The sequence below is a fragment of the Acinetobacter sp. YH12098 genome, assembly GCF_013419235.1.
Taxonomy (GTDB): Bacteria; Pseudomonadota; Gammaproteobacteria; order Pseudomonadales; family Moraxellaceae; genus Acinetobacter; species Acinetobacter amyesii.
The window spans coordinates 1-96027 of sequence record NZ_VPAO01000005.1 but is presented as its reverse complement, the minus strand read 5'-3'; the positions used below and the strand labels follow the sequence as shown (position 1 = coordinate 96027).

Genomic DNA, 96027 nt, shown 5'->3' with positions numbered 1-96027 from the left:
TTTAGGCCTTTGGATTGGAATTTCTGTGGCATCCACGATCACAACATTCCAATCGATGCCTTCGCCCTCGGGTAAATCTTTGGGTAAATTAAAGAGATTGGACCGAATCAGGCAGTCTTCAACATGATGGACAATTCTTGAGGCTGTGGGCTCTGAACCCCCGTAGCTCGTCGCAACGTGAAATAAGGTTCGGTATTCCCGCCAATAGCTTAGACAGAGCAGAACCTGGTCTTCCAGGCTTAACTTGGGCGGTCTGCCTTTGGCAGGGACATGTTTCTTCAATTGCTCAACCATCAAATAGAAAGTTGACCATGAGATGCCTGTGTATCGCTTGAACTGAGGATCAGAAAGCTTGTTTGAATCGATGTATTTCATCCGCAGATTATGCACGAATGCTAAGAAATCCGGAGTGCAAATATTAACCAAAAAGAAGATCGTTTTTTGATTTATGAAAGAGATCTATTATTTAAATAATAAGTTCATTTATTTAAGTTTAAATAAAATTGATCAATGGATAAAAGATTTTCCAGCAATGATGAAGATCATTTCTGAATGAAAGCTTACACAGACGTCATCTTGGTTTTGCGAAAATAGCAGTGCTCCGAAGCAAAAAAAGAGTCCTTTCAGACTTTATTTTGAAATTACGCACTTCGCTTGTCTTACGTAATTTTTAGAGCAATAAAAAAGAATCCCCAAGATTGGAGATTCTTTTCAATTCAAGCCTACGAGCAGCATAGCTGCTTGTCTTGCGGCGTGGCAGTACTCCTAAGCACAAAAAAGGGGCCCCTTTGGACTCCTTCATGACATTTGAAGCTACGCGCTTCGCTTGTGTTGCGTAATTTTTAGAGCAATAAAAAAGAATCCCCAAGATTGGAGATTCTTTTCAATTAAAGCCTACGCACAGCATAGCTGCTTGTTTTGCGGCGTGGCGGAGCAGTGCTCAGCTTTATCACGCCTCAGGCTTTAGGCCTTCGGCTTTTTCTAAAGATTCATCATTGCTGAAGAATTTTTCACGTTGCTCTTCAAGGAACTTTTTCGCGTCAGCTTCAAACACGTTTAAACGTTTTTCATTGATCAACGTAGTTTGGTGTTTTAGCCATTCTTGCCAAGCTTGTTTAGATACCGTATCAAACAATTCTTGTCCCTTTGCACCCGGGAATGGTGCAAAGTCTAAACCTTCCATTTCAGCCTGATATTTACGGCAAAAAACTTGTCGAGACATATCAATACTCCATTTAACTTGAAAAAGTTATGCGTAAAGTTTTTCTAAACGTGCGTGTGCGCGTTCAATTGCTGCTTCAACTTGAGCAGGTGCAGTACCACCAATGTGGTTACGTGCATTGACAGATGCTTCAAGTGTTAATGCTTTTTCGAAGACATCGGCCTGAATCAAGTCAGAGAACTGTTGAAGTTGCTCAAGGGTTAATTCTGAAAGATCTTTGCCTTCTTGAACACCGAGAGCAACTGCTTTACCCACAATCTCATGTGCATCACGGAATGCCACGCCATTTTTAACGAGGTAGTCGGCAAGGTCAGTTGCAGTTGAGAAGCCACGCAGCGCTGCTTCACGCATGATGTCAATGTTTGGCACTAGTGCAGGGATCATGTCGGCAAATGCCATGAGTGAGCCACGAACAGTATCGATTGCATCGAATAGTGGTTCTTTATCTTCTTGGTTGTCTTTGTTGTATGCCAATGGTTGACCTTTCATCAGGGTCAATAGGCTCATCAAATCACCATATACACGGCCAGTTTTACCACGGATCAACTCAGGAACGTCTGGGTTTTTCTTTTGCGGCATAATTGACGAGCCAGTGCAGAAACGGTCAGGAATATTTACAAATTTGAACTGAGCCGATGTCCAAAGAATCATTTCTTCTGACATACGTGATAAATGCATCATGATGAGTGATGCCGCAGCATTGAATTCAATACCGAAGTCACGGTCAGACACAGCATCTAAAGAGTTTTCTGCAACGGCTTCAAAACCTAGTAATTCTGCAGTGAATGCGCGGTCGATCGGGTAGGTTGTTCCAGCAAGTGCAGCAGAACCTAAAGGCATGCGGTTGGTACGTTTACGGCAGTCAATTAAACGCTCTGAGTCACGAACCAACATTTCAAACCACGCCATTAAGTGGTGGCCAAAAGTCACTGGCTGTGCAGTTTGTAAATGCGTGAAGCCCGGCATGATGGTATTGGTGTTTTTCGCCGCTAAGCCCAAGATACCTTTTTGTAATTTTTGCAATAATTCTAAAATCGCATCGATTTCGTCGCGAACATACAGACGGATATCGGTTGCAACTTGGTCATTACGGCTACGACCGGTGTGTAGTTTTTTACCTGTAATACCGATACGTTGAGTCAAGCGTGACTCAATATTCATGTGCACATCTTCTAGGTCAATGCGCCATTCGAAGTTACCCGCTTCAATTTCTGCTTTAATGGTGTTTAAGCCATTAATAATATCGTCACGCTCTTGTTCAGTTAGAACGCCAACTTTTGCAAGCATGGTTGCATGTGCAATTGAACCTGCAATATCTTGTTTATAAAAGCGTTGGTCAAACTGTACAGATGCTGTAAATTCAGCAACAAAAGCGTCAGTAGCTTCGGAAAAACGACCGCCCCACATGCCTGAAGTTTGGGCTTGTGACGGATTTGAGGAATTAGAAGATGTGGTCATGTCGGCTCAATAAGATAAAAAGCATAGAACTGAGCAAGAGTATAGCAAATTCGAACCCAGTTGCCGAAGGGCAAGTTGATCAAACTTTTAGACAGGGTTTAGGTCTATGACAATTTCTGTATTTTCAGGAAAAATGGGCCGTTGGCACTATCTGTGGGAGCTTTTTCTTGCGGGTAATATTGTGGCGTTGGTCTTGGCTTTGGCCCAAGCTCATTCGTGGCAAGCCTTAAGTGTTTCCAGTGTCATGCAGCATGTGTTGTTTATTAACTGGATTTTATTGGCATTTGCTGCATTTTCAGAGCTATTGCAGAGTAAGACGCGTGGTTTGAGCATGAAAATGCTCATGTTTAGCGGGTTTGTTTTATTGCAAGCTTTGGTGTTGTTCACCACCTTAATTTTAAATGTTTTGATCTATTTGGGTGAAAATTTCAGTTTAACTGGCTTGAGTGCAGACGTTTTAGCTGCTGGTGTAGTTTTAAATCTGAGCTATGGGGTTTTACTTGGCGCATTTTGTTTTCGATATTTATATTTAAGAGAGCAGTGGGGGCGACAACATCATAGTGAATTAAACGCACGTATTCAGGCGATGCAAGCTCGGATTCATCCGCATTTTTTATTTAATAGCTTAAACAATGTGATTAGCTTGATTGCGATTGACCCAGATAAAGCGGAGCAAATGCTGCTGAATTTATCGCGTTTGTTCCGTGCGAGTTTTCAAGAATTGAAGCTAGTGAGTCTCAAAGATGAGATCGATCTGTGTCAGCGTTATTTGGCCATCGAACAAATGCGATTGGGGGATCGGCTCAATGTGGAGTGGAAACTGGCCGACATTGAACAGTACGCTCAAGTACAAATTCCACTATTAACTTTACAACCTTTGTTAGAAAATAGTATTTTTCATGGAGTCGAAAAGATTTTGACAAAGAGTACGATAAATATATTGATTGAAATATTACAAAATCAAATTAATATCGTTATTACAAATCCTTATACACAGGATACAATTAAATTACGTCAGGGGAATGGTATTGCCATCGAAAACGTGAAACAGCGACTTGAGGCATATTATGGTCAGCATGTCACTTTTCAAACCTACGCAGGCGAGGGAATGTATACGACTGTGGTGCAATATCAATATAAATAGAAATCTCAGTTGACCAATAAAAATAAATGACGTTAACGAGATAAGGAGGAGAAATGGACATCCTGATCTGTGATGATGAGCCTCTAGCAGTAGAGCGATTGTCACGTTTAGTCACTCAACTTGGACATCAGGTGGTTGCGAAAGCTTCGCATGGTCAACAAGCGATTGACTTGGCTCAAAGCCTCGAGCCTGATGTCATCTTACTAGATATACAAATGCCTGAAATGGATGGATTGACTTGCGCGAAATTGTTGCGTGAATTAGACCCCATGCCCGCTATTATTTTTTGTACTGCATATGATCATCATGCACTTGATGCATTTAAGTCGAATGCAGAGGGATATTTACTAAAACCGATTATGCAACAGGAATTGCAGCAGGTTTTAGATCATTTAACTAAATTAACCCAAGCTCAATTGAGCACGATAAAACAAAAAGAAAATATGGACGAAATTAAAATCAGCCGCCATCAAATCGCGGCAAAGACCTATCGTGGTGTAGAGCTGGTACCTGTGGAAAATATTTACTATTTTCTTGCGGATCAGAAATATGTCACTGTTCGGCACAAAAACGGCAGCGTACTCATTGATGAAACGCTGAAAGATTTAGAGCATGAATTTGGTGATTGCTTTATACGCATCCATCGCAATGCCTTGGTGTCAGTGAGCTTTTTAGATGGTTTAGAAGTCGTAAGCTCAGGGCAATATCAGGTGCGTTGTCGAGATTTAGAAGAACGTTTGGCGGTCAGCCGTCGACATTTACCAAATTTACGCGAGCGAATACAGAAATTATAGGGCAAGTGTCAAAGCACATTGCGAATTAAGCTTGCATTTTCAACTGAGCAAGTTAAGTTTAGAATAATAGCCCTATAGACTGTATTTTAAAATTTATGAATATCCTTAAGATCGCAACTCGACAAAGCCCGCTTGCACTGTGGCAGGCGGAACATATTCGTGCACGTTTAGAAGCACTTCATGCAAATTTAAAAGTTGAGTTGGTGACCTTTGTGACCCAAGGTGACAAGATTCTAGATACCCCTTTAGCCAAAATTGGGGGAAAAGGATTATTTGTAAAAGAATTAGAAGCGGCATTGTTGGATGGTCGTGCAGACTTGGCGGTACATTCGATGAAAGATGTGCCGATGGCATTGCCTGAAGGTTTAAGCTTAGCCGTGATGTGTGAGCGTGAAGACCCATTAGATGCTTTCGTTTCAAATACCTATAATAGTTTTGATGATTTACCACAGGGTGCGAAGGTGGGGACGTCGAGCTTGCGCCGCAAATGCCAAATTTTAAAACAACGTCCTGATCTTGAGATTATTGATCTGCGTGGCAATGTGGGTACGCGTTTATCTAAACTTGATGCAGGCAACTATGATGCGATTATTTTGGCGAGTGCAGGGCTGAAGCGTCTGGGCTTAGCAGGGCGTATTCGTCATACTCTTGAGCCTGTTGTGAGTTTACCTGCAGTTGGACAAGGTGCATTGGGCATAGAATGTCGTAGCCAAGATCAAGCTGTATTGGATTTAATTTTGCCCTTAATGCACGCAGAGACCAATGCTTGTGTACGCGCAGAACGTGCTTTTAATGCATATCTAGAAGGTGGCTGCCAAGTGCCGATTGCTGGGTATGCAACCTTAGAAAATGGTCAGATTCATTTGGAAGGTCGTGTCGGTAGTGTTGACGGTCAAACCTTGTTGAAAGCACAGCAAGTAGGTCTTCCCGAACAAGCTGAACAGTTGGGTGTCAAATTGGCCCAAGACTTGTTAGCCCAAGGTGCAGGTGAAATTTTAAAGGCACTGTATTAATACATGCTTTTTATCAATACACGTCCAGCAGATCGTGCAACGCAGCTTAGCTTGACGCTGCGCTCTGCGGGTGTTGCTGTGGCTGAGCTTCCATTACTTGAGCTCAAGCCGCGGGCATGGTCAGAAGCATTGGCAGCGTGCTACGCCCAGTTGAGTGCTGCGGATGTATTGGTTGTGGTGAGCCCCTCTGCGGTCACCTTTGGTATACAAGGTCTGCGTAAGGCAGGCATTTCACTTGAACAGCTCGAACATACTCAATGGATTGCAGTCGGTGACGCAACCGCAGCAAAGCTGGCTGATTATGGCATTCACAGTGTTGTGCCGCAGGTGGAAACCTCAGAGGGAATGCTCACCTTAAGCCATTTAGAACAATTAGAGGCCGGGGCTTGTGTAGCGTTTTGGCGCGGTGAAGGTGGTCGTCAATTTATGATGCAGCAGTTGCTAGCACGTGGCATTCAGATTCTCAATTTTGTGCTATACGAACGGCATCTACCGGAAGAGACCACTCAAAAAGTAAAAACACTCATTTCTGAACATCAGTTGTCATCTCCATATTGTATGTTGATCACCAGTGAGGCCAGTTGGCTCAATTGGCTTGACTTGATTCAGTCGCATTTATCAGTGCTGAGTCATGCACATTTTTTAGTTTTAGGTGTAAGGTTGTTCGAGCTACTTGAGCAAAGTCGTATAACACTGAACAAAGATTTTAAAATTATTCAACTCGAAGATTTAAACGCGACACACATATTGCAGCATGTGCAAGTCGTGCAGGGAAATACATGAAGAAGTTGTTTGTCGTTGTGGTCATTGTCGCCGTACTTTGGTTGGCTAAACTCAGTTTTGACTTGTTTCAGGTCAATGCTCAACAAACCGAACTGATGCAACAACAAACTTTATTGCAACAGCGCAATGCAGGTTTGAATGATCAGGTCGTGGCTTTGAAACGCCAGTTGAATGGCACAACGACCGAGATGTCGGCTGCAACGACATCGAATGCTTCGATTGCTGCTGAGGCGACCCATAGTATTGAGCCAATGATGGTTGTGGGCCAGCAACTTGATTTGGTTGAATTTGCCATGCAGCAACAACAATTTGCTGTCGCTTTGGAAAAATTAAACCAATTAGACCAACAATTAGATCAGTTGAGCTTGGCACCTGCACTGCGTATGAGTTTGCATCAGGTGATTCAAAAAGACCGTGAGACCTTAAAGCAATATGTGACAGAGCGTCAGTTGCAATCTGATAAAGTGAAAAATACCCTGCAATCCATCGATCAATTGTTAGAAAAAGAAATATTAAAGCCATACAGTTCAAAAGAGCAGCAAAAAGGTCTTTCTTTTTGGCAAAAATGGATTCAAGTCGAATCAGTCGAACAACCGAGTCCCGTATTAATGCAGCGTAGCTTGGTATTAAAAGAAATGCAGTTGCGTTTAATTTTGGCTCAGCAGGTTTTAAATCAAGGACAATATCCTCAATTTCAACAAGAAATCACTGAAATTATTCAAATTATGCAGCATTTGCCAGATGCTTCATTAAAACCAATACGCCAACGTTTAGAACAATTAAAGGACATTCCGGTTATTTCTGTACCGTTGTTAAATACTCGGGCACTCATAGGATAATCGACTATGAAACATATTTTATTGGCCTATTTATTTATTAGCTTATTGGTTGTTGCCATTATTAGTTTGCTGAGTTTTGGGCATGGTGCAGGCTATGTGTATTTATACTGGCGTGAATGGCAAGTTCAATCCAATATTTGGTTTTTAGCATTATTGCTGGCACTACTGAGTTTGATCGTGCAAATGTTTTGGTATGCGGTTAAACGTTATTTAAGTCGAGAACAACGTAAATCTGAAACGGTCTTTAGTTTTAATAAACTACATCCCTATGAGCAATTGGCTGTCATTTGGCTTTTAAATGCTGCGCAAGATCAAAAAAACTTTATTCAGCAAGCTTTTACTGAGTCTGGATTATTAAAAGGGGTGATCGATGCGCGTTTATATTGGATTCAGCAACAATATGAAACAGCATTAAATGCATTAACTCAGACCAGTCCAATGGCTTTTGAGCTTGCAGAATTGCAACGGATTGAAATTTATTTATCTCAACAAGAGGGTGAAAAGGCTTTAACGCATCTTGAATTTTTAAATCAACATGAACTATCGCCATGGTTGCAAAAAGTCAGTAGTGCCTATGAGCAGCGCCTAACCACGCTATGGGGCATGTTTGCGTTGCAGTTTCCTTGGTTGTATTTGCGTTCGACACGTTATGGACATTTAGATGAGCTGACAAAACAAGCTTGGTTGGAGCAATTATTATCAGCGTTTGATCAAGCTGATGTCGATGACTTACAGTATTTAAAGCAGCGTTATTTGGACTTACAAGATCAAATCACAGAGCGTAAATATGCGGTCAAAGTGCTGTGGTTAAAAGTCTTGTCTCGTATGCCAGAGATGAGTCAGGAACATGAGCAATTGGCTATTCATTTACTGGAACAGCAATTTAACAAAGAAGTGTTCTTTTTGTGGTTCCAGCAAAAAATGCTGAAGCAAAACCCTGACTATGTGGCTGTAGAACAGCAGATTCAACGTTGGGAAGAAAAGTATCCTGCGCTGCCTGTTTTTAGTTTTGCAAAATGGAATATTTACCAAGCGACAGCACGCCAAGCTGAAGCAGATGCATTGTTAGAATTATATCCAGATGATGTATTAATGAGTTATTTACGCATCAAGTCAGCTTTAAATCAGCAGGATGAATTGATCAAACAATTAAATTTAGTATTTGAAAATAATGCCAATTTTATGGAAATTCGAATATAAGGATATTATATGCAAGAAGATTTAGCTCAATATTCATTGATTCATACTCAACACGTAGCTTGGGGGGATATGGATGCTTTTGGTCATGTAAATAACGTGCATTATTATCGTTATATGGAAAGTGCGCGGATTGGTTATTTAGATCAGTTGGATATATTTAATCAGTCTGTGGTTACGGTTGTTGCTTCAAGCCAGTGTAAATATTTAAGCCCAGTGGTTTATCCTGATATTTTAAAAGTGGCAACGCGCGTTGAAGAATTAAGAAACAGTGCATTTCGTATGCGTTATATATTATGGAGTGAACAGCAACAAAAAATTGTTGCAACAGGCGATGCGGTTATTGTGTGCGTGGATAAAACGACTCTGCAAAAAACCTCTATTCCAGAAAATATTAAAACCAAAATAAAAGCCTTAGAAAATTCAGTGGGAAATAATATTTAAATACAATTTAACTTTATCTATTTTAAGGAGTCATGTTAAAATATTGTAGTAAAATGAAAATTATTTATTGAATAAAAATTTTATTATAATATTATGAGCGAGTTTTCATAAGCATTATTAAAATGAAATTTCGGAGTTAAAGATTATGCCTGATATTAGTAATTTATCAGTTGAAGAGTTAAAGAAGCTTCAAGTAGAAGCTGAAGCACTGATTGCATCTAAAAAAGATCAAGCGATTGAAGATGCGTATAACCGTATTGTTGAAATTGCAGAAAATTTAGATTTAAGCGTTGAACAAATTCTTGAATTTGGTTTAAGCAAACGTAAAAAATCAACGCGTAAAGCTGTTGAGCCACGTTACCGTAGCAAAACCAATGCAGATGACACGTGGACTGGTCGTGGTAAACAACCACGTTGGTTAGTGGCTGAGTTAGAAAAAGGCGCGAAACTAGAAGACTTCTTAATTTAAGAACAATTCATGAAATCGTCATATCCTGAGTTCAGGATAATTAAACCAGGCAAATGCCTGGTTTTTTTATCTCTTTGAATTGGCTATGCAGAAAAAGTATGCATAATGTGTCTATAAAGAAAAATGTTTAAATGATGGAAAAAAATTGATGGATCGGTTGTGGTGGGATGATCAATAAAACTAATAATATTCGGTGGCTCATTTTTGCTGCGATCAGTTTTTTAATTTTCGTTATGCTGCAAGTGCCAGCAGCGTGGCTCATTACAAAGTTTTATAAAAATAACCAAATGCTACATAACGTCAGTGGCAATATTTGGCATGGGCAAGCAGATTGGACACGAGGAAATTTGAAAGGCTCGTTAAACTGGAACACACGCCCGTGGGACTTGATTTTATTACGCTTGGGTGCAAATGTTGAAATTCATAGTGGCAATACCAAACTGCAAGGTGTGATGGGGTATGGTTTTGGCAAAAGTATTAGCATCAAAAACTTAGAGGGTCAAATTGCCCCTGAAACTTTAAAAAGTTTTGCCGATTGGCAATGGCCAACGAATGCCATTCAATTAAAAGATGTGCAGTTTAAATATAAGCCACAACAGGGATTTAGTCAGTCATTAGGCGAGATGCAGTGGGCAGGTGGGGATTTATCCTTTAGCTTTGCACAGCGTCAAGAGTCAATGAATGTGCCTGCCATGTTAGCTCAATTAAAAGATGATAATGGCAAATTGTCGATTGATGTTCGAGATCAACGCGAACAAAAGATGATGAATTTATCACTTGAGCCAGACCTCATGTTGGATGTGCAATTAACCCAGCGCTTTTTGATGAATGTTGCTTCCTATGAAGGTAAGGCAGGATTAGATACGTATGTGATTAGTTCGCGTCAACCTCTATTGAGTGGGGTGAACTGATGGCTGACTATTTCGAAAAAATCCGCGAGATCAATTGGAAGCAAACAGATCGACTTGCACCTGTGGTCTTGGTTTTAATAATTTTGTACCTGTGCTGGAAGTTAGCCGCTTTATTTTGGTTATTGATTGCACCGCCACAAGCCATGCAGTTAGACCGAGTTGAATTGGGTTCACAGCAAACGCAAGTTCCTAATATTAGCTCTTTTGCCTTGTTTCAGGAAAACCGCAGTTCAGCAGCTGACGCGCAGTTAAATATGGTGTTACAAGGTGTGGTGGTTGGACAGCCAAGTCGCTACTCGTCGGCAGTGATTAAGGTCAATGAGAGTTCAGATCGCTACTTGGTTGGAGAAACCATTCAAGGTTCATCATATCAACTGGCTGAAGTGTACTGGGATAAGGTGATTTTAACGCAGGGTAATGGTGCACGGCGTGAATTAGCGTTCCAAGGTATTGAAAACGGATTAGATCAACCGATTGTCCCTACAGCCAATGCAACATCAGGCGGATCTTTGCAAAATAACAGCATGCAAAATGCAGCTAATCCTGCAAATTCAGGGCAAGGCACGACGCAGTCCGCGATTGGTCAGGCCGTACAACGCATGACAGAAAATCGTGAGCAATATCTGCAGGAAATGGGGGTGAATCCATCAGGTAATGGTGGGTTTGAGATTTCAAATCGAACACCTGCTGCCTTGAGAAATAAATTGGGTTTGCAACCGGGTGACCGCATCATGTCTTTAAATGGGCAGGCAGTCGGTGCAGGACAATCTGAGGCGCAATTATTAGAACAAGCCCGCCGTGAAGGGCAGGTGAAACTTGAAGTCAAACGTGGTGATCAAGTGATGACCATACAACAGGATTTTTAGTGATGTTTCATCACTTTATAGGGTTAGGAAACACAGGCGTATATGGCTTTATTTAATAATAACCGTTCAACTTTAGCTGCCTATGCCATGGTGCCCTTGGTTGCTATGGTCAGCACAGCAAGTTATGCACAAACATGGAAAATCAATTTACGTGATGCAGATCTTACGGCATTCATTAATGAAGTCGCAGATATCACGGGGAAAAATTTTGCAGTTGATCCACGGGTACGAGGAAATGTAACGGTTATTTCCAATAAGCCTTTAAATAAAAATGAAGTCTATGACCTGTTTCTCGGTGTATTGAATGTCAATGGCGTGGTAGCGATTCCATCAGGCAACACCATTAAACTGGTTCCAGACAGTAATGTAAAAAGCTCGGGCATTCCTTATGATGCGCGCCACCGTGCATCTGGAGACCAAATTGTCACCCGAGTGATTTGGCTTGATAACACCAATGCCAACGACTTAATTCCAGCCCTACGTCCATTGATGCCGCAATTTGCACATTTGTCAGCAGTGGCAGGGACCAATGCGCTGATTGTGTCAGATCGCGCAAGTAATATTTACCAGCTCGAAACGATTATTCGTAATTTAGATGGAACGGGTCAAAATGATATCGAAGCCGTGACGCTGCAATCGAGTCAGGCCGAAGAAATGATTGGGCTATTAGAGTCGATGAGTTCGACCGGCGCATCAAAAGACCCAAAAGGGTCACGAATTCGTATCATCGCAGACAATCGAACCAATCGTATTATCATTAAAGGTGATACAGCGACACGTAAGCGTATTCGTAAGATTATTGAGACCTTAGATGTGCCTGCGGCAGATCGATTGGGTGGATTGAAAGTTTTTCGTCTAAAGTATGCAAGTGCAAAAAACTTGTCGGAAATCTTACAAGGCTTGGTCACGGGGCAAGCTGTTTCGAGTACGAATTCATCGAATAGCTCAAACAGCAGCACGATGAACAGCTTAATGAATGATAATAACAGTTCAAATTCACAGTCATTCAGTTCACAAAATAACACCAGTTCAGGTATTAACCTCAACAGCAATAACTCTTCCAATAATACGCAAAATGGTATTTCAAGTTTTAATGCCAATGGCGTCAGTATTATTGCCGATACCACACAAAATGCACTGATTGTGAAAGCAGATCCGCAGCTCATGCGTGAAATTGAATCTGCGATTTCTCAGCTGGATATTCGTCGTCAGCAAGTGCTGATTGAAGCGGCGATTATTGAAGTCGAAGGCACGGATACCGATCAACTCGGTGTGCAATGGGCGTTGGGTGATATCAGTAGTGGTATCGGCTTAATTAACTTTGATAACTTTGGTTCTAGTTTAAAGAATATTGCCGCAGGTTATTTAACTGGTGGCGCTGCGGGTGCAGGTAGCGCGGTGAGTGCGGGTACTTCTTTGGTCCTTGGTGACTATCGTGAAGGTAGTGATGGTTCACGCAAACTCTATGGTGCGATGGTTCAGGCCCTAAAAGAAAAAACCAAATCCAATTTATTATCTACACCGTCTATTGTGACGATGGATAACGAAGAAGCCTATATTGTGGTGGGTGAGAACGTTCCATTTGTGACAGGCTCGGTCACCACCAATGGTGGTACAGCCAATCCATATACATCGATTGAGCGTAAAGATGTCGGTGTGACTTTGAAAGTTGTGCCGCATATTGGCGATGGCGGTTCGGTGCGTTTAGAGGTCGAGCAAGAAGTTTCTGATGTAAAAGACAATAAAGGCCAAGCGTCGGATTTGGTTACGACTAAACGCGCGATCAAAACCTCGATCTTGGCAGAGCATGGTCAAACAATTGTGTTGGGTGGTTTGATCTCGGACAATACATTGCATGGACGTCAATCGGTTCCGGGGTTGGGGGCTATTCCTGTACTCGGCAAACTCTTTAGCTCGGAAGGAAAATCCAACAGTAAACGTAATTTGCTGATCTTTATTCATCCGACTATTGTTGGAAATTCTGCCGATGTGAAGAAAATGTCTCAGCAGCGCTACAGTCAGCTCTATAGTCTGCAACTGGCACTGGATAATGACGGTAATTTTGCGAAATTACCTGAAAATGTTGATGATGTGTATCAGCAGCGCATACCTGTTTCAAAGGGTATAGCACCAGCCCCTGTGTATAAGACGGTACCCACAGCACCACAAACGACACAGCCAGCGGCAGTGGTCTCCACGCCAGTCGCTATTGAGCCTGCAGTAAAGCGCCAAACCATTACTGTACCAAATGGCAAAGTAGCGGGCACGCCTTAGGTGAGACAGCAGGGTGGTTTAGCTTTAAAACCACAGCATGCTATGATGAAAAAAACGAGCAATAGAGAATTAACTTCATGACTTGGAAAATTCAAGCAATTTCTGGTGATTTAACAGGACAAGAAATTAGTATTGAGCGAGATATGTTGGTGGGTCGTCATCAACAAGCAGATATTGTTTTGCAAGAATCTGATGTATCGCGTAAACATGCTGCCTTTGTACTGAAAGATCAGGCACTCTGGTTGCAAGATCTTAATTCATCCAATGGGACGTTTATTAATGATGTCCGTTTGACTGGTGAATCACTTTTAAAAGAAGGTGATATTGTACAGTTTGCCAGTGTGAAGTTTAGTTTATTGGCTCCAGCTAAAGCTGTTCAGATCCCAGCGGATATTGAACAAAGCGTTGAAGCGTTGCAAACAGAAGAAATTACACCTGTTCAGCAGCCGTCTGAAGCTGTTGCAGTTTCTGAAACTGTGGCACAAGAGTCTGTAGCAAACACGTCTGAGACTAAGGCACAAGAGCCTGTTGTTAAAACCGCAGCACAACAAATGAATGATCAAGGTATGCCAGAGTTGAAAGAGCGAGATGGCTCGGTTCAATTGACTCGTGATGGTATGCCGACCAATGTAGGTGTGCCTAAACCTGCACCAATTCCTGAGGGAATTGACGTAACTGCTGTTCCGAAAAATGAAGCATGTGATGTAGAAATTCCAGCGACATGTGTAGAGCAAGAACGTGAAGCACAAAAAAATGCCTCTGTGGGCTTAATCTCAGTCATTGTTTTAATCATTCTTGCAATTATTGCATGGGTGTTGTTTAAATAAACCGAGACATTCCTCAAAAGGCATGCATGGGCATGCCTTTTTTATGGGGAAAATTTACAAAAAAATAGAGGGACATTATGTTTGAAGTTCGTTTAGCAGAACGCCAAATGATTTTATTTGATCTGGATGGAACGCTAGTCGATTCAGCATCTGACTTACATCGTGCGATGAATATGAGTCTAAATGCGTTGCAATTACCTTTGGTCACAGAAGAGCAGGTGCGAAACTGGATTGGGAAAGGAACTTCATTGTTTTGTCATAGCGTACTTGAATACTTGACCGGGAAGGTGGATGCCGCACAGCACCATCTTTTACTGGAAACTTTTCTAAAAATTTACAATGCCGATCCTTGTGTCTTGACGCAGCCCTTTGACGGCATTCTATCGTTCTTGGATTGGGCAAAAGCAGAGCAGAAAATTCTGATTTGTGTAACCAATAAACCAGAGCAACCGGCACGCAGTATTGTACAGGCACTGGGTATGCATGATTACTTTGATGATGTGATAGGCGGAGATCGTTTTGAAGAGCGGAAACCACATCCCAAGCAGCTAGAGTATTGTGCGGAACATTATGCCTTGCCAAAACAGCAAATTTTGATGGTGGGTGATTCTGTCAATGATGTAGAGGCAGCACGTCGTGCTGGTATTGATTGTATTGTGGTCAGCTATGGCTATAATCATGGTGAAAATATTCGAGATTGTCAGCCGCAGCACGTGGTTGATAACTTAAAAGAATTATTGGGTTGAAATAATTAGGGTTAAGGAAGTGAAAATGAGCAAGTGTGTAGGTTTTCGATGGCGTCACTCAATCAGCATGAGAAGAAATTAACTGAAATTGACCACGCGAAATATAGAGAAACCCAAATGACTACACAAACTCAATTTGAACAACTGAAAACTGCTGGATATAACTTGATTCCGGTATATCGTCAGCGCTTGGCAGATACAGAAACTCCACTTTCTGTCTTTGCGCGATTAAAACAACATAAACAAGCCTATTTATTTGAATCTGTAGAGGGTGGCGAAAACTGGGCGCGTTACTCCATTATTGGCTTGGGCGAGTCCACCGTATTTTCGTGTAATGAAGGGCAGTTGACCGTTCAACATGCTGATGGCTCGGTTGAAAAACAACAATGTGCTGACCCATTTCAATACATTCGTGACTTCCAAGCACAATATAAAGTGCCTACACAGCAAGATTTGCCAGCGTTGCCGAGCTTTACCGGTGGATTGGTTGGATACTTTGGTTATGATGCTGTACGTTATATCGAACCAAAGCTCAATAACGTTCCAGAAGCTGACCCGGTCGGGATTCCGGATATTTGGATGATGCTATCAAAAACCGTCATCGTCTTTGATAACCTTAAGGATACCTTATTCTTAATTGTGCATGCCGATGTAAATGATGCTGAGGCCTATACCAAGGCGCAGCAACAATTGGATGAGCTAGAAGAACTTTTGGCAACCCCAATTGCACTCAAAGCAAATAAGCATACTGCACCACAGTTTGAATCCATCACTGGACATGACAATTTTATTGATTCTATTGCGAAAGTAAAAGAGTACATTAAGGCCGGTGATGTGATGCAGGTTGTGCCGGGCCATCGTATGGTATCCGATTTTGATGGTGAGCCTTTGCAGGTCTATCGTGCACTACGTCACCTCAATCCATCGCCATATTTGTTCTTGGTGCAAGGGCAGACACTAGAAAATGACATTCCTTTTCATATCGTCGGTTCATCACCTGAAATTTTGTCCCGTTTAGAAAATGGTGTGGCAACAGTTCGTCCTTTGGCGGGAACGCGACCACGGGGTAAAACAAAAGAAGAAGATTTAGCGCTAGAAAAAGATTTGCTATCTGATGAAAAAGAAATTGCAGAGCATTTGATGTTGATCGATTTGGGGCGAAATGATGTTGGACGCGTTTCTAAAATCGGTAAAGTTCACGTGACTGATCAAATGGTGATCGAACGTTATTCGCATGTCATGCACATTGTGTCAAATGTGCAAGGTGAAGTACGTGATGATGTCGATGCTTTGGATGTTTTTAAGGCAACATTCCCTGCGGGCACGCTTTCAGGCGCACCAAAAATCCGTGCTATGGAAATTATTGACGAAGTTGAACCAGTAAAACGTGGAATTTTTGGTGGTGCTGTTGGTTATTTAGGCTGGCATGGTGAAATGGACATGTCGATTGCGATTCGTACCTGTGTAATTCGAGAAAATAAGGTCTATGTTCAAGCTGGAGCAGGGGTAGTTTATGACTCAAATCCTGAATCAGAGTGGAATGAAACCCAAATAAAAGCTCGCGCAGTGATCAAAGCGGTTGAATTATCATCAAATGGATTGATTTTATGAGTTTTTCACGTTTTTTTTAGAAAAAACACTTGCAAGGATTTCAAGATTTGCTAAACTGCACACCGTTCCGATACGAAACGTACGAAACACTAAGAAACGCCGGCATAGCTCAGTTGGTAGAGCAACTGACTTGTAATCAGTAGGTCCACAGTTCGAATCCGTGTGCCGGCACCATCTTAGAGAGTTTGAGAGTGAGTAGAAAGAACGGCACTGAAGTAAGTGTAAAATGGTGAGGTTCCCGAGCGGTCAAAGGGGGCGGACTGTAACTCCGCTACGAAAGTTTCGAAGGTTCGAATCCTTCCCTCACCACCAATTTTAAGACTTCAATAAGTGGTTTGTACCAACATCGTGCGGGAGTAGCTCAGTTGGTAGAGCGGTAGCCTTCCAAGCTACATGTCGCGAGTTCGACCCTCGTCTCCCGCTCCATATCTATTGAAGTGCTTATATTTGCTCTTATAGCTCAGTGGTAGAGCACTCCCTTGGTAAGGGAGAGGTCTCGAGTTCAAATCTCGATAAGAGCTCCAGATTTTACAGTTTAGCAACTTTAAATGTTGCACAAGATTCCAGAAGCAGGCTTTTTAGTCTGCTTTTCAAGTATTGGGTGTTTATTTTTTTAGGCGATATGTCGGAGCTGGGTTTTACTCAGAATTGTGTTCGACGTAAACGAGGAAGAAAAGCATGGCTAAGGCTAAGTTTGAACGTAATAAGCCACACGTTAACGTGGGCACAATCGGTCACGTTGACCATGGTAAAACGACTTTAACAGCTGCGATTGCAACTGTATGTGCAAAAAAATTCGGTGGTGAAGCGAAAGATTACGCTGCAATCGACTCTGCACCAGAAGAAAAAGCACGTGGTATTACAATTAATACTTCACACGTAGAATACGATTCTCCAATCCGTCACTACGCTCACGTAGACTGCCCAGGTCACGCCGATTATGTTAAAAACATGATTACTGGTGCTGCGCAAATGGATGGTGCGATCCTTGTATGTGCTGCGACTGATGGTCCAATGCCACAAACTCGTGAACACATCCTTCTTTCTCGTCAGGTAGGTGTACCTTACATCGTTGTATTCTTAAACAAATGCGACCTTGTTGACGACGAAGAGCTTCTTGAATTAGTAGAAATGGAAGTTCGTGAACTTCTTTCTACTTATGACTTCCCAGGCGACGACACCCCAGTAATCCGTGGTTCTGCTCTTGCAGCGCTTAATGGTGAAGCTGGTCAATATGGCGAAGACGCAGTAGTTGCTCTTGTTGAAGCTCTTGACTCTTACATTCCAGAGCCAGAACGTGCTATCGACCTTGCATTCCTTATGCCAATCGAAGATGTATTCTCAATTTCAGGTCGTGGTACAGTAGTAACTGGCCGTGTTGAAACTGGTATCGTGAAAGTAGGCGAAGAAGTTGAAATCGTTGGTATTAAAGATACAGTTAAAACAACTGTAACTGGCGTAGAAATGTTCCGTAAACTTCTTGACGAAGGTCGTGCGGGCGAGAACTGTGGTGTTCTTCTACGTGGTACTAAACGTGAAGACGTTCAACGTGGTCAAGTATTGGCTAAACCAGGTACAATCAAACCGCATACTAAATTCGACGCAGAAGTATACGTACTTTCTAAAGACGAAGGTGGTCGTCATACTCCATTCCTTAACGGTTACCGTCCACAGTTCTACTTCCGTACAACTGACGTAACTGGTGCGATCGCGCTTAAAGAAGGCGTTGAAATGGTTATGCCTGGTGACAACGTGGAAATGTCAGTAGAATTAATCCACCCAATCGCAATGGACGCTGGCTTACGCTTCGCGATCCGTGAAGGTGGCCGTACAGTTGGTGCGGGTGTTGTTTCTAAAGTAACTGCATAATATAATACAGTTATCTTTGTACAGATCGAGAGTTTCGACTCTCGATTTGCTCTGCAGGTCAGTAGTTCAATTGGTAGAGCGTCGGTCTCCAAAACCGAATGTTGGGGGTTCGAGTCCCTCCTGGCCTGCCAATTTTTTTTAAAAAGAAGCTTGATGCTGGCTCAACTGGTCATATAATAAGTCGCGAATCCTACGACGAGTACAAAAATGTCGAATGATAAATCGCGTGACGCATTAAGCGACGCGCCAATTCCTCAAAGAAATAATCCTGCTGAAGTTGTTAATTCTGGTTCCCCTTTAGACTATGTTCTGTGGGTTATCGCGTTGATTTTACTCGGTAGTTCTATGATGGTGAATCAACATTTGCCAGCATACTGGGCACCAGCGAATGATGTTTGGGTCCGTGTTGGGGTAATTTTGGCTTGTATCATCGTGGCTTTAGGTTTATTATACGCCACCCATCAAGGCAAAGGCTTTGTTCGATTGTTGAAAGATGCTCGAATTGAGTTACGTCGAGTGACTTGGCCAACCAAGCAAGAGACCATGACCACATCTTGGCAGGTACTTGCGGTAGTCTTAGTGGCATCTATTTTATTATGGTGCTTTGACTATGCTTTGAGCTGGTTAATGAAGTTTATTATCGGGTAAGAGAGCTATGAAACGTTGGTACATTATTCATGCCTATTCTGGTTATGAAAAACAAGTGTTACGCTCACTTAATGATCGAATCCAGCGTAGCGCTGTAGCCGATAGCTTTGGTGAAGTCCTTGTCCCTACTGAAGAAGTAGTGGAAATGAAGGATGGTAAGAAACGTAAATCTGAGCGTAAATTCTTTCCCGGCTATGTGTTAGTCGAGATGGAAATGAATGATGAAACTTGGCACATTGTTAAAGAATGTCCAAAAGTATTAGGTTTCATCGGTGGTACTGCAGAAAAGCCTGCACCAATTACGCAAAAAGAAGCTGATGCGATTCTTGCACGTGTACGCAATACTGGCGAAGCACCTCGTCCTAAGACGATGTTTGAACCAGGTGAAGAATTACTCGTAATTGACGGTCCATTCACCGATTTTAAAGGCGTGGTGGAAGAAGTTCTATACGATAAGTCACGTTTAACGTTGACGATTAATGTATTTAATCGACCAACTCAGGTTGAGCTGGAATTTCGCCAAGTCGAAAAATCGGTTTAATTTAACTTGGTTGATAAACGCCCGATTTGTTATGAGTCGGGCATTGTTGTTGTAACGGTATCGTTACTTATATGTATGGGGAGCCTAGCGGCGTTAGTACCCAGAGGTAATTGAAATGGCTAAGAAGATTGACGGCTATATCAAGCTGCAAGTTCCAGCTGGTAAAGCAAATCCATCTCCACCGATTGGTCCTGCACTAGGTCAACGTGGTGTTAACATCATGGCATTCTGTAAAGAATTCAATGCTGCGACACAAAAAGTTGAAGCTGGTCTTCCAATTCCAGTAGTGATCACTGTGTACAACGACAAGTCGTTCACATTCATCATGAAAACTCCTCCTGCTGCGATTCTTCTTAAGAAAGCTGCGGGCATCCAAAAGGGTTCAGCTGTACCTAACAAAACTAAAGTTGGTAAGTTGACTCGCGCTCAATTAGAAGAAATTGCGACTACTAAAGAACCAGATCTTACTGGTGCTGATTTAGACGCACGTGTACGTACCATTGCTGGTTCTGCGCGTTCTATGGGCTTGGAAGTGGAGCTATAAGACATGGCTAAATTAACTAAACGTCAAAAAGCCATTGTTGCTGCTGTTGAAGCTAACAAAGTTTACACTTTGGAAGAAGCAGTTGCAGTTCTTAACGGCCTTCCAGCAGTAAAATTCAAAGAATCTTTGGATGTTGCTGTAAACCTAGGTGTTGATCCTCGTAAATCTGACCAAGTTGTTCGTGGCGCGACTACACTTCCTGCAGGTACTGGTAAAACTGTACGTGTAGCTGTGTTTGCTCAAGGCGCTGCTGCTGAAGCTGCTAAAGCTGAAGGCGCGGACGTTGTTGGTTTTGATGATCTTGCTGAAAGCATCCAAGCGGGTAACCTTGACTTTGACGTAGTAATTGCAGCTCCGGATGCAATGCGCGTTGTTGGTAAGTTAGGTACGATTCTTGGTCCACGTGGCTTAATGCCAAACCCTAAAGTGGGTACTGTAACTCCTGACGTAGCTTCTGCTGTTAAAAATGCGAAAGCTGGTCAAGCACGTTACCGTGTAGACAAAGCTGGTATTATCCACGCTGCGATCGGTCAAGTAGGTTTCACTGCTGAAGCTGTTCGTTCAAACGTTGAAGCTCTTGTAGCAGACCTTAAGAAAGCAAAACCTGCTACTTCTAAAGGTGTTTACATCCAAAAGATCACTCTAAGCTCTACTATGGGTCCTGGTCTTGTTGTTGATGTGGCAAACGTTTCTAAATAAGTTTCGACTTATTACAGAATTTTAAAGCCCTGAGTAATATTTGAAGCGCTGCTTTAAATATTACGCAAGAAACGTTCCGTCGTATATTGCGTGATTCAGGCAAACTTTGAATTGATAAATTTAGATTTATCAGCGTCAAAGACCTCAGGCGAGGGGAGTTTTATGCTTTCTTCTTAATAGCCCAGCCTGAGTAGACGCGGTGGTGTGATTTGTTCCTCCTCCGCGTGTTGGTTCAGTGATGAGCTAACGAATTGGGAGTGCATCTGTATAGGTGCATAAATCACCGTTAGGAGGTTTTACAATGGCTCTTCTTATCGAAGGCAAAAAACAGATCGTAGCTGAAGTAACTGAAGTTGCTTCTACTGCGTATGCTGCTGTTGTTGCTGACTATCAAGGTTTAACTGTTGAGCAATTAACTGCTCTACGTGTTGAAGCTCGTAAACTAGGTGTTGCTACTCGTGTAGTTCGTAACACTTTGGCTAAACGTGCTCTTCAAGATACTCAATTCAATATCTTGAGCGACAACCTTGTTGGCCCAACAATCTTAGCTTTCTCAACTTCTGAAGACGACATGGGCGCAGCTGCTCGTTTGTTCGAAGAATTTGCTAAAACTAATAAAGCATTTGAACTTAAAGCTGCTGCATTTGACGGTAAAGTTTATCAAGGTGCTGAAGTTAGCGTTATCGCGAACCTTCCAAACCAAGAGAAAGCGCTTACTATGCTTGCAAACGTTCTTCAAGCTCCTATTTCGAAATTGGGTCGCCTTATTACTGCGCTCAAAGAGAAAAACGAGTCAGAAGCTGCTTAAGCTTAAATCAATTTACACACCATTCAATACCCATTTGGAGTTACTCTCATGGCTTTAACAAACGAAGAAATCTTAAACGCAGTTGCTGAAAAAACTGTTCTTGAACTTGTTGAACTTATTTCTGCTTTCGAAGAAAAATTCAACGTATCTGCTGCTGCTGTAGCAGTTGCTGCTGCTCCTGGCGCTGCTGGTGCTGCTGCTGAAGAACAATCAGAATTCAACGTTGAGTTGACTTCTTTCGGTGCTAACAAAGTTGCTGTAATTAAAGCAGTTCGTGAAGCTACTGGCCTTGGTCTTAAAGAAGCTAAAGATCTTGTTGAAAGCGCTCCTTCAGTTCTTAAAGAAGGCGTTTCTAAAGAAGAAGGCGAAGAACTTAAGAAAAAACTTGAAGAAGCTGGTGCTACAGTTACACTTAAGTAATCTTAAGGGGAGTCGATTTTTTTATAATCGGCTCCAAAAAATGGCTGGTGGCCCTTGGGTCATCAGCCTTTTTGCGTTACAATTATCGGCTCGATTTTTGTTTGCATGATATAAAAATCATACAAATTAAAAATAATTTATAAAACCAAACGCTTACCAATATTTTTCAGTAAAAAAATATTGTTAAGCGTTTTAATACCACTAAAAATTGCAGCATTTGTGAAAGTGGTGGCCATATCGGCCTGCGTAATTCCTTCTAAGTTCGTTCTGCAGGCGGACTTAGTTTACTTTCCGAGGACTCCAGATGGCATACTCATATACCGAAAAGAAACGGATCCGTAAGAATTTTGGTAAATTGCCCAAGGTAATGGATGTTCCGTACTTGCTCGCGATTCAAGTCGACTCGTACCGAACTTTCCTTCAAGACGGCAAAACTCCAAAAAACCGCGAAGATATCGGTCTCCAAGCCGCATTTCGTTCAGTTTTTCCTATTGAAAGTTATTCTGGCAATGCTGCTTTAGAATTTGTTGAGTATAGTCTTGGTAAGCCTGAATTTGATGTGCGCGAATGTATTCTTCGTGGCTCAACTTATGCGGCGCCAATGCGTGTAAAAATTCGTCTGATCATTAAAGATCGCGAAACTAAAACAATCAAAGATGTGCGTGAGCAAGAAGTCTACATGGGTGAAATGCCACTTATGACAGACAACGGTACCTTTGTGATCAATGGTACTGAGCGTGTAATCGTATCTCAATTACACCGTTCACCAGGTGTGTTCTTTGACCACGATAAAGGCAAAACTCACTCTAGCGGTAAAGTTCTTTATTCTGCTCGTATCATTCCTTACCGTGGTTCATGGTTAGACTTTGAATTCGATGCAAAAGATCTTGTCTATGTTCGTATTGACCGTCGTCGTAAATTACTTGCGACTGTTGTGCTTCGTGCCTTGGGTTATAACAACGAACAAATCCTAGACATGTTCTACGAAAAAGTACCTGTATATCTTGATATGGGTAGCTATCAAATTGACTTGGTTCCAGAACGTCTACGTGGCGAAATGGCACAGTTTGATATCGTGGGTACAGACGGTAAAACAATTGTTGAACAAGGTAAACGTATTAACGCGCGCCATGTTCGTCAAATGGAAGCAGCAGGTCTTGAAAAACTTTCTGTTCCTGATGAATACCTATATGAACGTATTGTTGCTGAAGATGTAACGTTACGTGATGGCGAAGTTGTTGCGGCAAATACCGTGCTTAGCCATGAAATTATGGTGAAATTGGCTGAAGGCGGCGTTAAACAATTCAACGTACTTTATACCAATGATATCGACCGTGGTCCATTTATTGCGGATTCTTTACGTGCAGATACTACAACTGGTCGTGAAGAAGCACTTGTAGAAATCTACAAAGTGATGCGTCCAGGTGAGCCACCAACAAAAGAAGCTGCTGAAAACTTATTCAATAACTTGTTCTTCTCTTCTGAACGTTATGATTTATCACCAGTAGGTCGTATGAAGTTCAACCGTCGTTTGGGTCGTCCTTACGAAGTGGGTACGGATCAGAAGTCTCGTGAAGTTGAAGGCATTCTTTCGAACGAAGACATCACTGATGTATTGAAAACATTAGTTGAAATCCGTAACGGTAAAGGTGAAGTCGACGATATCGATCACTTGGGTAACCGTCGTGTTCGTTCTGTTGGTGAAATGACAGAAAACCAATTCCGTGTTGGTCTAGTTCGTGTTGAACGTGCTGTTAAAGAACGTTTATCTCAAGCTGAAACTGATAACTTGTCTCCGCAAGATTTAATCAATGCGAAACCAGTTGCTGCTGCAATCAAAGAATTCTTTGGTTCAAGCCAGTTATCTCAGTTCATGGACCAAAACAACCCGTTGTCTGAAATTACACACAAACGTCGTGTATCAGCATTGGGCCCAGGTGGTTTGACTCGTGAGCGTGCGGGCTTCGAAGTACGTGACGTACATCAAACTCACTACGGTCGTGTATGTCCAATTGAGACTCCTGAAGGTCCAAACATTGGTTTGATCAACTCACTTTCTGTTTATGCGAAATGTAATAACTTTGGTTTCTTGGAAACTCCATATCGTAAAGTTGTTGATGGTCGTGTAACGGATGATGTTGAATACCTTTCTGCGATTGAAGAAGTAGGTACTGTGATTGCACAGGCCGATTCTGGTATCGATAAAGACGGTAACTTAACTGAAGAATTCGTATCTGTACGTCACCAAGGTGAATTCGTACGTATTCCACCAGAAAAAGTAACGCATATGGATGTATCTGCTCAGCAGGTGGTATCTGTAGCGGCATCACTTATTCCGTTCCTTGAACACGATGATGCCAACCGTGCATTGATGGGTTCAAACATGCAGCGTCAGGCTGTTCCTACTTTACGTGCTGACAAACCGCTTGTTGGTACAGGTATGGAAGCAAACGTAGCGCATGACTCGGGTGTGTGTGTACTTGCGAAACGTGGTGGTCGTATTGAGTTCGTTGATGCTTCTCGTGTCGTTATTCGTGTAAACGAAGAAGAGATGGTGGCAGGCGAAGCAGGTGTGGATATCTACAACCTGATCAAATATACACGTTCGAACCAAAATACATGTATCAACCAAAACGTTGTTGTACGTTTAGGTGATAAAGTTGCACGTGGTGACGTTCTTGCTGATGGTCCATCAACAGATGGCGGTGAGTTGGCATTGGGTCAAAACATGCGTGTAGCGTTCATGACTTGGAACGGTTACAACTACGAAGACTCGATCTTACTTTCAGAGCGTGTACTTCAAGAAGATCGTTTAACATCTATCCACATCCAAGAGCTTTCATGTGTTGCACGTGATACCAAATTGGGTGCTGAAGAAATTACAGCGGATATCCCGAACGTGGGTGAAGCTGCACTTTCTAAATTGGATGAATCAGGTATCGTTTATATCGGTGCTGAAGTAACTGCTGGTGACATTCTTGTTGGTAAAGTAACGCCTAAAGGTGAAACGCAGTTAACTCCGGAAGAAAAATTGCTTCGCGCAATCTTCGGTGAAAAAGCGGCTGACGTAAAAGACTCTTCATTACGTGTATCTTCATCTGTGAAAGGTACTGTAATTGACGTTCAAGTGTTCACACGTGATGGTCTTGAAAAAGACGAACGTGCTCAAGCAATTGAGAAAGCACAACTTGATGCTTACCGTAAAGACTTGAAAGAAGAATACAAAATCTTTGAAGAAGCAGCTCGTGAACGTATTGTTCGTCTATTGAAAGGTCAAGAATCTAACGGTGGCGGTACAACTAAACGCGGTGACAAATTAACTGAAGAGTTATTGTCTGGTCTTGAGTTGGTTGATCTTATTGAAATCCAACCAGTCGACGAAGCGATTGCTGAACGTTTAACTCAAATTCAAGTGTTCTTGAAAGAGAAGAGCCTTGAAATTGACGAGAAATTTGCAGAGAAAAAACGCAAATTGTCTACAGGTGATGAACTAACAACTGGCGTATTGAAAGTTGTTAAAGTTTACTTGGCTGTAAAACGTCGCATCCAACCGGGTGATAAAATGGCGGGTCGTCACGGTAACAAAGGTGTTGTATCAAACATCTTGCCTGTAGAAGACATGCCACACGATGCAAACGGTGTTCCAGTTGATGTTGTACTTAACCCACTGGGTGTACCATCACGTATGAACGTGGGTCAGATTCTTGAAACTCACTTGGGTATGGCGGCTAAAGGTCTTGGCGATCAAATCGACAAGATGATGAAAGAGCAGCGTACTGTACTTGAGCTTCGTGATTTCTTAGACAAGATTTACAACAAAGTTGGTGGCGAACAAGAAGATCTTGATAGCTTGACTGATGAAGAAATCTTGGTGCTTTCAGGTAACTTGCGTAAAGGTGTTCCTTTAGCAACACCAGTATTTGATGGTGCTGAAGAATCACAAATCAAAGAATTGTTAGAACTTGGTGGCATTTCACGTACTGGTCAAACAGTATTGTATGATGGTCGTACAGGTGAACGTTTTGACCGTCCTGTAACTGTAGGTTACATGTACATGTTGAAGCTGAACCACTTGGTTGACGACAAGATGCATGCGCGTTCTACTGGTTCTTACTCTCTAGTAACTCAACAACCGCTTGGTGGTAAAGCACAATTCGGTGGTCAGCGTTTCGGTGAGATGGAAGTATGGGCACTCGAAGCTTACGGTGCAGCATATACACTTCAAGAAATGCTTACTGTGAAGTCGGATGACGTTGAAGGTCGTACCCGTATCTATAAGAACATTGTAGATGGTAACCATTACATGGACCCAGGTATGCCTGAATCGTTCAACGTATTGACCAAAGAGATCCGTTCTTTAGGTATCAACATTGAACTGAAAAATGGTGACTAAGTAACCATTAATCCCCCCGGCCCCCTTTGCGAAAGGGGGAGTTCCCACTCGAAAGGGCAGGAGCTTCCCTCCTTAGAAAAAGGAGGGACTGAGGGAGGATTGTTCAGTAAAAAACAATATTTGTGACCCAGTTGTGAAGTGAAAATCTCCACAACACACGGAGAAAAAAATTGAAAGACTTGCTCGATATCATGCGCAAAAAGACGGATTCAGACGGTCATGCTCCTGTAGAGTTTGATCGCATCCGTATTGGTCTTGCGTCACCAGAAATGATTAAGTCGTGGTCTCATGGTGAAGTTAAAAAGCCTGAAACCATTAACTACCGTACGTTCAAACCTGAACGTGATGGTTTATTCTGTGCCAAAATCTTTGGTCCAGTAAAAGATTACGAATGCTTGTGTGGTAAATACAAGCGTATGAAATATAAAGGCGTCATTTGTGAAAAATGTGGCGTTGAAGTAACAACTGCAAAAGTACGTCGTGAGCGTATGGGGCATATTGACCTTGCTTCTCCAGTTGCGCATATTTGGTTCTTAAAATCACTTCCTAGCCGTATCGGTCTGCTTTTAGACATGACTTTACGTGATATCGAACGTGTATTGTATTTCGAATCATACGTTGTAACTGACCCAGGTATGACTCCACTTGAGAAATACCAACTTCTAAACGATGAAGAATACTTCACTGCTTTAGAAGAACACGGTGATGAATTCACTGCGAAAATGGGTGCAGAAGCAGTTCAAGATTTGTTGAAAGACATCGATCTTGAAGCTGAAATTTCACGTCTTCGTGAAGAAATTCCAAATACAACTTCAGAAACGAAGCTTAAAAAAGCCTCTAAACGTCTGAAATTGATGGAAGCGTTCAAAGAGTCGAACAACAAACCAGAATGGATGGTGATGAATGTACTTCCAGTACTTCCACCTGATCTTCGTCCGTTGGTCCCTCTAGAAGGTGGTCGTTTTGCGACTTCTGACTTGAACGATCTTTACCGTCGTGTAATCAACCGTAACAACCGTTTAAAACGTCTTCTAGACCTTGCAGCACCAGACATTATTGTACGTAACGAAAAACGTATGTTACAAGAGTCTGTAGATGCATTGCTTGATAACGGTCGTCGTGGTCGTGCAATTACTGGTTCGAACAAACGTCCTCTTAAATCTTTGGCAGACATGATCAAAGGTAAACAAGGTCGTTTCCGTCAAAACTTATTGGGTAAACGTGTCGATTACTCTGGTCGTTCGGTAATTACTGTAGGTCCGACTTTACGTCTTCACCAATGTGGTCTTCCGAAAAAAATGGCGCTTGAATTATTCAAACCATTCATTTTCGCGAAACTACAAGCATCTGGCCAAGCGACAACCATTAAAGCTGCGAAGAAAATGGTTGAGCGTGAAACTCCAGAAGTTTGGGACGTACTTGCTCACGTAATTCGTCAACACCCGGTGATGTTAAACCGTGCGCCTACCCTTCACCGTTTGGGTCTTCAAGCATTTGAACCAACCCTGATTGAAGGTAAAGCGATCCGTCTTCACCCGTTAGTTTGTGCGGCATTTAACGCCGACTTCGACGGTGACCAAATGGCGGTACACGTACCATTAACACTTGAAGCTCAGTTAGAAGCTCGTGCGTTAATGATGTCAACAAACAACATTCTTTCTCCTGCGAACGGTGAGCCAATCATCGTACCTTCTCAGGACGTTGTCTTAGGCTTGTACTACATCACTCGTGATGCGATCAATGCCAAAGGTGAAGGTATGGTGTTTGCGGATACTGACGAAGTAAACCGTGCACTTGCAACAGGTCAAGTTGATTTACACGCTCGCGTAAAAGCACGTGTACACCAAACAGTCATTGACGAAAATGGTAACCGTGAACAACAAACCATTGTTGTAGACACAACTCCAGGTCGTTGTTTACTTTGGGAAGTTGTACCTGAAGGTATGGATTTCCAACAAATCAACGTTGAGATGACGAAAAAGAACATCTCTAAATTGATCAACTCTTGCTACCGTAAATTAGGTCTTAAAGATACTGTTATCTTCGCTGACCAATTGATGTACTTGGGCTTCCGTCAAGCGACTCACTCAGGTGTGTCTGTTGGTATGGAAGATATGTTGATTCCGCCACAAAAACAAGCAATTATCGAAAAAGCTGAAGTTGAAGTTCGCGAAATTGAACAACAATTCGAGCAAGGTTTCGTAACTGCCGGCGAACGTTATAACAAAGTTGTCGATATTTGGGCACGTACCAACGACCAAGTAGCGAAAGCGATGATGGACAACTTGTCTTTCACAACTGTTAAAAACAAACAGGGTGAAGACGAGAAACAAAAATCATTCAACTCGATCTACATGATGTCTGACTCAGGTGCCCGTGGTTCGGCAGCTCAGATTCGTCAGTTAGCGGGTATGCGTGGTTTGATGGCGAAACCAGATGGTTCGATCATTGAAACACCAATTAAAGCGAACTTCCGTGAAGGTTTGACCGTACTTCAGTACTTCATTTCAACACACGGTGCACGTAAAGGTTTGGCCGATACTGCATTGAAAACTGCGAACTCAGGTTACTTGACTCGTCGTTTGGTTGACGTTGCACAAGACTTGGTAATTACTGAGCCAGATTGTGGTACTTTCGACGGTCTTGTAATGACTCCGTTCATTCAAGGTGGCGATGTCATCGAGAACTTAGGTACTCGAGTATTGGGTCGTGTACTTGCTGAAGATGCGAAGAAACCAGGTTCGGATGATGTCATTCTTCCACGTAATACTTTAATCGACGAAAAACTTGCAAACTACTTAGAAGAGCAAGGTGTCGATGAAGTGAAAGTACGTTCAGTTGTAAACTGTGAATCTACTTTCGGTGTATGTGCGAAATGTTACGGTCGTGACCTTGCTCGCGGTCACTTGGTGAATCCAGGTGAATCTGTGGGTGTAATGGCTGCTCAATCAATTGGTGAGCCAGGTACACAGTTAACAATGCGTACGTTCCACGTAGGTGGTGCTGCGAGCCGAACTTCTGCTGCTAACAGCGTACAAGTTCGTAACAAAGGTACAGTACGTTTCCACAATGTGAAAACAGTACAACACGCTAAAGGTCACTTGGTATCAACTTCACGTTCAGGTGAAATCGGTATCGCAGATGACATCGGTCGTGAACGCGAACGTTACAAAATTCCATACGGTGCTTCAATCATCATTAAAGATGGCGAAGCTGTGGAAGCTGGCGGTATCGTAGCGACTTGGGATCCGCATACACATCCATTGGTTACCGAAGTTGCAGGTAAAGTGCGTTTCAGCCAAATCGCTGATGGCGTAACTGTGACATCGAAAACTGATGATGCAACAGGTATGACTACAATCGAAATCTTACCAGTGACTTCACGTCCTGCGTCAGGTAAAGATATGCGTCCAGCGGTTGTATTGGATACAACTGATGGTGGCGAACAGTTCTACTTCTTGCCACAAAATACGATTCTGACTGTTCGTGATGGCGAAACAATTGGTGTCGGTGACGTAATTGGTCGTGTACCACAAGAATCTTCACGTACTCGTGATATTACCGGTGGTCTTCCACGCGTAGCTGACTTGTTCGAAGCACGTAAACCGAAAGAACACGCGATCCTTGCTGAAATTTCAGGTATCGTAAGCTTCGGTAAAGAGACCAAAGGTAAGAACCGTCTTGTGATTACTCCGGATGATGGCTCTGAGATTTACGAAGAGCTAATTCCGAAATGGCGTACGATTAACGTGTTCGAAGGCGAGCATGTGAACCGTGGTGAAACCATTTCTGATGGTCCGCAAAACCCACACGACATCTTACGTTTGAAAGGCGAAGTTGCACTGACAAACTACATCGTGAACGAAGTTCAGGACGTATACCGTCTGCAAGGTGTAAAAATCAACGACAAGCATATTGAAGTGATCGTACGTCAAATGCTTCGTAAAGTTGAAATCACTGACGGTGGTGATACAAGCTTCATCAAAGGCGAGCAAGTGGAATACATCCGCGTTGTTCAAGAAAACCAAGCTGTGGCAGCTCAGAACAAGTTTCCAGCGAAGTTTGAACGTCAATTGATGGGTATTACCAAAGCGTCGCTTTCTACTGACTCGTTCATTTCTGCTGCATCGTTCCAGGAAACAACTCGTGTGTTAACTGAAGCTGCTGTAACAGGTAAAGAAGATGAATTACGTGGTCTGAAAGAAAACGTAGTTGTAGGTCGTCTGATCCCAGCGGGTACAGGTTTGGCTTACCACTTAGAACGTCGTCGTCAGGAGTCTGAAGCTGCAGAGCTTGAGCTTCACAATGATTTCTCTGATGTAGATCAAGCATTAAGCCAAGCATTTAGCGATGAATTTAACGGTCTTTAATTAGCCCTTAAATCATTCAAAAAAGCCACCTTTGGGTGGCTTTTTTTATGCGGATGAATTGAAAATTAAAGCTTTCCTAATGTTGATTTATTTCCTATAGTAAAAATAGAACATAACAAATCTCTTGATTTTTAAACTTAAACATAACGGGGTCTTTTGATGAAATTCGCACAGCAATTATTCGCAGTTTCTGCATTATTCAGCTCATTGACAGCGATTGCTGCACCTATGCCCAATTCGATTGTGGTAGAAGATAAAGCTGTAGTTCCAGTACTAAAAACAGAAGTGATTCGCCGTGTTGCAGGTCAAGAACCTGTACGCCAAGTGACTGCAACAGTGTTAGAAATGACCAATAAAGGTCAGGATATCGTGGCACGTGAAATTGAACTTTCTGATCACCAAGGTGATTTTTCTGAAAAGAAATTATCGATTCCTGTACTACAGCGTGGTGGTGTCATCGTCCCGACCTCTAAAATTGAAACCAAGACGACGGTGAAGCAGGACGGTCAGATTATTCGTCAAAACACCAATATTGATGCAGAAGGTGTAGAGTTTAAGAAAGGGCAAGACCCGATTAAACGCACGCTAAAACTAGATCAGGCAACAGATCCAGAAAGCAAAGCCAAACTCTCTCATGCTGTGCTGACTGAAAATGGTGAAACCACAAAAGATTTGATGATTTTGGATGAAAACCCTGAGTGATTCGTGAGCGATTAGGCGTGGTTTTTTACAAAATGCAGCATTTATGCTCCAAGCCGTAACAAGCTATGTTTAATTGTTTCATACAATGGTTTTAGAATCATAGGTAATGAAGAAGACAAGGAACATCACAATGAAAAAAGTAATGAGCGTATGCGCAGTCGCGATGATGTCGACCCTAATGCTTGCTGGTTGTGAAAGCATGTCGCCAAATGAACAACGTATTGGTGCTGCAGCTTTAGGTGGTGCCATTGGTGGTGGTGTGGGTAATAATGTCGGTGGTGGTGTAGGTGCAGCCGTTGGTGGTGGTGCTGGTGCAGCTGTCGGTAGTAAAACTCAAAACGGTTCAAACCGAAATGCCACATATAGTGGTGTAGGTGGTGCGATTGGTTCTGCAGTCGGTAAAAGTATCTTTGGTGGTAACACCGGTGCTGCGATTGGTGGTGCAATCGGTGGTGGTGCAGGTGCTGCAATTGAGCAAAATCGCTAATCCAATCCGATAAAATTGAATGAAAAGGCGCTTAAAGATAAGCGCCTTTTTTATTTGCGGGGACGGGGTTGCTTGCGACGAATGTATAGGGTTTTTTGAACTTCAGCGATACGTAAGCCTGCTTCATCAAAAATATTTAAACTATAGTTCCGTAGCACAGGTACGTGGTTATCTGCTAAGTTTTTAATATGGTTGATTTCATTTGGGTCGAGCTGGATATCAGCGTATACCGTTCCACGCCCGGGGGATAAAAATTGGATATTTGCGGCTTTATCCCACACGATATAACGTGAGCCAAGGTGATGCATCAAAATCAACATATAAAATGGGTCAACCATTGAATAAAGACTACCGCCAAAATGTACACCGACGATATTTTGATTTTTACGAGTTAATGGCATTTTGACGCAAATGTGATAATTGGCGAGATCAATTTTATCAATCGAAATGCCAGCACCTTTATAAGGGGCATAATGATTGAGTAAGAATTTAGAGACAATAGGCATTGTCATTATTTTCTGGATTATGCTCATACTGGGTCAATTTTTTTTTATGCTGAACTTTGCATACTAAATGAGTTTCAAAACTGTGGCATTGATCACATTGCCCATGTTCACAAATAAAACGTCAATTCGATGGAATCGATAAAAGGACTAGAGGAATGCAACCACTAAATACGCAATGGGTGAATACCACAGATCAACAACGGCTCTATGTAAAGACATGGGGTGATGAAACCAAGCCCGCTTTGGTTTTGGTTCATGGTTATCCTGATAATCAGGAAGTATGGGAACCGGTTATTGAACATCTTGGTTCTGAATTTTATATTGTGAGCTATGACGTGCGAGGTGCAGGGCAGTCATCTGTGCCCCGTAAAGTACGAGATTACCGTTTAGAACAACTTTCACTTGATTTAGATAGTGTGACGCAAGCGGTATTAGGCGAGCGTAGTTTTCATTTGGCCGCGCATGATTGGGGCTCTATCCAATCTTGGGAATCGGTGACTGAGCCAAAATTTCGCTCACGTATTTTGTCTTATTCAACTATTTCTGGGCCATGTTTGGATCATGCGGCATTTTTGCTCAGAAATAGCTTTAAGCATCAGCAGAAAAAATTACTCAAATTATTAAGTAAGTCATGGTACATCGGGGTATTCCAATTACCATTTTTGGCACCGACCGCGTGGCATTTTTTGAATGCTGAACGTTGGGGAAAAATTGTGAATGATTTAGAACGTACTCAAGAATTGCCTTTGAATCATAATATTCAGCATGATGGTAAACACGGTATTGCGCTTTACCGTGCTAATTTTATTCCCCGCTTAACTCAGCCTAGACAACGTCATGCGGTCTGTCCTGTACAAGCGATTGTGTTGAAACATGATAATTTTGTCAGTCCAAATTACATTAAAGAATTACCTAATTGGGTTGAAGATTTATCGGTGGTTGAAGTCAATGCCAATCATTGGGCTGTGCTAAGCCAACCCGAAAAAATTGCAGGTTACATCGCTCAATTTGCGCAATCACAGCAGCTTTAAGTAAATCGTTCAACAGTGTCACTTCATCGATAGGGGGCTAAATAGCGAGCAAATTCTGATAAAATACGGTTTTTTGTCAGACTCCCTTTTTTCTTATGTTTGCTATTCTTGCCGCAATTACAGTCATGTTTGGACTGTCGCTGGCACGCGTGCCTGTTGTATTTGCACTGATCATTGGTGCAGTAACAGGTGGCTTGTTAGCTGGCCTTGGTATTCATGGCACCATCGAAGCGTTTAATAGTGGCTTAGGCAACGGTGCTCAAATCGCACTTGCTTATGGCGTGTTGGGGGCATTTGCTTTGGCACTTGCGCGTTCAGGTTTGCCCGATTTACTGGCTTATCAACTCATTACTAAACTCAAAGGTAACAGTAATGTGAAAGCCCAGAATCGCGTGAAATACGTAATTTTCGCTACTATCGCTTTAGCCGCCGTATGTTCACAAAACGTGATTCCAGTGCACATAGCGTTTATTCCAGTATTAATTCCACCATTACTCAGCGTATTTAATCATTTAAAACTTGACCGTCGTTTGATTGCTTGTGTTCTGACTTTTGGTCTTGTGGCGACTTATATGCTGGTACCTTTTGGTTTTGGTGCTATTTTCCTTAATGATATTTTAGGTCAAAACATCAATACCTTTGGCAAGCCATACGGTTTCAACATCAGCTATGATCAAATTCCAACTGCTATGGCAATTCCAGTATTTGGGATGTTTGTTGGCTTATTAATTGCTGTTTTTTATAGCTACCGTAAACCACGAGAGTATGCTGACGTTCAGGTTAAGGAATCACAGCACACCATCTCATCTGATGTAAAAGCAGATGAAAATGGTAAACCACAAGTCGCTAAATTTACTTTGATTATGGCTGCGGTTGCAGTGGTTGCTACGCTTTCTGTTCAAGTCATATCTGAGTCGATGATTTTGGCGGGTCTGGTTGGTGTTGCGATCTTAAGCTGTGCAGGTATTTTTAAGTGGAAAGAAGCCGATGATGTCATTATCAGTGGTATGCGCATGATGGCACTGGTTGGTTTCATTATGATTTCTGCGCAGGGCTTTGCATCTGTGATTGAGGCTACGAATCAAGTACCAATACTGGTACAAGCTTCGGTTGAATGGATTGGAAACAGCCGAGGTTTAGCTGCATTTTGGATGCTATTGATAGGGCTATTAATTACCTTAGGTATTGGTTCTTCATTCTCAACAATCCCAATTTTGGCCATTATTTATGTACCACTTTGTATTCAATTTGGTTTTAGCCCAGCGGCAACGATTGCCATTATTGGTACAGCAGCAGCTTTAGGAGATGCAGGTTCTCCGGCATCAGACTCAACTTTAGGCCCAACATCAGGCCTTAATATGGATGGTCAGCATGACCACATGAAAGACAGTGTGGTCCCGACCTTCATTCACTACAATATTCCATTAATGATCTTTGGTTGGATTGCCGCAATGGTACTCTAAAAAATTTTCAAAGATAAATAAAAAAGGCGATTATATAATCGCCTTTTTTGTTATTTAATCCTGAGGATTTTGGTTGGATTAAAATAATTCATTTTATTAATTCTGATTAAAAAGGTTGGTATATTATGAATAATAAATTAATTATAACGGTGAAAATATAAAACCAAGCATTGTACTATGATTAAAATAAATATATATAATTAATAATGACTTATATAATAATGTAAAAATTTATAAAATAATAATGTTGCATAATTTTAATACTAATGTTTAATATTAATTATTCATTCTAGAAGGTTGCTTTAAAATGTTAAAACAAGCTGCTCTTATTGCATTATTGGGTATGTCTGCTTCAGCGATGGCTGGTCAATGGCAGGTTAAAGTTGGTGCTTCTGTAATTGCTCCAACTGCAGATACTGATATTGCTAATGGTGCTTTAAATGTAAAAGCAGATCATGAGTTTGCATTTACACCGTCTGTAGAATATTTCTTTAATGACAACATTTCAGCTGAATTACTATTAGCTACACCAATTAGTCATGATGTGGATGTAACAGCTGCGGGTTCAAAAGTTGCTGGTGTTAAATTGAAACATCTTCCACCAACAATTACTGCGAAATATAACTTTAAAAATTCAACTGGCTTTACACCTTACATTGGTGTGGGTGGTACAGCATTTGTTGCTTGGGATGAAGATGGTTCAGGTGTGCTAGAAGGCACAAAGGTTAAAGTGAAAGAGTCTTATGGTTTTGCTGGCCAAGTTGGTTTTAACTACCAACCAGCTGATGCTAAAAACTGGGGCGTATTCTTTGATGCACGTTATGCTCAAATCCAGCCTGAAGTTCAAACAGTTGTCGAAACTTTTGATTTAGATATCGATCCAATGGTGTATACAATTGGTTATAGCTACAAATTCTAAGCTGTAGCTAATTTTAAAACCCTGTCGAATGGCAGGGTTTTTTTATGCAGTATATTCCATCCATCAGTTGATCGAATTGAACAAATAGGCAATAGAAAATTTAGGTAGAAGTGTTAGAGTCGAGATAAATCAGCAAGTTGGATGAAGAGAAAAGACGATGAAAAAAATTATTCAGGGTATGCTGGTCTTGGGCAGTGCTTATTTTATTTCGACAAGTTATGCCGCAAGTTTTGATTGTAAAAAGGCGAAAACCATTACCGAACATGCGGTTTGTGATAACCGTAGTATTAATGATGCCGATGTCAAAATGGCAACAACCTATACGATTATTCGTCATTTGGTTCCCATGGGGACACGTGGTGCAATTCAAGATCAACAAATAAAATGGCTACAACTACGCGATCAGTGCCGTGACAATGTCAGTTGTTTAAGTGATGTATATAAAATGCGGCAGCAAAAACTGGATCTCTACATGGACCGTGTTTATAAACAAGGACCTTTTTAAACCTTAAAATTTAGTGCGACAGAATAAAAATTTTCCATTCATACTATTGAAAAATAGTGAAGTCCCTCCATTCATATAGGCAATTGATAATTTTACTCAGTATGAACGGAGAGACTGATGAGCGAACAACAATCTCAAAAACACAGCTTCCAAGCGGAAGTGGCTCAGTTACTGCATTTAGTAACACATTCTTTATATTCAAATCCTGAAATTTTCCTTCGTGAGTTGGTATCAAACGCATCTGATGCCTGCGATAAATTACGTTTTGAAGGCATTAACCATCCTGAATATTATGAAAATGATCCAGATTTACATGTGCGTATTCATTTAAATAAAGAGCAGAAGACAATTACCATTTCGGATAATGGTATTGGTATGACAGAACAAGAAGCGATTGATCATTTGGGTACGATTGCTAAGTCTGGCACTAAAGATTTTATGTCGAAGCTTACGGGTGATCAAAAGTCAGATGCACAATTGATTGGTCAATTTGGTGTGGGCTTCTATTCAGGTTTTATTGTTGCTGAAAAAATTACAGTGGAATCACGTCGTGCTGGGGTAAATGCCGCTGAAGGGGTACGTTGGGTTAGTAATGGTACAGGTGAGTTTGATGTAGAGCCAATTGATAAGGCTTCACGTGGAACCGACATCATTTTGCATTTACGCGAGGATGCTTTAGATTATTTAGATCGTTACAAAGTTAAGCAGATTATTAATAAATACTCTGATCATATTAGTTTGCCAATTGAGATGCAGAAAGAAGTTTGGCAACAAGAGGAAGCTGCCGAAGGCGAAGAAGCAAAACCTGGTCAATATGTACTGACGGATGAGTGGGAAGCGATTAACTCAGCAAGTGCATTATGGACGCGTAATAAAAATGAGATCAGTGAAGAACAATATACTGAGTTTTATAAAAACCTGAGCCATGATTTTGAAGCCCCGCTTGCATGGACACACAACCGTGTAGAGGGAAGTACGGAATATACACAGTTACTTTATATTCCATCTCGCGCACCAAGCAATATTTTCACACGTGAAGCTAAAGCAGGAATTAAGCTGTATGTGAAACGTGTATTTATCATGGATGATGCGGATAATTTGATTCCAAATTATTTACGTTTTGTTCAAGGTGTGGTGGATAGCGCAGACTTACCACTTAATGTAAGCCGTGAATTATTACAAGAAAGTCGCGACGTTAAAACGATTCGTGAAGGTAACGCCCGCCGTATTTTAACAGTGCTAGATGGTTTGGCGAAATCTGAAGATGTTGCTGATCAAGAGAAGTTTGCAAAATTCTACGCTGAGTTTGGTTCAGTCTTAAAAGAAGGCTTAGGCGAAGACATGGCGAATCGTGAGCGTATTCTAAAATTATTACGCTTTGCTTCGTCAAATAATGATGAAGTGAAAACATCATTTGCAGACTATAAAGCCAATATGAAAGAAGGCCAAAAGGCAATTTACTATGTGACTGCTGATAGTTTAAATGCTGCGAAAAACTCACCACAACTTGAATTGTTCAAGAAAAAAGGTATCGAAGTGCTGCTCATGACTGAACGAGTGGATGAGTGGGCGATGGAATTTGTTTTTGAGTTTGATGGAACACCATTACAGAATGTATCAAAAGGTGCAGTTGATTTGGGTGATCTACAAGATGCTGAAGAGAAGAAAGCACTTGAGGAAGCTGCTGAGCAGTTTAAACCTGTTGTTGAAAAACTGTCGGATGCGTTAAAAGATAAGACCTCTGAAGTGCGTGTAACAACACGTTTAGTGGACTCTCCTGCGTGTTTGGTGGTGGCTGAGGGTGAGTTATCACCGCAACTGGTCCGTATGCTAAAACAAGCAGGACAAGCGGTTCCCGAGTCAAAACCAGTCTTGGAAATCAATCCATCCCATCCGTTGGTACAAAAATTAGAAGGTTCAGCGCAATTTGATGATTTGGCGAATGTGATCTTCGATCAAGCGTTGATTGCTGAAGGCGGTTTACCCGAAGATCCTGCCCAATACATTAAACGGATTAACAGCTTATTGCTGAAGTAACGGTAGATATGAAATGAACCTCCTTCGGGAGGTTTTTTTATTTGGTTTTTGGATAGAGCACATGAATAAAAACGTCCATTTTTTAATCTTTAAAATAAATTAAAAATAAATAATTAATCTATAATAGCGATCGTTAAGTATTGGGAATCTTAAGATGAAAATTTTAGTGATCGCTGTAATGGGCTCGCTGCTGTCTATGGGCCTCATGCAATCTGCTCAGGCAGACAGCGCTAAGCAAAAAATGGTGCGTAATGCCCCTGTGCAGGTTTCAAAACAGATCGCACCATATGATATCAATCCTTTTGTAGATAGTCGCCGTGTGATGCGAAATGATCGTGTTCAGTATAGTTTTCCTAAAGTGAAAAAAGTCGCTGAAAAACAGCCGAGTATTGTACGTAATGATCGTGTACGTGTGATTAAGAAAAATTGAAGCTGAGTTATTTAAAAAAAGCCCATCCTGTTGAAATGGGCTTTTTATTCGCTGTGAAATAGCGGGTTCTAGAACAAGGCTTCAAGGCGCACTAAAGCGCCCACAAAGTGGCTTTTATCGTCACGATGGTTGTTGAGGTAGTTGAGATCACCTTGGATATAAAACCATTCGCGCAGAAAGGGCTGTCGCCATGATACATAGGGTCCCCAACTGTTTAAACGCAGTTGATCGTTATTGTAAAAACCACCTGTATATAGGCCGTAGTTGAATCGGTTACCTTTAAAAAATTGGTGTTGGCGGTAACTGAAGTTATCCCATTTCAGATCATCATCCTGTGCATCTGCATAGGTCAGGTTGAATTGGTTTGAGATAAAGGGTTGGCCTGGACGAGCATGGGTTAATTCTAAATTGGTTCTTAGATAATTTTCACTATCGATACCATAACGATAAATTTGTTCGGCTAAAAAACTGTAATCATTGTCGAGTTGCCATTTTTTAGCTGCTTTTAAGCGGACATATAGGTCATCACCAGAACGTAAACCTAGATCAACGTCAGTTTCGAAGGGCAGTCGATCTGAAATTTCTGACCAACGTAACGCGAGCGAACTGTTATCTTCACGGGTTTGCTTATTGTCATAATTTTTATCACTACGCCCCGCAGGGTTTTCATTGGTAATTGCAGCATTATTTTCTAATTCATTATCAAGTGAGTCATCACCAAAGACCACACTCAATTTTTTTTCTAAAGTGGGAAGCTTAATTTTACCGCGAATACGTGGCTTAATTTCGTATTCATCGTGCTTATTCCAACTGTTGTCTAAAATCACCCTAAGGGTAGCATTGGCTGGTTTATCAGGCTCACTTTGCCCAAACCAATTATCCATGCGAACGGCCGTTCGATCTGCCCAATTTCGGACTTTCTTCTGTTGTCGATCGGTCCAGCTATTATTTTCCGTTTGTTCTGTTGTCGGAACAATGGGGTGATCTGATTGTTCAGGTAAGAAGGTCGGTGTTGCATCAATCCAACGTGGAATTTGATCTAAAAAATCATAGGTTTTTGGCATGATATACGGTGAACTTTGCTCGGTTGCAGGCACATCCTGCGAATGTTCACCCTCAGTTTCATTGACGACAGCATCAGTTTCATTGGCCCAAGCAACTTGATGCATCAAGCTCATTGATGCGGAAAAAAGCAAAGTCCGAATAAAGTACTGTTGTTTTTTATGCATATGTTTTGGCTCTATTTAATTATCATCTGAGTATCCTGCATCTGTAGTTTTGTTATTTTTATCGGATAAATGCAAGCCAAACTACAAAATAAATGCAATTAATCTTCGGTCATTTGCTTAAGTGCTTGATAAAGCGAAATCACATCAATGGGGTGAGGCAATTGTTGGATCACATTTTGGATGCTTTGCCAATTTAAACCTTGCTGTCGATGGAGGATCAAATAGGGAAGGGCTTGTTCGGTACGCAAGAGTGCCATGCGTTTTTGACCGTGGATTAAACGTATTTTTTGACGTTCTTGTAATAATAACAGCGGGGTATGTAGCGTCGGTTCAGGTTCATCAAAATGAATGAATTTTTGCGTATGAATTAACTGTGCCGGGATAAATGGATAATAGTCGTTTTGCGACCAAATTATTTCAGCCTGCTGAGACTGTTGATAGAGCTGATCAGGTGCAGCACAGAGTTGCTCTAGATTGTCCCATGTCATGACTTTAATCGCGGCAAGTTCATGTTGATGTTGTTGGCAAAACAGTTGAGAGAGTCGAATGGCTTCCATTTGCGTTTGAGCACCAAACAACAAGAGATACTTGATGAAGCGACCCTCGGTATTGATTTGCTCTGCTAAATACAGTGGCTGGTTTTTCCAATCTGTACCATCTGTCGTATGCAATAGAACATCAAGTTGCGTTGTGAGTTCAGGCTGATCTATAAACTGCAATTCATACAAGGCCAATTGCGCATCGATGTTTTGCAGCGTTTGAACGCGAGCGGTATATTGAGCGATTGGAACCTGTTCAGGAAGTTCAACGCCTGCCATTGTCGAGTTGAGATTTTCCTCCGATGGGGCATGTGTTGGCTGCTCAATTAGAACAAGAGGAACGATATCAGGTGCAGAAAGCTCTGGTTTATTTGTATTTGAGTTATCAAGCAACGTATCCGCTTCATTGATTTGCTTATCGCAATGATCTAGATCGACAGATCCGTCTTTATTTATCGCTTCAATTGGCAGTAGGTCGTCCACACTTGCTGCAACACAGCTTGGCGCTGTGATGGTTTCATCCTTCAGGCGTAAGGCATGTAGACGTAGATCGGTATCACTGATTAAACATTTATATAGCTGTTGTTGTTCAATTAACCAATCATAGCATTCGCTAAAATTGCCCCATTCACTGAGTAAAGCCGTGCGCTGTTTGGCTGGAATCATCCACACTTGCCAACCTAATTCATGGTCATGCAGCAAGGCCCAACCCATCTCTGGATATTGATATAAAGCATTTTCAAGTGCAGTATCATGGTTAAAATAGCCACGAAATAACAATGAATATGGCGTTTGTTTGGAAAATTCAGTTGCAGCCATTTGTGGCTTAGTTAATGCACGATAACTTAATATTTGCTTTTGAAAAATCGGTTCATCGCATAAGGCAAAAATTTCATGAATCCGACGTTTAGAAAGCGCAGTTTCATAAAAACTCAAAGCACGGTGTTCAAGTTGATGGGTCAGTACATGGATTTCTTTTATTAATTGTACTTTCTCTTGTAAATTCATTTGTCCACTTCCTAAAGGACTTTTTGTGCTTTTTCTAAATATTTAGCCAATACAATATTGGTTGCAAGTTCTACTAATTTATATTCAGCCGAATTCGGGTTTCGATATGTATTGGCCAATTCAATCAGGCGTTCAATATCGATGACCTGCGGTGAAATTTTTCCTTGTATCAGTGCCTGAAGTTCTTGCATAGGACAATGTAAATTTAAAAATAAAGAAGTCGATTAGTTCATTTGATTATAGAGATTTCATTAAAAAAAACATGGAAATAAATGTCAGCTTCTACAAATTAAGCGTTAAATATGACAATTAATGCGCATTTTGTTTAAAAATAATACCAAATCATTAGCTTAAAGATAGGTTTTGCAAAAGATATAGCGGTATGGTTTGATCAATTTTTTTGAAGTCATCATCAGCGATCGAGCGCTTTTAGATGTTCATTTTTAATGTTAAGTAAAGAATAAAGCCCAAAGTAAAGGCACATAAAATAAAAAACCGATGGTGGGAGCCATCGGTTTTTTTATGGAAAAATCAGCTAAAAATTAAGCTTTTTTTTCTGTGTTTGTTATAACTTCAGTTGTATCAGCAGCTGGAGCTTGGCTCTCTGCATTGGCAGTTTCAGCTTTTTTTACTGGAAAATCTGGTACGTAAACGATTTGTGCAGAAACAGTTGCAGAAAGCGCCATCACAGCAACAGCCATAGCATATTTGATTGCGTTCATTTGTGTATTCCTATCAATCATTAGTAACTCAAAAATTGAGTCAGGGAGAAAATTAATCACTTGAATTTATGTGAAAATAATATCAAAAAATAATCAATTAAAAATGATCGATTCGGCAACACAAGATAAATGGTAGGATTTAATAATTATATAAAACAGTCTATTAGAGTTATTACTCTAGAGTTTTTAGTGGCTGAGTGACAGCGGCGTATCACTCAGATATAGATGAAAAATCTATGAATGTTTGGCACATTTCTTTTCATAGACTTTGCCTGCGATACCACCAATAATGGCACCACTAATCGTACCAAAAACAGGCAAAATACTGCCTGCAACAGCGCCGATCGCAGCACCTTTGACGGTCGGAGAAAAACGTGAGAGAAAGCTATTCTTCCCTGTTTGCGACTCGTTGGTGGTTGTTTGAGGGGTTATATTGGTAGATAGTTCGGTTTCAGCAGAAGTTGCTTGAGATTCAATAGTCATGACATTACTCCCGAGCATGATCGTTTGAAGAATGAAACTTTTAGCCTAATCGGTAGTGGCCTTGGCTTAAACAGAAAGCATGTAATAAATGATGGTCAGTTTGTAATCCCTCGAAGTGGAACTCACTTCTGTGTAAGACATGTAATATTTTGCTGTTTTGATGTTTAAAAAATAACCAAAATAAGTGACTTAATCATATGATGAGTTTCAAAATCATAACAATGAGGATAAATACAATGTCTGTTGCTAAAGTCGTTGAAGTAAATGCAAGTAGCACAAAAAGTTTTGAAGATGCAATTCAAACGGGAATTAATAAAGTCACTGAAACCGTGAAAAACGTTCAGGGTGCATGGATTAATGAACAGAAAGTCGTGGTGAAAGACAATAAAATTGCGGAATATCGAGTGAACTTAAAAATCAGCTTCTTGGTTGAATAAGTTTTAATTTTATTGATGTTAAAAACTGATCAAAAAAAATCCCCGAAGTTCGGGGATTTTTGTTTGAACACGCTGAATTATTTTTCAGGCGTTTCACAGCTTTCATCATTACACACAGGTGTAGGAGCAAGCTCAGGAAGTTCCGCAGCTTTGTCCATCACTTTTTTAAATACATCTTTCGGTTGAGCGCCTGCTAAAGCAATGCGTTGCTCAAATACAAAGAACGGTACACCCGTAACTTTAAGTTGATCGCGTGCTACTTCTTCATCGTATTTGACGAAATCGGCAAATTCATCTGAGTCTAATAAATCATCGACTTCAACAGGGTTTAGACCAATACGAGATGCAACGTCTTCTAAGGTTTCACGTTCACCAATGGCCAAGCCTTGCGTCATATAGCTATAGAAGAAAGCTTCTTTGGCTTCACTGCCGAGACCTTTGCTTTGTGCAAGATGAATCAAGCGGTGCGCGTTGAAAGTATTGCCTGAATTGGCTTTTTGCCAGTTAAATTCAATACCTTCAGCTTTTGCCATTTCGGCAATATTGCGCTGCATTTCCTCTACTTCTTCAATACTGCGGCCATATTTTTGAGCTAGACGTTCAGTATTAGAAATTTCTAGGCGAGCGGGCGCATCTGCATCAAGTTGATAGCTATGCCAAAACACTTCAAGCTCTACACCCGATTCTTCAGCAGCAGCTTCAAGGCGTTTTTTCGCAATATAACAAAATGGGCAAACCACGTCTGACCAGATATCTACACGCATGGGAAATCTCTTTTCTATGTTCTGGGAAAATGATGGGGGCAAATCCTAAAATTTAAAGCCAAGCAATGCAATCCATTTTTGTTTCGATGGTGCAATGTCGAATTTTTTTTATGTTGCTTCAAGGATTGACCGAAGATTTGTCGGACTATTAATCCGTGATTAAACGTTTACCCAAACAAATTACCTCAACCTCTTCATAGCCCAATTGTTCATAAAAATTTTGTACGTCAATGTTGTCTTGGCGAATCAGTAATTGAAGTTTTGGGCAACCTAAAGCAATTAAGCGTTTTTCTAATTGTTGAATGAGGGCGGTGGCAACGCCATTACGCTGAAAATGTGGATGTACAGCAAGATAATTGACCCAGCCTCGATGTCCATCATAGCCCCCCATGACAGTTGCGATCAATTGATCATCTTTGATAGCCAATAAAAATAATTGATCACGTTGCGCTAGTTTTCGAAAAATATCAATTTCAGGGTTATTCCATGGACGGGTCAGATCACACAGTTCCCAAAGTGCAATTACATCATCTAAATCAGATTCGAGATAGGGGCGGATAATAAACATAATTTTTGTTTTAGCATGTATTTTGACCAATTTAGATTAGTCGAGTTTTGCAGACTTGATAAGTCATATTGAAAAATAAAAGCCATAAAAAAAACGCTCCGAAGAGCGTTTTCTTATTTCACTGTCAATTAAGCAGTTTTAACTTCTGGTTGAGCAGCTAACATGTGGCCGTTCTCTTCGAAGTTGATGTGCCAAGACAATGCTTCACGTAGAAGGTGAGGTGTTTGACCACCTTTCGCACATGCACGGTCGAAGTAATCATTTAGCGCATCACGGTACATAGGGTGAGCACAGTTGTCGATTACTGCACGAGCACGTTCACGTGGAGCAAGACCACGTAAGTCAGCAAGACCTTGTTCAGTAACTAAGATGTCAACGTCGTGTTCAGCATGGTCAATGTGAGAAGCAAATGGAACAACAGAAGAAATGTCGCCGCCTTTTGCAATTGATTTAGTCACGAAGATCGCCAAGTGTGCATTACGTGCGAAGTCACCTGAACCACCGATACCGTTCATCATTTTTGTACCGCAAACGTGAGTTGAGTTCACGTTACCGTAGATATCAAACTCAAGCGCAGTGTTGATACCGATGATACCTAAACGACGTACAAGTTCTGGATGGTTCGAAATTTCTTGTGGACGTAATACAAGTTTGTCTTTGTATTGTTCAAGGTTATTAAATACTTTTTCGCCATATTTAGCAGAAAGCGTAATAGAAGAACCTGAAGCAAATTTCATTTTGCCTGCGTCGATCAATTCAAATGTACAGTCTTGAAGTACTTCAGAGTACATGATCAAGTCTTCAAAGTTTGAATCTTTAAGACCAGTCAATACTGCGTTTGCAATTGAACCGATACCTGCTTGTAATGGACCAAGGTTTTTCGGTAAACGACCTTCTTCTACTTCTTTTTCAAAGAAAGCGATCAGGTGGTTTGCAATACCTTGAGTTTCATCATCAGGTGCAGTCACTGTAGATGGAGAGTCATGCAATTCGTTGTTAAATACGATACCTACGATTTTTGAAGGATCGATGTTGATTGCATGTGTACCAATACGTTCGTCAACTTGAGTCAATGGAATCGCTTGACGTGTTGGACGATACGTTGGGATATAAATATCGTGTAAGCCTTCGAATGCTGGGCTTAAGTTGGTGTTGATTTCAACAATCACTTTTTCAGCAAAAATTGCGAAGCTTGCAGAGTTACCTACAGAAGTTGTAGGGATGATGCCACCATCTTCAGTGATCGCAACAGCTTCAATAATTGCCACATCAGGCTTTTTAAGCTGAAGGTTACGCATTTGTTCAACTGTTTCAGACAAATGCTGATCGATGAACATCACTTCGCCTTTGTTGATGGCTTTACGTAATGTATTGTCTACTTGGAACGGTAAACGACGAGCAAGAACACCTGCTTCAGTCAATTTTTTGTCCAAATCGTTACCCAAGCTCGCGCCAGTAATTAGGGTAATTTTAAGAGGATTAGCATGAGCCTGTTGAACCAACGCTAAAGGTACAGCTTTCGCTTCACCTGCGCGTGTGAAACCACTCATACCTACCGTCATACCATCCTGAATGAATTCAGCAGCTTTTTCTGCGCTGATAACTTTGTCGTGAAGGGCAGCTAAACGGATGCGATCTAAAGACATCATATACTCTCGTGAAATTCTCAAAACTGATACGGATTGTACCGATCAAAAAAGCCATTTTGCATACCTGTTAGGCTAAGGTCTAATTTTTTGAAAAAATGTGGGTATAAGATTTTATTATGTTTTTTAAACTACTGAATAATAAAGTTAAAAATATCAATGGTTAAAGCTTAAACAAAACTGTTCGTTGCTTTTTTGAACGCTTGTTAAAAGCGTTCAGTTAAACTTTGCTTAATTTTTTCCAATGGGCTGTTGTTTAATATTTCATCATTTTCGAGTTTTTGCAGTGGTAAAGAAATGATCGCTTCGAGTCCACCTTCTGCTCGATTGTGAATTGAAAGTTGACCTTCGTGAATATCCACAATACGTTTTACAATGGCTAAACCGAGTCCACTGCCTTGAATGGTACGTGCATCATTACCACGTACAAAAGGTTGCATCAGGTCTTCAATTTGGTCTTCAGGAATCCCTTCGCCATTATCGGCAACGCGAATTTGAATATGGTCACCTTCATATTCGGTAGACAGTTCAATCGGCTCGGCACCATAGCGTTTTGAGTTATTGATTAAGTTCCCTATTAATCGTTTTAAGGACAGGCTACGTGCTTGAATAATCGGTAAGTCTTGAGGTTCAAAGCGAATATCTAAAGGTTTAAATTGAATCACTAATTCCTGCAATAGCGCATTTAAATCAGTATCTTGCGGAACCTCATCAGAGCCATCTCGCATATACGAAATGAACTGATTCAGAATTGCATCCATATCTTCAACATCGTAAATCAGACCTTCTTTTAGGAAGTCATCATCAGGCATCATTTCTGCGCTGAGTCGAATACGGGTCAGCGGAGTACGCAAATCGTGGGAAATACCGGCCAACATGATGCGGCGATCACGTTCAGTTTGTTCCAGCGTGTAGACCATGTGGTTAAAGGCTTGGTTTACTTCACGGATTTCTTGTGGCCCATGGTTGGTTTCTAAATAAGGTGCAGTGCCGTGTTTACTATAGTTGTTTGCCGCATCTTGTAAACGTTTTAGTGGACGGTTGAGCTGACGAACCAAGGTTAAGATAATGATGCCAGCAATCAGCGGAATACCCAATAACCAGCCTAAAATCAGCTCTGCGCTATAGTTGGCATAGGTTTTTAAAGGCTCGCGAACCCAGTTGCCATTCATTTCTGGAGTTTGAATCCAGATGCGTGGGTCAGGTTTAAATTGGAAATACACGGTCGCATTATCAATGCGCATTTCTTTGGCCAGTTTCTTTTCAATTTGATTGGTAAAGAACTCTGCAATGACTTTGTCTTTGACATTGGGGAATTCTTTCGGATCGGTCACATATTCGATCCCGACACGGTTGCGCATCCAGTCGTCGACATCCACTTCGGCATTGTTATGAAAAATCCGTAAATCAGGATTGTTAATGATTTCAAGCTCGACCGCGAGGTAACGAGCATGTTGTTGAATTTCGGGTAAATAGAGTGTGCGCCAAAAGAACCATAAGGACATAAACAGGCTAAAAAACACCACAAATAAGACCAATACGGTGGTCCGCATGGCTGCAGAGCGGGGTTTGATTTTATCGAGGAAGCGTTCCCAAGGTGTCCGTTTTTTTTCGGAGTAGGTAACGTAGTCGGTAAATTCCTGTGGGTCGATGGGTTCGAGTTTCACGCTATATCCCTAGAGTAAATTTTAGAGTGTGAGATCAATTAACCCTGTTGGATACGCGTTCAGGTCATACGCAACTGTTCGAGGCAGGAAGCATGGAATAGATTATGTTTCTGCGATGATTCTGATATGAAGCAGAAATGAGACGAGTTTTGCGTATGACAATGGTTTTGCTTACTTTTGCCGAAACAAAAGTAAGGCGAACCGCAGGTTATTGGATAAATTTAATGTTCAATGAAAAGACTCCGCCTAATGAACGGCGGAATTTTTTATTACTATTTATTTGGATTATTCAGCACCATCTGGAACAAAGACATAACCCACGCCCCAAACGGTTTGGATATAGCGTGCACGTGCTGGGTTTTCTTCAACCAAACGACGCAGGCGAGAAACCTGAACGTCAATTGAACGCTCCATAGCACCCCATTCACGACCACGAGCAAGATTCATTAACTTGTCGCGTGTCAGTGGTTCACGAGGATGTTGAACTAATGCTTTAAGTACGGCAAATTCACCCGTTGTTAATGTGACGACTTGACCTTCACGGGTTAATGTACGAGTAGACAGGTCGAGTGACCACGGACCAAAAGACACCACTTCCATTTGTTGGCTTGGTGCGCCCGGAACTTCACGCACTTGACGACGTAATACGGCACGAATACGTGCCAAAAGCTCATTCGGGTTGAATGGTTTTGGTAAATAGTCATCTGCACCGGCTTCAAGTCCAGCAATACGGTCTGAATCACTACCACGAGCGGTCAGCATAATGATTGGGGTATCGATGCTAGATTGGCGCAGACGGCGACAAATACTCAAGCCATCTTCAACAGGTAACATAAAGTCGAGCACAATCAGGGAAAAGAGTTCCCGCTGCAACAGACGATCCATCTGAGTCGCATCATGTGCGGTTTTGACCACAAAACCTTTATCTTCTAGGAAGCGTTGTAAGAGGGTGCGTAGACGCACATCATCATCGACAACCAGAATGCGTTCGACTCGGTCGGTTTCGGCTTGTACGGCATCTGTTTTTTCAGCAGGTACAACTAAACTCATGACGTGCTCCTTATTCTTTATTGTCATCGTAAACAAAAAGTCGATTTCACTTGAGTATACGATTCATTTATATAAATTTACTATGCTCTAAAGCAACAAATATTGCAGTTAAAATCAAGACATAGATACCAAATGTATACATGTTGTTCGAATCAGTTTGCTTATCTAAGTCTCGCTAATTTGCTGTTTCATAGTCAGTTTCGTAAAAAAATGTGTATTTGAGATGAACTGGCATTAAAAACCACGAATAAATTTATAAAAACAATTGTGGATTTTATGGTCTTGGTCTTTATAATCATGGCTTTTAGAACTTATCCTTGCAGGGATCTAATACGATGACTGACTTAGTTCAGCAGTTGGCAAAAGAAATTGCCGTACGTCCAAATCAAATTGAAGCTGCCATCAAGCTCATTGATGAAGGTGCCAGTGTTCCATTTATCGCACGTTACCGTAAAGAAGTGACGCAAGGTCTGGACGATACTCAATTACGTCAGCTCGATACACGTCTGACTTACCTGCGTGATTTATTTGAGCGCCGTGAAAAGGTAATCGAATCTCTAAAAGAACAAAACAAGTTATCTGATGACTTACTTGCTCGCGTGAATGCAGCAGAAACGAAAAATGCTTTAGAAGAGATTTACGCACCGTACCGTCCAAAACGTACCAGTAAATCATTTAAAGCCAAAGAAGCGGGTTTAGGCCCAATCGCTGAAAAAATCTTTAATGAAGCGATCGATCCTACGGAAGCTTTGGCAGGCTTTAGCCATGAAGATTATGCAGATGTTGAAAGTCAACTTGATGCGATTCAACACATTTTAATTGATGAATGGGCACAAAATATTGCATTAACCACTGAGCTAAAAGCGACATTTGCGAAAACTGCAGTGTTGAAAAGTTTAGTTGCAAGCGATGAGAAAAAAGAAGTCGGTAAAAAATTCCGTGATTACTTTGATTTCTCTGAAAGCTTAAATAAAGTCCCTTCACACCGTTTATTGGCGATGCTCCGTGGCCGTCAAGAAAATGTCTTGGGCTTAAAAGTCGATGGTGAAGATGATGCACCATTGGCTCGTATTGATACTGAATACAATTTAGAAACAGCACAACCACAAGCGCGTGCAGATTTCTTAAAACAAACTGCAAAATTGTTCTGGCTCGGTAAAGTTCGTCCTGCGATTGAACATTCATTATTGACTGAAAAACGTTTGGCTGCTGAAGCTGAAGCGATGGATGTCTTTGCTGAAAACCTACGTCATTTATTACTTTCTGCTCCTGCAGGCGCACGTTGCACATTGGGTGTAGACCCAGGCATCCGTACGGGTGTGAAATTGGCTGTTGTGAATGCATCAGGTGATGTCCTTGCACATAGCACGATTTACCCATTTGCTCCGAAAGAAGACAAAGCTGGATCAGTGGCTGAACTTGCACGTCTATGCCGTGAGTTTAATGTTGAACTGATTGCCATTGGTAACGGTACTGCAAGCCGTGAAACTGAAGCTGTTGTAGCTGAAATGATGGCAGCAAATACAGACTTGAACTTGATTCGTGTGTCGGTATCTGAAGCAGGCGCGTCGGTTTACTCAGCATCTGAATTGGCGTCAAATGAATTGCCAGATTTAGATGTATCGATCCGCGGTGCTGTATCGATTGCACGTCGTTTACAAGATCCATTGGCTGAACTTGTGAAGATTGATCCTAAATCGATTGGTGTGGGTCAATACCAACATGATGTGAACCAAACCGGTTTGGCAAAAACGCTAGAAGCGGTTGTGGAAGACTGTGTGAACTCAGTAGGTGTTGATGTCAACACAGCATCATCTGCTATTTTGGGTTATATCGCGGGTCTAAATAAATCGATTGCACAGCAAATCGTTGAATTCCGCAAAGAAAATGGTCGTTTTGATAACCGTCAAAGTTTGAAGAAAGTACCTCGTTTAGGCGAACGTACCTTTGAACAAGCAGCAGGTTTCTTACGTATTCAAGATGGTTCTGAACCATTGGATGCATCTGCAGTTCACCCAGAGTCATATGACTTGGTGGCAAAAATTGTGGAAGCAAAAGCGACGACTGTAAAAGATATTATTGGTAATACTGAAATTATCCGTCAGATCGATGCAGCAGCATTTGTAAATGACCAATTTGGTTTACCGACAATTCAAGACGTTTTATCTGAACTTGAAAAACCAGGCCGTGACCCACGTCCAGAGTTCCGCACGGCTAAATTCCGTGAAGACATCACAGAAGTGGCGCAGTTGACTGAAGGTTTACAGCTTGAAGGTGTGGTTACGAATGTGACGAACTTCGGTGCATTCGTGGATGTGGGTGTACACCAAGACGGTTTAGTGCATATTTCTGAACTTGCAAATGAATTTGTTGCAGATCCGCACAAAGTCGTGAAACCAGGTCAAATTGTTCAAGTTCGTGTCTTGAATGTCGATGTTGAACGTAACCGTGTCAACTTGTCTATGCGTGCAGAAGGTGCTGCTGCAGCGAAACCACAACGTCAACCACGTCGTGACAATGCCCAGCAAGAACAACGTGGTGAGCGTAAGCCACATGCGAAACGTCCACAGCATGCCCGTCCGCAAGGCGACCGCCCACAAGGTCATAAAAAACCTCAAGCAGCGAAACCACAAGAAAATAAAATTGGTGGTTTAGGTGCGTTGTTATTACAAGCAGGGATTAAAGGTTCGAAGTAATCTTTAACTGTTAAAAAAACCTCCCATATGGGAGGTTTTTTTATATAAGATTAAAACAATCAAAGCTTAAATAAACTTAGAAGATCATGATGTTACGTAGTTATTATCAGGGTTCAGTGCAACAATTCATACATACAAATGAACAAGAAATTATGGGGGCTTTGGCACTACAGCATGAATTTGCATTGGAAGATTTACAAAAGAACGCTTGGTTAAAACAAATTGAGATTTTAAAACAACAGTTGGATTTTTTAGATGAGGGAGAAATCTTTTTTGAATTCTCTATTCCACGGATGGGTAAGCGCGTAGATAACATTCTTTTGATACGTAATTTAATTTTTGTTATTGAATTTAAAGTAGGTGAAAAGAGTTACCCACAATATGCTAAGACTCAGGTCATAGATTATTGTTTGGATTTGTTGAATTTTCATGAAGGTAGTCATCAGCAAAAGGTCATACCACTTTTAATTTCAACCCAAGCTCAAAGTTGTGAACAGTCATGGTCAGCGGTATCCACTTATCAAGATACTTTATGCTGTAACACCCATAATTTACGGATTGTAATCGAACAAGCGCTTTATCAATTTGCAGGTCTTACGCAACTTAATATCAAACAGTGGGTTGAGTCTCGATATAAACCAACACCCACAATTATTGAAGCAGCTCAGGCGTTATATCAAGGTCATACAGTGGATGAAATTTCTAGAAGTGATGCCGGTGCAAAAAATTTAGCGATCACTTCGAAAAAAATCGAACAAATTATTGAAGATGCAAAATTAACAAATAAAAAAACGATTTGTTTTTTAACGGGTGTACCTGGTGCAGGAAAGACATTGGCCGGTCTTAATATTGCGAACCAGCGTTTAAAAACAAATGAACAAGAACATTCTGTATTTTTATCTGGGAATGGTCCTTTAGTTGATGTTTTACGTGAAGCATTGGTTCGAAATACCGTGGAACTTGCTAAGCAACAAACAGAAAAAAAGACGCGATCTGAGGCAGAACGTGAAGCCAAAGCCTTTATACAAAATATTCATCATTTTAGAGATCATTATTTGAAATCAAATGAGGTGCCAATCGAAAAAGTCGTTATTTTTGATGAAGCTCAAAGGGCCTGGCAAAAGGATCAGGTTTCAAACTTTATGAAACAGAAAAAAGGTATTGATAATTTTTCGATGTCTGAACCAGAGTTTCTCATTAGTGTTATGGATCGCCACGCTGATTGGTGTGTCGTTGTTTGCCTGATTGGTGGTGGGCAGGAGATTAACACTGGAGAAGCAGGTGTTTCTGAATGGCTATCAGCATTAGAACATAAATACCCGAAATGGAAGATCTACTTTTCTAACAAAATTTTGCAGGATAAAGTCTATTTAACTGATCCTAAACAACAATTCTGGGTTCAAAAAAATGGAAAAAATGAGGAAGATTTACATCTTGCTGTTTCTGTCCGGTCATTTCGCAGCGAACAAGTTTCACATTTGATTCAACATGTATTAGATGGTGATGCAAAGTCCGCGAAAGAAACTTACCATATGATGTCCCAAGATTATCCTATTCTGCTTTGTCGTGATTTTAATGTTGCTAAACAGTGGTTAAAAAGAAAGGCTAAGGGTTCAGAGCGCTTTGGGGTTATTGCTAGTTCGGGTGCCAGACGTTTAAAAGCCGAAGGTATTGATGTAAAGAATAAAATAACACCTGCAGATTGGTTTTTGAATTCAAATACAGATGTACGTTCTGCGTATTATTTGGAAGATATTGCAACTGAGTTTGATGTGCAAGGCTTGGAAATAGATTACAGTTGCGTGGCATGGGATATTAATTTTTATTTTGATCAAGATTGGCAATTTCAAGCCTTTAAAGGTAGTCGATGGCAAAATATAAGGCAAACTGAAAAGCAGAAATACCTGTTAAATGCATATCGAGTGCTACTGACTCGGGCGCGACAAGGTATGGTGTTGTATATACCATCTGTAGATGACAGTGACTGGACTCGTCCCAAGAAATATTATGATTCGACGTATAATTTTTTGAAGCAATGTGGTTTCAATACGCTATAAAAAACCTCCCATTTGGGAGGTTTTTTTATTTCTTTTAAGGCCTATCAAAGATAAATGAGCTGAATCTTAAACTTCGCAATAAAGTGTAAAAATCACACAAATCACGTATCAAAACACACTATAGAATCGTTCGATTGTCAGACAATATAAGTCACGCCATAAAGTGGTCACAAACTTTAGGTTTTACATACTTACATCTAATTATTTGATATTTATTATAAACGGTAAAATGATGACATCTAAAATTGAACGACATCGATTTCATATTCACGACTTTTTATCTGGAACAGTGGTATTTCTCGTGGCTTTACCGCTATGCCTAGGCATTGCATTGGCTTCTGGCGCACCGATTCTCTCTGGCATTATTGCCGGCATTGTCGGTGGTATTTTAGTTGGGGCACTGAGTGGCTCACATATCAGTGTTGCAGGGCCAGCAGCAGGTTTAACAGCAGTCATTTTGGTACAGCTTGAACTACTCGGCGGCAACTATGCCGCCTTTTTATTGTGTATTGTTTTTGCCGGTATCTTACAGATTGGATTTGGCATATTTAGGCTCGGTTTCTTTGCCAACTTTATTCCGAACAATGTCATATTGGGTTTATTGGCAGCTATCGGGCTGATCTTGATTGGGAGTCAAATGCCTTATCTGTTTGGCTTGAACCAATTTTCATGGTCAGTGTTGTGGCAGTCACAGCCGCTCAATTTGCAATGGGATGTGGGTGCCATTGTGATCGGTATCGGTAGCCTTGTACTGATGTTGCTTTGGGAGCAGAGCCCATGCAAAAAATGGGTTTTGCCTTCAGCCTTGGTTGCTGTCGTTCTTGCTGCACTATGTAATGCCGTGTTGGTGCTTAGTGGCTCGTCTTTTGCAGTTCATCCATCAAATCTCATCCAACTTTCTAACCTTTGGGATCAGCCACAAAATGTGATGATCTTTCCGGATTGGACCGCTTTAAATAATCCTCTGATTTATACGGGCGCTATCACTTTGGCGGTTGTGGCGTCATTAGAAACTTTATTGAATTTAGAAGCAGCAGATAAATTGGATCCGCATAAGCGCTCTTCACCCCCCAACCGAGAGTTATGGGCGCAAGGCATCGGCAATGTCGTTCGGGTGCTATAGGCGGGATGCCGCTGACGTCAGTAATTGTTCGTAGTTCGGTCAATGCCAGTGCTGGAGCTAAAAGTAAATGTTCTGCCATCTTTCATGGCGTGTTGCTCCTGTTTGCCGTGCTGTGTTTAGTGCCTTTGATGAACATGATTCCACTTTCAGCATTAGCTGCAATTTTAATCCTCACAGGTTTTAAACTGACGCATCCCAAATTGTTTAAACAGCTTTATTTAAAAGGTTGGAAACAATTTATTCCTTTTATCATTACCTTGTTGGCGATTTTACTCACAGACTTATTGCTCGGAATCTTGATTGGTTTAGCCAGTAGTGCGGCCTTTATTTTATATGCCAATTTTAATAAGGGACTGAAGGTGTATAAAGAGCATCATTTACATGGGGTGATTACACGGATTGAATTGCCTTCACAAGTCAGTTTTCTCAACCGTTCGGCATTAATATCTGCATTGGAACATATCCATCGCGGCGAACAAGTGGTGATTGATGCTACACATGTGAGTGATATGGATGCTGATATTTTCCAGCTTATTCAAGAGTACCAGCAGGAAAAGGCAGCACAGCGTAAAGTGCAAGTGCAGTTGATTGGTTTCAAGACACACTATGCCGATGCGCAGGAGGCGGCATTAGATATAGATATTAGTACAGCAGCTTTACAGCAACGTTTGAACCCAGAGGACGTGCTCGCTTTGCTTAAAGCAGGCAATAAACGTTTTGTACAAAATGAGCGTTTGCAACGAGATATCTATCGGCAACTGCGGGTGACCGCTGAAGAAGGGCAGCATCCGATTGCGGCAGTGTTAGGTTGTATGGATTCTCGTGCGCCGACTGAAATGATCTTTGATGTTGGAATTGGCGATTTATTTAGTTTACGCATTGCGGGGAATGTCGCGGGACAAAAAGTTTTGGGATCATTGGAATTTGCCTGCGAAGCCAAAGGTGCCAAAGTGATCGTGGTGCTTGGTCATACGGACTGTGGTGCGGTTAGCAGTGCTTGTCAGTTGCATTTAGCTGGTCAATCGATTCAGAGCCTGACGCGTATGCCACATATTCAATATGTGCTGGGGCCACTCAATGAGTCTGTATCGCGTGTTGCCGAATTGATGCAACCACAAACGCTGAGTCCGGCATTTTTAGAGCAAGTGACGCAAATGAATGTGCATTACAACATCCGCTATATTTTGCAAAATAGTGAAGTGCTACAGCAGTTGGTGCAAGAAGGTAAAGTGGCGATTGTTGGTGCAGTGTATGATGTAAAAACTGGACGGGTTAATTTCTTCGGATAAATAAAATCCGATGACATAAAAAAGGATCATCATGAACACATGATGATCCTTTTTATTGAACTAAAATACATTAGCGAATCATCGGTACGATCCAACTGGTAATGATCAGCAAAATACCGAAGTGTCCCAATTTACGGGTGACATATACCAATTTAGACGGTTTTTGTTCCAATTGTTTCGCATAGTCTTCGATACTAATGCCTTGTTTTGCATTACTAGTAAATAAAAATACCGCCAAATCGATACAAATTAAAATGGTACCGACATCTGCCACTACTTCCATTAAATCGTATTGGCCGCTGATCAAGGCGGTTGACACTTGATAAACAAGGAAAAGTGCAAAAGCGATGCAGGCATACTGCAAAACAGTTAAAAATATCCGCATAAATCTATACTAAATAAGCTCAAAATTCTGAAACAGGATTATAGCGTCCCTCGCAAGAGATTACTGTAACGCTTAGAGTGCTTGCATGACTGCTGGGAAATGTTGCTTCTCAACCATTTCCAAAAACTCATCGCCCATACGCTGACTTTCAGCCACGCATTGGTTCCACATTTTAATCCGTTGTTGGTTGTCTAAACCTTTGAGGGTAAAATCTTTGCGGTCAGGCAGTCGGCCAAGCGGCAAGCTTGCAAGGTATTCTTGTGAAGGTGATAGTAACAAGGTACGCGCTTGATTGTCTGGATTAGCCTGACGTTTAAATAATTTATCAAACCAACCGGGGGTGATGCTATCTGTGAAATGTGGATATAGTACGATGCCTTGACTTTGGAAGGGCAGGTCAATGTGATAGTCGATTAGGCCGCCATCGCGGTAACTGCCTTGTGGTGCATCAGGGATATCACGGATCGCGGCCATAACACCAGGAATAGATGCAGATGCCATAAGCCACGGCATAACACTATTTTGAGTCAATGCATGGTAATGCGTGGTAAAGCCATCATCCGCCACGGTAAATTGATGACCTGACACAGGCTGACTAATTACACGCTGCATGAAATAACGACTGTGTTTACGTGCGAGCGCTGTCGTTCCCACGATTCCTGCGACAGAGGCTAATAGCGGCAGAGCTTTATCACTTTGGAAAATATGCTGAGCTTTGACTGAAAGCACAGTGAGGTGATAATCCGGGTGATTAACCAGTGCCGCTTCTTGACCTTGAATCAAATCGATCAGCATGCCACGACACACATCGCTGACTTCTTGACGGCTCATCTTTTTATGAAAGCTCAGATTGGTATACAGCTCAGAGAGGCGTTTCGTCCCTTCAATGGCTCCCCAAGCAGCAATACTGGCAAAGCGCCAACTGCCAATCGATGAACCAATTAAAGTACGCTTTTGTTGCGCGCGTGGCAAAAAGTCAGCAAAAATCGCCTGATCTAAACCTTGAATACCAATGCCTTTCGGACCACCCGCAGCACCGGGCAGGATATCCACTTGAGCAGCGTTTAAACCCTCTTGTTCAATCAGTTGGCGGGCTAAATGGCCAGCACGGATATTGAGCGCAGGCGGTCTTTTTTGCAAAATTTGAGTCATGGTAGTCGCTTAAAATACAGTCGTAGAATTATTCTAATGCGTTTTTGCACAGACCCAATGGCTGAAACTTCCGACAAATGACTTCTCAGTCATATCAGGGCGTCTCTCAGGAATGCTGTAATAGTTGTTCGTTATGCCGATGCAATTGAAACAAACTGAGGCAGACGATTGCCCATGTCGCCATTGGAAAGACCGCCCAAGCAAATAGGTTAATGATAAAAATCACGGCCCCAGCTAATAACCAATAATTTAACCCCGCCATCAGCTTTTGCTGTGGCAAACAAAGTAGGAATAAACAGGGAAGTGCATTAAAGAGAATGATCCACCAAAATGTAGCGCTATGCTGCATCCGATACAGGGTGGTGTTGGCTGGCGGTTGCCAGTTTAGAAAAGGCATGTGCATATTTAATTGAACCAACACATCGAGCAGGGTCGAAAAACTATACAGCAAGGCCGTTGCACATGCTCGGAGAGGGTTTCGACCATACAGTACCCCTAAATAACTGTATGACATGGCGTTCAGCCTTATTTAAATTTTTGAATTTTTTGTTTTTATGGCTTTAAGCCTTTTATTGTCAAAAGGCTTAAAGGAGCTATGGATACATCAAGATCATTTAAACACAGATTATTTAAACACACGCCAAATGGCAAGTAAGCTTGAAAGTGCAATTAATACGATGGAAACATACCATGGCGCAATTATCGCGATGGAGAGGAAGATGGCCATAATACTGCCAAAAACCCAACTACGTTTTTGCTGATGTTCCATTTGCAGGCGCATGCTTTGCAGTTCATTCAGTTGTTTGGCATGCCAAGCCGACTGATTTTTTAAACCATTCAGGCTGTCGATCATCAGCGTTGGTAAATCTTGCGCACCTAAAAGTAAGTCTGGAATTTTTTGCCCGAGTTCTTTTAAGTTTTTCTGCGGATTCATTTGCGCTTTAATCCAATCGGTGAGGATTGGTTTTGCCAAACTCCAAATATCCAATTCAGGATAGAGATCAGTTCCTAAACCTTCAACATGGACCAAGGTCTTGAGCAGCAACATCAGTTGTGGCGGAATCTCTAAATGGAAACGACGCGCAATATCCATCACTTGAATCAGGATGCCGGCGAAGTCCAATTCATGCATTGGTTTAGAGACCATTGGGCCAACGGTACGACGCATTTCACGTGCTAAGGCATCTTGATCTGTACCCGGTGGAATCCAACCCGCTTGATGCACGATTTGAATCAGTTGCATAAAGTCGCTGTTCATAACCGCAAGCAGCATGCGTGCTACGGTCATTTGGTCGTGCTTTGAAAGCTCACCCATAATCGCGCAGTCCAAGGCAATAAAGCGTGGATTGCTTGGATTAATGGTTTCGACGAAGACATTCCCCGGATGCATGTCTGCATGGAAGAAGTTGTCGCGGAACACTTGGGTAAAGAAAATGGTGAGCCCTTTTTCGGCTAAATCTTTACGATCCATGCCCAAGCGATCAAAGGTCGCAATATCTGAAATTGGTACACCCGTAATACGCTCTTCGACCATGACATCACGGCTGTCCATATAGACTTCAGGCACGTACATCATGCTTGAACCGGTGAAGTAATGACGCATACGACGCGTGTTATCCGCTTCTAAAGTCAAATCCAATTCATTGAGAATAATTTGACGGTAGTCTTGAATAATTTCAGATAGATGCAGGGCACGAGCGGCTTCTAGGCGTTTTTCAAGGAACTGACCAAGCCACTCTAATATTTCAAAATCATGCAGAATTTGATTGCGAATATTCGGGCGAGCCACTTTCACTACGACTTCGCGACCATCATGCAGTGCAGCAGTATGCACTTGTGCGATAGATGCTGCGGCTAAAGGTTGCTCGTCAAAGCGTGCAAATAAGGTATTAACATCGGCTTTGAGTGATTCCTGAATGCGCATTTTGGCAACGTCATTTGAAAAAGGTTTTACACGGTCTTGTAAAAGCACCAATTGCTGTAAAACTTCAGGTGGAATCAAGTCACGACGGGTAGACAGTAATTGACCGAGTTTAATGGCCAAAGGTCCCATATCTTCTAAAGCTTGTTTTAGCTTCAGTGGATTTTTACGTTCTTTGCTTAAACGTGCTGCAGGATGTATACGAATGAGGGAAATAATATGACGGGCTTTTTCCGGTAATTCTTCCGCAGGAAACAACGTGTCGAGTCTATAGTGCGCAGCAATGCGCCAAAGGTCGAGTAAACGTGAAACGTGCGGAATCATATATGCAATTACCTAGTCTTAAGTGTTGTCTTGTAATGAGTCAATTTGGCTGTGCAGCTGCTGAATTTTTGCTTCTGCACGGTCCAGATTTTGATTCAAAATTCGGGTGTCTTGATTCAGGTCATCCATTTGCCAGCGTGGGGCAAGCAAGCCTGAATCTTCTTTTAACGCGTCTTCAGCAAAGAACAAATGGCTTTGTAAAGTACGTTTGAGATGTTTGGGTGCAAGTTGTAACTTACCAATTTCATGCGCAAGGCTTGGACCAATCCAAGGGCTTAGATGCGAAGCTAAATCAGGCTCAGCTTGCTGCATAATGCGCTGGATATCCTGCAATAAGTGATAATCACCTTGCAATGGAATATTGCCGACATCTTCAGCCAACAGCAGTTTGAGGAGCTCGACGACCGTTTTGACATGTAAGGTCGCCGTTGCTTCAGTTATGTTTGACTGCTGCTCGAAAGGGCGTTGCTCAAAGATGGATGCGGTTTCAGTATGTCCTGTTGGCGTCGGTTCTAAGCGAACTTTCTGATCGTCAAAAAACACATCCACCGACAACTGTGGTGAGTCGATCACCACACGAAGCATTTTGCCTTGCAATTCATTCAGTTGGATGCGGGTAATCGCATCCAAATCAATGACATGATGAATTAAGCGTTCAACTGCACCAAGTGCGAGAATCGACCACATAGTTCAGCCTGCAGTATTAAAGTTTGAAACCACGGTGTACAGCCACGATACCACCCGTTAAGTTGTGGTAATCACAGTTTTGGAAGCCCGCATTTTCCATCATACCTTTAAGAGTACGTTGGTCTGGGTGCATACGAATTGATTCTGCAAGGTATTTATAGCTTTCAGAGTCATTCGCTACGATTTTACCCATGATCGGTAATGCAGTGAATGAGTACAAGTCATACAGTTTTGAGAAAGGTTCAAATACCGGTTTAGAGAATTCTAAAATCAGTAAACGACCACCTGGCTTAAGTACGCGGTACATGGCAGCTAGTGCAGCATCTTTGTCAGTCACGTTGCGTAGACCAAATGAAATGGTCAATAGGTCAAAACTGTTGTCTGCAAAAGGTTCTAAAGTTTCAGCATTGGCCAAAACGAAATCGACATTGGTACAACCAGCATCAATGAGGCGGTCACGACCGACATTGAGCATCGATTCATTAATGTCTGAAAGCACCACATGACCTGTCGGGCCAACTTCACGGCTAAATACTTTGGCAAGGTCACCAGTACCGCCTGCAATATCTAGGACGTGCTGACCGCGACGTACACCAGACATGTTAATGGCAAAACGTTTCCATAGACGGTGAATACCAAATGACATTAAGTCATTCATGATGTCGTATTTTGCAGCCACTGAGTGGAAAACTTCCGCTACTTTTTGTGCTTTATCTTCGCTGCTCACGGTTTGATAACCAAAGTGCGTGGTTGCCCCAACGTTACCAGTATTCGCGCCACGTGGCAGATTATATTTGGGTACTGAACCTGTCACAGGTGTGTCGGTCAGACGTTGTTCTAAAGATTGTTGCTGACCTTGCGCTGTCCCTTGTGGTAAAGGCTCAGTTAAGAATGGACTCACTTTGTCTGTATTTTGTGCCGACTCAGGTGTAGGGGCAGGCGTTTGATTCTCGTTAGACATTAGAGTCACTCCTAACTTATAAATAGGGTTAATGTTGCTTTGCAAGCATGATGACAGATTCTCTGTTGTTATACAGCAGTCATTTGCATTTGTTGTGAATAATATACAGAAAAAATAAGGGTCTGCTGTAATTGCTTTGCAAATCCCCTATAAAAAATCTGAATTCAGTCTTGCAAGCCCAGTTTGTTTTATATCAAACATGGGCTTTGTGGGATGTGAGTTTTGTTAAGCCGCAGGCTGAAACGGGTTCGGGTCACCGGCATGTACACGGTCAACGATTTGGCGTTCTACAGCGGTAAATTCGCGGACAAATTTTTCTGCTGACTTGAGCGGTTTCATCGCCAAGAAGCCATCTTGCATAAAGTCGTACATCACTTCGAAGTTGTATTTGTTTGCTGCGCCCTTACACATTTTAAAGGCGGTATAGACCATAAACGAGCGCATATATTTATCTAAATTACGACCTAAATCGTCTAACAGTTGCAGTTGCAACATGCGGTCTTTGCCCTGATCGAGCTTGAGATAGGTCTGGCGCATCATTTCATCGGTCAGGGTTGGGTTGGTTGGATAATCTTGTAGTAATTGCATGGCCACTTGCTCATCAAGCTGTACGGCCAATATCGCAAGTTGTACGCCCGAAGTGCCGGTCTTAATGGCATTGTCTGGAATCAATTTTTCTGCTTTATGCGCATAGCGAGTGAGACGTGCAATTTGTGCTGCTAATGCATCGAAATCAGGACCGCCGTATAAACGGTTAATAAAATATTCAGACATCAGCACATTCTGTTTTTCAGCAAATTGTACGGCATGTGTGCGTTGCATACGCTGTTTTTGCCACTGCTGGACATCTTGTAAACGCTGTAAAATTTCTGGCTTTTTGTGGTAGTTCAACTGGTAATACAGTTCAAGTAAATCATCTAATACTGCAAGTTTGGACATTGAGTGTCTCAATTATTTTTTAGATGTTTGAATCTTAGTGGGTGTTGGAGCTTAGGGCTATGACAAAGTGACGAAATTACAGGTCAATCTGAGTCAGTTTGTTGCAGAAATGGTCATATTTTGCATTTCAGCATATACATGAAAGCATTGTTGTGTGATGAACGGCATGGTTATACTCAAAACAGAATAAAACCAAGGGTCTGCCATGAGCTTAAAAGAAACAGAATTTCAATTGATGGATGAAGAACAACTCTCGGTTGAGCTAATTGAAGCGCAATATCAACTGAAAAATACCAGCCGTCAGCCTAATGCCAAAAGCGTGTTGATTTTAGTCAGCGGAATAGAGCTTGCGGGTAAGGGGGAGGCCGTCAAACAGCTCCGCGAATGGGTTGATCCACGTTACTTAAGGGTGAAAGCGGATGCCCCGATCATGTTTAATCAAAAACAAACCTTTTGGCAGTCTTATGCACGGTTTATTCCTGCCGAAGGGCAAATTATGGTGATGTTTGGAAACTGGTACAGTGATTTGCTCAGTACCGCTATGCATGTGTCAAAGCCTTTGGATGAAACCTTATTTGATGAATATGTCGAGAACATGCGAGCCTATGAACAAGACCTAAAAAATAATCATGTCGATGTGATTAAAGTCTGGTTCGATTTATCGTGGAAATCCTTACAAAAACGTTTGGATGAAATGGACCCGAGTGAAGCGCGTTGGCATAAATTGCATGGTTTAGATTGGCGCAATAAAAAGCAATATGACAACCTACAACGTTTACGTCAGCGTTTTAGCCATGACTGGGTCATCATCGACTGTGAAGATGAGCAAGTCCGTGATCAACAATTTGCACAGCATATTTTACGGACCTTAAAACATTGTCCAACACATGAAACCACGGCGGTGGGGCGCTGGAAACAAGCCAAAACCCCACAGGCGTTATTGGAACCCAGCACTGCCGTCGCTGATGAAGCTGATTATAAAAAAGAATTAAAAAAATTAAGCCGTAAGGTGGCTGAAGCTTTACGTTTTGATTCACGCAACGTGGTGATCGTGTTTGAAGGGATGGATGCCGCAGGGAAAGGCGGAGCAATTAAACGTATTGTTAAAAAGTTAGACCCACGCGAATATGAAATTCATACCATAGCAGCACCTGAAAAATATGAACTACGCCGTCCTTACTTATGGCGCTTTTGGAATAAAATTGTCCCTGAAGAGAAAATCACGATTTTTGATCGCAGTTGGTATGGTCGTGTTTTGGTTGAGCGGATTGAAGGATTTGCTAACACCGTTGAATGGCAGAGGGCATACGATGAAATTAATCGCTTTGAAAAGGACCTATATGACAGTCAAACGGTTGTCATCAAGTTCTGGTTAGCCATAGATAAGGATGAGCAAGCTGCGCGGTTTAAAGCCCGCGAAGAAACCGCACATAAACGATTTAAAATTACTCCAGATGACTGGCGGAATCGTGACCGTTGGGATGACTATCTCAAAGCTGCCGCAGATATGTTGCAACGTACGGATACAGAATATGCGCCGTGGCATGTGATCGCTACCAATGACAAACATAGTGCGCGCTTACAGGTATTAGAGACGATCTTAGCGCAATTGAAAGCAGATTGATTTTATGAAAAAAGCCACGCAATTCGTGGCTTTTTTCTTCATTTTCAAAACTCGCTCATTTTCAGATTTACTTCATCTTTAGATCTATGGTTTAAATCACTTTGATTCTTAAATCTTGTTGATGCGCTAGACATCGTTTCGTTAACCATTGTTAGGCGTTGGAACAGGTTGGTTCGGAAATTTCTGTTGAATACGCTTCGCCAATTGGTAGCTTTCTTCTACATGGGTTTCAGCGACTTTTTTCATCACAATATAACCCAAACTGGCTGCCACCAATTGTCCACCTAGTGGAATAAATTTGGTCACTTGTTTGGTAATATATTTTGCTGCAATGTTATTTAGCGATTTTTTCATGGCGGTTCGTGCAACCACTAAACCAGAAAATTCGACACCACGTTTACGCAGTTCTGTCCAATGAATTTGTTTGGTTTTCGGATCAAACACACTAATTTGATCTGGCGCTAAACCAAAACGCGCATTAATTTCTGGAATGAGCTGTGACAAAATTCCGACGTCAATCACCACATCCAAAAATGGCACAGGAATAATGGCTGCACCTGCTGAAAAATAAGCACGTTTTTTCACAAGCTCTAAGCATTCAGCGCGAATAATTTCCAGATTTAAGTTAGGGTCGATGGAATCAGGAATGTTATCAATTTTCATAAGCAGATACCCTTGATACTGGATTGGTTTTTTTCTCATAAAGTATCATTAAGATACTTGTTTAAAAGCATTTTTTGCAATCTATTCTCTTGTCAAAGTCGCATAGACAGCCCAAGATGTATAGTAAATAATCATTGTTGTTTTGTAGTAGTTGGTCACTCAGGCTGTAAAGGTAATCCATGGCAATACATGTAATTCAGAGTCAAAGAATCGAAGTTTTGGTGGATTGTCTAATCAAAAAATTAAAATCAAATCAGTCGACTAATGCATTATCTGTCTTGCAAGAACGGCATATCGTGGTACCCGATCAAGCCATTGCAGCATGGTTAGAAAAACAAGTTGCTGAAAAAATCAGTATTAGTGCCAATATTAAGTATCATCGTAAAATTTTAGGGTTGCAGTGGAAAGCCTACGATTGGGCCTTGCCGAACAAACAAGACCGAGAGCGAATTAAAGGTATCAACATGCCGCCATTGATTATGCAATGGCGTATTTATAATGCTTTAGCCGGTTTTATTGCGGCTGATAAGTTTGATGCTGCTCAGATTCCGACAGACGTGCAGCCCTTAGTTCAGCGTATTTTTGACAGCACAGCACAACTCTCAGATCGAAAAAAACGTGAGCAAAAGCGCCAAGAAATGTTGTACTGGATCGCTGCTCAAGTCACCCGGCTTTTTACCAACTACATGGCCTTTCGTGGCAGTTGTATTCATACCCCAGATGAAGGTGTTGAGCACTGGGTTTGTCCACATTGCGATACTGACTGGCTAAAAGCGTGGAGTTATAACCAGCCGTTAAATATTATGCAACTTACAGGTCTGAAACCTGAACAAGCTGATGAATATCTACCGACTCAGGCTCGACAACTGGAGCATTGGCAGCGTTGGCTGTGGCATCAAGTATTCCAAAAAGACTTTAATGACCGTCAGGAAATAGACAATAAATTTTGGTTTGCCTTGGCGCATGCTGAGCAAAATCGGCAGCAGCAATTTGATTTGGATGCTGAGGATGATGAGCGCGATGATGATGAGCGTCACCAAACCTATAACGGTTTGCCTGAACAGATTTTCGTCTTTACGACCTTAGAATTACCCCCTGCACAACTGAAATTTTTATATCGCTTGGCAGCGTATACCGAAGTGCATCTGTTGTATTTCAACCCATCGCGTGAGTATTGGGCAGACATGGTCGATCCCGTATGGAAAGATCGTTATAACTTGAAATTACAACAGCGTTATATTGAGCGAAATCCCAATGTCAGCACGGCACAAATTCAGGCCTATCTGAGTACGACCAATGCGGAATTTCGTGAATCTCAGCATTCATTACTGACGCGTTTAGGTAAACGTGCGCGGGATAACTTTGCATTATTGGTGAATATGTCTGGTGGCGAAGGTTGGGAAGATATTTTTCCAGACACCGAGCCGACAACGCTGCTCGCTCAAATTCAATATGACATCATGACCTTAGAAGAACCCGAGCAGCATCAATATGCACTCGCGGGGGCAGATGAATCGATTCAATTTCATGTCTGTCATTCTAGCCTGCGTCAGTTAGAGGTTTTACGTGAACAGTTGGTGCATTGGTTGGCCGATGGCACGGAACAAGAGCCACGCCATCCGAGTGATATCTTGGTCTTGGTGCCAAACTTAAAAGAACTGGAACCGCATATTCGGACGGTCTTTTCGACGACTCGAGGCATGGGTCGCAGTGCTGTGGATTTACCTTATATCCCAGTCAAAATTGCAGGGGTGGTCAGTCAAGATATTCAAAATGCATGGCAAGCCTTTGTTGGACGCATTGAAATTAGTCAAGGTCGTTTTACCGCAGAAGATTTTCATGATTGGCTGAATTTGAATGCGGTGCAAGAACTGTATCAGCTCGACCATGTGCAAATGGAGCGTATGATGGAACTGCTGATTCAAGCCGGTTTCCGTCGTGGTTTAGACGAACAGCACATGTTGGCTTATTTGTCCGAGCAAGACCGAGATTATCGTTATACCTTTAAATTTGCATTAGACCGTTTGGCTTTAGGGATTGCGATTCCACAACATGCCGTATTTGAGGACACGTTAAGTTTTGCAGGGGTGTTGAGTAGTGATTTTGAGTTGGTGCAAACTTTAATTCAGATCTACCGAGATATCAGTGCGCGTCGAGATTGGCTCAATCCAAATCTCAGCGCACAGACGGTCAAAGCATGGTTGCAACAATTAGACGCAGATTTGAAGCCTTTTGTGGAGGCCAGTGGTCGTGCATTTGAAACCATTCGCAGTGTAATGCGTGCGATGACGCAACGTCTGCACAATGCTCAAAGTGATAAAGTTGAGTCGCTCCCCAATAGCTTTAATTTGCCATTATCTTTGCTGCTCAAAGAAATACAACAAGGCATCGATAGCTCTGCCGATCAGATCGAACCGACAGGATCCGTGACCTTTGCGGACATGGGGAAAATCCGCCAAGTCCCATTTTCATTGGTGGTGTTGATGAACATGGATAGTGGTAAGTTTCCACGTCGTGATCAGCAAGTGCCTTTTGATTTGATGGATGTGTTTAAACCGGTATTGGGTGATCGCTCACGTTTGGAAGATGATAAAGGTGCATTTTTAGATGCCTTGTTATTTGCCCGACAGTCCTTGTGGATTTTCTATAATGGCTTTGATGTCAATGATGGTGAAAGTCGTGAGCCATCCTCCGTGATTTATGAATTTAGCCAATTCCTCGCACGGATGATTCAGCCGCAGCAATTGAACCAACCACATGATGCCATGCTGGATTTGGATGGCTTACGCATTCCACAGCAGCTCGAGCCGCTATACCATATTTATCCTTTGCAGCCATTTGACCCGATGGGTTTTCAGCAGTCGAAAAACCTACGATATAAAGATCAATGGTTTGCTGTGGCGGAACATATTTTAGATCAGTCTGGTCAACGCCAATCGTGGATTAACCGTGATTATCCTGTGCATGATGAACAAGAAGTACGGGTTTTGGATGGTCAGGAATGGATTAAAGATGTGGTGTTTCCAGCTCGTGCATATTTGAAAACGCTTGGCGTGGCCAGTGTCTATACCGGTGACCAATTACCACAGCAAGAGCCTTTATTGCTCGACCGTTTACAGCAATATCATGTCCGTGACTTATTGCAAAAGCATTATGTGCAACCTGCCTCTCGTGTCCATCAAGCTGAGGATCAGAACTCTACGACTCCAACTGAACCGGATATGGCCTTGTTCCAAGATGTACTGCCTGTGGGACATAGTCAAATAGCGACTTGGAAGCTCAGTTTGCAAGAGCAGGCACAGTTATTAGAGCGTTTGGATGGACGCCGTGTAACCGCGACCACCTTACAAAACTTACAGCTTGAACCGCATTTGATACTGAGCATCACCGTGCCTGAAGACTCTCAGAGTATGCATTGGTTAAGCTGTATGGCGTCTGGGGCAAAGCCTAAACGTCAGACGCAAACCTGGCTCGAATATCTGCTGTGGTTGAGCTATTTAGACTTAGGCGATGAGGGGGCTGCATATCGTCGTGAAGTGATTTGTAATGATAAAAGCATAGTCTGTTGTGGATTAAGCTCTGCACAAGCCAAGCTGCAGCTCAGTGAATGGGTGGCGATGTGGAAACATGCACAAAAACGTCCTGTGGTGCTGCCTGCTGCCTTAATTCGCCAAGAAAAATGCACTTGGGTGGAGAATGAAACAGGCCAGCTCATGCCAGATAATTTTGCAAAGCTTCAAGAGGAATGGCTGAAAAATCATAGTTTTGGTGGAGTGGAGTTGGAGTCGAATGAAGCCAATAGCCACCATCGTGATTGGAGCTTTATTTTACAGCAACAAGCGGCAGATGAGCTTCTGGCATTGTCCTGTCGTTATTATGCAGAACGTTTATATCATGTGATGGATACCGAGGCGGATGACGGCCTAAAAAAACTCAATGTCATCAAGCCTGAGGTGAAAAAATGAATATGCCACAGCAAACGATGAAAATGTCCACCAACCCGATTGCAGACATGAGCTTTACCGGACTGCACTGGATTGAAGCCTCGGCGGGTACAGGAAAAACCTATACGCTTTCCAGTCTGATGGTACGGATTTTTCTCGATCGCTATATGCCGAATCAGGTCATTGCCACCACTTTCACCCGTAAAGCCACAGCGGAACTCAAAGCGCGAGTTCGGCTGCGGATTGAAGAAACCCGTGACTTTATTTATGGCCTGCTCGCGGCATCTCAAGATGAGTTGGCCGAACTTCAGCAAATTTTGAGTGACCCTTTGTATCAGCAAGTGCTGAAAGATCATGGGCATCATTTAGATTATGCCTACAATCGGTTGAACGTGGTCTTACAACAATATGAAGAACTCTTTGTTGGGACCTTGGACAGCTTTAGTCAAAAGTTATTACGTGAATTTGCCTTTGAAAGCGGTCGTATTGAACAAGTGCAAATCAGTGATGATGAAGACCTACATATTGAACGGATCATTCATGATTTATTAAGAGATTGGATTCAGCAGCAGCCTGCACATTTGATTGAATATTTGATGTTGAATCATCAGTTGAAAGGCCCTGAATACTATCTTAGCGTGGTAAAGGAAAGTCTAAACTTCCCATCGGTGGATTTGCGCGTCCCTGAATTACCCGAAAATGCCTTGGCGCATTTTGAAGCGATGTGTCATCAGCTTGCGCAGATGCTGCCTGCCGCTCGTGTAGAGCTTGCAGCGTGTTTTGATGCCGAAAGTCATTATAAGAACCTTGTCGACGCTCGACGTTTTAATAAAGGGACATTCTTTGTCACTTTTAATACACGCATTCCCGAGTTTTTACAGCACTTTGAAGATTCGGGTAGCCAAGGGGTATTGACTCAGTCCGACGTGTTACAACCGACGATGAAAGCCATTCGTTCATTGTTTTATGATCCGAATAAAACTGAATTCAAGCCACGTGTATTTAAAGACAAAGTCGTTGAAGAGCAGCCAGATGTCTCAAAAGAATTTTATCAACATGCTTTTGTGCAACAACTTCGAGCGGTGCTCAATGCTTATGAACATATCAATCAAGCAGAACAATTTCTAAACTTTTATTTGGCACAGGAAGTCAAAAAGCGTTTACCTCAAGTGTTGTCCCACGCTGGCGAAACCACCTTTTCACAACAAATTAGGACCTTATCGGAAGCCTTACAGCAAAGCTCAGCAGCAGGGAAAGACAGTTTTGCCGCTCATGTTTTGGCACGATATCCGCTGATTTTAGTCGATGAATTTCAAGACACCAACCAAGATCAAGATGACATGCTATCCAGTATTTGGCGGGTCAAGGAGCGCTTACATCAGGGTTGTATGATTATGGTCGGCGACCCCAAACAGGCGATTTATGGGTTCCGTGGCGGTGACATGCTGACCTATCGTAAAGCGCGTCATGATATTCAAACCAAGGGTGGGCGTTGTTATACCTTGAACAAAAACCATCGTTCAGTCAAAAATTTGGTTGAAGTGGTGGATGCCTTGTTTCATCGGCAAATGGATTTTGGTGAGCATGTTGAATACACCCCGATTCAAGCAGGTGAGCGCGAGCATCCGCCGTTGATTGATCATGATCAAGTCAATCCACAACCGCTGCGTTGGTTGGCTTTGGATGAAACGCTAAATGAAGCAGAGCAAGTGGCTTGGCAGATTCAGTCATTACTCAACCAAGCTCAGCAAGGACATTTATATTTTCAAGACAACAATATCCAGCGAGCACTGACAGCAAACGATATTGCGGTCTTAGGGCAAAACCATTTCGACTTAGAGCAAGTGCAACAATGTTTATTGCAACTGGGTGTTCCTTGTTATAAAGCATCACGGGACAGCGTCTATAAAAGTTCCGTCGCACAAGACGTTGCCGCTTTGCTGACGGCGATTTTAAATCCTTATCAAGAAGCCAAGGTGAAACGTGCGCTGCTGAGCCGTTTATTGGGTTTTGATCTGAAACAACTGGTCGCACTCGAACAGCAGGCAGATGGGCTGAGCGAAATTATCGAAAAACTCGAACAGATCCGACAAATTTGGAATGAGCAAGGATTCCGCAGCGCGTGGAATAGCTGTATGACGGTCTTTCAGGTGTGGACGCGGTTGGTGGCTGGACAAAGTCGAGATAATGAACGCACAGTGGTGAATTTACGCCATATCGCAGAATTATTAAGTCAGCAAAGTGAACACTACACCGGTGCGCATAAGCTCTATCAATGGTTTATTCGCCAAATCAATTTAGGCATCAATAATGAAAGCACCCAAGAGCGAAAATTGACCGGGCAATTGGGGGTGCAACTGATGACGATTCATGCGTCCAAAGGCTTAGAGTTTGGTTGTGTGTTTTTATTGGGAGCAAATGCGGGCTTAAGTGAAAAAGGCAATTTGAATTTTTCCCTTAAAGACAATCAGCAAAAAAGCCTTGGGTTAGAACGTGTGATTGCCGTGAAGTCTTCGGACTTACCCGAAGATGATATTCAACAAAATGATGCGCGCAATGAAGCAGAGCACCATCGCTTGTGGTATGTGGCGTTGACCCGTGCCAGTTATCGTGTTTATGCCGTGCTACGTCATCATGAGGTCGAAAAGAAACAATTGGCAGAAGCACGCTCAGGACTGACTTTTTGGCGTGGAAGCGAACCAGATCTGTTCCAACATGCAGATAGTGTGGATGCTGATGTCTTGCGTGCAGCACCACCGATGTTGACTCAGACTCAGGTTGAATCTGTTGTATTAGAAGCGGAAGAGATACCTAACAGCCATTTTTATCCACGGGAAACCACTAGTTTTACCGCGCTCACGCGTACGGCACATAAGACACATATACAACGTGACCAACTGGCAGCGGCAATGAACGAACAGGAAGACAGTGCTGCCGATGAAGTTGAACAGCTTGAAATCGTTGAAGCAGAAACGGCAGAGAAAATAAGCTGGATTAAACGGCATTTTCCAAAGGGAACCAAGCCCGGAAGTTTCTTGCATAAATTGATGGAAAAAGTTCGATTTAGCACCCCAGAAGAGAAGTTGGCCAAAGCCATCGCATCACGTTTTCATAGTGATGTTGAGTTTGATTCGCCGCAAATGTTGCAAAACTTAATGAAACAGTTCGGGCAAACGGCAAACCCTGAGCAAGATGAAGCTGAACTGATTGAAGAAATGCGGGAATGGTACAGTCAAATTATTCATACACCATTGCATGATGGTTTTAGCTTGCATCAGTTAAACGATGGCGAATATCGTTCGGAAATGGATTTTCATTTGAGTATGGCAGATCGTGCATTGGCGATACGTAAAATACGCATGCTATTTGAAAGCCTAAAAGAGCCAGATTTACAAATACAAGATTTGAATGATGTGTTTACGGCACGCTATCTGACGGGGTCGATTGACTTGGTATATTATGATGGTCAGCGTTATCAGATTGCCGATTATAAAAGTAATTTCTTAGGCGATCAGACCGCACATTATAATCATGCCTATATTCGAGAAAGTATGAGTCATTCTAGTTACTGGTTGCAGGCGGCTTTATATTTGGTGGCCCTACATCGTTATTTGAAAGCCGTGATGAAAGACTATGACATGACGCAGCATTTGGGTGGGGCGAGTTATCTGTATCTTCGTGGTATGGATGGACAGTCCGATCGTGGAGTATATCACTGGAAGCCGGCGGATACATTCATTCAAAACCTCGATGCAATATTGAGCGAAAAGGTTGTGGCTAAAACGTGAAAAAGCACGAAAAAGATAAAAATATTCACGCTGAAACAATAAGTTGCATTGTGGATAAGTTTGAGGATAACTGTGTGGAAAATGATCAAAAAGCCTTATCAGCACAGCCTTTGCACGCGAGACAAGAAAATACTGTAGAAAAACAGGTTTTAGTTCCCCAAAATACCCAAGAAAAAGCTGATTTAGATGCGGTTTTGCCGGATTGGATTGACTATTTAATCCAACATTATTTACCCAATCAGGCCAGTCATCCTGCTGCAAATCAGTTAATTCAACAATTGATGCAAGCCGTGGAAAAAGGCGATAGTTGTATTTTGGCCGAAGATGTACAGATTCAATGTTTGGCTCAGATGGTTCAGCATGAGCAAGCTGAAAAAACACCTGTTGCGCCTTTTATTTTTGATTCACAGCGACTTTATCTTTATCGCTATTGGGCATTAGAAAATGCTTTAGCCAAGCAAGTTGCACGTTTAAAACAGCAAACAGAGCAAAATCTCAATCAAACGCAGATGCTTAATATCGAAAAGGATTTACTGACCGATCCCCATCAGATCCAAGCACTGCACATGGTGTGTCAGCACAATTTTAATATCATTACCGGTGGGCCTGGGACAGGTAAAACTTATACCTTGGCTCGGATTATTGCCGTGTTGAATGAGCAAAATCCAAATTTAAGAATTGCGATGGCAGCGCCGACAGGAAAAGCGGCGCAGCGAATGGAAGAAGCCTTACAAGCAGCGTTTAAAGATCCTGCATTGCAGCATTATTCGATTATTCACAAACATTTGAAACCCGTAACTTTGCATCGTCTATTGGGTTTAGGGACGCGCGCTATCCCGCGGTTTAATGAGCGCCAACGCTTACCCTATGACGTCATTGTGGTCGATGAAGCCTCCATGTTGGACTTAAGTTTGGCGCAGATGCTATTCGCGGCAATCCCTCAACACAGCAAGCTGATTCTCTTAGGGGATGCAGAACAGTTGGCTTCGGTCGATGTTGGCGCTGTTTTGGCCAACCTTCAGGATGTCGATGCCTTACAAGCCAACCGTACCCATTTACAGACCAGCCGCCGTTTTGTACAGGGTGCAGCCATTGGTGAGTTTGCTCGTTTTATTCAACAACAAGAACAACAGCAAACAACCACTGAAGTTCTGGCGAAATTCGAACATCAGGTGGTATCTGCATCCGAACTTCAGCCGATTCAACTGACACCGAATATGAGCGATGTGATTCAGTTGCAATATCTCCCCGACGCTACGAACAGTGCGGCACATTGGGCAAAATATTATGATCAACTGATGTATGGTTTTCAGCCCTATGTGGCATGGTTAAAACAATGGCCAGAGCAACCCGCTGAATATGCAAATTGGTCAGCCCAATTGATTCGCTATTTTGATGATTATCGGATTCTATCGGCCATTCGACATGGAAAATTAGGCTTACACGAACTCAATCAGCAGATTGAACTTCGGGTCTTAAATACCTTGGGTGTGTTGAAACAAGGGGATTGGTATGTCGGTCGTCCAGTCATGATGACCTATAACGATTATCAACTTGGACTATCAAATGGTGATATCGGGATTTGCTTAAAACGACCGATGACGGAAAAGTCGCAGTTTGAGGTTTATTTTCCAAGTTTGGATAAATGGGTGGTGGCAACACGGTTACCTAAAAGTATAGAAACCGCCTATGCCTTGACCATACATAAGTCTCAAGGTTCTGAATTTACCCATACGGCGGTAGTTTTGGAAAATCATGCTACCGAAATGATGAGTAAAGAGCTGATTTATACCGCCATCACTCGTGCCAAAAAAGTGGTGAGTTTACTTGTTGCAAAAGATGCATTGGCAAAAGCGCTTATAAAAAGAACAGCGCGAGTTAGTGGTCTGTTAGAAAAAATTAACAATCACCTACCTTTGTAAAGCCTAGGCAAAATGTACCGTATTTTGTAAGAAATGGCTTACATCGATTCAGGAGATTTGCGCATAGAGCTTTTTAGAGCTTTTTGAGAAGATGACTTCACAGAAAAAGAACTCAACACGGATGGTTGAGTAAAATCGCAAAAGTATAAGAATAACGTCAAAAGACAGCGAACTTACAGTGAAGTAAGGAAATAGGAAACTTACAGCCGCTAAGCCTTGTAGTTTTGGGAGAGACTACAGGGCTTTTTTATGTCTGGAAAATAAGAAATGCCTATACGCTGTAACAGAAAAGAAATAGAGCTTAACTGATGTACGAAAAAGCTTACATATAGATACGAAAAATACGACTTTTATCTAATAGCCGTTGTGGCAAAATCTACCACATAAGGAAGTGCAAGTTAAAACATGGAATGTTTGACATAAGGACGCGGAAAAGCGCCACATAAAACAATAAATAATAAAACAATAACTAAAAAAGAAGAAACTACAGCGCAAAAAAGCCCGAGCCTAGCTCGGGCTTTTTTTTAATCATTCCACTTTGAGTTTTGCATGCTAAACATCGAGTGGCAAAATATATCAAAAAATCAGTTTAAAATTCATTCAATGACATCGCATTCAACATGTTAGAAATATGCGGTTTTGTGTCGCATAAAGTATCGAAACATATAAAAAATTTATAATGGAATCGATGTGAAAAAAAAGGCGCTATTATCGTCATGAAAACCTGACGAAGTCGGCCATCTCTTTTTGCAATTGGGACGATTTTCCCTTAATATAATGCACTTGCTGTAGTGATGCACGGCAGTCAGCTGATTTATCAGTTGATTCGTATCAAAAGTTAACTTTATAAGCATCTCGGAGAAATCGAATGGCTTTAACAAACGCAGATCGCGCAGAGATCGTTGCAAAATTCGCTCGCGCTGAAAACGACACTGGTTCACCAGAAGTTCAAGTAGCTCTTTTAACTGCTCAAATCAATGATTTACAAGGTCACTTCAAAGAGCACAAACACGACCACCATAGCCGTCGCGGTCTTATCCGTATGGTTAACCAACGTCGTAAGCTTCTTGACTACCTTAAAGGTAAAGACGCTACTCGTTACAGCGCATTGATTGCTGCTTTAGGTTTACGTCGTTAATTCGATTTAAACTTTTATTTTCGGACTATTGCATGCTTAGTGCTGTATTACTGAAAACTAAAGTCTATCCAACCTTGGTTGGATAATGGGGAAGGGGCGTTGATTCGCTCCTTCTTTGTGTCTCAAATTAGTATTTTTAATTAATGTTTTTAATATCTAGTGAGGTCGGCTTCTAAGCTTTGTCATTTATGTTGCAGCGTTTGGGGCGTTGAGTGAATGCCAAACCTTAGGGGTCTCCACTAGAATAAAATCAGGAAAAAATAAAACATGTCGATGTTTAATATTATTCGTAAAGAATTCCAATACGGTCAGCATCAAGTTGTCCTAGAAACAGGTCGTGTTGCGCGTCAAGCGAACACTGTAATCATCACTATGGGTGGTGTACAAGTTCTTGTTGCCGTTGTTGCTCAACCAACAGCTAAAGCAGGTCAAGACTTCTTCCCATTGACTGTTAACTACCAAGAAAAACAATATGCTGCAGGTCGTATCCCGGGCGGTTACGGTAAACGTGAAGGCCGCGCGTCTGAAGCTGAAACTCTTATTTCACGCTTAATCGACCGTCCAATCCGTCCGTTGTTCCCAGAAGGTTACTACAACGAAATCCAAGTGACTGCGACTGTGATTTCTTCTGACAAAACGATGGATGCTGACATTGCTGCAATGTTAGGTACATCTGCTGCACTTGCAATTGCGGGTACGCCTTTCCGTGGTCCAATCGGTGGTGCGCGCGTTGGTTTAATCAACGGTGAATACATCCTTAACCCGAACCACGAACAGCTTAAAGAATCTGACCTTGACCTTGTGGTTGCAGGTACAGAATCTGCAGTATTGATGGTTGAATCAGAAGCGAAAGAACTTTCTGAAGACCAAATGCTTGGCGCTGTATTGTTCGGTCATGACGAAATGCAAATCGCGATCCAAGCGATTAAAGAATTTGCTGCGGCTGCTGGTGCAACAGAGTCTACTTGGACTGCACCTGCGAAAAACGAAGACCTTCGTGCAAAATTAAAAGAAGCGTTTGAAGCGAAAATCTCTGAAGCATACACAATCGCTGTTAAACACGATCGTTATGCAGCACTTGATGCGCTTCAAGCTGAAGCTGTTGCTCAATTTGTTCCAGAAGAAGACGTTGACGGTATCGCTGACGACTTAGCTGAATTATTCGAAGACCTGAAATACCGTACAGTACGTGACAACATCTTGTCAGGTAAACCACGTATTGATGGCCGTGATACTAAAACAGTTCGTGCGCTTGACGTACAAGTTGGCGTGTTAGACCGTGCTCACGGTTCTGCATTATTCACACGTGGTGAAACTCAGGCGTTGGTAACAACAACTTTGGGTAATACACGTGATGCGTTAATGGTAGATACATTAGCGGGTACGAAAACTGACAACTTCATGTTGCACTACAACTTCCCTGCATACTCTGTAGGTGAAACTGGTCGTGAATCTGGTCCTAAACGTCGTGAAATCGGTCACGGTCGTTTAGCGCGTCGTGGTGTACAAGCTGTACTTCCAGCAGCTGACCGCTTCCCGTACGTGATCCGTATCGTATCGGACATCACTGAATCTAACGGTTCATCTTCAATGGCTTCTGTATGTGGTGCTTCTCTATCACTTATGGACGCAGGTGTTCCACTTAAAGCGCCAGTTGCGGGTATCGCAATGGGTCTAGTCAAAGAAGGCGAGCGTTTCGCAGTTCTTTCTGACATCTTGGGTGACGAAGACCACCTTGGCGACATGGACTTTAAAGTAGCAGGTTCTGCAAACGGTATTACTGCACTTCAAATGGACATCAAGATCGAAGGTATTACTGAAGAGATCATGGAAGTTGCATTGAACCAAGCGTATGCAGGTCGTATGCACATCTTAAATGCAATGAACCAAGTAATTTCACGCGCTCGTCCTGAAATCTCTATGCACGCGCCTACATTCCAAGTGATCAACATCAACCCTGATAAGATCCGTGATGTGATTGGTAAAGGTGGCGCAACGATTCGTGCGATCACTGAAGAAACTAAAGCAGCAATCGATATCGAAGATAACGGTACAGTTCGCGTATTTGGTGAAACTAAAGCGGCTGCTTCTGCTGCTGTTGCGAAAATCCAAGCGCTTACTGCTGAAATCGAACCAGGTACAATCTACACTGGTAAAGTGATTCGTATCGTTGAATTTGGTGCGTTTGTAAACATCCTTCCAGGTACTGATGGCTTACTTCACATCTCTCAAATTTCTAACGAACGCATTGCGAACGTTTCAGACGTATTATCTGAAGGTCAAGAGATCAAAGTACAAGTTGCTGATGTCGACAACCGCGGTCGTATCAAATTAACCATGAAAGACATCGAACAAGCTTAATGGTTTGTTGATTCACAGGGTTTCGGCTCTGTGAATGGATTCTAAAAAGCCTTGAGTGCAGTCAGAGTATGAACTTTGACTTGCTCAAGGCTTTTTTTATGGCATCATGCAAAAAGTAAACACAATAATAAATGAGATATGCAAACCTATTATTTTTTTCAGCATCCAACAGCCGCGCATATCTATGTGCAAGACCAAGTGCAATGTGAGCATCATCCTGAACTTGAGCCTGAGTTTATTTGGATTGATTGTACCCGTGAAGATGTCGTCAACCGCCCTGAGCAATGGCAGCGTGAGATTATTCAGGCGTGTGATCTACGGGTCAATGAATATCATCTGTGGGATATTTTAAATCTAGAGCATCCGTGTGCCTTTGACACACTCGATGATTATGATTTATTAATTTTTAGAAAAATGGTCACACCCGATGACCAAATTGTTGCAGGTGCAGAAGCTCTTGAAAAGCATGAGCGGGTCTTTGGTTTGGCGACCACCCCGATCAGTTTTTTGATCACGCCCCAAGTGCTGATCACGGTGCGCGAAAAAGGCAACAAAGCCATTGAAAGTTATATCCAACGGATTGAAACTTTAATTTCTCGTCCGATTGATGAACAAAATAAACCACGAAAATTAGCCATTACACCCTTAGATTTGGCATTGCGCTTACTGAATAATATGGTAGATGGATACTTGGATTTACGTGTTCCTTTGACCCGCCGTGTCGAGTTTTGGCAGCGAGAATTGCTGCAAGGGCATCGGCGTTTTACCAAGTGGCATCAGCTGCTGCAGGAAAATATGGCTTTTCAGCAAGTGGAAAATTTGTGTGAAGAGCAAATTGAAGCCTTGCAAGAACTGCGTGATGAAGTTGTAGATAATTACCCACATTTGAAAGGCAAAAAGCGCAGTGAAAAGCAGGATATCATGCTGGTTCGGGTAGATGATTTAACCAGTCATATCGAACGCATTCAAAAACACACCACACGATTACGCAGTGCTGTGCAGGCCGCCATTGATCTGCATTTTTCAGCCGTTGCTAACCAAACCAATGAAAATATGCGGATTCTGGCGATTATTACGGCAATTTTCGCACCATTAACCTTATTAACCGGTATATACGGTATGAACTTTGAGTTTATTCCGGGACTCAAATCGCCAACCGGTTTTTGGATCATGCTCGGCATCATGCTGATGACCACGATTTTACTACTGTATTATTTTTATCGACGGCATTTGGTCGGGCGCGGTGAAAAAAGTGTGATTGATATGTTAGCACAGCAGCACGGCGATCAACACATGAATCTGTTTTGGTTTATGGATTATGAACCAATCAAACAGACGGTGAAGGGCACAGTCAAAGGTACGGTTAAAACCATGAAAGAAATTGAGAAGCTGACGAAACTCAAATAATTCGTGTCAGCTTCTCTGATGGGTGGGTTTAGTTGCTAATCATTACGAATCCATGTGGTACTACGTCCGAGTGCAGACACGCCAATATAGCCGCGCATGGTTAAACGTTTGCCATTTGCACTCAGCTTGCCTTTGCCTTTATAGACATTGCCCGAGAGGGGATCCAGCACGGTTCCATTGCTATATTGATTTGGATGTTGTGGGTCTGGTTTAAATTCTTTGATAATTTCGGAACCTATCAAAACCCATTTTTGAGTTTGCCATTACATTTTAAGCATACTTCAACCAAGGGTTTGTACGGCAATGGGCATATTGCAGTGAGTGTTCCACTATACGTCCCGTCGGCATTTTTAACGACGGTGACATCGCCGCGTGAATATCCTGTTTGGTCATCAATTGTTTTCCAAACACTGGTCATATCATTGGCATGCAACAGAGCGCTGAAACTGAGTAATGCTCCAAATAGCACATGATGTATTTGCATGATGAATCCTTTGTCATGATTTTATTGTTTTTTAAAAATCTGCAGTACAACGCGATTTGACCGATCCTTATGGTCTTAGTAATTCAATTGCGTAGCCTTGTGGGTTGTACTGCGAACGACATGCATCATGAAAAATCCCCTATACATGAATCGATATCTCAAGAGATATCATCATTTTCGTTACTTTTCAGCAAGCGATAAATTTCATCTTTTAGCTTTAATTTCTTACGCTTAATGGTCTCAATATCCGTGTTATGGTGATTGACAGGATTTAATTCCAATTGAATAATTTCACGATCTAACTCATCATGTTCTTCAAAGATCCGTGCAAAATATGGATTTTCATCACGTAACTGAGAGACCAAATCACGGTACTCAGGAAACATGTTTTTGACTTTTTTATTGCAATCTCGTGTTTTCATGGTTGTCGATCACTTCCTCTACAAGACAAACTCTACAAGAAAAGAAAAACGCCCTGCGAGGCAGAGCGTTCATGATTACATTTAATGTGAATGAAACTGTTGGTGTTTGACTTGGCGACGTAGTTGTTGAACTTCGTCAATTAAATCAAGCATCATAGCGACCGCAGTAAAACTGGCATCGAAATCTCGTTGAAGCCGATACGCACGCCGTGCGCGAGATATATCATCGCCAAAAAATTGATGAATCCTGTCTTCTGAACGGCTAGGCAGAATATCGTATTCGAGTAGTTGCAGAACCCATTCTGGACTTTGCCCACAGGCAGAGGCAAAGTGTTGTAGATCAAAACTACTTTTTTCGTCTACGATTTCAGTCTGTTTACATCCGTCACAGACAATTTCACGATAATGAATTGTTGTCATGGTGCTCTCCTTAAGACTGTCGTGGATTAAATGACGGAAAAGCTTGAGCAAAAGCCGCATATGCTTGTTGCTCTTGTTCGGTTTGTGCAGCTGGTATCTGTATATTTAAAATCAGGTAAAGGTGTCCGGGTGTTTTATTTGGTATCCCTTTGTCCTTTAATCGTAGCTGCTGACCAGTACGTGCATTTTTAGGAATTTGTAGTTCTAATGTTTTGCCATCAGGACTGGTAAATGCAATTTTTTGACCCAATGCGGCTTCCCATGGACTGATATTCAGTTGTTGGAAAATATCAACGCCTTCTACACGGGTTTGCTCAGTTTGTTTATACAAAATTTCAATGTATAAATCGCCGGCGGCTCCACCGTTATAGCCAGCTTGCCCTTGGCCGGAGAGTCGAATTTGTTGACCTGATTTCATACCTGCAGGAATCTTGACTTGCAGGGTTTTACGTTGGACTTCAGGCTCACCATGGGCGTTGAGGCTTGGAATCTGTAAGGTGATATTCTGCGTTGCACCATGAAATGCGACTTCTAAATCCACTTCTAAACTGGCGTGTTGGTCTTCACCACGGAAGCTCTTGGTTTGGCGGTTTGCACGTTGATACTGATAGTCACCGCCACCAAAGCCTTGCCCAAAACGACCAAACAAGTCTTCAAATCCACTAAAGTCCGCATGCTGACCATCACTCGTCGATTGGCGATAAAACTGAGATTGGTCAAAACCACCTTGGTTACCAGCATTAAACCCAGCAAATCTTTGAGGATGATCGAGTTCAAAATCGTATTGTTTTTTCTTTTCGGCATCACTTAAAGTGTCGTATGCAACATTAATCGCTTGCATACGCGTTTCAGCATCAGCCTCTTTACTGACGTCAGGGTGATATTTACGCGCCAATTTTCGATAGGCTTTTTTAATTTGATCTGCCGAAGCATCTCGGTCGATCCCTAAAGTTTGATAGTGATTGTCTGGCATACTCTCTGTATAAATATTGATCATGTTTAAATCAATATAGAAGGGTTCATCAAACTATCATAGGGGCAAACTGCAGCTTATTGTTTCAAAACATGACAATAAAAAAGCCTCACGAGGAGGCTTTTAAAAACACATTTAAAATTAATATTTTATCCAAGTGACACTACGACCAATCACAGATACACCAACATACCCACGTATAGTTAAATGTTTTCCTGAAGCACTAAGTCTTGCTTTGCCTTTATAGATTTTTCCACCAATCGGGTCCAGAACTTTACCGTTTTGGAATTCACGTGGATTTTTTGGATCTTGTTTAAAGTCCCAAATAAATGGCAAGCCGATAAAAGGTTTATTTTTCAATTCACCTGGGCAGTTCGAGCAGACGCCCATTTTTTCAGTGCCAGGGACATTGCGTGTGGTGACAATGATGCCTTCATAGCTTCCATCGGCTTTTTTGCGAATTTCAACGTCTGCACGCGAATATCCTGTACGGTCATCGACGGTTTTCCACTTCCCCACTAGCGGATCGGTTTCCGCAGCGATTGATAATCCTGACAAAGTGCTAAGTAGTATTCCGGCAAATAATTGTTGATATATTTTTTTCATTTCATCCCCTGAAAATTCAGAATTGTGTTTTTAGAGTAAGTTGCCTAATTTATATATAAAGCCCTACAAAATCAATGTGATGGTTTGTGATGTATTTGGCAGATTTTTTTAAAACACTGCTTTAATATGGAGTTTTTACTCTAATTTTTAAGTTAAAAAAGGCCTTTAATGATTTAAAGGCCTCGTGCTTAGTTTTTGACCCAAGTGACATTGCGTCCAATTGCAGAGCCTTCAGTACGACCATTGATGATCAAATGCTTGCCATTATTCATCAAACGAGCGCGTGCATTGTAGTGCTTGCCTGATTTGGGATCGAGCATCACTCCACCCACAAATTCATTGGGCTTTTCTGGATCAGCGCTTAAGCCGCTTAAAGTGGTTAAACCGACCATGGGTTTATTTTTCTGAGCACCGGTGCATTGCGTGCATGTCGAAACATTTGCTGTTCCGGGTACGCTTCGGCTTTGGATAATGGTGGCCGAATACAGGTCATGCTTATCTTTGCGAATCACCACATCGGCAAGGGAATATCCTGTTCGATCATCAATGGTTTTCCATGTCCCCACTAAGGGGTCAATCGCTGCAAAAGCAGAGGATAAACTGCAGATGGAGAACATGCCGAACAGGATAGAAGGGAGGAATTTAACAGCCATATAATTACCCACATTACACAAAAAGCGGATGCCTAAAACTTAAAGGCATAAAAATATTATGGGTTTAATGTAGCCTGAAATAATATGAATATTCTAGTGATTTTTTAAGAATTGGTATTTATATTTTGAGCCAAAACATGAACGAGTTGGCGCTAAATGAGGTTTATGCTGAACGTCTACGCACTAGTAAAATAGTCGGAATTCATCTCAAAGTCGATTGTTATCGGCATGATGAACTCGTCTGGAGTTGAGTTCATCATGCCAATGAAAGCCAAATGGCGACTTTAGTTGACGCGGATCCAAGATACCGTCCGGCCGAGAAGCGTGGTTCCAACATAACCTCGAAGTGTCAGGACATTGCCGCGCGCATTCAATTGCCCTTTACCTTGATAGGTATTGCCTGAAAGTGGGTCGATCACCTTGCCATCGGTGTACGCATTCTCTTTTGCATTATGTTTAAAGCCAGAGAATATCGGTAAACCAATTAAGGGTGCATTTTTGAGTTTACCTTCGCATTTTTCACAAATCGTGGTGACAGGGCGGTTGGGGATGGCATGCACTTTGGTGATTTTACCGCTATAGCTGCCGTCTTTTAATTTAGTGATTTGGACTTCAGCACGAGCATAGCCTGTTTTGTCATCTATGGTTTTCCATGTCCCGACGAGGTCTGCTGCATGTGCTGTCATTGGGCCAAAGTAGAACATGGCTAAAGGAATAGCGAGTGTTTTGAGTTTCATAATTTATCCAGTTTTTTTTACATTATTTTTCAATTAAAAATAAAGCTTTGTTGGTTTTTTTGACTTTATTTCTGGCGCGATTCTACTCGAAAAAAAATTGATCGCAAATACAGCTGATCATGTTGATGCTTTATAGTTCGAACCCATTCGACTAAGCGCAAGAAAGTAGTAGGTCTAAATTTTATCGGGACAATAAAAAAGCACCCCGAAGGATGCTTAGATTTAGGCTTTTAATCATGCAATGATTTAGCTAAGGTGTTGACCAAAAAGGGATAAAGCTTCTTCTGCCGTAAAGGTATATTTTGTATTACAGAATTGGCAGTCCATTTCAATTGGGTTTTGAAACTCTAAGGTTTCACGAACTGCAGCAACACCAATTTGTTCAAGTGCTGTCGCACAGCGTTCTTTTGAACATGTGCAGCCAAATTTTAAGGCTTCAGTTTCAGGTAGACGAACTTCTTCTTCGTTATATAAACGATATAAAATTTCATTTGCGGATAAAGACGTTAACTCTTCTGCTTTTAATGTCTCGGTCAGCATGGTTAAACGTGGCCATAGGTCTTCATCGACACGGCGTTGTTCTTCTTCGCTGTTACGAGGCAATAACTGGATCAGCAAACCACCTGAACGACTGTTGCTGCTTGCTAAGACGATGCGTGTTGGGATCTGTGCAGAGAGATCATAATATTGCATCAAGCAACCCGCTAATGTCGGTTTGTCTAAAGGTACAATCCCTTGATAACGCTCACCAAATTCAGGCTCGATATTAATGAAAAGTACTGGGTTTACCAAGGCTTTGAGTACCGTGCTGCTGTCTTCAGCGGCTTGAAAGTGCGGGTCTTCTTCATAATCTGCAAGTGCGCGAACTTCACCGAGATGATTACATTCCGCCATTGCCCATTTAAATGTGCCTGCAGCCTGAATTTGTAAGCTAATACGACCTTTAATTTTTAAGGTACTGGCCAACAAGGCAGTCGCGCTGAGCATTTCACCCAAGAGAATTTGTACAGCAGGTGCATAGTCACGCTGTGCAAGAATCGTTTGTAGAGCTTCTTCAAGATGAACCACTTCTCCACGAACAGGGCTATCTTCAATAAAAAAGCGTTGGCGTAAATCTGACATAAAATTCTCCATAACCCTGCTTTAATGGTGACGATATTGTAAAACACAAGTCATTCATTATCATCTCTTGTGACATCAATACGATGACGTTGTAAGCTGCGTTGTAAATCAACACCTGTAGGTTTTTCACGGGCTTGCGCATCGCTTTCAAACAAATGTTCCAGTTCAGCTAAAGCGTTACGATGCGTTTCATAAATCTTTTGTTCATCGGTATAGATTTGCTGCTGTTGAGTCAGCAGTTTTTCATCATAATCACGGAACAATTCGATACTTTTATAGGCATCTTCATCGCTGATGCCTAAGTCGCACAGCATGTGATAGGCCATTCCTAAAGAGGATAAATAGGTTTCACGCCAAATATGCTCAATCCCCAAATCACGCAGCAAATGCACTTGATGACGGTCACGCGCACGGACCAATAATTTTAACTGAGGGTAATTCAGGCGAATATGACGCGCCACATTCATCGAGTCTTCAATATCATCAATAGCAAGGACGAACACTTTGGCATGTTCAATGCACGCAGCGCGTAAAATATCTGGTTGTGTGGCATCGCCATAATACAGATGACCACCATAATTACGTACGAAATCGACTTTGTCTAAGTTGCTATCAATAGCGGTAAAAGACAAATGCTGTAAATGCGCCACACGAGCAATGATTTGTCCAAAACGTCCAAAGCCCGCAATAATCACAGGATTATGTTCATCCGGAATGTCGTCATATTCGGGGATGGTTTTTGGATTAAAACGTGGCAAAATTTGTGATTGTATTAACCAGTACAACATAGGGGTCAACACCATCGACAAAGTGACGATGAGGGTTAATGGCTCCAAAATGGCCTGCTGTACGACATTTTCACTTTTCGCCACGCTAAAGACCACAAAGGCAAATTCACCGCCTTGAGCCAAACAGGTTGCCAGTAAAATACTGTTGCGCCATGTATTTTTAAGATAACGCGCAATCGCGGTAAGTGACGCCATTTTGATGAGCATCAGTGCCAACGCACCACCGATAATGAACCATGGCATTTCAACAAACAACGACAGTTCCGTGGTCATTCCCACGGTCATAAAGAACAGCCCAAGTAAAAGCCCTTTAAACGGAGCAATACTGGCTTCGAGTTCATGGCGGAATTCCGAGTCTGCCAATAGCACGCCCGTCAGAAATGCTCCGAGTGTGGTACTGATGCCCAGTACATCCATCAACACCACGACACCCAGCACAATAAATAAGCCAACAGCAGTGATCAGTTCATGCGCGCCACTTTTCGCGACGAAACGGAAAAAAGGCCGCATTAAGTATCGACTAAATAAAAATAAGCCTGAAAAAGTTGCAATGATTGCAGCGAAATAGGCGATTCCGTGATGTGATGATTCTGTTCCTGCGAGCAGGGGGATGACTGCAATCAGGGGAATTGCGGCCATATCTTGAAACAGCAAAATCGAAAAGGATTGTTGCCCATAGGTGGTGTTTAATTGCTGTTTTTCACTCAGCATCTGCAAGACAAAGGCAGTAGAGGAGAGTGCCAGAGCGAAACCGATAACGATACTGGCTGCAATGCCTTGTTGTAAGGCAAAAAAACTGCCTAGCGCTAAAAGCAGACCGGTCAGACCGACTTGTAAACTGCCCATGCCGAAAATAGAACTACGCATGCTCCATAGCCGCTGTGGACGAAGTTCGAGTCCGATCAGGAACATCAGTAAGATCACGCCAAATTCAGCGAGCTCTTGGATCGCTTCGGGATCACTGGCAATGTTAAAGACATCGGGGCCGAGCAAAATACCGGTGAACAGATATCCCAATACCGTTGCAATACCAAAGCGCTTGAGCAAAGGGACAAGCAATAAGGATGCGCCAAGGAAAATTGTGATCTGTAACAGTAGTGACATTTACTCGTCCTAGAGTGGTATTTTTGGTCGAAAGTTGCAATTCAGTATGACTGATTTTTCAGACTGAATTGTACGCGTTTAACTGAGTTCCTGTGGGTCTATATCGAGGCTCAATTTCATATTTGATGGCTTGTTATGCAAGATGTTTTGCCACCAATAACGCAGATAATAATGTAAGCGCGCACGATCTGTAGACAGTAAAACCATGTGGGATTGATAACGTCCCGCTTTGCGCTCCATCGGGGCAGGAATCGGCCCCCAAATGTCAATAATTCCAGCAGAGTCCTGACGCAGCAATTGGGCATGTTGCTGTAAAAATTCAGTATTGAGTTCTTGGTTTTTGGACTCACAGCGCACCAATGCGGCATAGCGAAACGGTGGCATTTGTGCCATTTCCCGTTCTTTCATGGTTTCTTTGGCAAATTTTCGATAGTCCTCATTGACCAAAATATTCAAAAGTGGATGGTCGGGTCTTAATGTTTGTAGGAATACATCGCCTTTACGTTCGCCACGACCGGCACGCCCTGTGACTTGCACAATGAGTTGAGCGGTACGTTCGATGGCACGGAAGTCCACACTCAGCAGACCTGAATCGATATCTAAAATCGCCACCAAGGTGACGTAAGGGAAATGATGACCTTTGGCCAGCATTTGTGTACCAAGTAAAATAGCAGGCTCACTTTTTTGAATCTTGTCATAAATCTTTTGCCAACTACCAACGCGGCTGGTCGAGTCACGATCCACTCGAATGGTGTCATGTTCAGGAAACAACTCATTTAAACTTTCTTCAACTTTGGCTGTGCCCATCCCAATAGATTTGAGCTCCTGATGATTACACTGTGGACAATGCTCTGGCATACGGTGAATGGTTCCGCAGTGGTGACAATGCAAGTGTTGATAGGGGGTGCGGTGTACCGTGAAATTGGCATCACAGTGCGGACATTTGGCCTGCCATGCACAGCTTTCACAAATTAAAACCGGGGCATATCCACGACGGTTTAAGAACACTAACACCTGTTCTTTTTTTTCTAGGCGCTTACGGATTTCACCAATTAATAATTGGCTAATTCCTTGCTGTTTCTGTGCCACTTTCAGATCAAGGATGTGCATTTTCGGCATGACTGCGGTGCCAGCACGTTGGTTCAATTCCAGTACAGTCATTTTGCCTTGTTTCGCGAGTGCATAACACTCGATACTAGGCGTGGCAGAACCTAAAATGACAGGGCATTGTTCCAGATGCCCACGGTAAAGTGCGACATCTCGAGCGTGATAGCGAAAGCCTTCTTGTTGTTTAAAGGACAGATCATGCTCTTCATCAATCACAATCAAACCTAGATTCGGCAGTGGGGTATAAATTGCAGAACGCGTGCCTAAGATAATTGACGCCTTACCTGTTTGCGCCGCTTGCCAAGCTTGCATACGTTTTGAATCGTTCAACCCCGAATGTAGTAGAGCAATATTGCAATGAAAACGTGATTGGAAACGGCTAATGGTCTGTGGGGTGAGTCCAATTTCAGGTACCAAAACCAAGACCTGTTTGCCTTGCTTTAGAACCTCTTGCATGATTTGTAAATAGACTTCGGTTTTACCACTGCCGGTGAGACCATCAAGTAAAAATGCCTGATATTGATTCCGCGCTTTTAACACACGATCAATGGCTTTCTTTTGCTCCGGATTTGCTGTGAGCGGCATCTGTGCCATGCTCATGGGCATCGGGCTAAAGTCCTGTTCAGCCAAGACACATTGGCAGATACCTTTTTTCTCTAATGCTTTGAGTGTTGCGGTTTCCACACCTGCCAAATTAAGTAAATTTTCCCCAGTTCCAGTTGGGTGTAATTTTAAAATTTTATAGGCTTCTTGCTGTCGTTCCGAGCGCTTAATTTTGTCATCGGCATGGTGGTCGAGGAGATTCCATGTTCGTGCCAATAAATTATAGGGTTTCCCTTGGCGTAACAGCGTTGGAAGGGCACTTTGCATGACTTCACCAATTGGAAATTGGTAATACTGTGCAGACCATGTCAATAAATTTAAAACTTTCTCATCTAAAATGGCGCGATCATCAAGTAGTTCAGTAATGGCCTTGAGTTTAAAGCTTGAATCGAGTGGTGCATCGGGTGCAATTTTTTCCACGATGATGCCGGTCAAATTTTGCCGACCAAAAGATACAGCAACGCGTGCACCTACTTCAGCTTGTTGGTATTGCTCTTGGCTTAAGCTGTAATCGAAGCAGTCGTATAAATATACCGGTACGGCGACTCGAACGCGGTAAATAGGTGTTGCAATGCTCGCTGAATTTGCCATAAAACGTGGATAAGTTCCTGATTAAATTTCGTCGTGATCGTAAAGGAGTTGTGTTAGAGTGAGCTCATATTTTATATCTAAGAATATGAATGATTTTGATGGTCAGACGCAACTGCGCTGATAGAAATTTTGGAAAATTAGAGCATTACAATGCCTGCATATCAGTTTACTGCCATAGACGCTTCAGGGAAGCAGCAGAAGGGTGTACTTGAGGGTGATTCTGCGCGTCAAATTCGTCAACAGCTCAGAGATCAGTCACTCATTCCAGTTGCTGTCGATCCAATTGAGCAAAAAGACAAACACGCGCAGCAGCGCTGGTTTCAAAAAGGGCTGAATGCCTATGACTTGGCTTTATTGACTCGCCAACTTTCAGTTTTGGTTGCCGCTGCGATTCCATTAGAAGAAGCGATCCGTGCTGTGGGAAAACAAAACGAAAAAGCCCATGTGCAAAATCTGTTGATGTCGGTGCGTTCTAAAGTTTTGGAAGGACATTCTTTAGCCAACGCACTACAACAAGCAGGACGTTTTCCTGAACTGTATATTGCCACGATTGCAGCAGGTGAGCGTTCAGGTCATCTCGATCTCATACTCGACCAACTTGCCGATTACACCGAAAACCGCTTCGCCATGCAAAAGAAAGTGCAGGGTGCGATGATTTATCCGATCATCCTGATGTTAATGTCTTTCGGTATTGTGATGGGACTCATGACCTATGTGGTCCCAGATATTGTCAAAACCTTTGATCAAAGCAAAGATGCCTTGCCGTGGATAACGGTCGCTTTAATGAAAGCCAGTGATTTTATTCGAATGGCCTGGCCATTTTTATTGGTCGGTAGCGTAGTCTCGATTTTTCTCTTGGTTCGATTTCTAAGAACAGCGGCGGGTCATTATGCCTTTGACCGATTGACCTTGAAATTACCATTATTCTCCAAACTGTCTAAAGGTATTAATGCGGCTCGTTTTGCCAGTACCTTGTCGATTTTAACCAAGTCCGGTGTGCCTTTAGTCGATGCTTTAAAAATTGGAGCAGCGGTCAGTAATAATTGGGTGATTCGAGATTCGGTCAACCTTGCGGCAGAGAAAGTAACAGAAGGTGGTAATTTAGCAACACAGCTTGAGCGAAGTGGTTATTTCCCACCAATGATGGTACAAATGATCAAAAGTGGTGAAAGTTCAGGCGAATTAGACCGGATGCTAGAACGTGCTTCGACGATGCAAGACCGAGAAGTGACGACTTTAATTTCAACTTTATTGGCGTTGCTTGAACCGCTGATGTTGGTATTTATGGCGAGCATTGTACTGGTGATCGTGATTGCTGTGATGCTGCCAATCGTGAATATGAATAATATGATTTAAGACATTCGAACAATGATGTGAACAGAGATTTGTAACATGCAAGTGAAGACAAAAAATATGAAGCAACAAGGTTTTACTTTAATTGAAGTGATGGTGGTCATTGTCATTTTAGGTGTTTTGGCAGCGCTGATTGTACCGAACGTGATGGGCCGTGGTGAAAAAGCTAAAGTCGATACTACGGCGATTACCTTAAAAACTGTGGCAGGTGCACTAAAGCAATACAAAATTGATAATGGTAAATATCCATCGATGCAAGATGGTGGTTTAAATGCCTTAATTACTAAGCCAGAATCTGCAAAAAATTGGTTACCAGATGGATACTTAAATGGGCAATATCCAAAAGACAGTTGGGACAATGACATTCAATATGTGATTCCCGGTTCTGAAGGCCGTCCTTATGATCTTTATTCATTTGGTGCGGATGGTCAGTCTGGCGGTGAAGAAAATGATGCCGATATTTACTATAAACACTAACTGAGAATAATTATAAATTCAGTTTTAATGGAATTAATCACTTCACTTAATAGGATGTTTCAATATTGAGTGAAGTGATAATAAATCTTAATTATAAAATTAATATTAAGTTATTGAATTTACTTTAAATTGCATAATATAAAATATGTGATATTTATAATAAGAATTATTCCCAATTTTATTGATTACAATAATCGCAAAATATGAATAAATATAGGCTTTTCATTTAAATAAAACCGCGCATAATATCTTTTATGGTACTTTTTTAGCCATGGAGGATAGTATGAAAGCATTATTATTAACGGATGAAATTAACCAATTTCATTGGTCTATGCTGAAATCTGTTCTTTTCATTTTAAGTATTCTGCCGATCAGTCAAGGCATTGTGTATTTATGGCAAAGCACTGAGGGCAGTAGCCAAATTATGGTGGGCTTCTTTGCCATGAGCTTAATGAGTTCATTACTGGCTTTAAGTTTTTGGTCTGCATTAAAAGCGACTGTGGCAAATTTAAAACAAGAACATGCATCTGCCATCGAACAAATGGTTGTTCGTCTTTATCGATATATTCCAATGGTGTCTTTAGCTGCCATGCTTTCCTATTTAGTTACTCAGTTATAACCCCAAAATTAACCTTCCAAACTGGGGCTTGCTCCAGTTTTTTTATGTCTCGTGCTAATGAACAGTTAGCCTACATTAATGTGAAACTTGTTCTAAGATGACGTTACTTTGTCCGTTTTGACGCATCGAATGTCTGCTTCACATATCGTCAGCCTGAATCAAATTTTTATAATGCATAGATAGTCAGATGAAGCACAACAAAGAGAAGAAAAGAGGGAAAAATGCAACAGATTGATTGGCAAGATTTTTTGAAAGTTGAATTACGTGTGGGGAAAATTGTACAGGCTGAAGTCTTTGAGCAAGCACGTAAACCCGCGTACATTCTCCATGTGGATTTTGGAGAGGAACTGGGCATTAAAAAGTCCAGTGCACAAATTACACAGCTGTATCAGCCGGAAAATCTAGTGGGAAAATTGGTCGTTGCCGTCGTGAATTTTCCAAAAAAACAAATTGGGCCGATCCAGTCAGAGTGTTTGGTCACAGGTTTTCATAATGCAGAGGGGCATGTTGCTCTTTGTGTGCCTGATGCAGAGATTCCCCTCGGCACTAAGTTGCTTTGAAAAAGTAAGATGAGCTGGCACGTTGAAAGTTTATCAATAAAAAACCGAGCCAAAGCTCGGTTTTTTGATCTTTTGTAGCGGAATTAACGGCGTGATTTAAAAGAAATATCAACTTTACGCGGGCGATAAATCCAACCGAGAACCAATAGCAAGAATGAGAAAATCAACACAGGCCAATCACTTAAGCGAGTGTAAAGCGTTTCGCCTTGCATGGCAGGTAAATCACCACGCAGTACTGCATCTTTATCCATCGGTGCCTGTTTCACAATGTGACCATTATGATCAATAAAAGCGGTAATACCTGTATTGGTTGCACGAATAAACCAACGGCCATTTTCTTTGGCACGCATTTGAACCATTTGTAGGTGCTGATGCGGGCTCGCTGTTCCAGTAAACCATGCATCATTGGAAATAGTCACTAAGTAGTCACTTTGACTGGCATTACGACGGGTTAAGTTGGGATAAGCCACTTCATAGCAAATCGCCGCACCTAAATCATGACCTTTAACATTCAAAGGCTTTTGGTTGTTTGCACCACGTGAAAAGCCACTCATCGACGGGTCATTTTGTAGGGCAGGCAGTACCCAACTTAACATCCCTGAAAGCGGAATGTATTCACCAAAGGGAACTAGACGTTGCTTCTTGTATAGACCTGAAGATTCATCACCAGTAGCCATGATGGTGTTGTAATACATAGGGTGTTGGTTTTGCTGTGATTCTGCCAAGTCCCAATAGGGAATACCTGTCACCCAAGCCGTTCCTGTTTTATTGGCTTGGACTTTCATCGCATCCAAAAACGGCTCTATATCGGTTTGGAACATTGGAATGGAGGATTCAGGCCAAACAATGACATCACGGCCCCATTCGGTCCGACTTAATGATGCATATTTCATTAAGGTTTGAGCTTGGTATTCTGTTAACCATTTTAAATCTTGTGGAATATTGCCTTGAATTAAGGAAACACTCAGCGGTTTTTCATTTTTAGGCTGAACAAATTGCAGTTGCGCTGCACCCCATGCCCCGAGCAAAACAAGGGTAGATGGAACAATCCAAAAGATGCGTTTACGCAGGATTTCAACCAAGGCGCAGGCCAATACAATGACCGCAAAAGATACCCCAAAGATCCCGAATAATGGCGCATAGCCATCGAGGAATCGTTCAGTAAAGGCATAACCTGCAAACAGCCATGGAAAACCGGTAAAGACCCAAGTTTTACTCCACTCGAAAAACACCCACAGTGGCGCAAAGGTCAGTGGGGTTTCTGGAAAGAAGCGGCGGTAGAGCCAACTCTGAATTGCGGTAAACAGCCCCATCACAATCGCCATAATGGCAATCATCAAAACACTCAGTGCTGAATTGGTATCACCATAGACATGGATCGAGGTATACAGCCAAAAAGCCCCAACAAACCATAAGCCAAAGCCATACGCTAGACCAATGAAAAACGATTGTTTAGGTGCACGTTGACTTAGGCAGGCATACAGAATGGCTGGAGATAAAATTGCCAACCACCAATAATGATAAGGTGCCAGCGACAAGCTGAAGATGGCACCTGAAAATAATGCAATCAGCAAAGGATAGATGAAAGGTAGCTGTTTTTTTTGTTCTGAGTGGTTTAGCAGCTTATCAAAGTAGGTTCTCATTTACGGACAGCTCGGATCAGATGAATAGTACGTGCATCTGCCTCCAAAATGGTAAATTCCCAGTTTTCAAGTTCAATCACTTGACCTTGTAAATCACTGACCAAGCCCATTTCTTGTAGCAGTAAGCCGCCCACAGTTTCTACTTCATCATCTGAAAAATCAGCATCTAAAAGATTGTTAAAGTGTTCAATTGGTGTAAGTGCTTGAACCAACCATGTATTTGCACTTAACGGGTCTTCATCTGGAATGATAAATTGAGCTTCTTCATCAACTTTGTCGTGTTCATCTTCAATTTCACCCACAATTTCTTCAAGAATGTCCTCTAAAGTGACTAAGCCTGAAGTTGTGCCATATTCATCAATCACAACAGCGATATGGGTTTGGGTATTTTTCAACATACGTAAAACTTGGTCAGAACGCGCGCTCTCAGGTACAAATAAGGGTTGGCGCATTAATGCACGAATATCGACTTTGGTGGTCGGTTCTGTCAAAAATGGCAACAAATCTTTGGCCAATAAAATACCGACGACATTGTCTGGCTGGTCTGAAGAAAAGACAGGGAAACGTGAGTGTGCAGATTCAACAAGTACATGCAAAATATCTAATAACTCATCATCTTCTTGTAAGCTGATCATCGCAGTACGGGGGGTCATGACCTCGCGGATTTTAGTTGCAGGTAAGTCGAGTACCCCTTCGAGCATGGCAACTGTATCGGGTTCTAAGAAGCGACGTGAATCTTGTACCAATTTCAACAGTTCGTCACGGGTTTCTGGTGCAGTGCCCAGCCATTTACGTAAGCCGCGCATGCCCCACGACGGGCCGGATTCCTCTTGCATGATCTTTCCTAAAGACTCTTAATATCTAATAAATGATGATTTTATCATACCGTAGAAAATACAGTTGTCTATTGTTAATGTTGATCTAGATGATGAGCGATCAAGTCATTTTAAGAGACTTTCACCTGCATTTTTCAAGCTAACATTCAGTCTTCAGGATTATGCTAAAATAGCGTTAGATTTTAATGCTGAGTTTTCTAATGTCTGAGCCTTCTGTGCCCCCATCAATTCAATTAAACACCCGTGGCTTACGTTGCCCTGAGCCTGTGATGATGTTGCATCAAGCCATTCGTAAATCAAAATCGGGCGATATTGTTGAGGTTTTTGCAACAGATAATTCGACCTCTTGGGATATTCCGAAATTTTGTATGCATTTAGGTCATGAGCTTTTGCTTCAAGAAGAACGTCTTGATGAAAATGGACATAAAGAATTTCATTATTTGGTTCAGAAAGGTTAATTTAAGAGATTGTAAAAAATAATAATTATTAAGATGTTACATTTTTATTAATAAAATAGGCTGGTCAAGTCTGATGGCTAGCCTATATCATTCGCAGCATAATTATACAAAGTTTAAAAAACAGACTTTTAAAATGTTAAATTCGATTGCTCTTATACTTGAAAAATTAGGCTTATCCGCCCAAAAACGTGCCATTCATGTGCAATTTTCCAACCCTGCGTTGAATGACGAGCTTTTTATTCAACGTATTGATGGGGAGCATGTCTTAAACCAAGGCGTGCAAGCGACTTTGATTTGCCTATCTACTAATGCCCTTATTCCATTAAAACAATTTATTGGCTCAAAGGTCGCGGTTGATCAAGTGACTGATCAGGGCGAACTCTTCCGCACCACGGGTATTATTACCGAAGCCACCCAAGGGCAGAGTGACGGTTCACTCACGCTGTATAAACTCACTTTAGAAGATGCAACATCGCTGTGGCATAAGCGCCGCAACAGCCGTGTGTTTATGAACAAATCGGTGCGCGATGTCAGTGAAACTCTCTTTAAAGAATGGCAAAGCAAAAGTCCGCTTTTTGCTGCCAGCCTAACGCTTGATCTTAGCGGTTTAAGCCAAAACTATGATGTTCGACCTTTCATCATGCAGTCGAATGAAAGCGATTATGACTTTCTGACCCGACTTTGGCGCAGTGAAGGCATCAATTGGCTCATCGATGAAGCGCAGCTGAAAGTGCCACATTCCTCAGCGCCAATTGAAAAACAAAAACTCCGCCTGATTGATGACAACAGCCAATATCAAGCACTCAGCCGTCGTAGTATCCGCTTTCATCGCTCTAGCGCTACTGAAAAACAAGACAGCATCACCAGCTTGATCGGTGAACGTAGCATTCAACCGACTGCGGTCCATGTGCAGCGCTGGCAAGCCGATGGACTGAGCCAAGAAGAAGGCGCAGGTTCTGTTCAAAGCAAACATCAGCATAGCCAAAGCCAAGACAATGCCAGCTTAA

81 protein-coding genes, 5 tRNA genes and 2 pseudogenes are annotated in these 96027 nt (G+C 42.0%); 53 read left to right on the top strand and 35 right to left on the bottom strand.

Annotated features, from left to right (window positions below; translation table 11 throughout):
* From FTU38_RS02650 to argH, 3 genes are all read right to left on the bottom strand, one after another.
* On the bottom strand, positions 1-375 hold a 375-nt coding region (locus FTU38_RS02650), incomplete at its 3' end, for a transposase family protein (RefSeq protein ID WP_180110491.1).
* Positions 376-949: 574 nt separating this feature from the next.
* Positions 950-1222 (bottom strand): oxidative damage protection protein, encoded by a 273-nt coding sequence (locus tag FTU38_RS02645; protein ID WP_078193129.1) that lies wholly within the window; start codon positions 1220-1222, stop codon positions 950-952.
* A 27-nt stretch (positions 1223-1249) separates the two neighbouring features.
* Complete coding sequence (gene argH / locus FTU38_RS02640) at positions 1250-2680, bottom strand: argininosuccinate lyase (protein ID WP_171262638.1); 1431 nt, start codon at positions 2678-2680, stop codon at positions 1250-1252.
* On the opposite strand from argH, the pseudogene FTU38_RS02635 reads away from it, so the two are divergent.
* The 30 genes and pseudogenes from FTU38_RS02635 to FTU38_RS02490 all read left to right on the top strand — a co-directional run bounded on the left by FTU38_RS02635 (position 2671) and on the right by FTU38_RS02490 (position 32079).
* Positions 2671-3824: pseudogene (locus FTU38_RS02635) on the top strand (sensor histidine kinase). The gene argH and the pseudogene FTU38_RS02635 overlap by 10 nt on opposite strands.
* Before the next feature lie 53 nt (positions 3825-3877).
* A complete protein-coding gene (locus tag FTU38_RS02630) occupies positions 3878-4618 on the top strand; it encodes a LytTR family DNA-binding domain-containing protein (protein WP_180110489.1) in 741 nt (246 codons plus the stop codon).
* Positions 4619-4713: 95 nt separating this feature from the next.
* Positions 4714-5631, top strand: a complete 918-nt coding sequence (gene hemC / locus FTU38_RS02625; protein WP_218954687.1) for a hydroxymethylbilane synthase — start codon at positions 4714-4716, stop codon at positions 5629-5631.
* Between the two features lie 3 nt (positions 5632-5634).
* The gene (locus tag FTU38_RS02620; protein ID WP_180110488.1) at positions 5635-6414 is read left to right on the top strand and encodes a uroporphyrinogen-III synthase; all 780 of its coding nucleotides are present in this window, start codon (positions 5635-5637) and stop codon (positions 6412-6414) included.
* The gene (locus FTU38_RS02615) at positions 6411-7253 is read left to right on the top strand and encodes a hypothetical protein (RefSeq protein ID WP_180110487.1); all 843 of its coding nucleotides are present in this window, start codon (positions 6411-6413) and stop codon (positions 7251-7253) included. The genes FTU38_RS02620 and FTU38_RS02615 overlap by 4 nt, the downstream gene beginning before the upstream one ends.
* 6 nt (positions 7254-7259) lie before the next feature.
* Positions 7260-8453: a heme biosynthesis protein HemY gene (locus tag FTU38_RS02610; RefSeq protein ID WP_180110486.1), complete on the top strand. Its 1194-nt coding sequence runs from the start codon at positions 7260-7262 to the stop codon at positions 8451-8453.
* A gap of 9 nt (positions 8454-8462) precedes the next feature.
* Entirely contained in the window at positions 8463-8894 is a 432-nt protein-coding gene (locus FTU38_RS02605; RefSeq protein WP_180110485.1) for a thioesterase family protein, read from the top strand.
* Positions 8895-9036: 142 nt separating this feature from the next.
* Complete coding sequence (locus tag FTU38_RS02600) at positions 9037-9363, top strand: H-NS family nucleoid-associated regulatory protein (RefSeq protein WP_180007248.1); 327 nt, start codon at positions 9037-9039, stop codon at positions 9361-9363.
* A gap of 167 nt (positions 9364-9530) precedes the next feature.
* Positions 9531-10274 carry a type II secretion system protein N gene (gene gspN, locus FTU38_RS02595; RefSeq protein ID WP_180012120.1) on the top strand — a complete coding sequence of 248 codons (744 nt, stop codon included), beginning with the start codon at positions 9531-9533 and terminating at the stop codon, positions 10272-10274.
* Entirely contained in the window at positions 10274-11140 is an 867-nt protein-coding gene (locus FTU38_RS02590; protein WP_180007029.1) for a type II secretion system protein N, read from the top strand. Before gspN ends, FTU38_RS02590 begins: the two co-directional genes overlap by 1 nt.
* Before the next feature lie 42 nt (positions 11141-11182).
* A complete protein-coding gene (gene gspD / locus FTU38_RS02585; protein ID WP_180110484.1) occupies positions 11183-13414 on the top strand; it encodes a type II secretion system secretin GspD in 2232 nt (743 codons plus the stop codon).
* Positions 13415-13491: 77 nt separating this feature from the next.
* The gene (locus FTU38_RS02580; protein ID WP_180024947.1) at positions 13492-14241 is read left to right on the top strand and encodes an FHA domain-containing protein; all 750 of its coding nucleotides are present in this window, start codon (positions 13492-13494) and stop codon (positions 14239-14241) included.
* A 77-nt stretch (positions 14242-14318) separates the two neighbouring features.
* Positions 14319-14987, top strand: coding sequence for a phosphoglycolate phosphatase (locus tag FTU38_RS02575; RefSeq protein WP_180002846.1), 669 nt, complete (start codon positions 14319-14321; stop codon positions 14985-14987).
* A 117-nt stretch (positions 14988-15104) separates the two neighbouring features.
* Complete coding sequence (gene trpE, locus FTU38_RS02570; protein WP_078193306.1) at positions 15105-16598, top strand: anthranilate synthase component I; 1494 nt, start codon at positions 15105-15107, stop codon at positions 16596-16598.
* 98 nt (positions 16599-16696) lie between these two features.
* Positions 16697-16772 (top strand) — tRNA-Thr (locus FTU38_RS02565).
* A 54-nt stretch (positions 16773-16826) separates the two neighbouring features.
* Positions 16827-16910, top strand: a tRNA-Tyr gene (locus tag FTU38_RS02560).
* A gap of 38 nt (positions 16911-16948) precedes the next feature.
* Positions 16949-17024 (top strand) — tRNA-Gly (locus FTU38_RS02555).
* A 23-nt stretch (positions 17025-17047) separates the two neighbouring features.
* Positions 17048-17122 (top strand) — tRNA-Thr (locus FTU38_RS02550).
* A gap of 154 nt (positions 17123-17276) precedes the next feature.
* Entirely contained in the window at positions 17277-18467 is a 1191-nt protein-coding gene (gene tuf, locus FTU38_RS02545; protein ID WP_078190047.1) for an elongation factor Tu, read from the top strand.
* A 55-nt stretch (positions 18468-18522) separates the two neighbouring features.
* A tRNA-Trp gene (locus FTU38_RS02540) sits at positions 18523-18598 on the top strand.
* A gap of 76 nt (positions 18599-18674) precedes the next feature.
* Positions 18675-19115: a preprotein translocase subunit SecE gene (gene secE, locus FTU38_RS02535; protein ID WP_078189832.1), complete on the top strand. Its 441-nt coding sequence runs from the start codon at positions 18675-18677 to the stop codon at positions 19113-19115.
* A gap of 7 nt (positions 19116-19122) precedes the next feature.
* Positions 19123-19656: a transcription termination/antitermination protein NusG gene (gene nusG, locus FTU38_RS02530; protein ID WP_078189831.1), complete on the top strand. Its 534-nt coding sequence runs from the start codon at positions 19123-19125 to the stop codon at positions 19654-19656.
* A gap of 115 nt (positions 19657-19771) precedes the next feature.
* Entirely contained in the window at positions 19772-20200 is a 429-nt protein-coding gene (gene rplK, locus FTU38_RS02525) for a 50S ribosomal protein L11 (RefSeq protein ID WP_004868049.1), read from the top strand.
* A 3-nt stretch (positions 20201-20203) separates the two neighbouring features.
* Positions 20204-20899: a 50S ribosomal protein L1 gene (rplA, locus tag FTU38_RS02520; RefSeq protein WP_078189830.1), complete on the top strand. Its 696-nt coding sequence runs from the start codon at positions 20204-20206 to the stop codon at positions 20897-20899.
* A gap of 301 nt (positions 20900-21200) precedes the next feature.
* Positions 21201-21707: a 50S ribosomal protein L10 gene (gene rplJ / locus FTU38_RS02515; protein ID WP_111885844.1), complete on the top strand. Its 507-nt coding sequence runs from the start codon at positions 21201-21203 to the stop codon at positions 21705-21707.
* Positions 21708-21755: 48 nt separating this feature from the next.
* A complete protein-coding gene (gene rplL, locus FTU38_RS02510) occupies positions 21756-22127 on the top strand; it encodes a 50S ribosomal protein L7/L12 (protein WP_078189828.1) in 372 nt (123 codons plus the stop codon).
* Between the two features lie 304 nt (positions 22128-22431).
* Positions 22432-26520: a DNA-directed RNA polymerase subunit beta gene (gene rpoB, locus FTU38_RS02505; RefSeq protein ID WP_180002850.1), complete on the top strand. Its 4089-nt coding sequence runs from the start codon at positions 22432-22434 to the stop codon at positions 26518-26520.
* Positions 26521-26690: 170 nt separating this feature from the next.
* Positions 26691-30890: a DNA-directed RNA polymerase subunit beta' gene (gene rpoC, locus FTU38_RS02500; protein ID WP_180007037.1), complete on the top strand. Its 4200-nt coding sequence runs from the start codon at positions 26691-26693 to the stop codon at positions 30888-30890.
* Positions 30891-31049: 159 nt separating this feature from the next.
* Positions 31050-31592, top strand: coding sequence for a hypothetical protein (locus FTU38_RS02495; RefSeq protein WP_180007039.1), 543 nt, complete (start codon positions 31050-31052; stop codon positions 31590-31592).
* Between the two features lie 130 nt (positions 31593-31722).
* Entirely contained in the window at positions 31723-32079 is a 357-nt protein-coding gene (locus FTU38_RS02490) for a DNA transfer protein p32 (RefSeq protein WP_078192840.1), read from the top strand.
* 50 nt (positions 32080-32129) lie between these two features.
* Here FTU38_RS02490 and FTU38_RS02485 read toward each other — a convergent pair whose 3' ends face one another.
* Positions 32130-32612, bottom strand: coding sequence for a DUF4442 domain-containing protein (locus tag FTU38_RS02485; RefSeq protein ID WP_180110483.1), 483 nt, complete (start codon positions 32610-32612; stop codon positions 32130-32132).
* Between the two features lie 128 nt (positions 32613-32740).
* Between FTU38_RS02485 and FTU38_RS02480 the strand changes: the two genes are divergently transcribed.
* From FTU38_RS02480 to FTU38_RS02455, 6 genes are all read left to right on the top strand, one after another.
* Complete coding sequence (locus tag FTU38_RS02480; RefSeq protein ID WP_180110482.1) at positions 32741-33616, top strand: alpha/beta fold hydrolase; 876 nt, start codon at positions 32741-32743, stop codon at positions 33614-33616.
* Between the two features lie 95 nt (positions 33617-33711).
* Positions 33712-35079, top strand: coding sequence for a Na+/H+ antiporter family protein (locus tag FTU38_RS02475; protein WP_180007047.1), 1368 nt, complete (start codon positions 33712-33714; stop codon positions 35077-35079).
* 307 nt (positions 35080-35386) lie between these two features.
* A complete protein-coding gene (locus FTU38_RS02470) occupies positions 35387-35998 on the top strand; it encodes an OmpW family protein (protein ID WP_111885838.1) in 612 nt (203 codons plus the stop codon).
* Between the two features lie 157 nt (positions 35999-36155).
* A complete protein-coding gene (locus FTU38_RS02465; protein WP_078189819.1) occupies positions 36156-36503 on the top strand; it encodes a lysozyme inhibitor LprI family protein in 348 nt (115 codons plus the stop codon).
* Between the two features lie 117 nt (positions 36504-36620).
* On the top strand, positions 36621-38540 hold the full coding sequence (htpG, locus tag FTU38_RS02460; RefSeq protein WP_180110481.1) for a molecular chaperone HtpG: 1920 nt from the start codon (positions 36621-36623) through the stop codon (positions 38538-38540).
* A gap of 154 nt (positions 38541-38694) precedes the next feature.
* A complete protein-coding gene (locus FTU38_RS02455; protein ID WP_180110480.1) occupies positions 38695-38970 on the top strand; it encodes a hypothetical protein in 276 nt (91 codons plus the stop codon).
* Between the two features lie 68 nt (positions 38971-39038).
* Here the strand turns inward: FTU38_RS02455 and FTU38_RS02450 are convergent, their stop codons facing one another.
* From FTU38_RS02450 to FTU38_RS02430, 5 genes are all read right to left on the bottom strand, one after another.
* Positions 39039-40148, bottom strand: coding sequence for a hypothetical protein (locus tag FTU38_RS02450; RefSeq protein ID WP_373683968.1), 1110 nt, complete (start codon positions 40146-40148; stop codon positions 39039-39041).
* Between the two features lie 149 nt (positions 40149-40297).
* On the bottom strand, positions 40298-41746 hold the full coding sequence (locus tag FTU38_RS02445) for a hypothetical protein (protein ID WP_180110478.1): 1449 nt from the start codon (positions 41744-41746) through the stop codon (positions 40298-40300).
* Between the two features lie 11 nt (positions 41747-41757).
* The gene (locus FTU38_RS02440) at positions 41758-41937 is read right to left on the bottom strand and encodes a hypothetical protein (protein WP_078189814.1); all 180 of its coding nucleotides are present in this window, start codon (positions 41935-41937) and stop codon (positions 41758-41760) included.
* A gap of 351 nt (positions 41938-42288) precedes the next feature.
* Positions 42289-42468 (bottom strand): hypothetical protein, encoded by a 180-nt coding sequence (locus FTU38_RS02435; protein WP_180110477.1) that lies wholly within the window; start codon positions 42466-42468, stop codon positions 42289-42291.
* Between the two features lie 234 nt (positions 42469-42702).
* Positions 42703-42951, bottom strand: a complete 249-nt coding sequence (locus FTU38_RS02430; protein ID WP_180110476.1) for a glycine zipper domain-containing protein — start codon at positions 42949-42951, stop codon at positions 42703-42705.
* 236 nt (positions 42952-43187) lie between these two features.
* Here FTU38_RS02430 and FTU38_RS02425 point away from each other — a divergent pair, with 236 nt between their 5' ends.
* Complete coding sequence (locus FTU38_RS02425) at positions 43188-43388, top strand: dodecin family protein (protein ID WP_067761311.1); 201 nt, start codon at positions 43188-43190, stop codon at positions 43386-43388.
* Positions 43389-43465: 77 nt separating this feature from the next.
* On the opposite strand, the gene FTU38_RS02420 is transcribed toward FTU38_RS02425, so the two are convergent.
* The 5 genes from FTU38_RS02420 to ompR all read right to left on the bottom strand — a co-directional run bounded on the left by FTU38_RS02420 (position 43466) and on the right by ompR (position 49083).
* A complete protein-coding gene (locus tag FTU38_RS02420; protein ID WP_111885832.1) occupies positions 43466-44152 on the bottom strand; it encodes a DsbA family protein in 687 nt (228 codons plus the stop codon).
* Positions 44153-44300: 148 nt separating this feature from the next.
* Positions 44301-44720 (bottom strand): GNAT family acetyltransferase, encoded by a 420-nt coding sequence (locus FTU38_RS02415; protein ID WP_180007058.1) that lies wholly within the window; start codon positions 44718-44720, stop codon positions 44301-44303.
* Positions 44721-44848: 128 nt separating this feature from the next.
* The gene (locus tag FTU38_RS02410; RefSeq protein ID WP_180007250.1) at positions 44849-46366 is read right to left on the bottom strand and encodes an acetyl-CoA hydrolase/transferase family protein; all 1518 of its coding nucleotides are present in this window, start codon (positions 46364-46366) and stop codon (positions 44849-44851) included.
* Positions 46367-46572: 206 nt separating this feature from the next.
* Positions 46573-48033, bottom strand: coding sequence for an ATP-binding protein (locus FTU38_RS02405; protein WP_111885830.1), 1461 nt, complete (start codon positions 48031-48033; stop codon positions 46573-46575).
* Between the two features lie 285 nt (positions 48034-48318).
* On the bottom strand, positions 48319-49083 hold the full coding sequence (ompR, locus tag FTU38_RS02400) for a two-component system response regulator OmpR (protein WP_078189809.1): 765 nt from the start codon (positions 49081-49083) through the stop codon (positions 48319-48321).
* 335 nt (positions 49084-49418) lie between these two features.
* Here ompR and FTU38_RS02395 point away from each other — a divergent pair, with 335 nt between their 5' ends.
* The 3 genes and pseudogenes from FTU38_RS02395 to FTU38_RS02385 all read left to right on the top strand — a co-directional run bounded on the left by FTU38_RS02395 (position 49419) and on the right by FTU38_RS02385 (position 56248).
* Positions 49419-51779: a Tex family protein gene (locus FTU38_RS02395; protein WP_180007060.1), complete on the top strand. Its 2361-nt coding sequence runs from the start codon at positions 49419-49421 to the stop codon at positions 51777-51779.
* Between the two features lie 89 nt (positions 51780-51868).
* Complete coding sequence (locus FTU38_RS02390; RefSeq protein WP_180007251.1) at positions 51869-53836, top strand: DUF2075 domain-containing protein; 1968 nt, start codon at positions 51869-51871, stop codon at positions 53834-53836.
* A gap of 232 nt (positions 53837-54068) precedes the next feature.
* A pseudogene (locus FTU38_RS02385) lies at positions 54069-56248 on the top strand (SulP family inorganic anion transporter).
* A 70-nt stretch (positions 56249-56318) separates the two neighbouring features.
* On the opposite strand, the gene FTU38_RS02380 reads toward FTU38_RS02385, so the two are convergent.
* From FTU38_RS02380 to FTU38_RS02350, 7 genes are all read right to left on the bottom strand, one after another.
* Positions 56319-56633: a hypothetical protein gene (locus FTU38_RS02380; RefSeq protein ID WP_078189807.1), complete on the bottom strand. Its 315-nt coding sequence runs from the start codon at positions 56631-56633 to the stop codon at positions 56319-56321.
* A 72-nt stretch (positions 56634-56705) separates the two neighbouring features.
* Complete coding sequence (locus FTU38_RS02375) at positions 56706-57785, bottom strand: patatin-like phospholipase family protein (protein WP_180048786.1); 1080 nt, start codon at positions 57783-57785, stop codon at positions 56706-56708.
* 106 nt (positions 57786-57891) lie between these two features.
* A complete protein-coding gene (locus FTU38_RS02370; protein WP_180010239.1) occupies positions 57892-58299 on the bottom strand; it encodes a hypothetical protein in 408 nt (135 codons plus the stop codon).
* Positions 58300-58410: 111 nt separating this feature from the next.
* Positions 58411-60030 carry an AarF/ABC1/UbiB kinase family protein gene (locus tag FTU38_RS02365; RefSeq protein ID WP_180007065.1) on the bottom strand — a complete coding sequence of 540 codons (1620 nt, stop codon included), beginning with the start codon at positions 60028-60030 and terminating at the stop codon, positions 58411-58413.
* 18 nt (positions 60031-60048) lie between these two features.
* Positions 60049-60717, bottom strand: a complete 669-nt coding sequence (locus tag FTU38_RS02360; RefSeq protein ID WP_180002881.1) for an SCP2 domain-containing protein — start codon at positions 60715-60717, stop codon at positions 60049-60051.
* Between the two features lie 16 nt (positions 60718-60733).
* Positions 60734-61678, bottom strand: coding sequence for a bifunctional demethylmenaquinone methyltransferase/2-methoxy-6-polyprenyl-1,4-benzoquinol methylase UbiE (gene ubiE, locus FTU38_RS02355; RefSeq protein WP_078189802.1), 945 nt, complete (start codon positions 61676-61678; stop codon positions 60734-60736).
* Between the two features lie 225 nt (positions 61679-61903).
* The gene (locus tag FTU38_RS02350; RefSeq protein ID WP_180110475.1) at positions 61904-62617 is read right to left on the bottom strand and encodes a hypothetical protein; all 714 of its coding nucleotides are present in this window, start codon (positions 62615-62617) and stop codon (positions 61904-61906) included.
* A gap of 205 nt (positions 62618-62822) precedes the next feature.
* On the opposite strand from FTU38_RS02350, the gene FTU38_RS02345 reads away from it, so the two are divergent.
* Entirely contained in the window at positions 62823-64241 is a 1419-nt protein-coding gene (locus FTU38_RS02345) for a phosphate--AMP phosphotransferase (protein ID WP_180110474.1), read from the top strand.
* A gap of 141 nt (positions 64242-64382) precedes the next feature.
* On the opposite strand, the gene FTU38_RS02340 is transcribed toward FTU38_RS02345, so the two are convergent.
* Positions 64383-64904: a hypothetical protein gene (locus tag FTU38_RS02340; RefSeq protein WP_180110473.1), complete on the bottom strand. Its 522-nt coding sequence runs from the start codon at positions 64902-64904 to the stop codon at positions 64383-64385.
* Positions 64905-65083: 179 nt separating this feature from the next.
* Between FTU38_RS02340 and FTU38_RS02335 the strand changes: the two genes are divergently transcribed.
* From FTU38_RS02335 to FTU38_RS02310, 6 genes are all read left to right on the top strand, one after another.
* A complete protein-coding gene (locus FTU38_RS02335; protein ID WP_180110472.1) occupies positions 65084-68869 on the top strand; it encodes an exodeoxyribonuclease V subunit gamma in 3786 nt (1261 codons plus the stop codon).
* Positions 68866-72636, top strand: a complete 3771-nt coding sequence (locus tag FTU38_RS02330; protein WP_180110471.1) for a UvrD-helicase domain-containing protein — start codon at positions 68866-68868, stop codon at positions 72634-72636. Before FTU38_RS02335 ends, FTU38_RS02330 begins: the two co-directional genes overlap by 4 nt.
* Before the next feature lie 194 nt (positions 72637-72830).
* Entirely contained in the window at positions 72831-74558 is a 1728-nt protein-coding gene (gene recD, locus FTU38_RS02325; protein ID WP_257225664.1) for an exodeoxyribonuclease V subunit alpha, read from the top strand.
* An 868-nt stretch (positions 74559-75426) separates the two neighbouring features.
* The gene (rpsO, locus tag FTU38_RS02320; RefSeq protein WP_005007057.1) at positions 75427-75696 is read left to right on the top strand and encodes a 30S ribosomal protein S15; all 270 of its coding nucleotides are present in this window, start codon (positions 75427-75429) and stop codon (positions 75694-75696) included.
* Positions 75697-75969: 273 nt separating this feature from the next.
* Positions 75970-78057, top strand: coding sequence for a polyribonucleotide nucleotidyltransferase (pnp, locus tag FTU38_RS02315; protein WP_171262611.1), 2088 nt, complete (start codon positions 75970-75972; stop codon positions 78055-78057).
* Between the two features lie 138 nt (positions 78058-78195).
* Positions 78196-79464, top strand: coding sequence for a magnesium transporter CorA family protein (locus tag FTU38_RS02310; RefSeq protein ID WP_180110470.1), 1269 nt, complete (start codon positions 78196-78198; stop codon positions 79462-79464).
* Positions 79465-79499: 35 nt separating this feature from the next.
* Here the strand turns inward: FTU38_RS02310 and FTU38_RS16790 are convergent, their stop codons facing one another.
* The 11 genes from FTU38_RS16790 to FTU38_RS02260 all read right to left on the bottom strand — a co-directional run bounded on the left by FTU38_RS16790 (position 79500) and on the right by FTU38_RS02260 (position 89074).
* The gene (locus FTU38_RS16790) at positions 79500-79706 is read right to left on the bottom strand and encodes a DUF2147 domain-containing protein (RefSeq protein WP_180066201.1); all 207 of its coding nucleotides are present in this window, start codon (positions 79704-79706) and stop codon (positions 79500-79502) included.
* The gene (locus FTU38_RS16785) at positions 79703-79948 is read right to left on the bottom strand and encodes a hypothetical protein (RefSeq protein WP_249733288.1); all 246 of its coding nucleotides are present in this window, start codon (positions 79946-79948) and stop codon (positions 79703-79705) included. Before FTU38_RS16785 ends, FTU38_RS16790 begins: the two co-directional genes overlap by 4 nt.
* Before the next feature lie 158 nt (positions 79949-80106).
* Positions 80107-80370, bottom strand: coding sequence for a YdcH family protein (locus FTU38_RS02300; protein ID WP_078192816.1), 264 nt, complete (start codon positions 80368-80370; stop codon positions 80107-80109).
* 81 nt (positions 80371-80451) lie between these two features.
* Entirely contained in the window at positions 80452-80790 is a 339-nt protein-coding gene (locus FTU38_RS02295) for a chaperone modulator CbpM (RefSeq protein ID WP_111885626.1), read from the bottom strand.
* A gap of 10 nt (positions 80791-80800) precedes the next feature.
* Positions 80801-81763, bottom strand: a complete 963-nt coding sequence (locus FTU38_RS02290) for a DnaJ C-terminal domain-containing protein (protein WP_180110492.1) — start codon at positions 81761-81763, stop codon at positions 80801-80803.
* A 141-nt stretch (positions 81764-81904) separates the two neighbouring features.
* Positions 81905-82369 carry a DUF2147 domain-containing protein gene (locus FTU38_RS02285; RefSeq protein ID WP_078192815.1) on the bottom strand — a complete coding sequence of 155 codons (465 nt, stop codon included), beginning with the start codon at positions 82367-82369 and terminating at the stop codon, positions 81905-81907.
* 188 nt (positions 82370-82557) lie between these two features.
* Positions 82558-83022 (bottom strand): DUF2147 domain-containing protein, encoded by a 465-nt coding sequence (locus FTU38_RS02280; protein WP_168377964.1) that lies wholly within the window; start codon positions 83020-83022, stop codon positions 82558-82560.
* Positions 83023-83306: 284 nt separating this feature from the next.
* Positions 83307-83759, bottom strand: a complete 453-nt coding sequence (locus tag FTU38_RS02275) for a DUF2147 domain-containing protein (protein ID WP_180110469.1) — start codon at positions 83757-83759, stop codon at positions 83307-83309.
* A gap of 246 nt (positions 83760-84005) precedes the next feature.
* Positions 84006-84881: an Hsp33 family molecular chaperone HslO gene (hslO, locus tag FTU38_RS02270; RefSeq protein ID WP_168377962.1), complete on the bottom strand. Its 876-nt coding sequence runs from the start codon at positions 84879-84881 to the stop codon at positions 84006-84008.
* A 50-nt stretch (positions 84882-84931) separates the two neighbouring features.
* A complete protein-coding gene (locus FTU38_RS02265; RefSeq protein ID WP_168377961.1) occupies positions 84932-86773 on the bottom strand; it encodes a monovalent cation:proton antiporter-2 (CPA2) family protein in 1842 nt (613 codons plus the stop codon).
* A 78-nt stretch (positions 86774-86851) separates the two neighbouring features.
* Positions 86852-89074 carry a primosomal protein N' gene (locus tag FTU38_RS02260; protein WP_180110468.1) on the bottom strand — a complete coding sequence of 741 codons (2223 nt, stop codon included), beginning with the start codon at positions 89072-89074 and terminating at the stop codon, positions 86852-86854.
* Positions 89075-89224: 150 nt separating this feature from the next.
* On the opposite strand from FTU38_RS02260, the gene gspF reads away from it, so the two are divergent.
* The 4 genes from gspF to FTU38_RS02240 all read left to right on the top strand — a co-directional run bounded on the left by gspF (position 89225) and on the right by FTU38_RS02240 (position 92083).
* Positions 89225-90430 carry a type II secretion system inner membrane protein GspF gene (gene gspF, locus FTU38_RS02255; RefSeq protein WP_078189785.1) on the top strand — a complete coding sequence of 402 codons (1206 nt, stop codon included), beginning with the start codon at positions 89225-89227 and terminating at the stop codon, positions 90428-90430.
* Between the two features lie 36 nt (positions 90431-90466).
* Positions 90467-90904, top strand: coding sequence for a type II secretion system major pseudopilin GspG (gspG, locus tag FTU38_RS02250; protein ID WP_180022603.1), 438 nt, complete (start codon positions 90467-90469; stop codon positions 90902-90904).
* A 283-nt stretch (positions 90905-91187) separates the two neighbouring features.
* The gene (locus FTU38_RS02245) at positions 91188-91523 is read left to right on the top strand and encodes a hypothetical protein (RefSeq protein ID WP_168377958.1); all 336 of its coding nucleotides are present in this window, start codon (positions 91188-91190) and stop codon (positions 91521-91523) included.
* A 221-nt stretch (positions 91524-91744) separates the two neighbouring features.
* Positions 91745-92083, top strand: coding sequence for a tRNA-binding protein (locus FTU38_RS02240; protein WP_111885638.1), 339 nt, complete (start codon positions 91745-91747; stop codon positions 92081-92083).
* A gap of 83 nt (positions 92084-92166) precedes the next feature.
* Here the strand turns inward: FTU38_RS02240 and lnt are convergent, their stop codons facing one another.
* Positions 92167-93726, bottom strand: coding sequence for an apolipoprotein N-acyltransferase (gene lnt, locus FTU38_RS02235; protein WP_180110467.1), 1560 nt, complete (start codon positions 93724-93726; stop codon positions 92167-92169).
* Entirely contained in the window at positions 93723-94562 is an 840-nt protein-coding gene (locus FTU38_RS02230; RefSeq protein ID WP_078189781.1) for an HlyC/CorC family transporter, read from the bottom strand. Before FTU38_RS02230 ends, lnt begins: the two co-directional genes overlap by 4 nt.
* 200 nt (positions 94563-94762) lie before the next feature.
* Here FTU38_RS02230 and tusA point away from each other — a divergent pair, with 200 nt between their 5' ends.
* Both tusA and FTU38_RS02220 read left to right on the top strand, forming a co-directional pair.
* Positions 94763-95020 carry a sulfurtransferase TusA gene (gene tusA, locus FTU38_RS02225; protein ID WP_180034995.1) on the top strand — a complete coding sequence of 86 codons (258 nt, stop codon included), beginning with the start codon at positions 94763-94765 and terminating at the stop codon, positions 95018-95020.
* Between the two features lie 133 nt (positions 95021-95153).
* Positions 95154-96027, top strand: an 874-nt coding sequence (locus tag FTU38_RS02220; protein ID WP_180110466.1) for a phage late control D family protein, incomplete at its 3' end; no start/stop codon positions are given.

Excerpts from the sequence above, each read along its gene's own strand:
- FTU38_RS02440 (WP_078189814.1), bottom strand. The coding sequence starts at position 41,937 with ATGCAAGAACTTCAGGCACTGATACAAGGAAAAATTTCACCGCAGGTC.
- ompR (WP_078189809.1), bottom strand. The coding sequence starts at position 49,083 with ATGAGTTTAGTTGTACCTGCTGAAAAAACAGATGCCGTACAAGCCGAA.
- FTU38_RS02245 (WP_168377958.1), top strand. The coding sequence starts at position 91,188 with ATGAAAGCATTATTATTAACGGATGAAATTAACCAATTTCATTGGTCT.
- FTU38_RS02430 (WP_180110476.1), bottom strand. The coding sequence starts at position 42,951 with ATGACTATTGAATCTCAAGCAACTTCTGCTGAAACCGAACTATCTACC.
- argH (WP_171262638.1), bottom strand. The coding sequence starts at position 2,680 with ATGACCACATCTTCTAATTCCTCAAATCCGTCACAAGCCCAAACTTCA.
- FTU38_RS02590 (WP_180007029.1), top strand. The coding sequence starts at position 10,274 with ATGGCTGACTATTTCGAAAAAATCCGCGAGATCAATTGGAAGCAAACA.
- FTU38_RS02280 (WP_168377964.1), bottom strand. The coding sequence starts at position 83,022 with ATGGCTGTTAAATTCCTCCCTTCTATCCTGTTCGGCATGTTCTCCATC.
- rplL (WP_078189828.1), top strand. The coding sequence starts at position 21,756 with ATGGCTTTAACAAACGAAGAAATCTTAAACGCAGTTGCTGAAAAAACT.
- FTU38_RS02335 (WP_180110472.1), top strand. The coding sequence starts at position 65,084 with ATGGCAATACATGTAATTCAGAGTCAAAGAATCGAAGTTTTGGTGGAT.
- htpG (WP_180110481.1), top strand. The coding sequence starts at position 36,621 with ATGAGCGAACAACAATCTCAAAAACACAGCTTCCAAGCGGAAGTGGCT.
- FTU38_RS02480 (WP_180110482.1), top strand. The coding sequence starts at position 32,741 with ATGCAACCACTAAATACGCAATGGGTGAATACCACAGATCAACAACGG.
- FTU38_RS02275 (WP_180110469.1), bottom strand. The coding sequence starts at position 83,759 with ATGAAACTCAAAACACTCGCTATTCCTTTAGCCATGTTCTACTTTGGC.
- FTU38_RS02465 (WP_078189819.1), top strand. The coding sequence starts at position 36,156 with ATGAAAAAAATTATTCAGGGTATGCTGGTCTTGGGCAGTGCTTATTTT.
- FTU38_RS02475 (WP_180007047.1), top strand. The coding sequence starts at position 33,712 with ATGTTTGCTATTCTTGCCGCAATTACAGTCATGTTTGGACTGTCGCTG.
- FTU38_RS02285 (WP_078192815.1), bottom strand. The coding sequence starts at position 82,369 with ATGAAAAAAATATATCAACAATTATTTGCCGGAATACTACTTAGCACT.
- FTU38_RS02260 (WP_180110468.1), bottom strand. The coding sequence starts at position 89,074 with ATGGCAAATTCAGCGAGCATTGCAACACCTATTTACCGCGTTCGAGTC.
- FTU38_RS02345 (WP_180110474.1), top strand. The coding sequence starts at position 62,823 with ATGAGCTTAAAAGAAACAGAATTTCAATTGATGGATGAAGAACAACTC.
- FTU38_RS02620 (WP_180110488.1), top strand. The coding sequence starts at position 5,635 with ATGCTTTTTATCAATACACGTCCAGCAGATCGTGCAACGCAGCTTAGC.
- trpE (WP_078193306.1), top strand. The coding sequence starts at position 15,105 with ATGACTACACAAACTCAATTTGAACAACTGAAAACTGCTGGATATAAC.
- rpoB (WP_180002850.1), top strand. The coding sequence starts at position 22,432 with ATGGCATACTCATATACCGAAAAGAAACGGATCCGTAAGAATTTTGGT.
- rpsO (WP_005007057.1), top strand. The coding sequence starts at position 75,427 with ATGGCTTTAACAAACGCAGATCGCGCAGAGATCGTTGCAAAATTCGCT.
- lnt (WP_180110467.1), bottom strand. The coding sequence starts at position 93,726 with ATGAGAACCTACTTTGATAAGCTGCTAAACCACTCAGAACAAAAAAAA.
- FTU38_RS02390 (WP_180007251.1), top strand. The coding sequence starts at position 51,869 with ATGTTACGTAGTTATTATCAGGGTTCAGTGCAACAATTCATACATACA.
- FTU38_RS02615 (WP_180110487.1), top strand. The coding sequence starts at position 6,411 with ATGAAGAAGTTGTTTGTCGTTGTGGTCATTGTCGCCGTACTTTGGTTG.
- FTU38_RS02470 (WP_111885838.1), top strand. The coding sequence starts at position 35,387 with ATGTTAAAACAAGCTGCTCTTATTGCATTATTGGGTATGTCTGCTTCA.
- FTU38_RS02295 (WP_111885626.1), bottom strand. The coding sequence starts at position 80,790 with ATGACAACAATTCATTATCGTGAAATTGTCTGTGACGGATGTAAACAG.
- FTU38_RS02410 (WP_180007250.1), bottom strand. The coding sequence starts at position 46,366 with ATGTCTTTAGATCGCATCCGTTTAGCTGCCCTTCACGACAAAGTTATC.
- FTU38_RS02360 (WP_180002881.1), bottom strand. The coding sequence starts at position 60,717 with ATGTGGTCGATTCTCGCACTTGGTGCAGTTGAACGCTTAATTCATCAT.
- FTU38_RS02300 (WP_078192816.1), bottom strand. The coding sequence starts at position 80,370 with ATGAAAACACGAGATTGCAATAAAAAAGTCAAAAACATGTTTCCTGAG.
- FTU38_RS02310 (WP_180110470.1), top strand. The coding sequence starts at position 78,196 with ATGCAAACCTATTATTTTTTTCAGCATCCAACAGCCGCGCATATCTAT.
- FTU38_RS02455 (WP_180110480.1), top strand. The coding sequence starts at position 38,695 with ATGAAAATTTTAGTGATCGCTGTAATGGGCTCGCTGCTGTCTATGGGC.
- FTU38_RS02380 (WP_078189807.1), bottom strand. The coding sequence starts at position 56,633 with ATGCGGATATTTTTAACTGTTTTGCAGTATGCCTGCATCGCTTTTGCA.
- FTU38_RS02350 (WP_180110475.1), bottom strand. The coding sequence starts at position 62,617 with ATGTCCAAACTTGCAGTATTAGATGATTTACTTGAACTGTATTACCAG.
- FTU38_RS02370 (WP_180010239.1), bottom strand. The coding sequence starts at position 58,299 with ATGTCATACAGTTATTTAGGGGTACTGTATGGTCGAAACCCTCTCCGA.
- FTU38_RS02230 (WP_078189781.1), bottom strand. The coding sequence starts at position 94,562 with ATGCAAGAGGAATCCGGCCCGTCGTGGGGCATGCGCGGCTTACGTAAA.
- FTU38_RS02240 (WP_111885638.1), top strand. The coding sequence starts at position 91,745 with ATGCAACAGATTGATTGGCAAGATTTTTTGAAAGTTGAATTACGTGTG.
- FTU38_RS16785 (WP_249733288.1), bottom strand. The coding sequence starts at position 79,948 with ATGCAAATACATCATGTGCTATTTGGAGCATTACTCAGTTTCAGCGCT.
- FTU38_RS02450 (WP_373683968.1), bottom strand. The coding sequence starts at position 40,148 with ATGAGCTTGATGCATCAAGTTGCTTGGGCCAATGAAACTGATGCTGTC.
- rplJ (WP_111885844.1), top strand. The coding sequence starts at position 21,201 with ATGGCTCTTCTTATCGAAGGCAAAAAACAGATCGTAGCTGAAGTAACT.
- FTU38_RS02485 (WP_180110483.1), bottom strand. The coding sequence starts at position 32,612 with ATGAGCATAATCCAGAAAATAATGACAATGCCTATTGTCTCTAAATTC.
- gspF (WP_078189785.1), top strand. The coding sequence starts at position 89,225 with ATGCCTGCATATCAGTTTACTGCCATAGACGCTTCAGGGAAGCAGCAG.
- nusG (WP_078189831.1), top strand. The coding sequence starts at position 19,123 with ATGAAACGTTGGTACATTATTCATGCCTATTCTGGTTATGAAAAACAA.
- hemC (WP_218954687.1), top strand. The coding sequence starts at position 4,714 with ATGAATATCCTTAAGATCGCAACTCGACAAAGCCCGCTTGCACTGTGG.
- ubiE (WP_078189802.1), bottom strand. The coding sequence starts at position 61,678 with ATGTCTAACGAGAATCAAACGCCTGCCCCTACACCTGAGTCGGCACAA.
- rplA (WP_078189830.1), top strand. The coding sequence starts at position 20,204 with ATGGCTAAATTAACTAAACGTCAAAAAGCCATTGTTGCTGCTGTTGAA.
- FTU38_RS02495 (WP_180007039.1), top strand. The coding sequence starts at position 31,050 with ATGAAATTCGCACAGCAATTATTCGCAGTTTCTGCATTATTCAGCTCA.
- secE (WP_078189832.1), top strand. The coding sequence starts at position 18,675 with ATGTCGAATGATAAATCGCGTGACGCATTAAGCGACGCGCCAATTCCT.
- FTU38_RS02580 (WP_180024947.1), top strand. The coding sequence starts at position 13,492 with ATGACTTGGAAAATTCAAGCAATTTCTGGTGATTTAACAGGACAAGAA.
- rplK (WP_004868049.1), top strand. The coding sequence starts at position 19,772 with ATGGCTAAGAAGATTGACGGCTATATCAAGCTGCAAGTTCCAGCTGGT.
- FTU38_RS02610 (WP_180110486.1), top strand. The coding sequence starts at position 7,260 with ATGAAACATATTTTATTGGCCTATTTATTTATTAGCTTATTGGTTGTT.
- gspD (WP_180110484.1), top strand. The coding sequence starts at position 11,183 with ATGGCTTTATTTAATAATAACCGTTCAACTTTAGCTGCCTATGCCATG.
- FTU38_RS02645 (WP_078193129.1), bottom strand. The coding sequence starts at position 1,222 with ATGTCTCGACAAGTTTTTTGCCGTAAATATCAGGCTGAAATGGAAGGT.
- FTU38_RS02395 (WP_180007060.1), top strand. The coding sequence starts at position 49,419 with ATGACTGACTTAGTTCAGCAGTTGGCAAAAGAAATTGCCGTACGTCCA.
- gspG (WP_180022603.1), top strand. The coding sequence starts at position 90,467 with ATGCAAGTGAAGACAAAAAATATGAAGCAACAAGGTTTTACTTTAATT.
- FTU38_RS02420 (WP_111885832.1), bottom strand. The coding sequence starts at position 44,152 with ATGCGTGTAGATATCTGGTCAGACGTGGTTTGCCCATTTTGTTATATT.
- FTU38_RS02375 (WP_180048786.1), bottom strand. The coding sequence starts at position 57,785 with ATGACTCAAATTTTGCAAAAAAGACCGCCTGCGCTCAATATCCGTGCT.
- FTU38_RS02290 (WP_180110492.1), bottom strand. The coding sequence starts at position 81,763 with ATGCCAGACAATCACTATCAAACTTTAGGGATCGACCGAGATGCTTCG.
- tusA (WP_180034995.1), top strand. The coding sequence starts at position 94,763 with ATGTCTGAGCCTTCTGTGCCCCCATCAATTCAATTAAACACCCGTGGC.
- gspN (WP_180012120.1), top strand. The coding sequence starts at position 9,531 with ATGATCAATAAAACTAATAATATTCGGTGGCTCATTTTTGCTGCGATC.
- FTU38_RS02265 (WP_168377961.1), bottom strand. The coding sequence starts at position 86,773 with ATGTCACTACTGTTACAGATCACAATTTTCCTTGGCGCATCCTTATTG.
- hslO (WP_168377962.1), bottom strand. The coding sequence starts at position 84,881 with ATGTCAGATTTACGCCAACGCTTTTTTATTGAAGATAGCCCTGTTCGT.
- FTU38_RS02445 (WP_180110478.1), bottom strand. The coding sequence starts at position 41,746 with ATGAATTTACAAGAGAAAGTACAATTAATAAAAGAAATCCATGTACTG.
- FTU38_RS02435 (WP_180110477.1), bottom strand. The coding sequence starts at position 42,468 with ATGAACGCAATCAAATATGCTATGGCTGTTGCTGTGATGGCGCTTTCT.
- FTU38_RS02415 (WP_180007058.1), bottom strand. The coding sequence starts at position 44,720 with ATGTTTATTATCCGCCCCTATCTCGAATCTGATTTAGATGATGTAATT.
- FTU38_RS02330 (WP_180110471.1), top strand. The coding sequence starts at position 68,866 with ATGAATATGCCACAGCAAACGATGAAAATGTCCACCAACCCGATTGCA.
- FTU38_RS02340 (WP_180110473.1), bottom strand. The coding sequence starts at position 64,904 with ATGAAAATTGATAACATTCCTGATTCCATCGACCCTAACTTAAATCTG.
- FTU38_RS02605 (WP_180110485.1), top strand. The coding sequence starts at position 8,463 with ATGCAAGAAGATTTAGCTCAATATTCATTGATTCATACTCAACACGTA.
- FTU38_RS02365 (WP_180007065.1), bottom strand. The coding sequence starts at position 60,030 with ATGATTCCGCACGTTTCACGTTTACTCGACCTTTGGCGCATTGCTGCG.
- FTU38_RS02425 (WP_067761311.1), top strand. The coding sequence starts at position 43,188 with ATGTCTGTTGCTAAAGTCGTTGAAGTAAATGCAAGTAGCACAAAAAGT.
- tuf (WP_078190047.1), top strand. The coding sequence starts at position 17,277 with ATGGCTAAGGCTAAGTTTGAACGTAATAAGCCACACGTTAACGTGGGC.
- FTU38_RS02630 (WP_180110489.1), top strand. The coding sequence starts at position 3,878 with ATGGACATCCTGATCTGTGATGATGAGCCTCTAGCAGTAGAGCGATTG.
- FTU38_RS02575 (WP_180002846.1), top strand. The coding sequence starts at position 14,319 with ATGTTTGAAGTTCGTTTAGCAGAACGCCAAATGATTTTATTTGATCTG.
- pnp (WP_171262611.1), top strand. The coding sequence starts at position 75,970 with ATGTTTAATATTATTCGTAAAGAATTCCAATACGGTCAGCATCAAGTT.
- FTU38_RS02490 (WP_078192840.1), top strand. The coding sequence starts at position 31,723 with ATGAAAAAAGTAATGAGCGTATGCGCAGTCGCGATGATGTCGACCCTA.